Consider the following 114,341-nt stretch of genomic DNA (forward strand, 5'->3'; position numbering starts at 1 on the left):
CCCCCGTTGCCGCCACTTCCGCTCTGGATGGGAGCGCCAAGGGTGTTCTCCTTCCAGTTGCGCGCGGTGCCCGTCGTCGCTTCGAAGCCATGGCGGTTGCGGCCGCCGTGGACCCCGCACTCGTGGCGGGTGAACGACTCCGCCGTGCCGAGCGTGGCGTTCAAGGTGAGCTGGTCGGTGACAACCGCCAGGTACGCGCCGCTCGCGCCCTTGAGCTTGTACTTCGTGCCGCTCGTGACGAGCTCGAACACCGCTCCACCCGCCTGGGTCGTGCTGATGGCGGCCACCTTGCCCGCGCCGTCGACGGTGAGCCACTTGTCGCTGCGCTCACTCTGGATGCGGAAGCAGCCCGCGGCGCTGGTCTCGATGCGGCACGTCGCATCGCAGCCATCACCCGGCTGGGTGTTGCCATCGTCGCACTGCTCGCCGCTCTCGACGGTGCCGTTGCCGCACACGGGGCTGGTGCCGCCGCCCGGGCAGGTCACCGGTTCGAGGTAGAAGCCCTCCCAGGCTCCCGCATCGGTCGGGCTGCAGGCGCCGCCGTTGCCGCCGTCACCGCTCTGGATGGGCCCGTCCGCCGTGGTCTCCTTCCAATGGGGCGCGCTCCCCGTCGAAGCCTGGAAGCCGACCCGCGTGCGCCCGCCATAACCGCAGGGAATCTGGGTGAAGGACTCCCCGCTGGCGAAGTTGGCGCTCATCGCGAGCTGGTTGGTCACCACCGTCAGGAACGCGTCGCCGGAGCCCTTGAGCTTGTAGCGGGTGCCGTTGGGAACGAGCTGGAAGACCTGTCCTCCGGCCTGCGTCGTGCTGCTGGCGACGACCTTGCCCGCGACGTCGACGGTGAGCCACTTGTCGCTGCGCTCGCTTTGAATCTGGTAGCAGCTCCCGCCCGAGGTCTCGACGAACGTGGCCGTGTAGGTGGCCGCGCTGGCGGGGGTGGTGAAGTCATGGTTTTGCGCGCCGCCGTCCGACCACGACGAGAACGACCAGAACTTCCCGTTCGCGTACTGCGGCGAGTCGACGCCCACCGAGCGCACGACGCCGACCACGCCCGTCGTGTCATGCGGCGCGGCGAAGGGCCGCCCGTCCATCAGCACCTGCAGCCCGCTCGGCACGCTCGTCACCCTGAGCGGCACGGTGACCGGGAAGACATCGCGATATGTCGTGTGGGTGAGGCCAATCGAGTCGCGCACCGTGAGCCGCACGCGATACCAGACGTTGGCCGAGCTCTCGCCGATGTTGGGGATGGGCCAGCTCCCGCTCGCGATGCCGGTGGTGTCAGTCATGGCGGGATGGGTGTGGGTGTCGTGATGGAAGGTGATGTTCCAGGTCAGCGCGCTCGCCGGCAGCGCGCCGTCCTCCAGGTCGCTGGCCGAGCCGGAGAAGAGCAGGGGGGTGGAGGCTGTGTAGGTCGCGCCCGCGGCCGGCGTCGCAATCGTGGCCACTGGCGGTCTGTTGGTCGTCACCGTCAGCACCGCCTCGGTGCTGGTGGCCGAGCCGAGCCCGTTGGTCACGACTGCCCGGAAGCGCGCGCCGCTGTCGGCGAGCTGCGCGGAGGTGAGCACGTAGCTCGTCGAGGTCGCCCCGGCGATGTCCACGCCGTTGCGCTGCCACCGGTAGGTGAGGGGCGGCTCACCGCTCGCCGACACCGTGAAGGTCGCCGGCGTGCCGACCGAGACCAGCGTGCTCGCCGGTTGCTGCGCGATGGTCGGCGGCAGTGAAGCCGTGTAGGCGATGCGACCCACCTGGCCCGAGCCGCGCGCCAGGTAGTAGAGCGCGCCGTCGGGCCCGACATCCAGGTCCACGGGGCCTGGGACAGTCGTCGCGAACAGCGACGTCGCACCGGTGTTCGGGTTGATGCGCGAAATCCAATCGTTGGTGTAGTCCGCGTAGAAGTACTGACCGACGTACGCGCTGGGAAACGCGGAGACCGGCGGGTTGTAGAAGGCTCCGCCCGCGATGCAGTTGCCATTGGCGTTGCCCGTGCCATGCGGGTACGCGAAGAAGGGCTGCGTGAGCCCCGGGCGGTTGGTGAAGTAGCCCTCGGTCATCGGCCAGCCATAGTTGGCGCCGGCCACGCCCCGGTTGATCTCCTCCCAGCCGCCTTCACCCACGTCGTTGATGAACATCATCCCGGTGCCGGGCTGGACGTCGAAGGTGAAGGGGTTTCGCAGTCCCATCGCCCAGGTCGCCTTCGCGAGTCCGGTGGCCGTTGCATAGAACGGGTTGTCGGTGGGAATGGTGCCGTCCGGGTTGAAGCGCAGCATCTTCCCGAGCGGAGTGGTCAGGCTCTGCGAGTTGGAGGAGACCGCGTTTTCGCCGACCGAGACGTAGAGCTTGCCGTCGAGTCCGAAGCGGACCGCGCCGCCGTTGTGGTTGGCGGCGTCGAGCGTGGGAAGGTCGGCAATCACCAGCTCGCTGCCGGGGACGACCACATTGCCGTTGGCGGTGAAGCGGCTGACCCGGTTGTGGATGCTGCCGGCGACCGACGTGTAATAGACATACAAATAGTGGTTGTTCTCGAAGTTGGGGTCGAACGCGACGCCCATCAACCCACGCTCGTTGCCGGTGTCCACAGCGAGCGTCATGAAGGGCGTGGGCAGGAGCTGGCCGTTCGCGACGATGCGCAGCGAGCCGCTCTTCTCCGAGACGAACAGGCGCCCGTCAGGCGCGAAGGTCATGGTGGTCGGCCCCTGGAGACCGCCCACGAAGACAGAGTCGGCGAAGTTGGCGTCTTGGATGACCGCGCCCGCGCGAGAGACCGCGAGCTCGGAGGGCTCCGGTGTCGCCTCCATCGAGCAGCCCACGACGAGGGAGAGGACCGCGCACACGACGATGCGCGGAATGGGACACCACGCTCGGACACTCGTTCTCATCTGTGATTGCATCGCGGCTTCTCCCGGTTGAACAGGCTCACGCGGCCCATGGACTGCGGTGAGCGCTGATGGTGCTTTCGGGGTTTACCTTGAAAGCCTGTTCACCGGGAGCAGAAGCGCGAGGTGAAGCCAGAGAGGCGCGGGTGCGCTTACTTTGACCTACCGCGCGCGTCGTGTGCTGCTGGATGCTTGAACCTGAGGCAGAAAAGAACGAGGCACGCTGGAGTGCATCTTCGAAGCGGCGCTCGGCTGGCCGCTCCTCCGGACGATGCGGCGGTCACAGCTCACAGGTTGGCGCACGGTACGTCAGGATGACCAGACCGGCATTGCCGCCCATGGGCCTGCTCGCGCCGGCCGCGGCAGGAAGAGTCGTGGCGCCCGACCAGGTGTTGGCACCGAGTCCCATCGTCTCTGGGGACCCGCCACCGTTGCCTCCCGCGGAGCCTCCTGACGACGCCCCCGAGCCTCCGCCCCCACCATAACCACCACCGCCGCCCGCCCCGGTTCCGGTGCCACCGTTGAGGCCCGTGCCTCCTCTGCTCATGGAGTTCTGCCCGCCAGCGCCCAAGGTGCCGGCGGTGGGATTGGCATTGTAGTTGTTCGTCCCCGCGGCCCCTCCCGTGTGGCTCCCTCCGTGACCCGCGCTACCCAGGCCACCACCCACTCCTCCCGCCGCGACGCTGATGAGCTGCCCTTCGCTGAGGATCGCGCTGCTCCCACCGCCACCGCCGCTGCCTCCTCCTCCTCCCATCTGCCCCCCTCCGCCGCCCCCGTAGTAGCCAGCCCCGCCGGCTCCGGCACTGCCGCTGTAATACTCACCCCCTCCGCCCCCTCCGCCGACGAACACCTCCAGAGTGCCGGCGCCCAACGTGAAGGTTCCCGACATCCTGGCGCCATCCGCGCTCGAGAAGTTGGGACCCGCCCCGCCTCCTGCTCCGCCCGCCATGGCGTAGGCAATGGAAAGCGGTGCGCCATAAGGATTGGCTTTCTTCAGGTAGGAGGTGACGGCCTTGACACAGAGTTGAGCCGTGAAGACGACCGTGAAGACGTGCGTTGTCTGCTGTCCTTCCGCATCCTGAATCACCAGGGTGATGGCAATGGCGCTGGCCGGAGCCGGAGCCGTCCAGACGACTTCACTCCGCGATGCGCTGTTGACGGGAGTGCCCAGGGTTCCCGTGCTCGCGCTCCACGCGAAGGTGAGGGCCGTGTTCTCGGGGTCATGTGCGTTGACACTCAGGCTCACCGTGTCCCCGGTCGAGACGACGTTGTGCGATTGGAAGGTCTGGTCGATGACCGGCGCCGCGTTGGGGATGGGGGGCAGCCCCACGCCGATGCCCAACCGTCCCGTCGTGCTCCCACCCCGCCCATCGCTGACCGTCACCCTCACCTGACACACTCCGCTCGTGGGGGCCGAGGCAGGGGCCGTCCAGGCCGGATTCGTCACGGTCAGGCTGCTGAAGCCGCCACCACAATCATCCTCCCAGGCATAGGTGAGCGAATCACCGTCTGGCTCCACCGCCGTCACGTCCAGGTTCACGACGCCGCCAGGGGCCACCTGGCCCAGCGGGCTGCCCGTCACCTGGGACACCGCCGGCCAGGCATTGAATGAGACCGAAGTGTTCGCCGTCCCCCGGGTGCTCACCACGGCGATCTTCAGGGAGATGCCCGTCTGCCCGCCCTGGCCATCCGTCACGCTCACGCTCAGCGAGTACGTGCCCTCGGCGGCGGGGGCGTTCCAGGTCGGGCTCGCCGTGGTTGCCTGGGTGAAGGTTCCTCCCGTCGCCGTCCAGGCGTAGGCAAGGGGGTGGCCGTCCGCGTCGGTCGCCGTGACAGTGAGCGCGACCGATTGGCCTGGTCTTGCATGGGAGGTCGAGGTGCTGAGCCCGGTGAGGCGGGGGACGTTGTTCAGATAAGGCGTTGGCGCGGTGCTCTGCTGGAGCACGAGCACCACCAAGGCTGTGTCACCCGCGGTGACGGTGATGTCGGTGGCCTGCCCTTCGTAGAGCAGCGTGTTTGAAGAATCGAAGGCCTGTGCCTGAAACGTACGATGGGTCCCCGTTGGGATGCTCCCGATGATGCCACGGAACGTGCCCCCGGTTTTCTGCAAGTCCTGCACGATGCTGGGGGAGATGTCGGAGGCGCTCACCGTCAGGGTGACCTTGGCCACCTCCGAGGCGGAGAGCGACTGAATCGAGACGCCGACGTCGGCCTCGCCCAGGGTGGATTGAGGACCACATGCAACCAGAAGCAGGAGGAGGCAGGGGATGATCTCCGGAAGAGGGAAGGACACAAGGCGCCTGCTTCGTGATGCGTGTGTTTGAGGCATGGTTCCTCACGGGGATTGTTCAGGAGTACGGGGCGCACCTGCCAACAGGGCAAACACCTGAAGCAGGCTCGCGAAGGGTGACGATTCGCCCCTCCCGGACCCTGTGCGGAAGACTGCCATGCCCTTCGTGCGGGTGTCACCGCCGAGGGGAGGGTTCAGGAGTGACCCGCCCTCGGCTTCCCGCTGTCTTGCCAGACGGGAATGCCAGCATTCAGTCCGCTTGCCTTTGAGGACACCGCTCTTCGTACATCGACTCAATCAACGCCGCGTGTTTCCGGACGACCGCGTGGCGTTTGACCTTCAGCGACGCCGTGAGTTCGCCACCCTCCACCGTGAACGGACCGGGTGCCACCCGGAACTCCTTGATGCGCTCGAAGGACGCCAGGTTCGAATTTGTCTCGGTGACCAGGGTCCGCAGGACGGTGTCGATTCGAGGGTGCGCGGGGTCCGCGGGAATGCCCTCGCGTCGAGCCACCCCGGCGAGTATCTCCGTGTCGAGCGCGAACAAGGCCGTACAGTAGTTTCGCGCATCGCCGATGACGACCGCCTCCTGGACGAGCGGGTGTCGCTTGAGCTGCGCCTCTATCTTCAGCGGCGCGACATACTTTCCGCCGCTCGTCTTGAGCAGCTCCTTCTTCCGCCCGGTAATCCGAACGAACCCCTCCGAATCAATGGAGCCCAGGTCTCCTGTCCGGAACCACCCGTCGTCATCGAAGGCTTCCGCCGTTGCCTCCGGGCGATTCAAATACCCCCGGGAGATGTTCGGCCCACGAGCCAGGAGCTCACCATCCGGCCCGACTTTGAGCTCACAGCGCTTGAAGGGACGTCCGACAGTGCCTGGACGCACGTTCCCCTTGCGATTGACGGTCAACCCAGGGCACGTCTCCGTCAGTCCGTAGGCGTCCAGGATGGTCAGGCCCAACGAGAGGAAGAACAGCTGGACATCTCCGCGAAGCGCCGCGGCGCCCGAGAGAAGAACGGAGGCGTTGTCCAGGCCCAGGCGCGCGCGCAGCTTCGCCAACACCAGGCGGTCCGCCAGTCCGCGCTGAGCCGTCAGCCACAGCGGCGGCGAATCGCCTGCGGCGACACGGGACGCGACCTGGCGACCCACGCCCAGGGCCCACTCCAGGACCCAGCGCCGCAACCCTTTCTCGCTCTCGATGGCGCTGGTGATTTTCGCCATCATCTTCTCGAAGACACGCGGCGCCGCCGGGAAGAAGCCGGGTCGCGAGGCGAGGAGGTCCGCCGCCAGCGTGGGCACCGACGACATCACCACGGGCGCGCCGAAGAAGGGACCCGCGAACTCCACCATCCGCCCGAAGGAGTGCGCAGCGGGGAGGAAGAGAAACAAGCCGTGCTTGAGCACGGTGTCATCCAACAGTCCCGCGTCGGCGACGTCTTCGAGCATCGCCAGCATGTTGTCGTGGGTTTGAATCACCGCCTTCGGTGCCCCAGTGGTCCCCGAGGTGTAGGTGAAGGTCGCGACGTGCTCGCGTCGAATCAGCGAGGCTCTTCGACGCAGCTCGTGCTCCAACGCTGCTCGTCGGGCACGCCCACGAGCCTCCAGGCTCTCCAGGCTCTCCCAATCGTCCGCGGGCGCGAGACCGGCCGGATGGATGACCACCACCTTCGCTCGGGCGGCGAGCTCGGACGGCGAATAGCGCCTCTCGAAGAACGTGAAGCCCTTTCGAAAGGCTCGCACCTTGTCGAGTTGGCTCCCGTCGTCCACGACGATGAGCTGTGCCTCGGTGTCCACGTGCATGTAGCCCACTTCTTCCGGCAGGAGGCTCGCGTAGACGGGGACCGTCTTGAGACCGACGCTCAGGGCCGCGAAGTCGACGAGACACGACTCCATGGAGGTGTTGCCGACGATGGTGATGCACGCGCCATCGTCCACCGGCCCGGCGCTCAACAACCCCGCGGCGATGGCTTCGATGCGCGGGGGGACTTCCGACCAGGGGATGTCGACATAGGTGTCGTCTCGTCGCACACGGAATGCGACGCGATGCGGCGACGCGCGCGCCCGGTCGAGAATCATCTGGGGGAGGGACGGGTGTTCATCGGCCATGAGGCCTCCTCGAATCCGACGAAGCGTCATCGGTACGGGCTGGGGCAGGGGAGCGGCGGGATTCAACGCGGCAGGCTAGGTGCGGCGTCAGGTCCTCGCTTGTATGATTCTGCAGATGCAGAGCCACTTGTTGCTGGGCGGAGGAAGGTCTCTCTACGTCGGCCGCTTCCCGGCGTTGCCCAAGCATCGGTTCGCCGCCAACGCCGTTCTCGTGGGGCTCGATGATGCGTTCGAGCTCGTCGATGGCGACGGCCGCGTCGAACACCACCACGCCGCCTTCGTGCGGGGCTGGCAGTGGCATGCGCTCGACTTTCAGGGCGGCCGGGCGGCCGTGCTGTTCCTGGAGCCCGGCGCGGGACTCAGCCGTCGGGTCGATGCAGGCGTGTTGCGCGCGGCAGTCGAAACAGCCCTTGCCGCGCGAAAGCCCGAGCCCTGGACCGAGCTCTTCCAGAACGCCCTGAACCTGGGACCTTGTCCGCTGACGGTCGACGCACGCATCGCTCGCGTCGCTTCGCTTCTGACGTCACCCGACGACGAACCCTCTGATGCGGTGATGCTTGCGCAGCGGGTGGGGGCCTCCACTTCTCTTGTCGAGCACCGATTCAAGGAACAGGTCGGCGTCCCGATGGGCGCATTTCGCGCCTGGCACCGGATGCAGGCGGCCACCGCGCTCGCGCTCAGCGGACGAAGCCTCACGGAGGTCGCGCACGCCACGGGCTTCTATGATTCGGCCCACTTCTCCCGACTGTTTCGGGGGATGTTCGGCTTGCCCCCCTCGAAGGTCTTCACCCAGGGCCTCACGGGCACCGTCTTCGACGCATCAGGCTCCGAGGCCCATCGCTGACTCGAGCGATGCGTCCGGCTACCGCCAGCGGAAGCCCTGGCGGTATGCTGGCGCGCTGTTTCACATACCGAAGGGGGCCCCATGCGATTGCGCTGCTTCTTCTTGCTTCTCGCGCCCGTGTGCGCTGCGTGGTTGGGATGCGCGGATGGAGAGAGGGATGTGTCACCAGCGTCAGGACTGGGCCCGCCGCTCACCTCGGGGCTGACCACGGACGGAGGCACGGTGCTCGTGACGGGCTCCTCGTACTTCCACACCGCGGGGGGAATCACCGCGGTGCCGAAGAACCTGTCGGCCAGCAGCGTGGAGATCCTCGTCCCCAACGGCTCGACATTCACACACATCACCGGCTCGGCTGCCCCGGACGGCGGCTTGCTGTTCACGGGCGTGCCCCCGGGCCAGTACTACCTCAGGGCCAACTCCACCTACACCGTCACGGACGCGCGCGTGGTGGAGGTCGACTCGCATGACGTGGGCCGGGCGGACACCGTCTTCACTCCCGAGTTCATCCTGCCCCTCGACATCAACGTGACGAACCTCGCCCCGTGGATGCCAAACCAGCAAGCCACGGAGCCCGGCTCGAGCCTGCAGCTCTCCTCCGGGCAGGTGGACCTCAGCACCTTCCTGACCCTCTACGACGCCGTGCCCGCCGGGCAGACGAGCCTCGTCACGAACCAGGCCGACGTGTGGAACGCCACCGGTGGGACGCCCGTCTTCGAGGCGGCCAAGGGGGACCGGATGTACGTGAACCAGCTCAGCCAGCTCGACGCGGGCACCCTGCCGGGTGGCGGCGCGCTGGGGTACAGCACCGTGGTGCGCAGCGTGGAGATGCCTGCCTTCGACTACACGCCGGACGGCACGACGCCGCTGTCCGTCACCGGCGCGCTGCAGCCGGTGTCCCAGACGGCGTTCACCCTGGACTGGCGCCTGTCCGCGTATGCCGGCCTTGCCTCGGCGGTCCACCCCGCGGCCACGCGGTCCACGCCCTCGTTCTACGTCTTCCCCTCCGCGTTTGGTCTCAGCCATGGCTGGCTGGGCAACGTGGGAGAGGTGCTCTCCCTCACGCTTCCCTCGGGCAGCGCGTTCGACCTCACGCGCCCGCTCACGTACGGCAACCCATACCCTTCCAGTTGGGGGATGGTGGGTTATGCCCAGTATCAGTTCCGGGTCTCCGCGCTGATACCCGATGGTTCTGGGCTCAGGTCTGGACTGTACGGGGTGATGCTCACGCATGAGCGACTGGAGGACCTGGTCGCCGGGCCCGTGCAGCCGCGCGTCTCTCCACCCCGGGCACTGACCCTGGACGGAGTGGATGCCACCAGCTCTCTGCAGGTGGGCTCGCTCACCCCCGTCGTCGCCTGGCAGGCGCCGACCCTGGGAACCCCTTCCGCCTATCGGGTTTATGTCTTCCGTCGGAACGGCATCTCGCTGAGCCCCATGGGCTACGTCTATGTCCCGGGTTCGCTCACCCAGGTTCGGCTGCCCCCGGGGCTGCTGTTGGCGGGGTCCATCCACTATCTACGGGTGACGGCCATCGATGCTCCTCACTTCGACCTCAGTCGCGTGGGCGCCACCCTGTATTCCCTGCCCAGACGGCAGGCGGATGCCCTGAGCGCCTTCTTCACCACGCCCTGAGACGTCTCGGCGATAGGGGAGCGGCCCGGGCTGACACAGCCGGGCCGCCCCGTGACTCGGCTCCGAGAGACGCGTCAGGCCGCCTGGCTCGCCCGCGCATAGCGGCCCGGAGACTGGCCCACGTGTCGGCTGAACGCGGTGCTGAAGGTGCTCGACGAGCTGTACCCGACGCGCTCGGCGACCTCGGAGACGGCGAGCTCCCCGCGGCGAAGCAGCCCCCTCGCGACGGCCATCCGCCAGTCCAGCAGGTACTCCATGGGAGGCAGCCCCACGGTGCGCGTGAAGCGGTCGAAGAATGCCGAGCGCGAAAGCGCCGCGCTCTTCGCGAGCTGAGCCACCGTCCACGGCCGCGTGAGGTGTCCGTGCATCTGCCGTATCGCGGGGGCGAGCCGCGCATCGGCCAGGCCTCGCAGGAGCCCCGGAGGCGCGTCGTCGCTGGAGGTCGACCGCAGCGCCTCGATGAGCAGCAGCTCCACGAGCCGCGTGAGCACGAGGTCTCGGCCCGAGCGCTGCTCGCTCGTCTCGTCGCCGACGAGCCGGACCAGCACCGAGAGTCGCTCCACGCCGCGCACGTGCACCAGGGCCGGGAGCAACGACACCATCAGGTCCGCGTCAGGCGAGTCGAAGACGAAATAGCCACCGAGCAGGCGCACGTCAGGAGGACCGCCACGCGTGCCGTGCCGCACCTCGCCCTTCGGAGAGGGCGTCACCTTGGGGTCGATGCGCTGGGGTGCCACCGGCTCGAAGCCAGACATGGTGAAGCCCGGCGTCGCCGGCATGAGGACGAAGTCGCCCGCCGCGAGCGTGAGGGCGGGCTGGCCGTCGACAGCGAGTCGGCAGCGCCCTTCGAGCACGGCGCAGAAGCTCGGCTGGCCAAAGTCCGAGTAGCGCACCCCCCAGCGCCCCGCTCCGCTGATGCCCTTCGAGAAGACGGCTCGTGGCTGGAGCAGCGCGATGACTTCCGAGAGAGGGTCGGTCATGGCTGGACTCTAGCAAAAGAAATGTGGACCCCACGTGGTGGAGAGTCCTGTCGGTGGCACGTACCTTGAGACCATCGACGCCGCGCGAATCGCGGCCCACCAAGGAGTCGACATGAAGACGGTGCTCATCACGGGGTGTTCCTCTGGCTATGGACTCGAGACCGCGCGCTACTTCCACGAGAAGGGCTGGAGCGTGGTCGCGACGATGCGAACGCCGCGCGAGGACGTCCTCCCCCGTTCGGACCGGCTGCGCGTAGTGCCGCTCGACGTGACGAAGCCCGAGAGCATCGCCGCGGCGCTGGAGGCGAGCGGCCCCATCGACGTGCTCGTCAACAACGCGGGCCTCGGGCTGATGGGGGCGTTCGAGGCCACGCCGATGGCCACGGTGCGTGACGTATTCGAGACGAACGTCTTCGGGGTGATGGCGATGACGCAGGCGGTGCTGCCCCAGTTTCGAGCCCGCGGGTCGGGCGTGGTCGTGAACGTGACGTCCAGCGCGACGCTGGCGCCGATGCCGCTGGTGGCCGTGTACACCGCGAGCAAGGTGGCCATCGAGGGGTTCACGGCGTCGCTCGCGTTCGAACTGGAGGCCTTCAACCTGCGGGTGAAGCTCGTGGAGCCGGGCTATTGCCCGAACACCCGCTTCACGAGCAACGGCGGCGCTCGCATGGAAGGGCTGTTCCCCGAGCCGTATGCGCCTTTCGCGCAGCGCATCTTCGCCGCCTTCGGGCAGCCGGCCGCGGTGACGCGCGAGTCCGACGTGGCAGAGGGCGTCTGGCTCGCCGCGAACGACACGTCAGGGACGCTCCGCTTCCCAGCGGGGCCCGACGCGGTCGCGCTCGCTCGGTCGGCGTGAGCGAGCGCAACGCAGGTGTGTCAGCTCGCGCGGGCGGGGGCTACTCGAACACCCGGGGCCGCTTGGGCCAGTAGACGTGGAACGTCGCCCCGGTGCCCGGCGTGGACTCCAAAGCCACGCGCCCGCCTCGCGTCTCGACGATCTTCTTGACCACCGAGAGGCCAATCCCCGTTCCCTCGACCTTGTCGCGCGCTTCCAGCGTCTGGAAGATGCCCCAGATGCGCTCGTGGAACTGGGGGTCGATTCCAGGGCCGTTGTCCTTCACCGTGAAGTCGTGGAAGGCCCCCGCGTCGGCGCAGGCGACCTCGACGCGCGCGTCCGTCCTTCCCGCGTGCTTGAGGGCGTTGCTCATCAGGTTCAGGAACACCTGCTGGAGCGGCACCCGCTCCGCCTGGAGCGTGGGCATCCCCGTGCCGATGATGATGGTCGCTTCGGCGGGGGGCGCGAGGAGGTCGCGGCTCTCCATCAGCAGCACCCTCACGTCCACCGTCTCCAGCTTCTCGCGAATCCGGCTGACGCGCGAATAGCTCAGGATGCCGTTGATGAGCGCCTCCATCCGGTGGACGCGTCCTCGCAGGAGGCGCATCTGCCCCCGCGTCTCCTCGGTCATCGTGTCCGCGAGCCCCTCTTCTATCCACTCGGACAGGCTCGAGATGCCCCGCAGGGGGGCCTTCAGGTCGTGCGACGCGACGTAGGCGAACTGGTCCAGGTCCTGGTTGGTGACCTCCAGCTCCTGGCTGAGCCGCTCCGCGCGCTGGCGGGCACGGACCTGGTCGGTCACCTCGAAGGCGACCACCGCGATGCCCTCGACCGTTCCAGAAGAGTCATAGATGGGCTGGTAGATGAAGTTGAAGAAGCAGTCCTGGATGACGCCCTGGCGCAGGAGCGGGACCTGCAACTCGTTCCCGAAGAACGGCTCTCCGGTGAGGTACACCCGGTCGAGCAACGGCACGACCTGCTCGCGCAGCTCGGGCATCGCCTCCCGCAAGGGCTTGTCCGCGATGTCGCGATCTCCGATGAGCTGGACGTACCGCGGATTCGCGAACTCGAAGACATGGTCGCGCCCACGCATGACGCAGATGCCCGCGGGGGCCTGCATGAACAGCGACTCCAGGCGCGACCGCTGCCGCTCGGCCTCCGCGAGCGCGGCCTGCTCCCGGGCGAGGAGCAGCGTGCGCTCGTCCTCGACACGCTTGCGCTCGATGCCGACCGAGATGGAGTTGGCCACGGAGGCCAGGGCGACCATCGTCTCCGGGGCGAGCGCCTTCTTCGAGAACAGCGCCAGCACGCCCGTCAGTTTGCCGTCGACGATGAGCGGGTGCCCGGCGAAGGACTGCATCCCCTCCCGGGCCGCCCAGGCAGGGTCGCCCAGGCGCGGGTCGTTCAGCACGTCATTCGTGAGGTGCGGCTCGCGCGTCTGGGCAATCTCCTGGACGCCGACCGGCACCTGGCCAGGTGCGCCCTCCAAAGGGGTATCAAGCCCGACACTCGCCTGGAGCTCGAGCGTGGCCCGCCCCGGGTCGAGCACCCAGATGCGGGCGGAGGCCGCGTCCACGTGTGTCACGAGCGCTTCACAGCAACGCCGGAGCTGCTCGTGCAGCGAGGCCAGGCTTGTCAGCGCCGCGCCGATGTCCGCTCCGAGCTGCGCATGTCGCGTGTTCGCACGGGCCTCTTCGTAGACCCGCGCGCTCGAGAGGGTGGTCGCGATGTGACCGGCCGCGAGGTCGAAGAAGTCCCGGTAGGCGTCATCCAGCAGGCGGCGCGGGCTGACGCCCATCACGACGAAGCCCTGGAGCGAGTTCTCTCCTGAGCGGAACAGCGGGTGCACCATGGCCTCCCGGGCCGGCTCCGGCCACCCACCCCCGGGCCAGGGGCCGAGCGGCTCGGCCCAGGCCACACGCACGGGGCGCTGCGTGCGGACGACCTCGGCGAAGGGCCAGATGCTGTCTTCCCCCTCCCCAAGTCCGATTCGCGCGGGGCTCGCCGGTCCACCCGCCGCGAGGCCCAGGGTGGTCGCGAGGTGTGCCTCCGTTTCGTCGGGCGAGAGCAGGTACATCAGCGCGAAGGCCACGTCCTGCGGCCCCGTGGAGAGCGTCCGCATCGACTGCGCGCAGGACTCCTCCACGGTGGCGGTAGGCGCCGCGGCCGTCTGAGCCCCCAGGGCGCGCAGGAGCCGGAGGCGCCGCTCGCTCAACAGCCGCGACGTCGTCTCGGCGCAGGCACAGAAGATGCCCCCGACACTCCCGTCCTCATTCCAGAGGGGCGCGTAGGAGAACGTGAAGTAGGTCTCTTCCAGGTACCCGTTGCGCGTCATCATCAACGGGAAGTCTTCCGACCAGGTCGCCTTTCCGGTGGCGCGCACCCCGTCGAGCATCGGGCCGATGACGTCCCAGATCTCCCCCCAGCACTCGCGCCCGGGGCGGCCCAGGAACTGCGGGTGCTTGTGCACGCCCAGGATGGGGCGATAGGCGTCGTTGTAGAGCCGCGCGTACTCGGGCCCCCACCAGATTTCGATGGGATGGCGCGAGGCCAGGCAGATGCTGACCGCCGTGCGCAGGCTCTGCGGCCACTGTTCCACGGGGCCCACCGGGCAGCTCGCCCAGTCGAACTCCCGCATCCGGCGGGCCATCTCTCCATCCCCCGCGAGGAAGGGGGCGTCGAGGGAGAGCGCTACCGTGGCGCGGTGGTGGCTCAAGGCATCTCCACCAGGGTCCAGTACTTGTTGAGCGTGGCCATCACCTCCACGAAGCTGATGAACGTCACCGGCTTGAGCAGGTAGCCCGCGACATTGAGGTTGTAGGCGTCAATCTTGTCGCGCTCGTTGGCCGACGTGGTCAGCACCACCACCGACGTCGCACGCAGCTCCGGGTCCGCGCGCAGGGCCCGCAGGAACTCGATGCCGTTCATCTTCGGCAGGTTGAGGTCGAGCAGCACCAGCCGGCGCCCGTCGGGAACCGTCCCGTTGCGCAGCGCCTCCAGCCCCTCGAGCCCGTTGGACGCCACGTAGAGCGGGTTGGCGATGTGGTTCTTCTGGAAGGCCCTGCGGACGTTCATCACGTCCACCTCATCATCTTCAATAAGGAGGATGTTCAAGGTCTTGTCGTTCTTGTCGCCGACCATGGGTGAGTTCATCCAGTCCTGTTGAGCTTGCGGGGGGCGCGCCTCGCGGAGGGATCACGAAGGCCGCTCTTCTATCGTCCGCCGTTTCGCCCCTGGCAATGTCTTGAAACGTCTGTTCCCTTCCTGACAGGTGGAGCGGGTGCCTGCTCGGCTGCCGGTTGACCAGGGGCGGCGAGCGCCTCCGGGGGGCCGTACTCCGAGGGGGCTCTCGAGCCATTGTTCACGACTCAACCAGTGCCTCGCACGAAACCCGCGAAGCCCCCTGCATCCCATGCCTTTACTTGAGTGCCGTCGCGTGATGGCTGTATCGCGGTGAGGCACCGAGGCCTGCGCCCGCCAGATATCTCTTCATGGATGACTCCCAGAAGTCGAAGGACCAGCTCCTCGCGGAAGTCCAAGCCCTCCGCGAAGCGTTGCAGCGGAACAATGCCGACCTTGAGCAATTCGCCTATGTGGCCAGCCACGACCTCAAGGCCCCCTTGAGGGGAATCTCCAACCTGGCCCAGTGGCTCGAGGAGGACCTGGAGCCCCAGCTCGGCGGCGAGTCGCGCCGACAGTTCGGGCTGCTGCGCGGGCGCGTGCAACGGCTGGAGACCCTGCTCGACGGCCTGCTTGAATACAGCCGCGCGACGCGCGGGCACCACGCACCCGAGCCGGTGGACGTCGGTGCCTTGATTCAGGCGTTGATGGCGCAGCTCACCGCCGGGAGTCCGGCCCGGCTCGACCTTGGTCCGGGGATGCCCATCCTCACCACCGAGCGCCTTCCGCTCCAGAAGGTCCTGATGCACCTCCTCTCCAACGCCGCGAAGCATGCGCGCCGCGACGACCTCCAGGTGCGGGTCGAGGTGGCGGAGGTGCAGGGCGTTCCGCAGTTCCGGGTGACGGACAATGGCCAGGGCATCGCGCCCCAGCATCACGAGAAGATCTGGAGCCCGTTCCAGACGCTCGTCGCCCGCGACAAGGTCGAGGGTGCTGGAATGGGGTTGTGCGTGGTGAAGAAGATTGTCGAGAGTCGCGGGGGGCAGGTGGGCGTCGCGTCGGAGCTGGGCACCGGCGCCACCTTCCACTTCACGTGGCCTGCCGCGAGGAGGCAGTGACATGAGCGGTGACTCGGCTCCTCCCGGGTCCGGGGACGTTCCGGACGCGAATGAGACGCTCAAGCTGCTGCTCGTCGACGACGACGAGCTGGACCGGCTCATGGTCCGGCGGCTCCTGTCGAAGAGCGGGCTTGCCGCGGAGGTGGTGGAGGCCACCAGCGGGCGCGAGGCCCTGGAGTGCCTGAAGGCGCAGTCCTTCGACGTCATCCTCCTGGACTTCCACCTGCCGGGAGAAGACGGGCTCTGGGTCCTTCGCGAGCTGGGAAGAATGGGTCCTCACTCGCCCATCATCGTCCTCACGGGGCAGGGGAGTGAACAGACGGCCGTCGAGCTGATGAAGGCGGGAGCCTGTGACTACATCTCGAAGGCGAAGCTGTCCGCCGAGCACCTGGCGCAGAGCCTGCGGCAGGCCATGCGGTTGCACATGGCGGAGCAGCAGCACCGGGCGCTCGCCGAGGCGCTGCCGCAGATTGTCTGGACGGCCGGACCGGACGGGGTTCCCGACTACTTCAACCGACGCTGGTACGACTACACCGGCCTGAGCGCCTTGGGCACCCAGGCCGGCGGCGCGCACGCGGGACGGCCACCGCCCGACGTCTTCCACGCGGAGGACCTCCCAGGCTGCGTCGCCCGGTGGCGGGAGTGCCTCCAGTCGGGCGCCGCGTTCGAGAGCGAGTGCCGCATCTGGCGCCAGGCGGATGCCACCTTCCGCTGGCATCTCATCCAGGCGCTGCCGCTGCGCAACGCCCACGGTCGCATCATCCAGTGGCTGGGGACGTGCACCGACATCGATGACCAGAAGCGCGCCTCGGAGACCCTGAGCTTCATGGCGGAGGCGAGCGCCCTGCTGACCGCCTCCCTGGAGATGTCCGTCACGCTGGAGCGACTCTCCACGCTGCTCATCCCCCGGCTGGGGGATTGGTGTGCCGTCCATCTCCAGGAGGACGACGGGCCCATCCGCCAGGTGATGGTCGCCCACGCGGAGGCCTCGCGAGAGCCGCTCTTGCGCGAGCTGCACCGGACCTGGCCTCCCCTGGCCATGGCGGACCGCGGCCCTGCCCGGGTGTTGCGCACGGGGGTCTCCGAGCTGGTGTCCGAGCCCACCGACGAGATGGTCCAGGAGGTGCTGGGCCCCCTGGACAGGCTGGAGTCCGCGGAGCAGCTCCGGCCGGGCTCATGGATGGTGGTTCCCTTGTGGGCCCAGCGGCGGGTCTTCGGCGTCCTCCAGATCTGCGCCTCGCGGTCCGGACGCCGCTACACCTCGCGGGACCTGGAGCTGGCGCAGGAGCTGGCGCGTCGGGCGGAGATCGCCATCGACAATGCCCGGCTCTTCGAGATGGCCAAGGCGGAGCACATGGTGGCCGAGCAGGCCAACCGCGCGAAGGACGAGTTCCTCGCCGCCGTCTCCCACGAGCTGCGCACCCCGCTGATGGCCATGCTGGGCTGGACGCGGATGCTGCGCTCGGGGCAGCTGGCTCCGGAGAAACACGGCCGGGCGCTGGAGGCCGTGGAGCGCAACACCATGGTGCAGACCCAGCTCATCGAGGACCTCCTCGACGTCTCGCGAATCATCACCGGCAAGTTGCGCCTGGAGGTCCGGCCGGTGAATCCTCGCGAGCTCATCGAGGCGGCGCTGGATTCGGTGCGCCATGCGGCGGAGACGAAGGGTGTGTCGCTGCAGGCCGAGCTGGACCCGGACACGGGGTCCATCAGCGGTGACTCGGACCGACTCCAGCAGATGGTCTGGAACCTGCTCTCCAATGCCATCAAGTTCACGGCCCGGGGCGGACAGGTCACCGTGAGCCTGCGACGGGTGGATGGGACCGTGGTCATCGAGGTGCGGGACAACGGCCAGGGCATCCCCAAGGCCTTCCTGACGCACATCTTCGAGCGCTTCTGGCAGGCCGACGGCGGCTCCACCCGGAAGCACGGTGGGCTGGGGTTGGGACTGGCCATCGTGCGGCACCTCGCGGAGCTGCATGGCGGCGTCGTGGAGGCCTTCAGTGAGGGAGAGGGCCAGGGCGCGCGCTTCAGCCTGAAGTTGCCGGTGGCGACGCCGACACAGCTCCGGGGAAGCGTGCCCGCGCTCCAGACGACGGCGCGGCTGGAGGCGCCACCCCTGCCCGTCGCCGTGCTGGAGGGGCTGCGGGTGCTGGTGGTGGACGATGAGCCCGATGCCCGGGAGCTGCTCGCCGTCATGCTGGAGAGCCGCATGGCCCAGGTCGTCACCGCGGCCAGTGCCCGGGAGGGCCTGGAGAAGCTGCAGCAGTTCCGTCCCCAGGTCGTCCTCTCGGACATTGGGATGCCTGGAGAGGATGGGTACTCCTTCATCCGCAGGCTGCGTGTGTTGCCTCCGGAGCAAGGAGGGCAGACGCCAGCCATCGCGCTGACGGCCTTCGCGCGGATGGAGGACCGCACCCGGGCGCTGCTCGCGGGGTTCCAGATGCACGTGGCCAAGCCCATCGAGCCCGCGGAGCTGGTGGGCGTGCTGGCCGCGCTGACCGGACGCACGGCTCCGTGGGGTGAACGTGTACGAAGCACTCCCGCCTGAGCGGCACTCCGGCAAGCGTGCGCTTCCCCGCACTTCACGTTGGGGAACGGGGGGAGGCCTGAAACCGCCCGCTGCCGAAGTCCTGGCGAGTATACATCCAGGAACCTTCCCCCGGTTCCAGAGACGGGTCGCTCGAACTCCATGAACATACCCCCTTCTAGAAAACCCAGCGTGGACCAGAAGACCGCACAGGAAGTGGAGCCAGGAAGAACTGCTCCACCCCCCATGCACCATGTCGAGCTGCGCGCCGTGGAGGCGGAGGAACAGCTTCAGCTGCTCGTCGACAGCGTGAAGGACTACGCCATCTTCATGCTCGATACCCAGGGGCGGGTGCAGACGTGGAACACCGGCGCCGAGCGCATCAAGGGCTACCGCGCCGACGAAATCATCGGCCAGCACATCTCCCGGTTCTACCCGCCGGAGGCCCGCGACGCCGACATGCCAGCGCGCCTGCTGGCCGAGGCCGAGCGGGCGGGACGCGTCGAGGAGGAGAACTGGCGGGTGCGCAAGGACGGCACCCGCTTCTGGGCGGACGTGGTCATCTCCGCGGTGCGCGACGCCCAGGGCGTCCTGCGTGGCTTCTCCAAGGTGACGCGTGACCTCACCGAGCGCAAGCTCGCCGAAGATGAGCTTCGCGCGAGTGAGGAGCGCTCCCGGCTGCTCGTCGACAGCGTGAAGGACTACGCCATCTTCATGCTCGACACCCAGGGGCGGGTGCAGACGTGGAACACCGGCGCCGAGCGCATCAAGGGCTACCGCGCCGACGAAATCATCGGCCAGCACATCTCCCGGTTCTACCCGCCGGAGGCCCGCGACGCCGACATGCCAGCGCGCCTGCTGGCCGAGGCCGAGCGGGCGGGACGCGTCGAGGAGGAGAACTGGCGGGTGCGCAAGGACGGCACCCGCTTCTGGGCGGACGTGGTCATCTCCGCGGTGCGCGACGCCCAGGGCGTCCTGCGTGGCTTCTCCAAGGTGACGCGTGACCTCACCGAGCGCAAACTCGCCGAAGAGGAGATGCGGCGCCTGGCGCAGGCCCAGGAGGCCGTTCGGCTGCGCGACGAGTTCCTCTCCATCGCCTCACATGAACTGAAGACGCCCATCACCGCCCTGCATCTGCATTTGCAGAGCATGCGGGGGAGGGCGTTGGACCCGAAGGTGGCCTCCAGCCTCGAGCGGGCGACCCGGAGCAGCGCGCGGCTCTCCACCCTGGTGGAGACCCTGATGGACGTGGCCCGTCTGTCCACCGGGCGGCTCGAACTGAAACCCGAGCCCATGGATATGGCCAAGATGGTGAGCGAGGTCCTGGAGCGGCATCAGGCCTCCGCCATGAACGCGGGCTGCGAGGTATCCGCGCGCCTGGAGCCAGGAGTGACGGGGACGTGGGACCCTCTGCGGGTGGAGCAGGTCATCACGAACCTGCTGTCGAATGCCTTCAAGTATGCGGCCGGGACGCCCGTGCAAATCCTGCTGGCCAGCGAGGGCAGCGACGTGGTGCTGGAGTTCATTGACGGTGGACCCGGGATTCCGCCGGAAGCCCTCGCGCGCATCTTCGACCGCTTCGAGCGTGCCAGTTCAAGCGACCACTCGGGTGGCCTCGGACTGGGGCTCTTCGTCACGCGCGAAATCGTCGTGGCTCACGGAGGCAGTATCAACGCCCGCAATCGGCCGGGCGGCGGCGCGGCCTTCACCATTCGCCTGCCGCGTGAGCGAGGTCCTGCCCTGGGGTGAGGTCGCCGCTCGGACCTCGCGATTGCTCGTTGCCCGGGTGGCGTGGCTGGCGGCTTGGGAGTGCCCTCGCGGCACTGACGGTGGAGCGTCAGTACGCGGGCGCCGGAGCCGCTGGCGCGTCGGCAACCCAGGCGAGGAATGGCACCGCCTCCGGCACGTTGCGCTTGAGCTTGTCACAGGGCACGTGCGTCATTCCGAAGGCCTCGCTGCCTCCCGCGAGCAGGAAGCAGGTCTCCGTGCGGGGGTCGATGAGGTACATGAACCTCGAGTCAATCTGGATGATGTGGAAGGGACTCTGCTTCGTGAGCTGAACCCGGGTGATTTCGGCATGGGGGTGACATGCGGAGAAGAGCAGGGCCGTGAGCGTGAGGAGGAGTGGGCGCATGGGCCCAGTCTAAATCAGCGCGTCTGGTAGAAGGCGAGCGCTTCGGCCTCGATGCGTTTGATCCACGCGTCCTTGCAGCCGCTGTAGGCGTGAGAGTCATTCGGATGCAGGCGCTGGCATCTCACCTTTTCATCGTCGTAGGCGCGGGCGATGCCCGGCCGTTCACGCAGGTAGTCGCGGAACGCGAGGTGCCGGGAAATCTCTGGAGAGCCATCGGCATAGCAATGAAGCTGGACGAGACGCTCTCGGGTTCTCGGGTCGTCCTTCGTGCAGTAGCGCCGGCCCGGCATGCCGAGCTCTCCCCACCCCGCATAGCCGAGCCCCTCAAGCACGCCCTGGTGCTTGTCGAGCTCATCCACTGACGTGAGCACCGGCATGAGGTCGAGGATGGGCTTCGCGCGGATGCCTGGGATGGCCGTCGAACCGACGTGATGCACCCGCAGGACGATGGAGCCCAGCGCGTCCGTGAGGTACCTGGCCTCCGTGGCGGCGGCCTCGGCCCAGCGCGGGTCATGGGGAACCAGGGTGACTCGAATCGGTGGCGGCACTTCGTGCTCCTCCTCGCGGCTCGCGGTCGTGTCGGCCGTCACCGAAAAGTCGAGGCCGCTCGGGCGCCGTCACAGCGGCCTGTTGACTGCGACTCCCTCGCGGCCGGAGCTCCACTCGCGCAGGTACGGGTTGAGCTCCCCGAAGAATGACACCGACACCAGCTCAGCCACCGCGAAGAGCTCGCGGAGCAGCGGCTCCACATGGTTGTTATGCGTTTCGGCGGCGTCAGCGTCGACATACTCCTCGATGATTGAGTAGTGGCCAGGCTTTTGCGTGACGAACCACTGGTAGCGCAACGTCCCCGGCTCGGTCGCGGCGGCGGAGGCCAATGCCCGCGCCACCCGCAGGAACGTTGCCTCCCCGTCGGTCCGTGTCCTGAACTCACAGAGCACCATGAGACTCATGCGATTCTCCCGCGAAGGCCGTGCTTGAGGGCCGGCGTTCGTCGTACCACCCAGCGGACTCGAAGTCGCTCGATAACCCGCTGCGCGCCTTGCTCACGCGCCTGGACGCGCTGCTCGACGTGGCGCTGCGCCGCCCATGACGCGGTGACCCGGTCCCGAGCGGGTACAGGCCGTCAGCTCAGCCCGCGACGCTCGCGCACCCAGGTCTCGAAGCTCATGGGCGACAGGCCGTAGGCGCGCGCAAGCTCGGGCCGCGCCAGCACCGGCGCGACGTTCATGTACGTCAGGCCTTGAGCCATGCCCGGATGCAGCCCGGCCGCGATGGCCTCATCGACGGTGCCCGACTGGACCGTGTACTCCTTGCCGTGGACGCGGGAGAGAATCTCGCCGATTTGCGGAAGCGTGAGCACGTCCCCCGCGAGCTGCAGCGTCACACCGTGGAACGTCGAGGGTCGCAGGATGGCCGCCGCCGCGGCCTTGCCGATGTCCTCCGGGGCAATCAAGGGGATGGGCCGATTCGCCTCGATGACCGTGACCAGGAGGCGTTGGTCGACGAAGCCGGCGGGGTCCAACATGGGGTGGTCCATGAAGGTGGAGGGCAGGATGAGGGTCCAGTGCCGGAAGCCCGCGCCGCGGACGAGCTCACAGGTGGCGAGCTTGTTCTCCCAGTACACCTCATGGGACTTCCACCGTCCCTCCGCCCAGCCCTCGATGTCGCGGTGGTTTCCGACGCCGGACGTCGCCGTGTGCACGAATGTCTCGACGCCCTCGGCGAGCGCGGCCTCGACGAGGTTCCTCCCCTGCTGGACCTCCTTGCTGTAGTCGACCCCCGTCGCCGACATGATGGGGGACTGCATCGAGAAGACGGCCCGTGCCCCGGCGCAGGCGGCGCGCAACGACGCAGGATGGTCCAGGTCCCCGATGACGACCTCGGCGCCCGCCGCCGCGAGGGCCCGGGCGTTCGGCGCCTCCGCATCGCGCACCAGCACGCGCACCGAGGTGTGGCCTTCGGCCAGCAAGGCCCGGGCAGTGGCTCCCCCCTGGCGTCCCGTGGCGGCGGTGACGAGAACGGTCTGCTTGTGGGTCATGGGCAATTCCTGTTGTAAGTGGGGGACCCCACCGTTTAAATTCATGGTCAAATACGGAGGGGCCCCCCGTTTGTCAAGGAAGGGTGCCGGAGGAGAGGAGTGCCGTGGAGCACGTGAAGCCACTGCGGGCGGATGGGCGACGCAACCGGGAGCGGATTGTCGCGGCCGCCACGGAGCTGGTCGCCCGGGATGGCGCGCAGGCGTCGCTGGAGGAGATTGCCCGGAAGGCGGGGGTGGGCTCGGCGACCCTGCACCGGCACTTCCCGTCGCGGCAGGCGCTGCTGGAGGTGGTCTTCCGGGAGGGGGTCGAGCAGCTCTGCGCGCGGGGAATCGGTCAGCCAGGCGAGAAGCCCGTGGCCGAGCTTGCGGCCTGGCTCGAGGATTTGACGGTCCATACCGCGACTCATCGCGGGCTCGCCGCCGCGCTGCTGACGGGGCCGGAGGGCCTCTCCGCCGAAGACATCTGCTGCACGGACATGGTGCGCGACGTGTTGAGCGTCCTGGTGGACAAGGCGTCAACGGCGGGCGTGATTCACGCCAGCGCCACCACCGAGGACCTGATGCGACTGGCGAACGCGATTGCCGTCGCCAACGAAGACGACCCGCTCACCGCGCGCCGGGTGCTGCGCCTCGCACTCACCGGCATCCAGCTATGAACGAGGAGCGTGGGTAGACACCTCTGGACGTGAGCGTGGGGAGCGCGCGAGGCTCGTGGAATGCCCCTTGAGCGTCTCATGCGCATCCACAGCCCGGAGTCTGTCTCGAGCGGGGCGCGGGTCTTCAGCCCCGAGTTCGCGGCGATGAGCCAGCGGGTGCTGCGCGTCACGGAGCTGACGTCGCGCCTCAACCTCCTGCCTTTCGAGGACGAGGCGGGCAAGGCGGCGCTGTTCGAGCAGATTCTCGGCCGACCGCTCCCGAAGCGGGTGACCATCTATCCGCCCTTCTACACGGACCATGGCCTGCATCTGGAGCTCGCCGAGCGGGTGTTCATCAATCAGGGCTGCACGTTCCTGGACTACGCCGGCATCCGGCTGGGCGAAGGGGTGATGATCGGCCCGAAGGCCACGTTCATCACCGTCAGCCATCCGGTCGACCCGGGCGAGCGGCGGCTGTACCTCACGGGCGCGCCCATCGACGTGGCGGAGAACGTGTGGATTGGGGCGGGCGCGACCATCATGCCTGGGGTCCGCATCGGGCGCGACGCCGTGGTCGCGGCTGGGGCGGTCGTCGTCGACGACGTGCCCGCCGCGAGCCTGGTGATCGGCCCCAAGGCCACTGTTCGCCGACGGTGGTGAGGCACGTCCGCGCAGCGACTCAAGCGCAGGCGCGGACACCCTCACGACGGCGCCGCTTACCCGCTGGTGCTCTCAGCGAGCGCGCACCGTGCAAGAGGTCTTGATGTAGTCCACGTCGTCGTAATAGGCGCAGGAGAAGTACACATCCAGCCGGGCCGTCGCGGTGCAGTCCTGGCGTCCGGTCTGGATGGTGAGGTCTGACTCCAGGTCCACGCACTCGCAGCCCTTGCAGCTCTCCTTCTTGGTCAGACACAGATGGGTCGTATCCGCGGTGACGACGGTCGCGCAGTATTGGGTGGCGCGCTTGCAGCGGGTGTCGCCACACTCCAGCGTCTCTGGGAACGACTGGGTGTCCTCGCCCCCCTTGTCGTCTTCGTTCGAGCCACCACAGCCCACCGCCAGCATGGAGAGAAGCACCAGGTACGCCGTCGTCGCCTTCATGTCGTCCTCCCGAGGAGTCATGGGGGGGCATGAACGCCCCCTCCTGATGGGAGGAGACAGGCCGGGCGACACCGTTGCATGAAATCGACGTGGCTCGCTGGCGAAGCCAGTTGGCTGGACGAATGAAATCTTGGGATGCGGGCCCGGCCATTCCCTCCTTCCTCCCGAGGCGCTCGTGGGCGCCTGAAAAGGAGAGGTGATATGCGAATGGGTCGAATCGCCGCCGTGGCGTTTGCCGGAGTCGTGTCGCTCGTCCCCCATTCACGAGAGTGAGGTTTCCGCTGGAGCAAGGATGGAATCGGTACTGCTGGGTGGGGCGGGGGACGGTCGCCACCTACTACTGGCATTACGAGGTCCTGCATATCAACTGGGTGAGCGGCGAGGTCCAGGCTCGGAAGTCATGACCGACTGACGTGCCAGCCGGCCTGTCGCCCGGGCGTCACTCGAGCATTCCATGGAGGCTGATATCCAGTCGGCTGCTGACCAGCCCCAGGAGGCTCTCCAATGCAAGCTGGTCCTGCTTCAGCCGGGGAGCGAGCTCCATGCGAACGTGCTCGAGCAGCAGCCTGCGGGCATCGGCGACCCTGCGCGCGACGCCGGAGCGCGAGCCCCCGTACATGAGCGTCAGCCGGTCCATCGTGAACCCATGGAAATGGTGCAGGCGCAGCAGGGCCCGCTCCTGCTCGGGGAGCACGGTCACCGCCTTCCGGAGCGACTCGACCAGGAGCTGGCGTGCGTCTTCACGCAGCAGCGCGTACTCGGGGTCGCTCGGTGCCAGCAGCTGCGCGAGCTCCTCGGGGGGCTCGGCGACGAGCTGGTGGCGCTCGTCCTGGCCCACGAGCTCTCCGGCGACGCGCGCGGCGATGATGCCCACCCAGGTCAGCAGCGGCCCTCGCCCCCCATAGGTCGCAATCCTCGGAGGGGTGTTGCCGCTGCCCACCAACAGCCGCTCGCGAAGCACCTGCAGCACCTCGTCCACCAGGCTCGGCGACAACCTCCCGAGCCGGTGGGGGATGTGCCGGAGGATGTTCTGCTCGAAGGCCCGGAGGGCCGAGGGGTCCGCGCTGGCGCAGGCGCACGCGAGGTACAGGTCGGCACCGTGGAGGATGCGCAGCACCTCCGAGGCCTTTCCCGGCGGCAGGTGCCGGGCCAGGTGCCGCATGAAGTCCTCGGCTGGGAGCGACACCGTGGGCCACCCGGTCCGGGCCACCTCCACGATTTTGTGGAGCAGCGCGTCCAGCCCGTCCACGGCCTCCAGCTCCGCGCGCCGCTCCCTTGGAAGCTGCTCCCGCAGCGGTGTCACCAGGTCGTCTGTCTTCCGGTCCGCGCTCATCGCTTCGCCTCACGTCGCTGCCAGGCCTGCACCAGCAGGAGCCCTGGGCGACCCCTGACTCCTCCGGACTCCAGCCGCGTCCGGGCCTCCTCGGCCATCATGAGGGCCCGCGCCCGGTCCGGCGAGGGACGTTTTTCCATGAGCGCCCGGGCCAGCACGAAGGCGGTGTTGCCCGCGACCAAGGGATCTCCAGGTCGGCCCGGCTGGGTGAGGCTGCTCCAGGCGCGCTCGAGCAGAGGAATCGCCTTGGCCGCGGCGCCCAGCGCCAGGTGCGCTTCGCCGGCACAGGTCAGGGCGTTGGCTCCGTCTGCGGACTCCTGGCTCTGGACCTTCTCCGTGAGCTTCCACGCCTGCTCGCAGTACTCGAGCGCCTCTTGCGGAGCCTGGGTTTTCAGGGCCACCTCCGCCAGGGGCAGCAGCACCGATATCGTGCTCGCCGCTCCCGGGCCTTGCGATGCCTCCATCCGCTTCAGCGCTTCCAGCAAGTCACGCCGTGCCTCGCGATGGTTGCCCGAGTACATGTGCGCATACGCTCGAATCTTCAAGGGAAGGGTGGCGCGCGGTGTGTCCGGGCCCATTGACCGCCGGATGCGCTCCAGGGCCTCCGTGGTGAGGGCAATCGTCTTGTCGTGCTGGCCCTCGTCGCCGTACACCATCGCCTGCTCCGTGAGGACCTGGACGACGTTGAAGTGGTCGGGTCCCCGGGCGGCTTCAAAGAGGGGACGCGCCCGCTCGAGCAGGGGCCGCGCCTCCGCCAGCCGGCCCTCGACGCGTGAGAGCCCCGCGAGGTTCAAGAGCAGGGTCGCGAAGACGGCGTTCTCCGTGACGGGAGCCGCCTCCTGGAGGGCCATGGCCGTGCGCCAGGTGTCGATGGCCTCGGCGTTCCGACCCAGCCCTTTGTAGGCCGAGGCGACCCGGTCGTAGGAGGCCACGAGGCCCGGGTTGTCGGGGCCCAGCAGGCGCTTGCGGATATCCAGGGCCTGGAGATGGAGCTCCAGCGTCTCCTTTCCGCGGCGCTGGACCATGCGAATCTTTCCGAGCTGGTGGAGGAACTCCGCGGTGCGGAGGCTGTCCGGGCCTCCTCTCCTGCGTGAGAACTCCAGGCCCTGGAGCGCCTCCTGCTCCGCCTCGGCGATGTTGCCTTGCTGAAACCGGAGCGAAGACAGGCGGAGGTGCAGCTTCGTCGTGATGTCCGGGAAGCGCTCGGGCCCCAGCCGCTCGACGGAGGCCTGGGCATGCCGGACGAGCTTCTCCGCGTCCGCGGGGCGGGACAAAGACTCGCCCACCCAGATGAGCTCCAGCCATGCACGCGCCACCGTCTCGTCATCGCGTCCGGCCTCGGCGGCCCACAGGGCCTGGTAGAGGAACTCCTCCGCCTCCTTTGGCTTGTCGTTCTCCCCGTGGCTCATGCCGTGCGTCAGGAGGACCTCCGCCGCCAGGGGCTTGTAGTCGAGCCCCTTGAGGTCCTCGAGGAGGGCCGACGTCACCGCCAGGCTCTCCGGGTAGCGGCGAGCCAGGCTGTGGGCCCGGGCCTGCGCCAGCGTGTGCCGTGCCGTGTCCACCCGGGGGCGGAGGGCGTCGGGCGGCTGGGGGCGGCTGGTGAGCCCGGGGGTGTCCCGGCAGCCGGTGAGCCCCTCCAGGGAGGCGGTCAGCTGGGGCGCGTTCTCCACCATCAGCGCGTCCGCCTTCTCCAGCACCTCGGTGGTGGCGGCGAGCTGCCACAGTCGCGTGTCGAGGCAGGCCGCCGTCTGCCACGCGGTGATGTCCGAGGCGTCGCGGCCCGCGGCCAGGCAGGACTCGGTCCGCAGCGTGCGCCACTGGGCGGCGTAGGCGTCCACCGCCCCCGAGAGCCGCTCCCAGGCCGCGTTGGCGTAGGGCATGCCCGTGGCGATGAAGGCCGCACGCACGCGCTCGCGCCGCTCGGGGCTCCAGGCCGCCGCCAGCTTCTCCACTTCCTGCTCGCAGCGTGCCTCGCGCCGCTGCGTCACCCCATAGGTCGCGAGGATGCCCAGCAGGCCTGTCGCCGTCGCCACTCCCCATGTGAGCATCCTCCGGCGCGGCGGTGGCGCGAGCGCCGCCAGCAGGGCCTGCAGGGTGGGGAAGCGGTCCTCGGGCCTGGCGCTGAGCCCCCGGAGGACCGCGCGTCGAATCCGGGTCGGGACGTTCACCTCGCGTTTGGGAGGACTCAACCTCCCTTGCCGCGCGGCCTGTCCCAGCTCCTTCAGCGTCTCGCCCTGGAAGGGGCGCGAGCCAAACAAGGCCTCGTGGAGCGCCACGCAGAAGCTGAACTCGTCGGAGCGGGCATCCGCACGCTGGCCCTGCATCAGCTCTGGCGCGAGGTAGGCGGGCGTGCCCAGCAGCTGGCCCGTCCGGGTGAGGCTCTTCAGGGAGGCGACGTGCGCCGGGTCGTCCTCACGCAGGGGAGCGCCATCCTCCTGGGAGAGCTGCCCGGCGATGCCGAAGTCCGTCACGAAGACGCGGCCGTGTCTGCCCAGGAGGGTGTTGGCGGGTTTGAAGTCGCGGTGCACCAGGCCCGCGGCGTGCGCGGCGGCCAGCCCCTTGCCGGCTTCGAGGAAGACCCGGAGCACCTCCCTCCAGGGACGCGGCTCCCGCATCCACTCCGCCAGGGTGATTCCCTCCACGAGCTCCATGGCCAGGAAGACGGCCTCTCCATGGGTGCCCACGTCATAGAGGGTGACGACGTTGGGATGCGCGAGTCGGGCGAGTGCCTGCGCCTCGCGCAGCAGCCGCTGCCGCAGTTCCTCCTGTTGGCGTCCCTCGGAGCGAAGCATCTTGAGCGCCACCCGGCGGCCCAGCTCCGGGTCATCCGCCGCGTAGACGACGCCCATCGCTCCGGCGCCGAGCGGCCCTGTCACCACGTAGCGGGAGACCCTGTCGCCCGGCCTCAGGGATTGCGCGGGCGTCTGCTCCAGGGAGGTCGAAGCTCCGGCCAGAACCTCCGTCCCATTCCCCGCCGCCAGGGCCCACCGACAGTCCGCACAGCTCTCCACGTGCGCCAGGACGGAGGCCCGGTGCTCTTCGGAGAGCAGCCCGGCGAGGAAGTCTGTCAGCGTCACTTCCTGGGGACATGACGGCGTGGGGAGGGACTCCGTGCCGCGTTCGGGTTCGCCAGATGGGGTGGATGTGGGTACTCGGTCACGCATACGGCCCCTCTGGAAAATCCGGGGATGCAGGCTAGTCAAGTCCGAGGTGTTTGACCATCAAGGCGTAGGGGCATGGCCCCTTCCTCTGGGAGCCGGGCGTGGCATGTCTGTCATTCACTCGCCTCTACGCACTGCCTGACGTGCGATTGCGTGCGCATGAGCGCGTTCGCGTCCGCTCCATGGGCCGGGCGCCGAAGGACCACGTGCTCTGCTTCGACGACGCCAACGCCCCCGGATTCCCTCCAGCTCCGCGTGGGAGGCGGAATCAGGTGGAGCCGATGCTCGCCACGGTGTCCAGCGCCCCAAGCACATCGTCCGGAAGCTTGAGCTCGGCGGCGGCGAGGTTCTCCCTCAGGTGCGCGACGGACGAGGTGCCGGGAATCAAGAGGATGTTGGGCGAGCGACGAAGGAGCCAGGCGAGCGCGACCTGCATGGGCGTGGCGCCAAGGCGCGCGGCGACGTCAGACAAGGTCGACGACTGCAGCGGGGTGAAGCCGCCGAGCGGGAAGAACGGCACATAGGCGATGCCATCGCGGGCGAGCTCGTCTATCAACGCGTCATCCCCTCGCTGCGCCAGGTTGTATTGGTTCTGCACACAGACGATGTCGCAGACCTCGCGGCCTTCCAGGACTTGCGTGCGCGTGACATTGCTCAAGCCGATGTGACGAATCAGTCCTTGCTTCTGGAGGTCGGCGAGCACGCGGAGCGGTGCCTCCAGGGAGCCCTCTTCGGGGTGATGCACGTTGAACATGCTGCGGAGGTTGACGACATCGAGCACCTCCAGCCCCAGGTTGCGGAGGTTGTCGTGGACCGCCTGGGTCAGCTCCTCGCGCGAAAAGGCAGGCAGCCAGGAGCCATCCGCACCCCGCTTCGCGCTGACCTTGGTGACGATGGTGAGCCCCTCGCGATAGGGGTGCAGCGCTTCGCGAATCAACTGATTGGTGATGTGCGGACCATAGAAGTCGCTGGTGTCGATGTGGTCGACCCCGCTCGCGACGGCCTCGCGCAGCACGGCGAGGGCCGCGTCCCTGTCTTTCGGCGGGCCGAACACTCCGGGCCCCGCCAGTTGCATGGCGCCATAGCCGAGCCGCTTCACGCGGCGCGCGCCAAGGTTGAACGTTCCGACCTGCTCGATGCTGGACATGTGCTCTCCTTTGCAGACGAGGCAAAGTAGGCCGCCGCCGGGCTGACGAGAATCAGGTACAATCCGCACGGGCTGTGCGGAGTGGCGAACAATGAAAGTCGACCTGAGCGATTTGAATGCCTTCCTGGCGGTGGCGCGCGCTGGAGGCTTTCGCGATGGCGCCCGCGTCAGCGGAAGCAGCGCATCCGGTCTCAGCGAGGCGGTGCGCCGGCTGGAGGCCCAGCTGGGAGTCCGGCTGCTCAACAGGACGACGCGCAGTGTCGTCCTCACGGAAGCAGGCGAGGGGTTGCTCGCGCGGCTTGGCCCCGCCTTGACGGAGGTGGAGGCGGCCCTCGACGTGGTGAACGGCTTTCGAGACCGGCCGGCGGGGGTGCTGCGTCTCAACGTGTCGGTCAGCGCGGCGAGGCTGGTGCTGCCCCGCATCGTCCCGCCCTTCCTCGCGGCCTATCCCGATGTCCGGCTGGAGGTGATGACGGACGAGAGCTTTGTCGACGTGCTCGCGGCCGGGTGCGACGCCGGCATCCGCTACGATGACCGGTTGGAGCAGGACATGATTGCGGTGCCCATCGGGCCCCGCGTCCAGCGCTACGCCGCCGCCGCCTCCCCGGCCTACCTGGCGCGCCGGGGTCGTCCGTTGCACCCGCGTGACTTGCTCGACCATGCCTGTCTGCGCGGACGCTTCCCGAGCGGGACGATGACGTCGTGGGAGTTCGAGAAGGGAGATGAGGTCGTCAAGGTCGAGCCAACGGGGCCGTTGATAGTCCGGGTCGGAGGGGCGACCGACCTCGCCGTCGACGCGGCCATCGCCGGTTGCGGCATTGTCTACCTCTTCGAGGACTGGCTGCGGCCGCACCTGGACCGGGGAGCCCTCGAGCCCATCCTCGAGCCCTGGTGGCAGTCCTTCTCCGGGCCGTTTCTCTACTACCCCGGGCGGCGTCTCGTTCCGACGCCGCTCCGGGCTTTCGTCGACTTCATCAAGGCCTCGGCGGAGCCATCCTGACGGAAGTCGCCATCCACGGGGCTCCGTCAATGGCTTGCTAGAAAGGGCCCCAGCAATCAGTGCACACGATGACCTGCGAATCCGAGGCCTCGCAGACCCCGTTTCCACAGGTGCCGCAATCCGCGACGCACGAACCATTCTGTTCGAAGATGTTGCAGATGCCGTCGCCGCAGGGCGGGCAGTCATCGGTGCACACGCCTTCTTCGCCACTCTGGCAGATGAAGTCGCCGCAGAACGCCTGGCAATCCGCGGGACAGCTCTGGTTGTTCTCCTCCGGATAGCACCTGCCATCGCCACAGACGGCGGGGTCCGTGTACATCCAGCGAATGGTCTTCACGTCCGTCGCGCTCATGCCCGAGGTCTGCCCCATGAGGTACTCCCTTCCCCGGAGGGAGCGGAGGGTCGGCGCCCCGTTCCTCGTGAAGGCAGTGGGGGCGTAATGCATGATGGAGCCCTCATCGTAGTCATACAGGTCGCCGGAGATGGGCGTCGAGCTGCCGCAGTACCGGTTGAAGGCGTGCTCATACCCGGGCAGCACATTGGCCCAGAGGACTTCGACGTAGCTGTCCCGGTCGCAGCGGCTCTGCTCGTGCCACATTCCCAGCGCGTGCAGCAGCTCGTGGATGGTGCTGCCCGTGCCGCAGCCGTCCGCGAGATTGATGACCTGCCTGCCGCCGACGCGCCCGACCTGGGAGTTGCACTCCGTGGCGTTTCGCGTGATGTAGATGTAGTCCGCGTGCGCGGCGGTGCGCGGGACGAAGTCCACGCCCGGGTTGTTGGCCTCGACATGGGCGATGGCGTCCGTCACCCGGTACTGCATGGGGAGGGCCGGGTCGATGACGTACGGCACGCGGCCCGAGCTCCAACGGCTGCCGCTCGCGTAGGTGATGCTGCCCATGGCTTGCACGCCGTCCGTGGGAGCGCGCTCCAGGGCCTCGCGGCTGGTGGGAATCACATCCGCCGGCCCCAGGTCGATGTCGCCCTCGAAGAGGGCTCGGCCGCCTTGCACCGCGAAGGTGATTTGCGTGGGCTCGCCGCGGATGACGGCCCAGCCGGTGCCAACGGCTCCGGAGGGGGAGGGCGTCCCCGCGCCCACGGGAACCGCGGAGGAGTCGTCGCCATCGACCTGACAGCCAGCGAGCAGCGTGAGGATGGAAACAGCCATGAGGGAGCGGCAGAAAGACACGGAGCTCTCCAATCTTCGCCAAGGGCGGTGAGGTTTCGAATAGTACGCCGCGTGTCAGCTCGTCGAGCCGCCGAGGACGCCTCCGCAATCGTGAGCGCCGTGCTTCGTAGGGGCTCTGGAAGTCCCATGGCCCACACCGTTCCTGTCCTCCCCACTTCGAACCACGAGTCTCCCTGATGGCAAGCAAGGCATGCTGGGTCCTCTTCGCCACCCTCTGTCTGGCCGTGGGCCTCTATCCCATCAGCTACTTCCTCGCGGCCTCGAACTTCGGGCTGCGCGCCTCGAAGAGCGTCGAGCTGTTGGCCGACCCCGTCTGGAACGCGGCCTTCTACACACACATCGCCCTGGGCGGACTCGCGCTGGCCATCGGCTGGACCCAGTTCGTCGCGAGACTGCGACTCAGGCGCCCGGGCGCACACCGGCTCCTTGGAAAGGTCTACGTCGGAGCGGTCCTGCTGAGCGGACTCACTGGCGTCTATGTCGGCTTCTTCGCCACGGGGGGCGTCATCGCCGCGTCAGGCTTCGTCAGCCTGGGCCTCGTCTGGCTCTACACCACGGCCTCCGCCTATTGGCTCATCAAGAACCGGCGAGTCGAAGAGCACCGGCTCATGATGACCTACAGCTATGCGGCTTGTTTCGCGGCGGTCACACTGCGGCTCTGGATGCCCCTCCTGATTCACGCCCTGGGCGACTTCGTCTCGGCCTACAGAGTCGTCGCCTGGCTCTGCTGGCTCCCCAACCTTGGCGTGGCATACCTCGTCTCGCGCAGGCAGCTCCAGGCGCGCGCGCTCGTGGCTTCGTGACGAGACGACGGTTCCGTTCGCCACGTCGTCTCGCGCGGGCCGTCTGACTTCGCCTACTCCTTCGACGTCACCGGGGAGGAGAAGCCGTCACCCTGGCTGCCGGTGACGGTGCCGCCGCCGGGCGCGTGCGATTGCCCCATCTCGCCCAGGGGGCCGGGCCCTTCATGGAGCCAGGGGCGGGTCTGCGGCGTGTGCGTCTGCCAGAAGGGCTTCTCGAAGGGGCCCTTCTCCTCGGACGTGCTCGCCGGCGCCCCGTCCGACAAGGGCGACAGCACGACTTCCACGGGCTGTGGCGGGGGCGTCAGTCCGAGCAGCTTCTCCAGCTCCGCCTTTCGACTGGTGCCCTCGAAGGCCGAGTCGAGCTCGCTCTTCGTCGGCTTCACCTTGGCGATGTCCTTCTCGCTGTAGGGCGGCGTCTTGTTCTCCTCGATGGCCGTCGCGTTCGCCTTGAGCATGGCCTCCTCGGCCTGCTTGCCGGCGAGGGCCGCCTTCTCCTCCGCGGCCTGGAGCTTCTGGGCCGCGAGCTTCGAGGCCTCGGCGGCCGCCTGGCGCTTCGTCTCCGCGGCGGCGAGGGCTTCCTTCGACTTCTTGGCCTCCTCGGGCGTCTGTCCCGGCTTCTCCGCGGCCTTGCGCGCGGCGGCGGCGGCCTTCTCCGCGGCGGCCTTCTCCCCTCGCGCGGCATTCGCTTCGCGCTGGGCCTTCGGCACGGCGTTCCGGGCCGCCTCCGCCGCCTTGCGTTTGGCCTCGGCGGCGTTGCGTGCCGCCTCCGCCTTCTGTCGGGCTTCCTCCGCGCGGCGCTGCGCCTCGGCGGCATCGACCTTCGCTGCACTGGAGCTACCGGTTGCTGTCACTGCCACCATGGGGCTTCTCCTCTGGAGGGGGCAGCGAGTGGCCGCCCATGCATTCGAGGAGAAAGAGGGTGGGAGCCCACCCGCGTCCCAAGAAACTCAGCGCTTCGCCTCCTGCCGCTGCCACGCCAGCACCTTCTGGAGCTCCGGCTGGCCACGGACGCCCAGGGCCTCCAGCCGCATCCGGGCCTCCTCGGCCAGCGTGAGTGCCCGCGCCCGGTCCGCCTCGGAGCGCGTCTCCATGAGGGCCCTGGCCTGGTGGAAGGCGATCTCCGCCGAGGCCAGTGGGTCCGTGGATTCCCCCTCTCGGGTATGGATGTTCCAGGCCCGTTCGAGCAGGGGGATGGCTTCCGCCGCGGAGCCCATCGCCAGCCGCGCCTTTCCCATGCAAGCCAACGCGTTCGCGCCGTCCGGGGACTCCGCGCCCCCGGCCTTCTCCACGACCTTCAGCGCGCGCTCACAGTAGGCGAGCGCTTCCGCGAAGGCCCGGGTCTCCTGGGCCAGCCTGCCCAGGGGGAGCAGCACGGTCACCGTCTTGCCACTCTCAGCGCTCTGTTGTGTCTCCAGCAGCTTCAAGGCCGACAGCAGGTCGCGCCTCGCTTCGGAGTAGCGACCCGCTTTGATGTAGATGCGCCCCCGAACGGTCAGCGGGCCGGAGGCCTGCGTCGTTTGGGGGCCCAGGGAGCGTTGGAGTCGCTCCAGGGCCTCGGTGGCGACAGCCACGGCCTTGGGTCGCTGGCCTGACGCATCCAACGCGACCGCCTGTTGGCTGATGACCTGGACGACGGTGTAGTGGTCGGGGCCACGTGCTCGTTCCATGATGCCGCGCGCCCGCTCCAGCAGGGCCCACGCCTCGTCGAACTGGCCGTCGAGGATGGCGACCTGGCCGAGGCTCAGCAACGTCGACCCCAAGAGGGGGCCTTCCTTGGGAGAGGCTGCCTCCTGGAGGGCCAGGGCCTTGTGCCACGCGTTGACGGCCTGGGTGCGCCGGCCCAACGCCATCAAGACGGTGGCGACCCGGTTGTAGGAGGTCACGAGGGCCGGGTCGTCCGCGCCCAGCATGCGCTCACGCAACTCCAAGGCCTCGCTGTGAAACTCCAGCGACTGGTTGAACTGGCGTCTGGCGGAGCAGATCTTCCCCAACTGATGAAGGAGTTCGGGCGTGTGGAGGCTGTCCGGGCCGTTCCTCCTCCGCGAGAACTCCAGGCCCTGGCGCGCCTCCCGCTCCGCCTCGTCGAACTGGCCATTCTTCTCTCGCAGCGAGGCCACGCGCTTGTACATCTCCGTCGTGACGTCGGGGATGCGCTCCCGCCCCAGCCGCTCGACGGAGGCCTTGGCGTGACGGATGAGCTTCTCCGCCTGCGCTCGGTGGGACTGCTCCTCGCCCACCAACCAGATGAGCTCCAGCCACGCCCTCGCCACGGTCTCGTCGTCGCGCGCGGCCTCTCCCTCCCACACGGCCTCGTAGAGGAACTCCTCCGCTTCCTTTGATTTGTTGAGGGCCCCGAGGGCCACTCCGTGAGTCTGGTAGACCTCCGCCTCCAGCGGCTTGTAGCCGAGTCCCTTGACCTCTTCGAGGAGGGCTGACGTCACAGCGAGCGCCGCGGTGTGCCGATTCGTCGCGAGGTTGGCCCGTGCCTGGGCCAGCTTGTGACGTGCCGCATCCACCTGGAGCCGGAGCGCGTCGGGCGGCTGGGGACGGCTGGAGAGGCCGGGCGCGTCGCGACACCCGCTGAGGCCCTGGAGGGAGGCCGCCAGTTTGCGCGAGTTCTCCACCGTCGTCGCGTCCGCCTTCTCCAGCACCTCCGTCACCGCGGAGAGCTGCCAGAGTCGCGCATCGAGACACGTGGAGGTCTGCCGGGCCTGCTCCGCGGCGTCCCCCGTCGCGGCCAGGCAGGCCTCGGTGCGAAGCGTTCGCCATTGCGAGGTGTACGCGTCCAGCGTGCCCTCGAGCTGCTCCCAGGCTCGCGTGGCATGGGGCATCCCGGTGGCGAGGAAGGCGGTGCGTATCCGCTCACGCCGCGTGGGGCTCCAGGCCACCGAGAGCTTCTCCGATTCCAGCTCACACCCGGCTTCACGCCGCTGCGCCGTCGTCCCGAAGGCCGCGACGGTTCCGATGACCGCGGCCAGTGCGGCCGTGGCGAGAATCGGCAGGAGCCGCCAGCGCGGAGGCGAGAGCGCCGTCAGCAGGGGCTGCAGGGTGGGGAAGCGGTCCTCGGGCCTGGCGCTGAGCCCCCGGAGGACCGCGCGTCGCACCCGGGTCGGGACCTTCACGTCGCGTTTCGGAGCGCTCAGCCTCCCTTGCTGCGCGGCCTGGACCAGCTCCTTCAGTGTCTCGCCCTGGAAGGGGCGAGAGCCAAAGAGGGCCTCGTGGAGTGCCACGCAGAAGCTGAACTCGTCGGAGCGGGCATCCGCGCGCTGGCCCCGCACCAGCTCCGGGGCGAGGTAGGCGGGCGTGCCCAGCAGCTGGCCCGTCTGGGTGAGCTGCCCCACGGGAGTGGCAGGGGGCTCGGAATCCGCATGGAGTGGCGCGCCTCCCTCCTGCTGGAGGAGCCGGGCAATGCCAAAGTCCGTCACGAAGACACGCCCATCCTTGCCGAGGAGGACATTGGCGGGCTTGAAGTCGCGGTGCACCAGGCCCGCGGCGTGCGCGGCGGCCAGGCCCTTGCCGGCTTCGAGGAAGACCCGGAGCACCTCCTCCAACGGACGCGGCTGCTTCATCCACTCCGCCAGGGTGGTGCCCTCCACCAGGGCCATGGCCAGGAAGACGCTGTCGCCAAAGGTCCCCACGTCATAGAGGGTGACGACATTGGGGTGGGAGAGTCGGGCCAGCGCCTGGGCCTCGCGCAGCAGCCGCTGCTGCAGCTCCTCGCGGTGGTGTCCCTCGGGGCGCAGCACCTTGAGGGCCACCCGGCGGCCGAGCTCGGGGTCATCCGCGGCATGCACGACGCCCATGGCTCCGGAGCCGAGGCGCTCACGCACCACGTATCGGGAGACCCTTGTTCCAGGCACTGGGAGCAAGGGCAAAGGCTCCTTCGCGCCGACCTCCCGAGCACTGGACGGGGACTCGGCGCCCGCTCCCGCCGCGAGGACCCAGCGACAGTCCGCACAGCTCTCGATGTGGGCGAGCACATGCGTCCGGTCCTCTTCGGAAAGCAGACCGGCGAGAAAATCCGTCAGCGTCACTTCCTGGGGGCACGACTGCATGGGCAAGGGCTCCACGACGCGTTCCGGTCCTCCAAACATAGCAGAGGCAGGGGGGCCGCCCGAGCGTCAGGACCTGTCGCCACGGAAATCTTGGGACGCGCGCGGACTCATTCCCTCTTTCCCCCCGACTGCATGGGCGGCCTTCACTGAATCGCGCACGGAGCGGAGGGGGAGCCCTCTCCGACGATGGGCCGTGAATCCCAATCAAGAAGGGTTTGTGTCATGGGCGCTATCGCACCTACGAGTGGTACTGGCTTTTCAAAAGTAGACCCCGCCGAGGCGCAGCGTAAGGCAGAGGCGGCGCGACAGAAGGCGGAGGCGGCGCGGCTCGCGGCCGAGGCGAAGCGCAAGGCGGCGGCGAAGGCCCGGGACTCGGTGGTGCAGGCCCAGCGTGACGCGAACGCCGCCCGCCAGCAGAAGGCCGCCGCGAATACGGTCGCCACGGACGCTCGCAAGGCCGCGCGCAAGCCGGGACAGACACCCGAGGAGTCGAAGAGGTCCAAGGAGCACGTCGACACCGCGGAGACGAAGCGTCAGGAGGCCACCCAGAAGTCGAAGGGCGCGGACAAGCGGCTTCAGGACAAGGAGGAGAAGGCGGCCCTCTCAGCGAAGAGCGCCGAGGAGGCGATGCGCAAGGCGAACGCGGCGGCCGTCGCGGAATGCAAGACGCCGCCCTACAGCCAGAAGGACCTCGACGCGACCCGGCCGACGAAGCGTGAGTTCGACTCGGCCTTCGAGGGCACCAGTCGAAAGGCGGAGCTGGAGAAGGTGCTGGGCCTGACGCCTCCTCCTGCCGCGGCGAAGCCCGGGGCTTCTTCCGCCGTGTCGCCCGAAGAGGCCGCGAAGGAGGATGCGAAGAAGGTGGGGCAGGCGCTGCTGCCCCATCGCATCGACCCCAAGAACCCGATGGGCTCGGTGATGAACTTCCCGCTCAAGACGCAGCCTGATGCCGCCGCGAAAGAGCTGGGCGAGCTGCTCAAGAATGGCGAGAGCCCCGAGTACCGCAAGGCGCTGCTCGAGGCCGTCAAACCCGAGCTTCAGCACATCGGTGGGGCGCTGGAGGATACCGGCTCCCTGGGCAAGGAGACCGTCACGGCCCTGGGGAAGACGGCCAGCACCTTGCGGCCCGAGGAGCAGCGCTTGCTCGCGGAGGGGCTGGCCGCGGGCGTGGATGCCGATGCGCGCCTGGGGACGGGTACGCACGCGGGGCTGCGTGAGAACATCCAGAAGGGAGAAGGGGCGGCCCTCTCCGTCCACCTCGCCACCGCGCTCGAGCGCTCCGGCAAGACCCGTCCCGCGGAGGCGCTGACCCAGACGGCGCGGGAGGAGGTGAAGGCGATTCGCGAGGACTTCGCCGAGAAGTCGAAGAAGGTCGAGGAGCTGAACGGCCAGGTCGCCAGGCTCGTCGCGGGGTTCGGCCCGGCGCTGACCGAGCAAGAGCAGACGAACGCCATCAATGCCTTCAAGGACCGCCACAAGGAGGAGTACGGAGCACTCGAAGACTCGGCGAAGCAGTTGAAGGGGGCTGTCGAAGTCTCCAACGAGGTCCTGGGGCAGAAGGGGTCCACCCTCTTCGCGGGCAAGAATGGAGGACTGCCTGGCCTGGAGCAGGAGGCCGTGGCGGCAATGAAGCAGCTCAAGGGCTTCGTCGGGACGGACACGGGGCAGAAGTTCATCGACGAGGAGGTGGAGAAGCAGAGCAAGGGTGAACCCTCCTTCCTGGATGGTGTCGCCGAGCTGGTCGCGGGCCCCAAGCTCGGAAAGGATGCCAATGACATCGCCAAGGGCCTGACCACGGCGGTCAGCAAGGGGCTGGTGAGTGCGGCCCTCCAGGAAGCGGCCAATGGCGGGGGCAGCGCGGGCGCTCGGCGCGTCTTCGACAACGTGTTGAGCAAGAATCCCGCCCTGTTTGGCGTCACGGCAGAGGACGTGAACATCCTGAAGGGGCACTTCAATGACCTGATGGATGGGAAGGAGAATGCCGGTCAAGCGCTGGACACCGCGATACGGAAGCTCGTTGTCGATGTTCCTGGCACGACGGGGAGCTCCTCGGCCGCTGCCGCACTGAGAGGGTTGGGGGTGGTGGCAGGCCTCTTTGCTGTCACGAACAGCGGGACGGAGATCGCCAAGAAGCTCAAGGACGACCAGGGAGTGAACCTTGCGGATGCGACAAAACTCCTGGGTGATTCTCTTTCGGCCACAGCGGACACCGGCCTCTTCTTGCTGGATGTCTTCAAGAGGGGCGCGCCGACGGCGAACGCCGTCTTCGGAAAGCTGAACCCCGTGGGTGGCGTGCTTGGGGCCATCGGGGACGGGCTCGCCGCCGCGAACGCGTTCCAGGAGGGTGAGACCCTGGAGGGCTTCGCGAAGTCAGCCTCCGCCGCGGGTGGCGCGCTGCTCGCCGCCGCCGCGCTCTCTCAGGCCGTCCCCGTGGCGGGGCAGGTCGTGGGAGGCATCTTGTTCGCGGCGGGCGCCGGGCTCTCGCTCTGGAACGACAGTCAAAAGCGCCAGGAGAAGCAAGAGGACACTCGGGCCTTCCTGAAGGGAGCGGGGATTTCCTCTCACCTTTCCAAGTGGCTGGGGGACCCCGATACCGCCGTACAGACTGGTCGCTTCCTCGACCAGCTCGCGGTGCAGCTCCACACCACGCCGTATGCGCTTCGCAAGCAACTGGAGAGCGTCGAGGACCCGAAGAAGCTGGATGCCTTCTTCTACGCGGTCGAGAAGACGCCGAGTGACGATTCCGAACGGTTCGTCACCCAGGACGCGACGCCTGGACAGTTCAGGACGCAGGGCTTCTCCGCGGGCGGACACGGCACCGGGCAGGTGTACTCCGTTTCGGAGTACTACCTCGAGAGTCTCGCGGATGCCGCGGCCTACCTGCGAAGCAACGGCATTTTTGCCTGACGTGCCGGCGGCCAGCCCCTCGCGGAATCGCTGTCAGCGCGCGATTCCGTCGAGCGCGGCGAGGCCCTTCGCCGGCAGGACGAGCGACGCCGCGGCCACGTTCTCGCGCAGGTGCGCGACTGACGACGTGCCTGGGATGAGCAGGATGTTCGGCGAGCGGTGAAGCAGCCATGCGAGCGCGACCTGCATCGGCGTCGCGCCCAGCTCGTTCGCCACTCCCGTCAGCGTCGAGGACTGGAGCGGCGTGAAGCCTCCGAGCGGGAAGAACGGCACGTAGGCGATGCCCTGCCTCGCCAGCGCGTCGATGAGCGCGTCGTCCCCGCGATGCGCCAGGTTGTAGTGGTTCTGCACGCACACGATTTCGGTGAGCGCTTGCGCTTGCTCGACCTGGCGCGCCGTCACGTTGCTGAGGCCGATGTGGCGAACCAGCCCCTCGCGCTTCAGCTCGAGGAGGACGGCGAGCTCCTGGTCGAGCGGGCCTTCCGTCGGCGTCATGCTCATCATGCGCAGGTTGACGATGTCGATTGCGTCGAGCCCGAGGTGTCGCAGGTTGTCCTGGATGCCCGAGCGGAGCTCGGCGGGCGAGAGCGCAGGGAGCCACGACTTGTCCTCGCCACGCCGCCCACCCACCTTCGACACGATGACGACGTTCTTGGGATACGGATGCAGCGTGGCGCGGATGAGCTGGTTCGTGACGTGTGGCCCGTAGGCGTCGCTCGTGTCGATGTGGTCGATGCCGAGGGCCATCGCCTCGCGCAGCACCGACGCGGCTGCTTCGGAGTCACGCGGCGGTCCCCAGACCTGCGGGCCCGCGAGCTGCATGGCGCCGTAGCCCATGCGGTGCACCGTGAGCGAGGTGCCGGGAAACGTGAAGCGACCGCCGAGTGTGTCTGTATTCGTCATGGGCTCGAATCTAACGCTGGCCCCGATTCACACTAGCAAATAGCATGAATGCCAATCATGAACGCTGTGAGTGCCAGGGACCTCGACCTCAACCTGCTGCGAGTGCTCGTCGCCGTCGCCGATACGGGCTCGGTGACGAAGGCGGCCGCGGGGCTCTACCTCACGCAGTCGGCGGTGAGCGCGGCGCTCGCCCGGCTCAGTGAGGCGCTGGACACGCCAATGCTCGTGCGCCACGGCCGCGGCGTGATTCTGACGAGCCGGGCCGCGCGCCTCGTGACCGAGGTCCGTCCGCTGCTCGAGGCGATGCTCCAGGCCGCGCTCTCGCCGGCGCGCTTCGACCCACGCACGAGCGAGCGAATCATCCGCCTGGGGCTCGCCGACTTCGCGGACGAGTGGCTGCTGCCGCCGCTGTTGCGCAGGCTCGGACGCGACGCGCCCAAGATGCGGCTCGTCTGCACGCCGGCCCAGTTCCGCACGGTGGTCGACGCGCTTGCGACCCGTCGCATCGACCTCGCGGCCACGGTCATCGACAAGCTGCCGCGAGGCATCCTGCGCACGCCGCTCATCCGAGGCCACTTCGTCTGCCTGTTCGACCCGCGCCACGTGCGGCTCGGCGCGCGACCTGGCAAGCGCGCCTATCTCGCGCAGGAGCACGTCATCGTCTCCTTCAACGGAGACCTCCGGGGCACCGTCGAGGACAGGTTCGGCGTCGAGCGCCGCGTCCGCTGCTCGGTCGCGAGCTTCAGCGCGATTGGCGCCATCGTCGACGGCAGCGAACTGGTGGCGACCTTGCCCGAGGCCTTCGCGGCGCAGCTCCTGCGGCAACGGCCGCACCTTCGCACCGCGCCCTTTCCCTTCGCGCACCCCCCCGGCGGCATGGACCTGCTCTGGCCCGCAGCGCTGGACGAGGACGACGCGTGCGCCTTCGTGCGCGCCGCGATTCTCGATATCGCCAGGCAGGCGCCCGCTCCTTCTTGAAGGCTGCTCTTCGCTGACTCCGCCTCCGGTGCTCCGGCCGCGGCCCGCACGTCGACGACGTGGAGGTCGTCATGTCTTCCCGCCAGGGGACTTGCGCTGCCGCTATTCTGTGTTGCTACCCACCGGTAGTCAGCGCTGCTGAGTCGCTGGAAGAGCGCTTCGTGGGCAATCAGATGACGGAGATGCTCAAGGGCACGCTGGAGGGCATCGTCCTGGCGATTCTGGCCGTGCGGCCGGAGTACGGCTACGAAATCACGGCGGGGTTGCGAGAGATGGGCTGCTCAGACATCGCCGAGGCCCCCCTTGCGTTGGTCGCCTCCACGACCCAGGGCGCTACGGCCATCTGCGCCCATCTGCTGGCACCACGCGGCGAACTCGAGCTTCGGACGCGCGCTCGCTGGCGCGGATGCATGCTGGCCGCCGCGGTCGTCGTGGCCTGCCTCGAGTCTCGACGCTGAGGCGCGGCTCGATTCGCCAGGAGCCTCGTCTGGCGCGTTCCACCTTGGAATCGTGTCAGCGCGGTGGGGTGGCGCAAGGCGATGGCTCAGCGCGGGGAGAGCGAGACGGCGCGCAGGTTCTTCTCCGCGCCCCCGAGGACCATGGAGGTGCCATCCGCGGAGAAGGCGATGGCTCGAAGCGAGCGGGCGCCGGCCTTGTACGCGCTCCAGCGCCCATCGCTTCCGAGCTCGATGACCAGGCCGTTGTTGGTTCCAATCACACCCAGACCCTCTTGGCGGAAACAGACGGAGTCGCCGCGCGTGTTCGTGCCGCCCGTCACGCGGCGCGCGAGTGTGCCCAACGAGTGGCGCGCGAGTTCGGCGCCGCTCGCCGCATCCAACACGAGCATGTCATGGCTCACGCCTCCGCCGATGGTCATCAACCGGTTCGACGTGGGGTCGAGGCCCATGGCGGCGACGGTGCCTTCGGTGACGAGCCGCGACGGCGCGCGCTGCCATAGCAGGCGGGAGTCGGCGACTCGCACCGCGGAGATTCGGGAGAAGGAGGTGGCTGTGTAGAGGACGTCGCCGTCAGGCGACAACACCGCGCACACCTCCTCATCGAGCAACTGGGACGGCAGCAAGGGCAGGCACCCGAGGGTGGTCCGGGAGACCCGCACCATGGATGGCTCCGGCGTCACCAGGGCAGGCACGGCGGCGGCGAGGGCCGGGTCCACTCGGCGTGTCTCTGCCTTGACCACGCCTTCGTCGCGGAACGCCACCGCCCAGTTCGGCGACTGTGCGATGAACTGCTCGTCGTCAATCCATGCAAAGGGGCGCATGACGGGCAGGGTGTGCGCGACCTGGAAGGTGTCCAGGTCTATCAAATGACAGCAGGCTGCCTGGCCGGCGAGCAGTGGGCCTCCCGTGAGGAGCCAGCGTCCATCGGGCGAGAGCGCACCGGGGCCCAGCGGGCCCGTCAGCTCGGCCTCGATTTCAAGGCGGGCTCCACTCCGTCGCAGCAGTCGACCGGGCTGGTCGGCACGGCCGGGTGCCTCGATGACCAGGAGCGAGCCCCGTGGCTCGAAGGCGAGGAACTGGACGTAGGGGACGGTGTCCTTCGCCAGGGGCGTGGACGCCGCGCGGGGGGACGCGGGTGCGAACCTGGGGAACAACTCCGTGCAGTCGGTCAGTCGCATGCGGGGATGATATCCCGTGAGCGTCAAGACCTGGGCGACTTCATCTCGGCGGGGCGCGGGGTCAATGCGACACCGACGTCGTCGCGGCCGGGTCCGGCGAAGGCAGGCGGCATGATAGGGTTTGCGACCTCATGGACCTGCAAGCCGAACTCCGTATCGCCCTGGCGGAGGGCTTTGTCTCACGAGACGAGGCGGACGCGTTGCTGGAGGAGGCGCGACTTCGAGGGGTCGGGCTCCTGGCCTTGCTCGCGGAGAAGGGGCGGCTCTCGGCGGCGGAGCTCCCATCGCCGCACGTCCGTGTCGCGCGCTCTCCTGCGCAGGACGCTGACGCGACCGTGACGGATGGCAAGGGCGCCCACCTCGGGACGCCCTCGGTCTCGGAGCCCGCCTTTCCGGTGCCCGGCTGGGAGCGCTATCAGCCGGTGCGCTTCCTGGGCAAGGGCGGCATGGGGCAGGTCTTCCTGGCGAATGACCCGCGGCTGCGCCGCCAGGTCGCCCTGAAGTTCGTGCTCGGTGGCGCCCCGGAGCTGGTGCGCCGCCTGCTGTCCGAGGCGTCCGCGCAGGCTCGCGTGGAGCATGAGCGCGTGTGCAAGGTGTACGAGGTGGGCGAGGTCCAGGGACACCCGTACATCTCCATGCAGTACGTGCAAGGACAGCCCCTCCACCAGCTCGCCTCCGAGCTGACGGTGGAGCAGAAGGTGCTGGTCCTGCGCGACATCACCGAGGGCGTCCATGCCGCCCATCGCGCCGGGCTCATCCACCGGGACCTCAAGCCCTCCAACATCCTGGTGGAGCGCGCCGAGGACGGTCGCCTCCGGCCCTACGTCATGGACTTCGGCCTGGCGCGCGACTGGAAGGAGGGCGTCACCGCCACCGGCTCCGTGCTGGGCACGCCGCACTACATGGCCCCCGAGCAGGCCCGGGGAGAGGTGTCCCGGTTGGACCGACGCGCGGACGTCTACAGCCTGGGCGCCACGCTGTACCACCTGCTGACGGGTGAGGCCCCCATCTCCGGAGACAATGCCCTGGAGGTGCTCGCGAACGTGGCCACCGTGGAGCCCCGCCCGCCGCGCGCGCTGGATGCGGCCATCCCCGAGGACCTGGAGGCCATCGTCCTCAAGTGTCTGGAGAAGGAGCGTGGCGCCCGCTACGCCTCCGCGCGCGAGCTGGCGGAGGAGCTGGAGCGCTTCCTCGCGGGAGAGCCCGTGCGCGCGCGCCCCGTCGGGCCGGGCTACCGCCTGCGCAAGCGGCTGCGCAAGCACCGCGTGCTCGCCACCGTCGTCGGCCTGGCGCTGGTGCTGACGGGCGCGGCACTGGGACAGGCCGCGTACACCCGCCAGGAGGCCGCCCGCCGTGAGCGCCTGGCCCAGCGCTTCACCGAGCAGGTGGAGCGCGTGGAGGCGCTGGCCCGCTACTCCGGCCTGTCGCGGATGCACGACACGCGCGAGGACCGCGAGGAGCTTCGTGGTCACCTGGAGGCGCTGGCGGGGGAGGTGCGCGACGCCGGTGCGCTGGCCGCCGGACCGGGCCAGTACGCCCTGGGGCGCGGCTTCCTGGCGCTGGGAGAGGAGGCCACGGCGCGCGGGCACCTGGAGGCCGCGTGGCGGCAGGGCTACCGCGAGCCCCGCGTCGCCTGGGCTCTGGCGGTGGTGCTGGGACGCCTGTACCAGGAGGCGCTGCTGGACGTGGAGCGCCTGCCGGACGCCGTTCAGCGCCAGGCGCGCCGCGAGGCCCTGGCGCGCGACTACCGCGAGCCGGCCCTGACCTGGCTGCGCTCGAGCGAGGGCGCGGAGGTGCCCTCCACGGACTATGTCGCGGCGCTGTTCGCCTTCTACGAGGACCGGCTGGACGAGGCGCTGGCACGGCTGGAGACGGCGGGGCGGCGCAGGGCGTGGTTCCACGAGGCGCACCTGCTGCGCGGCGACGTCCTCCAGACGCGGGCCGCGCGGCGCTGGAACTCGGGGGACCGGGACGGCGCCCGCGCGGACCTGGAGGCGGGACGCAGGGCCTGCGCGGACGCGGCCGCCACCGCCGAGAGCGTGCCCGACGTCCACTTCGCGCTGGCGAGGCTGGAGTACACCGCGCTGGTGATGGAGCTGTACGGCAAGGGCGACGTCCAGCCTCCGTACACCCGTGGCCTGGAGGCGGTGGCGCGGGCGCTCGCGGCCGATGCGGGCTTCGCGCGGGCGAAGGTGTTGGAGGCACGCTTCCACAACCGCCTGGCGGAGCACGGGATGATGCGGGGCGAGGCGGTGGAGCCGCTCCTCGAGAAGGCGATGGCCTCCGCGCGGGAGGCGCTGGCCTTCCGCCCCGAGCCCGTCAAGGCGCGCATGGAGCTGGGGCAGAGCCTGCGGCGCCAGGCTCGCGCGCTGGAGGCCCGGGGGCTGGACCCCAGCGAGCCGCTGCGACAGGCCATCGAAGCGCTGGAGGGCGTCCCCGAGAAGGCGCGGGACTACGAACTGCACGCCACGCTCGGCCTGGTCTTCAGCATCCAGGCCGACCGCGCGGAGGCCACGGGAAAAGACCCGCTGCCCGCTCGCGGGCGGGCCATCCAGGCCTACCGCGAGGCCATCCGCCTGAACGAACAGCTGCCAGATGCCTGGCTCAACCTGGGAACGAACCACCTGTCGCGGGCCAACTTTCCGAGCTCGCCCGACGCGGAAGGAGACCTGGAAGGGGCCCGCGTCGCGCTGGAGAAGGCCCGGACGCTCAACCCCGGGAACTTCGTGACGTACTTCCTGGGAGGCCAACTCCACCAGGAGCTGGCGGGCCGGCGCTCGCGCCAGGGCGGTGACGCCCGGCCGGACCTGGAGACGGCGCTGGACCTCTACCAGCACGGCATCGCCATCAACGCGCGCATCCCCCAGTTCCACCTGGGGGAGAGCGCGGTGTTGCTGGAGCTGGCGCGGGAAGCCTGGGACCGGGGAGGGGACCCGTTCCCCCTGTTGGAGCGAGCCCGGAGCGCCTGCGCGCGGGCCATCGCCGTGGCACCCAAGCAAGGCTATGGACAGAACAACCTGGGCGAGGTGCACGCCGCGCGCGCCCTGTACCGGTGGCTGCTGGGCGAGAGCCCGGAGGCGGACGCTGACGAGGCCGAGGCGGCCTATCGCGAGGCGCTCGCGCTGCTGCCCGGCCTGGCCCACCCCTGGGCCAACCTGGCGAAGCCGCACCACCTGCGCGCTGTGTTCGCGCTGGAGCACGGACGAGACCCGTCCCCGGCGCTGGCAAAGGCCCTGGAGGCCCTCCGCGAGGCCTTCGGGCGCAATCCCGAGGAAGCCCAGGCCTGGCTGTACCAGGGGCGGGTCCACGAGGTGCGTGCGAGCTGGCTGTCCTCACGCGGCCAGCGAGAGGCCGCGGGCGAAGCCTTCGACGAGGCGGCACGGGCCTTCGAGAAGGCGCTCCAGCTCAAGCCCGGACGACAGGACTACCAGGTCGCTTTCGGTCAATTCTGTCAGGCGCGCGCCCTCTGGGCGGAGGCCTTGGGACAGGCTCCTGGCCCGTGGCTGGAGCGAGGGTTGGGCGTGGCGGACACGCTGCTCATCGCGCGTCCGGAGTGGGCGGAGGCGCTGCTGCTGCGCGCGAGCCTGCTGCGGGTGAAGGAGGCGAGGCTGCCCGCCTCCGGTGAACAGCGGGTGGGGGGCGGCATGCGGGAGGCGGCTGACGCGGCGCTCGCGCGAAACCCCCGCCTGGGGCACTTCTGGGCGCGGCAGGCCCCAGCGGTGTCCCAGGCCGCGCCCTGAGGGGCTCACCGTGGCCCGCGGGCGTCCTCCTCTTCATTCGTGGAGGTCGCTACCTCCAGCTTGCCGATGATGACGTCCATGGGAGGGATGCGCGCCGCGCTCCCCTGGGAGGCGCAGCCAGTGCCGCCCATGTTTCCCACGAATTTGATCTGCCCGGACAAGACCCCTGGCGCGAGGGTCAGCTGACAGCTCTGCTCTTTTTCGAGGGTGATGGTCCCAAGGGCACCCATCTTCTTTTGACATTCATCGGCGAGGGTGAGGCATTTCGGCTGCGCCTGGGAGAGGTCGAAAATCTTTTCTCCAGCGAAGAGGACGTAGGTGACGGTCTCGCATTTCGAATCGAACGTGATGGTCCCTCCGGGGTCGACGCAGTGGTTGACGTCTTTGTGGCCCTCCACCTTGACCGCTGTCTGACCGATGAGCCCGAGGTCCGGGCAATAATATTGCTGGACCGGCCCCTTCCCGGCCACGTCGGCGCTGTCCCCGGGTCTGGCATTTCTCCCGCCGCATCCCAGCGTTCCCAGCAGCAGCCCCGCCAGCACCCAACGACGAACCCAAGCCCTCGACTCGTTCCTGCTCATGTCTGTCCAATCCTCCTGAGTGATTCAATTGCAACCGTCGGACCAGCGTACCCTTCAGCCCAGGCCGAGCTCCTTGAGTCTGCGGCCCAGCGCGCGCCGGGAGACCTCGAGCTGGCGCACCATGGCGTCCAGGTTCCCCTTGCAGGCGTGGAAGCACCGGGTGAGCTCTTCGACGCTCAGGTCTCCGGCGGTGCGCAGGTCGGGATGGCGCTCGATGAGGTCATAGATGGAGGTGCGGTGGATGCCGAGCCGGTCCGCGGCGGCCTGGAAGTCCCAGCCTCCCTCGCGCAGCGCGGTGAGCAGCTCCTCCGAGGAGATGTCCGCGGGCTTGCGGCGGGAGGCGGAGGGCGCCGGGGTGGAGGGCGCGCTGGTGGGGCGGCCCGCGCGGGGAGCCTCGGCGGGGAACAGCTCCTCTTCGAGCCGGGCGTCGAGCCTCAGGCGTGACTGGCCGCGGCTGCCGATGACGAGCTGCCTTGCCACGTTGCGCAGCTGCCGGAGGTTGCCTGGCCAGCCGTGCCGCACCAGGCGGACCGCGAGCGGGGCTGGGAGCCAGGGCTCGCGGAAGGGGTCCCCGGGACTCAGCCGGTGCGCCTCGCCCAGCGCTTCCAACTCCTCGCGGGCGAAGTGGTGGAAGAGCGGCCCCACATCCTCGGGCCGCTCGCGCAAGGGGGGCACGCGGATGGAGTAGCCGGCCAGCCGGTGCAGCAGCGGCGCCTTGAAGCGGCCGTCGCGAATCTGCTCCTCCAGGTGCGCGTCCGTGGCGGCCACCAGCCGCACGTCCACGGCGATGGGCGTGCGCGAGCCGACGGGATAGAGCTCCCCTGTCTCCAGCACGCGCAGCAGCATGACCTGGACCTCAGGGGGCGCCTCGCCCACCTCATCCAGGAACAGCGTGCCGCCCTGGGCCGCCTGGAAGAAGCCGTCCTGGTCCTTCACCGCGCCGGTGAAGGACCCCTTGCGGGCGCCGAACAGCTCGGAGGCCGCGAGCTCCCGGGGGATGGCACCCAGGTTGATGCTGACGAAGGGCCGCAGCCGCCGGGGGCTGCGTTGGTGGATGGCGCGGGCGATGAGCTCCTTGCCGGAGCCCGTCTCGCCCCGGATGAGCACGGACACTCCCAAATCCGCCACCTGCTCGACGTGGTGGCGCACCCGCTGGATGCCGGCGCTGGCTCCCACCATGCCCAGCATGTCCTGGCCCCTGGGGGGCGAGGGCTCCGCCAGGTGCAGCAGCAGCACCACGCGGCCAGCCAACACCAGCGGCACCCCGGCGGCGACCTCTTCCGAGGACAACTCCCAGGGCCCCTGGAGCGGCTCATCGCCGAGCGAGACCTTGGCGCCCTCGGCCGGTGACAGCCGGAGGCCGCCGTGCGGGCCGGGCGAGAGGACCAGCGGCTTGCGGCTGATGAACGGGTCGGCCAGGTGCGAACCCAGGGCCGAGCCAGGAGGGATGAAGGCCGGGGCATTGCGGGACAGCTCCACCTCGCGGCCGGCGGCGAGCGCCTGGAGCAGCACGCGGTCTCCCACGCGGTGGGGCTGGGGATGCGAGACGACGGTCAGCGCCGTGAGCAGCGGTGCGCCGTGAAGGTGCCGCTCCTCGCCAGACTCGGGAACGTTCGCCGTGGAGAAGTCCTCCAAGGGGGGCTCGCGCATGAAACTCCAGAGGGGACCGCCGCGGGAGCCATGACTCTACTTCGAGCCGCTCCGCTCTTTCCTCTCACGAAGCAGGGTGACTGCCGACCCGGCCCGTCGGAGCGAATGGAGCAGGACGACGGTCCACACGTGGCGACGGGGGCTCGACGCGTGGAAGCGCCTCTTGAAAGGGGCGCTCCTCGCGAGTCCCGATTCCACTCCCGCGAGGCGATTCGGCGCAGCGCGAGCGCGCGAAGGCGGGTGGAGAGGTCCAAGGTGCTCCGAGTCCAACCCGGCGAATGGCCCCTCCACCGCCCAGGGAGGTTCTACGGGTGGACGATCGAGCCCGTTCCACCGCCAGTGGTATAGACGAAAGCCAGGCAGTTCCCGCTGGCCGTCCTCGTCACGGTGATATCCCATCGCGTGAGCGTGCCGCCGTCATTGGCGGTGAAGACGCCGTGCCAGGGCCACTGGCCCTGGTACCACGTGTCCGCGAAGGCCCGGTCCTGCCCACCCGAGTTGTAGTTCAGGTCGTTGAAGGTCAGCAGTGCACGGCCATCGATTGCCACGGTCGTCTGAACGGTTCCGGTCGTGACCGAGGGGGAATTCGCGAAGAAGAAGGCCTCGTTGTCGGTGGGAAAACCGTAGCCGCAGGTCACATCGAGCTCGAAACGCTGGCTGCTCGGGAGGAGCCGGAGATAGCCACCGCCGAACATGCCTCCGCTGCCCGGAATCGTATAGGCCGTGCCGTCGGTGCCGACAGCCAGGCCCTGAGCGATCTGGGCGCCCGGAACGCCCTGCGTCTTCTGGGGCCCGGTCGCGGCTGCGACGCCCCGAGGCTCCGCCGGATTGTGAGGGCCCGTGTCGCCCGCGGAGCCCTGCTGCTCCTGGGGCCCGGGCTCGCCTTGAGGGCTGTTCATCTGGCCGTCGCAGGCCGAAAGGGAAAGCATTGCCAAAATGGTCAGTGAGAGTTTCATGGGGGTTCCGTCAGGCAAGAGGTGACCCGGAAGGCCGGGGAGTCTGAAATGGACTCTCTGCGCTCAACAGCAAACACCAGGCCAGTACGCGTCGAGGGCGCATCGCGAGGAGCGCTCCAGCTCCGCCAGAGGGCGTGACGCCCAGGGTGAGCAGGCTGTAGCCCGGTGGTCCACGCGTGGCGACGTGGGCTCGACGCGTGGAAGCGCCTCCTGAAAGGGGGCGCTGGCGGGGGGGCGTTGCTCGTGGGCCCCGTTTCCACGGCGTGGCATCCGTGTTGCTCAAGCGCGCCGCCCGACTGCATTCCGCGGTCTGCCGTCTCTCCAAGGAGTCCCATCATGCGTACCTGGAAGAAGCCGCTCCTCTCCGCCGCCGTCGCACGGCGTCCTCGTCTTGGCGCCGGGCTTGGGGCCCTCTTCATGGGCCTGGTCGCGCTGAGTACGGGTTGCGGCGAGGCAGCGGCGTCGGGCAACGAAGAGACCTTCTCCGCCCTCGCGCCGCAGGACATCCAGGGCACTCCAGCCACCTGCCAGGACGTCAAGAACGCCAATCCGTCGGCGGAGGATGGGGAGTACACGCTGTACTTCAATGGCTATCGCTTCGAGCCCTGGACGGCCTGGTGCCATGACATGGCCGGCACGCCCACCGAGTACCTGACGCTGAAACAGACGGGCACCACCTCCAACTACTCCCAGTACACCGTCGGTGGGGAAACGACTGGCGAGACCGTACGCACGACCTATTTCAAGCTGCGCATCGACCCCCTCACCCTGCGCGTGAACACCTCGGACCAGCGCTTCGCCTCCTCCACGGGAGGGCTCTACTTCAGGGGCTCCCTGGTGAGCTCGATGCCGTACGCCTCGGCCATGTCCTGTGACAGGGTTGCCGCGGGAGGAGCCAACCTCGACTTGCGCGACACCCCCTTCACCGTGGCGGTCGACCAATTCTCCCTCGCGGGTTATCTTCCGTTTGGTGGAAACACCTACAGCCAGTCGGACCAGGTCGTCGACATGCTGGGGGGCGGCTGGTGTGGCTCGAACTCGCTCACCGGCCTCAGCAACCCCTCCAACCAGAACGGCGGCCTGCTGCAACTCAATCTCACGCACAACAAGCCCAGGTCATGCGAGGAACTCAAGAACGCCTATGGCTATTCAGGGGATGACGAATACACGCTGTACATCAATGGCAACCCCAACAAGCCCTGGCAGGTGTGGTGCCGGAACATGGCTGGCGCGCCCCTCGACTACCTGGTGTTGAGGAATGTGGGCGCCTCCAACTACTCCCAGTACACCGCTGGGGGGTCCTCTCCAGGCAGCAGCGTCCGCACGTCCTACTCCAGGTTGCGCATTGATCCACTCAACCTGTATGTGATCATCACGGACCGGACCTTCACCACTTCCACGGGAGGGCTCCTTCACGCCAACAGGGACCCGGTGAATTCGATGCCATACGCCACGGCCATGTCCTGTGATCAGACCGCCTCGGGCATGGCCAACCTCGACCTGCGCGGCACGTCCTTCAGCGTGTCGAGCAACCCCTTCGCCCTCAGTGGCTATGTGCCGGTCGGAAACACCCATGTCATCAACGCCCAGGTGTTCAACCTGACAGGGGGCGGCTGGTGCGGTTGGAACTCGGTCCACGGTTTCACCGACCCCCTCAACGGCACCAACGAGCATCTGCCCCTGGTCTACACCCCCTAGAAGCCCTGTCGCGCCTGGAGCCCGAGGCTCACCCCTCAGCCTCGGTGCTCCGCTCCTGCGCGCTGATGAGGGACGTGGGCCATGCGCTGGAATGCAACGCATGGGGGAAGCTGCGCGCATCTACTCGGTGGGGCTAGCGGGTCGCGGCTTGGGGCGAAGGCTCGTGGACGAGCCGGGTCTCCAGCCTGGAGCGCCACTTCAGCGCGGGCCTCTCCACGCCGTGGTGCAGCGCGAGTGACGCGAGCAGCACCGCCACGGCGCCACCCAGCAGCGTGACGGGGTGGAAGGTGTCCAGGCCATAGGGCTCCAGCGCGACACGGACTCCGTGCTGCACGGCCTTGTGGGTGAGGTAGACGGTGAAGCTCAGCACCGCGAACATTCTCACCCCAGGGACGCGGGCGCACACGCGCGAGGCGGTGGGGCCCGCCATGGCCACGAGCAGCGCCGCGTAGCCCACCGACGTCAGGGGGAACGCGAGCATCGTGTGGGCCAGGTTCCGGAAGTATTCCTCGTTCAGCCAGAGCACGCCGCCCAGGCACGCGAGTCCCACCAACGCCATTCCTCCGGCTCGGGCCCCGTGGGTCCAGCGCTCCCAGGCCGCGGGTCGGAAGACGCGCAGCGCCGCGAGCACCACGCCGCACGTCAGCCCGTCGAGCCGTGCATACGTCGGGTAGTACAGGAGCGTGTCGTAGCCGCGCCATCCGGCGTCATCGGGCCCGAACATCGAGAAGTGGCGCTGCCACAGACCGGCCCGCAGGAGCATGCCCGCCCCCATCAAACCCACCGCGCCCAAGAGGAGGTGCGGTGCCCGGATGCGTCCGCGCAGCGCGAGCACGGTGAGGGGCAGCACGAGGTAGAAGTGCTCCTCCACGCACAGCGACCACGCGTGGGAGAAGCCGTTGCGGCGCAGTCCGAAGTTCTGCGTGAAGGTGAGGAAGCGCCACGCGGGCGTCTCGACGGGGAGTTCACTCCACGCGGGAAGGAACAGGTACAGGGCCAACACGAGGAGATAGGGCGGAAGGATGCGCAACGAGCGCCGTAGGTAGAAGCGCTTCAGGGCCGGTGCCTCGCCCCGGGACACCGGCTCCAGGAGCTGCGTGCCGATGAGGAAGCCGCTCAGCACGAAGAACAGCTCCACGCCCGTCCATCCGAAGTTGGCGAGCATCCGGTACGTCTCGTGGCCGTCGGGGCGCGGGTAGTGGAAGAGGACGACGATGAAGATGGCCAGGCACCGGAGCAGGTCCAGGCCGGCCAGGTGGCGCGGTTCGGTGGCGTTCAGCGGAGTCGGCTTTCAGCGGGGGGAGGCGCTGGATGCTAGGGGACATCGCCAGGCGCGCGGAACCAAATCCCGCGCCCCGGTGCGCTTCTCCAGGCCGTGCTTCCGGGAAAGCGGGGTGAGCCGGGACGCCTTCTCCCGCCGCGGAGTCGAGTCGGCTTCCCGATGGTCGAATCAGGCGTGGCGCCTCGCGCTGTCGGGTCGCGGACTGAGGCGTGCTGTGATTGCCGCCCGCGCATCGACGTCTCCTGTCGGGCGCGGGAGGATTGCGCATGCTCACGCGTCGAACCCTGATGTGGCTGCTGGCCGCCGGTGGGAGTCTTGCTCTGGCCCTGCCAGGCATCGGCGCCGCGGCGCGGCCGGCGCCTGCCAGCCGGAACGTGGTCCTGGTCCATGGGGCCTATGCGGACGGCTCCTGCTGGGCCGAGGTGATTGCGAGACTCCAGCGGCACGGCCTCAACGTCACGGCGGTGCAGAACCCCCTGACGTCCCTGGCGGACGACGTGGCGGCGACCCGGCGCATCCTGGCCCTCCAGGAGGGGCCGACGGTCCTGGTCGGCCACTCCTGGGCGGGAACCGTCATCAGCGAGGCGGGGGTCGACCCGAAGGTGTCCGCTCTGGTCTACGTGGCCGCGCGCGCCCCGGACGCGGGGGAGGACTATGCGGCGCTCGCGAAGAAGTTCCCGACTCCGCCAGCCAATGCCGGCCTCGTTCATTCAGGAGGCTTTGCCCAATTGAGCGAGGAGGCCTTCCTGCGGGACTTCGCGAACGGCGTCGACCCCGTCAAGGCGCGCGTCCTCTACGCGGCGCAAGGGCGCATCTCGGATGCGCTGTTCTCCGCGAAGACGACGGTGGCGGCATGGAGGACGAAGCCCTCCTGGTACGCGGTCTCGAAGCAGGACAGGACCACCGCGACGGAGCTGGAGCGATTCCTCGCCCAGCGCATGAAGGCGACGACCATCGAGCTCGACTCAGGACATCTGTCGCTCATCACGCACCCGGAGGAGATCGCCAACCTCATCCTGCGGGCCGCCGGAGCAGCGCCTGCCTCGAAGCCGGCGAGCGGCTCCTCCGAGCGTGACGGCGGAATCTAGCCGTCGCTCGGGCGCAGGGCAGGGCCCGAGGCCGCGCCTCGCAGGCGGAAGTGACTCCACACCTTCCTCGCCGTGGACTCCCACGTGCGGGCGGAGACGGTGCTGGAATCCCACCTCACGCCGTCCGTGCAGGAGGTGAAGCGCATCGGCCGAGCCCGCTCACGCGGTAGCGGCGCTCCCCCATGGGGCCTGCCCTCACCCGGCCGCCCGACGCCGACCTTGGGAAGGCGCCCGCTTTCCATCCAGGGGATTCTCTGGGTTGAATGGAAGTCATGGCTCCTGCGCTTCGCGTCCGTCGCCGACTCCCCGCGTGTCGGGGACGGACGGCTCCTGAGTGTCAGCCGTGGGTCGTGGGGCTCCGTGGAGTCCTGGGCCCCCTGGGCATCGCCGTATGGGTGCTGCTCGCGCCAGGAGGTGCCCGGGCGCTGGAGCCAGCCCCCGAGGGAGAGGTCGAGGAGTCGGCGGTGATGAAGGCCATCTCCTCCGGGGACGCGGCGGGGCTCACGGCCCTGCTTGCTCGGGGCGAGCCGCGCAACCTCCCGGGCACCTCGCCGTCCACGCGCAACGTCTCTCCCCTGATGCGCGCGAGCGAGCTCGGCCGCGAGGAGCTCGTGCGCATGCTGCTGGAGGCGGGCGCGGACCCGACGCTGAGTGTCCCGCGCCACCTCGAGGACTGGCCCCTGCGTGGCTGGACGGCGTTGTGTTTCGCGCATGCCCAGGGGCACTCGGCCATCGAGCAGCGGCTCTTGAGGTCCGGAGCCCTCGCCCATCCTTCGTGTCTGGAGGAGGCCGACTTCGCCGCCGCCGTGCACCTGAAGCAATCCGAGCGGGTCCTGAAGCTGGCGAGGACGATGAAGGGGCGGGTCCCGCCTGTGCTGCTGGAGCGACTGGGGCGCTTCGCTCACGAGCAGAAGGCGCCCCAGGTGATGCGCGCGCTGCGGGACGTGGGGTACCGACGCAAGGTCGTCCCACCGCCGTCGACCGGGAAGTCTCCTGATGGCGAGGGCCGGAGTCCCGAAGCCGAGGACAAGCGATTGCTCACGCGTCTCATCTGGGAAGGGACGCGCGAGGAGGTGCGGCTCGCGCTCGAGCGCGGCGTGGACCCGGATGTCTTCAGGCCCTACGACGACCCACCGCTCATCGCCGCGGCGAAGAAGATGGATGTGCCGCTCCTCCGGCTCCTCCTGGAGGAAGGCGCGAAGGTCGACATCACGAACTCGTCGGGTTTGCCCGCGCTGGACCATGTCGTGTCCAACTCGCGAGACAAGGGGCCCGCCGCGCTCGAGGCCGCGCGCATGCTGTTGGAGGCGGGAGCCAGGAGCTTCTCCCCTGCTGGGAAGCCGCCGCAAGGCTTCCGCGTCCTGGACGCGGCGCTGTCCTCCTGCAGGCTGGACCTCATCGACTTGTTGTTCGAGCACGGGGCGAAAGCGGTCCTGGCTGCGGGCCCCGCGAACAAGCTCTATGAAACCGTCGTGAGCCCGGACTCCCCTTGCCCCGAGGAACTCTCCTGGACGCTGCTCGAGAGGTTGTATTCCGGCGGCGCGAGGATGGGGCTCGATGTCCCCGTTCCTCCGAGGCTCATCCTGATCATCCGAGAGGGACACGATGCCTATCGCTCCTACGCATATTCCTCGCTCTGGTCCTACGCCGCGAAGCGTCCTCCCGAGTGGGGGCGCCTCCTGCGACAGGCGGGCCTCCCGCCCGAGCCCGACGAGAAGCGACGCTGACCAGGCGCACCCCCGAGGCATGCCTTCCCGGAGCCGGTGAATGACCAAGAACCTCCTCGTGGTCGTGCTCATGATGCTCGTGGGGAGCGCCGTTGGCGTCGTGGTGCTCCGGGGCGGCGTGCCGGCCGAGCTGACGCAGTGGCTGCCTCGGGAGCCGCGCCCGGATGTGTGGTGTGAGGGATTGCCCCTGGAGCGCTGCGGGGCGTTCCCCCAGCACTGCCGGGAGGCGGCCTACTGTGACGGCACCCGCTTCTGCTCGGCGTGGAGCGGTGAGGAGGCGTGTGCCCAGGAAGGCGCCACGGCGGGCCCCTCGGCCTGCTGTCCCGGCTTGCTCCCCCGCTGCGGCGTCGTGTCGAAAGACGGGACGTGTGACTCGCAGTTTGGCACGGCGGCCCGGCCCGTCTGTCGCCGCTGCGGCGACGGTGTGTGCGACACGGGGGAGACCCGCTGCGACTGTCCCGAGGACTGTGACCTCTCCCGGAGGGCGGGTGGCCCTCCTCCGGGAGACGTGCCTCCACCGGGGCGCCGCTGAGCCGACCGCGCTCTGGCGCTCAGCGGCGTGACTCCATGGGCCGGGAGCCCGGAGGCAGGACGGCACGACCTGCCGTGGCCGCGCCGCCCGGGATGCCGGGCTAGAGCTCGTTCATGATGAGCAGGCCGCGCGACGTGTCGACGACGTACACGTAGCCGTCGCCGGGGACGCGGATGCCAAGGGCGCCCTCGAAGACGTCGTCGGTGCGCCCCGGGTCCGTCTCGCGGTGTGTATTGTAGTAGGCCACCTGCCGGGGCTGCGTGGGATTGGACACGTCCAGCACGCGCACTCCCTCCTGGTACCACGCGATGTACAGGCGCGTGCCCACCAGGAGGATGTTGTGGATGGAGGTGGTGGGCCGGAGCCTGAACTCGCCAATCTTCACGATGTGCGCCGCGTCTGTGGCGTCCAGCACGCGCAGGTGCGCGCCATGGTTCTCACCGCCCTCGAACACGAGGGTGCGTCCGGCGAAGGTGCCCACGGCGTTGTGGTGGGCCGTGGTGTTCGGGTACGTGTAGGTCCCCAGCAACTTCATGTCGTTCGGGTTCTCGACGTCGACCACCTTGAGGCCGCCCTCGAAGTGACTGATGTAGAGCTTGCCCTGGTAGGCGAAGGCGTCATGGGCCCCGTCGTAGGGGCCGACGAGGGGAAGCGCGAGACGCTGGAGGAGCACCGGCTCCAGCGGCTGGGACACGTCGAACACGAGCGTGTTGCTCGAGGGCCAGAGCCCCATGCCGTAGAGGCGGTCCCCGTCCACCAGCACGGTGTGCACGGCGTAGGGGGCGCTGGAGGGCACGCGGCGCACGAGCAGCGGGTCCGCCGGGTGGGAGATGTCGAAGACCACGATGCCGGTGTCCTGGCTGGCGACGTACAGCGCGTCCCCCTTTATCCAGAGGCTGTTCCAGAGCTGGTCGTCGGGGAGGTGGATGACCTTCTTCAGCACGGGGTTTCGCCGGTCCGTCACGTCGAAGACGGTGATGCCGCCGGGCTTGCCCGGGCGAAGGTAGGCATTGGCGGAGACGACGTAGGCGTGGTTCTTCGCGACGAAGATGTCCAACGGGGTGCCCTGCTCGACGTACGTCTCCGACAAGAGCTGGAGGCCGCCAGAGGACTCCTCCTCGCCTTCGCGCCACACCATGCGGTGGGCGTCGGCGGTGGCCCGCTGCACCACCCGGCCGTTGACGCACCGGGCGAAGCAGCCCGTGAAGTAGCGGTTGCTGGGCGCCTCGCAGCCCGCGAGCACGGTGGTGGTGCTGCCCCCGTCCCGGGACAGGGTGTGGGTGCCGAGCAGCAGGCTGTCCGCGTCGCGCTCCTCGCGAGTGACGGGCGCGTAATAGAACCTGCTGGGGCCGCCGTCGCCGACGAGGCCCATCGTCACGGTGTAGTACGAGCCCTCCACTCCGCCGTCCGCCAGCGCCGACTCCCGCCGCAGCCGCACATGGAAGATGCCGTCCTTCGGGACGTTGGCGAGCGTTGGAGCGTCGCACGCGGACAGGTCGAAAATGGCCGGGTCGAGGCAGCCTCCAGCGGGGCTCTCGCCCACCTGGGGCACGAGCGCGCAGGACGAGAGCACGCCGGGGTCACCCGTGGCGTCTCCCAGCTCCTCCAGCGCGGTGTACGTGCCGTCCCAAGGCGGCGTCCCGGCGTCGGGTGGCCCCGCGTCGGGTGTCCCTGAATCTCCGGGGACGCCTGCATCGGGCGTGGGCTGCGGCGAGTCGCGGCAGCCTGGAGCCGCGAAGAGCAGCAGGCTCCAGGTGACGAAGAGCACCCAGGACGGGCGAGGAAGAGACAGCATCGGGGGACCTCGAGGGGGACGCCACGCGCCATTGCGGGCATCAGAACAAAGCGGCTGCCCCTCTGAGTTCGCCCTGCTCGGAGGAATACTTGCTCCGTGGAGGGGACTGGGGCGTGCGCGTTGGGAAGAAGCGCGCGATGGGCTGCTTTGGTTTCGCGATTGCAGGTCAAGCGGGACCCGTCGGTCGGCGTCCAGTCGCGCGTGTCGCGGCTCCAGCGCGAGGGGTGACCGTCACGAGCGCGCGGGGGCACCTGTCGTCCCTGGCTTCGCGGGTGGCGCTTCGTCTTGCGCGGGCCTCCGTCCCCACCAGATGCCGGACCTTGGATTTGAGCGACAATGGCGGACATGTCGTCTCGCATTGTCTCCTTCCTCTGTTGTCTCCTCGCCGCATGGCCTGCCGTCGCCAACGTGGCCGCATCCACGCGCACGCCGGCGGCCTTCACCCTGTCCCCAGGCACTGCCCGCACGCGCTCGGAGGTGCTCGGCGAGAAGCTGGACTTCGATTGCGCGGAGGCGGAGCGCGAGGCGGCCTGCCGCTTCGAGGCGCGCTACCGGCTGCGCAATGCAACCTCCGAGGCGGAGGTCATCGATGCCGCCTTCCTGGGGCTCCGTACGAGCGAGGTGAGCGTCCGATTCGACGAGGAGCCTCTCCCGGTGACGGAAGAGCAGGCGGACCCGCGCGGCTCCACGTCCGGAGCCGGGGAGAGCGCACCGGCGCGGTCGTCACCCGAGAGTACGTTCCGTCGGCTCACGCAGCGCTTCAGCTTCACCCTCACGCTTCCGCCCGGGCATGAGGGGGAGCTGGTGGTTCGCGGTGTGGTTCAGCTCGAGCGGCGCTTCCTGCCATCGGGGTATGTGTGGCCCGCGGTCCAGGCGCGACATGTGCTGCTGTCCTCCGGACCGGCGCGGGCCACGCACTGGGACATTGACTATCTGCTGGGCCCCATCCGGACCTGGGCGGGCAACCCCGAGCTTCATGTCACCGTGAGGGTCCCTTCCACATGGGAGGTGGGCAGCAGTCCGGACGCCTCCGCGCACACTCAGCCGGTGGCCACGGACTGGCGGCTTCGGCACGAGGGCGCGCAGGTGGTGGCGGAGCGGCGACTCACGGCGGAGAGCGCTCCCGAGTGGCTCAACGTCACATTGACGAAGCCCGCGCCCGGGTGGACTCCGGGCGGTGTGCAGTTGGGCCTGGGTTTGCGGAGCCTGGACGGTACCCGCTTGATGGCACGGCTCGGCTACCAGCTCGCCGCGCCCGAGTCCTTCCTGCATTCGCTCTCGGCGGAGACGGACTTTCGCAAGCAGCTCGTCTTCACGCCCCTCTCGCAGTACGCGACACCCCAGGTCGCCATCATCCCGAGTCTCGGGCTTGGCCTGGGCGTGCCGGTGCAGGTGCTTCCCGACGTCAGGCCGGGGCTGCGGCTCCTCGTGGACCTGCATTTCGGTCCGGTGGGGGCCGTACTCAACTGGGACCACTATCCGGCGCTGGGGGAGGGCACGGACTCCTTCTCGCAGTTCATGCTCCTGTTGCAGGTAGGGCTGTAGGCCTGTCGCGTGTCATCCGCCTTCACGGAGGCACGGGCGACGCCAGATGGCACATGCCAGGGGTTGGCCTGGATTAGGCTTCGGCCCCTCCATGCCCCTGCACTCATTGCGTCTCTGGTCATGCGTACTGCTCGCGCTGTGCGCATGTGTCGCGGTCCGCCCTGCCCAGCCCACCGCGACCGTTGCCCGCTGGAAGGAGCGTATCTACAGGCCCACTCCGGAGTCGGTGTCGATTCCCTATCCGGAAGAGGTGGTCATCACCATCCCGGACGAGGAGTTCTGACCTCGGAGTGGATGAGGGCGGTGCCTCGGACGACGGGGCGGCTTTCGCCCATAGGTGATGACTATCCATCCATTGACGCCACGGGATTCACGGTGGCCGGACGCGAGGTCTATATGTGGATTCATCTCATTGCATGAGCACGAGGGGTGAATCCATGACGACGCAATCACAGAAGGCAGCGAACGTTCACGTGGGCCTGCTGGTCCGCCTGGAGGCGAAGGCAGGCAAGGAGGCCGAGGTGCAGAAGTTCCTGGAGGGCGGTCTGTCCGTGGTCCAGGCAGAGCCGGCGACGGCGCAGTGGTTCGCGCTGCGCTTCGGTCCGACCTCCTTCGGCATCTTCGATACCTTCGCGGACGAGGCGGGTCGGCAGGCGCACCTGAGTGGCAAGGTGGCTGCGGCCCTGATGGCACAGGCTCCGGAGCTGCTCGCGCAGCCGCCGTCCATCGAGAAGGTGGAGCTGCTCGCGGTGAAGCTCTGAGCAGCCTCAGGCAGTGAGGGACGCGGGCGGGGAGGGCGCACCTTCGGCGGAGGTGGCCCTCGCCCGCTTCTCTTCAGGCGCCTGGACGCATGCGAACCGCGCCCTCCAGCAGCGTGCGCCAGAACAGCTTCGCGGCAGGGGGCGCGGTCCGGTCTCCCGAGCGCATCAGGGACACGGTGCGCTGGAGGGACGGTTCGACGAGCGGACGCGCCGTGGTGGCGCTCGATGAGGGCAGGAAGGAATGCTCGGGCATGAAGGCGAAGCCGACGCCCGCGGCGACCAGGCTCTGCACCCACTCCTCGCGTTCGGTGCGATAGCTGGCGTACAGCACTACTTTGCGGGACGTGCACAGCGCGCCGACCTGTTCGCGCAGCTCGCAGGCGAGCCGGTCGACGTAGGGCTCATCGGCCAGCTCCTCCAGGGGCACGGTGTCCCGCGCGGCGAGGCGATGTCCGGGTGGGAGCACGACGAGGTAGCGTTCTTCGTAGAGCGGCGTGACGACGCACCAGTCAGGCGTGGGTGCGGCGGCGTGGGTGATGACGAGGTCCACCTCGGCTTCCTCCAACTGCCGCACCACCGTGTCGCGGGTGCCGACGCGGAGCTCGACCTCCACGCCGGGAGCGACGGCGCGAAACGCCGCCAGGTCGCGGGCCAATCGCGCGGGGCCGATGGTGCACAGCACGCCCACGCGCAGCGGAACCTGATTCAGCCGGCGGTGGTTCTCCGCGATGAGCGCCACGCTCCGGTTCTCATCGTCGATGCGCTGGAGCCGGGGCAGCACCTGCCGGCCCAGGGGCGTGAGCTTCGCACCGCTCCTGTCACGCAGGAGCAGCGGCCCTCCCAATTCTCCCTCCAGCTTCTTGATGGCGGCGGTCAGCGTGGGCTGGGCCACGTGGCAGCGCTCCGCCGCGCGCGTGAAGCTGTGGGTCTCCGCCACCGCCAGGAAGTACCGGACCTGATGCATCTCCATGCGGCACAGGCTCGCTCTTCATTCACGGGCAGGCAACCCTGGGGGCCGGCGCCTTCCTCGTGCATTCCAACGACGCCGCGAGATGTTGGGCGACCGGCACCCCATGCGCCGTGCTGGCCACCGCATCCTCCTCGCCGACCCCCCTTTGGAGGAACGCCCATGCGTGCCGCGCTTCTGCTCTCCCTCGTCCTTCCGTGGTCCCTCGCCCAGGCTCAGAGACTCCAGGAGCAGCCACCGCCGTTCGCCCAGGTCCTCGAGCGCGAAGTGCCAGCCCTGATGAAAGAAGCCCGCATCCAAGGCGCGGCCGTGGGGCTGATTGTCGGAGGCAGGCTGGTCTACGCGAAGGGCTTCGGCTTCGCGGACCACGCGGGCAAGGTGCCCGTGACGCCCGACACGGTGTTCTCGGCGGCCTCGCTGGCCAAGCCGATCGCCAGCTGGGTGACGATGCGCCTGGCCGAGCAGGGGAGCGTGCGGTTGGATGCGCCGGTGGCCGAGGTGCTGTCGCCGTGGCCGCTGGCGCGGAACCAGTTCGACCCGCGCGCGATTACGATTCGCCGCCTGCTGTCGCACACCGCGGGCACGACCTTGGGTGGGTATCAGGGCTGGCTCGACTTCAAGGAGCTGCCGAGCCTGGAAGAGTCGCTGGCCGGCAAGACGAATGGACGCGGCGCGGTGGAGCTGTTCGCGCCGGTCGGTGTGAAATTCCAATACTCCGGCGGTGGCTACACCCTGATGCAGCTGGCCATCGAGCGGAGCACGCGGCGCAAGTATTCGGACCTGGCGCGGGAGCTGGTGTTCCGGCCGCTGGGCATGAAACACAGCAGCGTCGCCATGACGCCGGAGGTGCTGGCCGGCGCGGCGCAGGGACACGACGACGAGGGCAGGCCGGTACCGATGCGCTACTACGTCGAGCAGGCGCCTTCGACCTTGACCACCACCGTCCGCGACTTCGCGCGCTGGATGATTGCCGGCATGGCGAACACCGCTGGCGCGCATCCACTGTCCCAGGCGCAGCTGGCCCAGCTGTACACCCCCGCGGAGCTGAGCACGCCGCGCGCGCCCGATGGCGCGGTCTACGGCCTGGGCCACTTCATCGAACGCCTCGGCGACGGCAGCATCGCCGTCGGTCATGACGGACGCAACCAAGCCGGCTTCCGCGCCAACTTCTTGATGCGTCCGCAAGCCGGCGACGGCATCGTCTTCTTCAGCAACTCCCGCAGCGGTCTGGCTCTGGACCGCATCGTCTGCCTGTGGAGCGCCGACGTGGCCAAGGTCGATGCGGTGAAGACCTGCAAGCCATAGCGTTGCGTTCCCCGGCTCAAGCTGAAGCTATGATGACGGGGCGGGCCACCTGGCCCGAAGACCTATCGCCGGGAGCGGACCTGGCACCTGAGCGAGGACAGCCCGTGGAAATCCGACGCCTCTCCGCACCCGCCTGGTCGGCGTTCAAGTCCTGGTTGCTCAAGTTGCCCGGCGTGCCCGTCTCCCGCCTCCGGCTGCTGACGGGGGGCTGTCCGGCGGAGGAGCTGCCCGCGCTCGCGAAGGAACTCAAGCGCGTGCGAGCCGACTTCAAGAAACGTCCCAACGAAGTCTCCGCCCCCGCGGACGAGGGCCTCCGGAAGGACTACGCGGCGCTCGGTGTGCCCTGGTCCGCGTGGAGCGAGGTGGCGGGCGAGGTCCAGCGCGACCTGAAGCGCAAGCGGTACGCGCGTTGGACCGGAGTGGATGCGCTCGAGTTCCCCGAGGGGCCCTCCGCCCAGGACCTGGTGACCGTCTTGTTGTTCGGAGGCGTGGAGCAGGTCCGCGCCCATCTGCTGCGCCGCGCGTCGCTCGCCGCGGGCTCGCTGGAGGCGCTGTGGTGCCGCTGGCTGGCGGGTGAGCCGCTCGAACCCGAGACGCTGCGCGCGTTCGCGGGCTCGCCGGAGCGACTGGCGGAGCCCCTCTACACTCCAGGCCTCGAGGAGGTGCTGCCGCTGTACTTCGTCGAGCCGGACCCCGCACGGGCCGAGCGGGCGCTGGAGGTCGCCTCGGCCCAGCCAGGCTCGTCCCGGTCGCAACCGCTGATGGACTTCCTGCGCTCCCTGCTCGGCCTGTGGCGTCAGGACACTTCGGTGGAGGAGGTGAGGGCGCGCTTCGATGCGAGTGTCGCGACCGTCTCGCCCTCCGAAGTCTCATGGTTGAGCGCGCCCGCCTATCTGTATGGCCGATACATCGAGGCGCTCCCCGCACATGTGCTGTTGGAGCGGGTGGGCTCTCGTCTGGAGCGCATCGCCGTGCCCGCGCGAGTCGCCGATGTCCAGCCCGTGATGGAGGCCCTCGCCGCGCTCGAGGAGTTGACGGCGATGGGCCTGGGCCTCCGCGTGGAGCAGGGGCCCGGGATTGTGCTCCTCTCCGCACAGGAGCCGGAGACTGGGGGAGGGGACGAGTTCCTGTAGCGCGGCCGGTGGTGATGTCTCCGCGAACCACGGTGGAGACCGCGGCGTGTGCGTCTGCCACTCGCCGCGAGCCTGTCTCGCCGAGCCGCTGCTACGCCGAGCCGGGCTTTTCGCCGAGCCGCTTCGCTCGCTCCTCGGCCTCGCCCGGCACGTCGAACTCCGACGGGTCGAACAGCGGCCGGAGTTCGACCTCCATCTCTTCACCGTCCTGCACGAGGAGGCTGAACGGCGCGCGCCTAGCCCACTCGATGGCCTCGGCGAACGTCTTGACCTCAAGCAGGCTGTAGCCGGCGATCAGCTCCTTGGCTTCGGCGAACGGGCCATCAATCACCTTGCACTGGGCCTTGGTGTACTGCACGCGCGCGCCGCGACTCATCGGCGTGAGGCCGGCGAGGTCGAGCAGCACGCCGGCCTTCCGCAACTCCTCGTTGAATTCGTGCATCGCGGCCAGCGCCTCCTGGGTCGGCTTCTGGCCCGCTTCGGTTTGCTGGGTCGCCTTCACCATCATCATGACCTTCATCGCGTGTCTCCTCGGGGCTCGGTTGGGGGCTCCAGGGAGGCGACGAACAGCGCGCCGCTGGATCGACACCCCCGATGCGGATTTTCGCCGCGCCGGTGGTGACGTCACTCGAAGCGACGCTCCCCTGGCCGTGCACAGGGTTGACTTGATTCAAAAGCCTAGGGGGCAATCGGCGCCAGGAGTGGTTCGCCTGGCGTGGACGCCCGCCGATACGCGCCGGGGCCCACGCCCCAGCGACGCTTGAAGGCCTTGCTGAAGGCGGGCGCGCTCTTGTAGCCCGCGCGTTCGGCGATGGCCTCCAGGCTGTCGTCGGACTCATGCAGCCACCGCGCGGAGCGGGTCATCCGCCAGTTCGACAGGTAGTTCAAGGGTGTCTCCCCCACCAGCGAGTGGAAGCGCGCGGCGAACCCGGAGCGTGACAGGCCCACGGCCGAGGCCAGCCGCTCCACCGTCCAGGGCGTGCCTGGCTGCTCGTGCATCAGGGCCAGCGCGTTCCCGACGGTTGGATCCGCCAGCGCCCTCCACCCCGCCTCCCCAGCCCGCGCGAGCAGCGACTGGGCACGCAGCGCCTGCACCAGCAGTACGTCCGCCAGACGGCCGAGCACCAGGGCGCTCCCTGGCCCTGGCGCGGCGGTCTCCGCGGAGAGGAGCTGCACGGTGGCGGCGAGCAACGGCGTCCTGCCGGATTCCTGCGTGGACAGGTGGATGATGGACGGGAAGGCCCGCAGCAGCGGGTGCGTGGGGTCCACGCCGAACTGGAAGCAGCCGGTGATCAACGTGGTGGCCGCGCCCGGCCCTCCCAGCCGGGCGGCCGTTCCCGACGAAGCCCGGAGCTGCTGCTGGGGGATGAAGTCGCGAGGAACCTTCCGGGTGCCGTCATCCAGCACGTGGGCAGGGGCGCGGGGCAGGAGCACCACGTCGCCAGCGGACACGAACACCGGTTCAACCAGGCCCTCCACCTGGAGGCGCAGTCCTCCCCGCGCCACCACGTAGAAGGACGCATTGGCCTTGCGGGGCAGTCGCAGCGCCCACGGCGCACCCAGCTCGAAGCGACCGAAGAGCAGCGTCTTGAACCGCAGCGTCTCCAGGACATCGGAAACCACGTCGGTCTTTTCATCTGGCATCGCTGGACGCTCTGACAGTTCTTTTGGACGCAGTGACATTGAGCGTCCATAACGACATGCACATTCTAGATCCATCCCGTTGATGGAGATTCCCCATGGAGCTTGCCGATTCAACTTCCGACCTCTCCCGCCTGATGGACGCGCACCTCGCGATCAGCGGCACGAAGGAGCAGGCATGAAGCCGCGCATCCTCGTCACCGGCGCCTCTGGCAACACGGGTCGTCCCATCGCTCAAGCACTGGCCTCGGAAGGGTTTCGGGTGAGGACCGCCACGCGGAGCACGACACCCCGCTCCCCTTGACCGAGCACGTCCGCTTCGACTGGACGGCCCCCACCACGCACGAAGCCGCGGTGGACGGCGTGGACCGGATGTACCTGCTGGTGCCCGCGATGGCGGACCCGTCCCCCCTCATGATTTCGTTCATCGAACGCGCGATGGCCAGGGGCGTGCGGCGCGTCGTCCTGCTCGGCGCCTCCGCCATCGCGGAGGGAAGCCCTGGACTGGGGCAGGTGCACCGCTTCCTGCGCGAGCACGCCCCGGAGTGGAGCGTGCTGCAGCCGTCGTGGTTCATGCAGAACTTCTCCAACCCCCAGAACCAGCACGGGGCCAGCGTCCGGCGCAATGGCCTGCTGATGACCTCCACGGGCAAGGGGCGCGTCGGGTTCGTGGACGCGGCGGACATCGCGGCGGTTGGCGTCCGGGCACTCGCGGACGAGCCCTCCCATGACACCGCGCACGTCATCACCGGCCCCCAGGCGCTGAGCTACGACGACGTCGCGGCGGAGCTGTCCCGGGTGTCGGGCCGTCCCATCCGGCATGTGCATGCGAGCCTGGAGGAGGTGCGCCGGCACCTCCAGGAGGGGACGGGCATGCCGGAGGCCTACGCGAGCCTGCTCGCAAGCCTGGATGTGCCCATCCGGGAGGGGGCCGAGGACCGCGTGACGGACACCGTGCTGCGCGTCACCGGGCGGGCACCGCGCACGTTCGAAGCCTTCGCCCAGGCCCACGCCCGCGCCTGGCGTTGACACGACAGGCGCTCCCCGTCGTCAAAGGCGTTGTCGGCTCGGCTGACGTGCCGGACCGCCAGTGCACCCAGGCGCGCCTCGCTCACGCGCCTTGGCTCCAGGGTGGCCTTGACGCGCTCATGACGCTGACGGCGGCGCGGAGTCCGCTGAGGCAGGCGAAACGCGCTACGCCGTGCGCGGCGGTCCGAACCATCGGGTCAGGGCCTCACGCAGACCCTGGTCCGTGCCCTCGCCCACCCACGCGACGTGTCCGTCCGGTCGAATCAGCACCGCGACGGGCGCCGTGACAGCGCCGAGCGCCGGGAGCTCCCACGCTCCCGTGTAGCGAGCAGCGACCGTCCGGACCCGGTCCGCCCAGGGCGTGACGTCGAGCGTGCCGGGCTCGCCCAGGTCGAGCAGCACCGGCCGCGCCCCGTGCAACAGGTGGAACACGCGCCGCGGGCCGTCGTCGGTGACCAGGTCGAGGTCCGGCATGCGGCGGCCGAGCAGCGGGTGTCCGTTGCCCAGGTCGTAGTGGACGTCCAGTCCCGACATCATCGCCGCGTACTGCTTGCGGGGTCCGTCCATCCGCAGCAACTCCGCCAGCGTCTCGCGCACGGCGTCCATCCGCGCGTCGCCGCGGCTCAGCGCCGTCTGCGCCATGGTCTTCCGCAGCGCACGGGCCGCGACGGGATGCCGCTCGGCCTGGTACGTGTCGAGCAGGCTCTCCGGCGAGACGCCGCGCACGACCTGGGCCAGCTTCCACCCCAGGTTCACGGCATCCTGCACGCCGAGGTTGAGCCCCTGTCCGCCCATGGGCGAGTGCACGTGGGCCGCGTCGCCGGCCAGGAGCACCCGCCCGGTGCGGTAGGACGCCGCCTGCCGCGTCATGTCGGTGAACCTGGAGAGGGACGTGGCGCCGCGCAGGCCGTAGTCCGTCCCGTAGAGCGCGATGAGCCCCTCGCGCAGAACCTCCAGGGTCGGCGCGTCGCCCGTGCTGACCTGCTCCTCTCTCAGCACGACGCCTACACGGCCACCCTCCATCGGGCCCATGGCGTAGGTGCCCTTCTCGTCCCGGCGGATGCCGAAGGCCGGCGCTCCGGTCATCTCGACCTCGGCGATGAGGTAGCTGATGGACGCGTCCCACCCCGGGAACTCGATGCCCGCCGACTTGCGGACGAGGCTGCGCCCCCCGTCGCACCCGACGAGGTACTTCGCCCGCAACGCACGGCCATCGGACAGCTCGACGTCGACGCCGGTGCCGTCCTGCGCGAAGCCCGTCACCTCGCACCCCCGGTAGATGGGCACCGCCAGCTCGCCCACCCACTCCGCCAGGATGCGCTCGAAGCGCTCCTGCATGAGCGCGAGCCCGTGGTTGTGACGCGTCGGGAAGTCACTGAGGTCCAGGGGCGCCTGTCCGAACGCGACGTTCTGGACCGCCTGCCCTTGCGAGACGAAGCGCTCGACGACCCCGCGCTGGTCGAGCACCTCCAGGCTGCGCGCGTGCAGTCCGCGCGAGCGCGAGCCGGTGACCTCCTGACTGGCGCGCCGCTCGACGATGGCCACGTCCACCTGCGCCAACGCCAGCTCCGCCGCCAGCATCAGCCCGGTCGGGCCTCCTCCAGCAATCACCACCGCGTGCTGTGTCACCACGTCCGTGTGCATCTCGTCCTCCTGCTCCTTGAGCGAAACGGACGACGGTGGAGCATGACCGGGGGGGCTTGCGGCAATACCCGGGGTCTGGCATTTGCTGGCAGTGGAAAGAGCGGCGAGGGTCTCCGTGGCTCCTCCAGCGGCCCTTCTCGAATCCCTGGGAGGCGCGCGCGACTGACTTCCGCGCCGACTGGAGATGGGACGCGACGGCCTCGTGCGCCTCGCTTACTCGAGCGGGCCATGGTGCCCCGTGCCCACGGCGGTAAAGGCAGGCGCTACGTCACGGCGTGGCGACCGTGCCGACGTCTAGGCCAGGGGCACCGTGAAGCGGAACGTCGCGCCATGTCCCCACTCACTCTCCACCCAGATTCGGCCACCATGCGCGTCGACGATTCCTCTCGAGATGGCGAGCCCCTGGCCGGTTCCCCTGTATTTCGCCTCGCCGCTGCGCCAGTACCGGTCGAAAAGATGCTTGATGTCGTCCACGCGAATTCCAGGGCCATCATCCGCGACCGCGAACACGCTCTGGTTCTCGTGCGCCTCGACCTTGAGGGTGATGTGCCCGCCCGCCGCGGTGACCTTGGTGGCGTTGCCGACCAGGTTGGACAGGACCTGGAGGATGCGATCCCTGTCGCAGAAGATCTTCGGGAGCCGCGGCTCGACCTCGAAGGTCATCTTCAGCCGATGCTCCTTCGCGACGCGCTCGAAGCTCGCCAGTGTCTCGTTGATCATCGAGCCCGCGTCATTGGGCTGGCGCTTGATGGAGAGCTGCCCGAGCTCGATGCTCGCGAAGTCGAGCAGGTCGTCGATGAGCCGCATCATGCGCTCGGCCGCGCGTTGGATTCGCCCGATGCCCTGTGAAATTTCGGTCGCCTGCCCCTCGAGCGCTCCTCGCTGCGCGAGCGCGCCGGCGGCCATGAAGATGGTCGAGAGCGGATTCTTCAGGTCGTGGGAGACCACCCCGAGGATCTGCTCACGCACCCGTACCGAGAGCTGCGACTGCTTGTAGAGTCGGGCGTTCTCGCTGGCGAGCGCCTCGTATTTGTCACTCAAGCTCTCGGCGACGAGGCGGTCGCGATCTGACGTGGCGCCCCGCTCCTCCGCCTGGGCGCGCTCGTCCTCGGCGTCTTCGCGTCGGGTGATGTCTCGCCGCCACGCCCGGTCGCGATCGAGCGCGATCGCGAGTTGATTGGCGATGGCGTTGACGAAGATCAGGTCCTTCTTGTCGAGGGCCATGGCCGCCTCGAGCTGAAGGGCACCAAAGAGCGAGTGCTGGGCCACCACGAGCGGGATGACGATGAACCGCTTCTCGGCGTCCCCTTGGCGTAGCTCCTGCCTGGGTAGCAGGGTCTTGCCCGGCTGCTCAGTGAGTGCGAGGGACTCGGTCGATTCCGCCCCGACGAGATAGGCGTAGGAGTCCTCCGCGTGCCGCCTGACCGCTTGCATCCGTTCGGAGTCCTGAAGCTCGGACGGCCAGGTGATCATCCGCGATTGGCCGTTCTCCGTCTGGATGAGGACCGCACTGCGCAGGGGCAGCGACTGCGCGAGGATGCCAAGCGCGGGGTCGAAGGACTGCGCGACGCTCTCGAAGCTCGCGAACAGCTTGCTGATTTCATACAGGTGCTCGAGCCGTCGATAGGCCTGCTCCAGGCTCGCGAATGAAGGGTCGGCGGGAGGCAGGCCACGCGTGCGCGGTCCGCGCGCCTCCTCTCGCGTGTCAGGGTGCGACGCTTTCTTTCGCCGACCAGGGCTCATCTTCGTCTCGTATCGTCGTGCCGTGACAGATGCCTGGTTTCCTCGGGGGCGGCCCAGGAAGGCGTCGGGAGCTCGCTCACGGACGAGCCGATTCGCAGCCCTCCGTGCGAGACCGTCATGAAATGGGTGCGTCTGTCATGCTCACTGCCTCGAGTCTTCACGACCGTCAGCGTAGGCGCCAGGCGGCCCGCAGCTTCCTCGTAGCGCAGCATGAGCAGGTTGTCGGCGACGGGGGAGAGCCCCTGGTCGGTGACTCGCTCCATGGAGAAGAGCGAGGCCGACTCGAGCGTGAGGACGCTGGTGATACCGAGGGTCTTGAAGCGGACCACCAGCTTGTAGAGCACGTGTCGGAACTCGTCGATGGGCGTGTGAGCCGTCAGCAGCTGCGTCGCGGCGTCGAGCACGACGCGCGAGGCCTTCAGCGCCTGGAGTTGGTCCGACAGCACGGTCAGGAACTGCCCCGCGCGCAGGTGCTCTCGGGAGACGTAGAGGACCTGGATGAGGCCCGCGTCGAGCTGCGCGCGCAGCGGCAAGCCCAGGGCCTCGGCGCTGGCGAGCAGCTGCTCGGGTCCCTCCTCCATCGAGACATAGAGGCCCGGCTCCCCAACCCTGGCGCCCTCCAGGAGGAACTGGATTCCGAAGGTGCTCTTGCCGACGCCCGCGCTGCCGGAGACGAGGGTGGCGCTTCGCCTGAGCAACCCACCGCCCATCAGCCCGTCCAACCCGGGAGTGCCGGAGCCCAGCCGGGAGGAAATCTCGAGCGCGGGGGGAGGGGCCTCCACGCGGAGCTCTTCCCCGTAACGAGGGAAGATGGAGACCCCCCCGGCGCCAATGGCCATGGCGTGGCGGCCCTTGAGGTGCGCGGTGTTGCGGAGCTTGTACACCTCGATGTAGCGCTCGCGCTCCAGGCCTTCCTCGGTGGAGCTGAGGATGATGACGCCGTCCACCACGGTCTCCTCGACGCCCCTCCGGCTGACCTGGCGGGAGCCGTAGGGGATGTCGGTGGGGAAGAAGCCGACGGCCTGGGCGTTCTGGACGATGCTGCAGAGGTGGAAGACCTTCTCGCGGCTGAGCTGCGGGTCCGTCACCTTGTCCAGGAACACCGAGATGGAGTCGATGACCACGCGCCGGGCCTTCATGGCCTTGATGCGCTCGCGAATCATCAAGAGGTGGGCCTCCACCATGATGTCGGGCTGGGGAATGAAGACGATCTCCACCATGCCGCGCTCAATCTCCCGGTCGAGCTCCCAGCCCAGGCCCTTCGCGGCGGCGCGGAGGCGCTCCGCGCTCTCCTCGAAAGAGAAGAGGATGCTCTTCTCGCCCGCGAGGGCGCCCCGGTAGATGAACTCGAGCGAGAGGACCGTCTTTCCGGTGCCCGCGACGCCGCTGAGCAGGAGGCTGGACCCCCAGGGGATGCCGGGCCCGAGAAGCTCGTCGAGCTTGGTGATGTGAGTCTTGCAGCGCTCTTGTGACTCCTCCGGAATCGACTCGCGTTTGATGGCCTCGCGGGGCGCGAACATCTCCAGGCCGCTGGAGGTGATGAGGAAGGGGTGCTCGTCCCGGCTGTGGTCCGTCCCCCGCATCTTGACGATTCGGAAGAAGCGCTGCTGCTCGCCCTGGGACACGCGCTGGGAGAGGACGAGGAGGCCGTCGACGATGGAGAAGAGGGGATTGCTCTCGTAGTCGGCGGGCCCGTACTCGCCGAGGAGCAGGGAGGTGGTCTCCCAGGCCATCAGGTTCACGGCGATTTCATAGCCGAACGTCCGGAGCTCCTCCTTGGAGGTCGCCAGGTCGTCAAAGGCCTTGAAGCTGTCGATGACGACGATGTCTGGCTGGACCTGCTTGAGGTTGTCCATGATGAGCGCGAGGGCCGCATCGAAGCTCCTCATCCGCAGCATGGCGCCGAGGTCCACGAACTTGACGCCCTCCTCGAACTTCTTCGGGTCGAAGAACGAGAACTGCTGGAGGTGCCGCAGCGTCTTCGCGGTCGGCTCCGAGAGGGTGTTGAAGGCGAGGACGCGGTGGGCGGCCGAGGCGTTGTGGAAGCAGAGCTGCTGGGTGAGCGTCGTCTTGCCCGAGCCGGGCGGGCCGCACACGGCGGTGACGGAGCCCTTGGGCAGGCCGCCCTTGAAGAGCTCGTCGAGGTTGGGGACGCCCGTCTGGAGGCGGGGGATTTCGATTCGCTTCGTCATGACGTTGTGTCCTCGCCCGCGGTGACGCGTGGAGGAACCGCCTCCGGAAGTGCGACTTTGGAGAGCTCCGCATGCAGCTCCGGCGTGAGGATTTCAGCGGTCAGGTTGCCGAGCACGGTGAGGAACTCCACGAGCACGAAGCGACTTCCTTCCCTCAGTCCGGCGTCGTGCCCGGCGCGGACGTGCTCCCGGAGCTCCGCGAACTGGAGCCCCTTCAGCCGTTCGACCTTGAGGGACGAGAAGAGCGGGAACCGCTCGGAGGCATTGTGCAGAACGCGTCCAGCGATGGCGGTCAGCGTCACTTCGCCCAGCGTGGTCAGCGTCTGTTTCCACAGCGCGGTGAGTGCCGCTTCGAAGAGCTGGAGAAAGGCCTCCGCCGACAAATTCCTGGCGGCCCGGTCCAGCCAGGCGTCGACGCAGGCCTCGTGCTGACCTTCGTCAAGCAAGGTTTCCCCCAGCCGCCTGAGCGACCCGTGCCTCTGCTGGAAGAGCGTCGCCCCTGCACTGCCCGCCCTGAAGGAGGAAGGTGCTCAGCGTGGCGGAGGGGGCGCTCACGTTCTCACGGGTGCTGGACGAAGGTGGGGCCGCCAGGGAGGCGGCTCGTTGGGTGCATCCCTGGAGTGCTTTGACTGCCCAGCGCATTCATTTCCGCCCTCATCGCCTCTGTCGTCCCGTCGCGATGGACGGAGAAGTACGAACTTCGGCACAGGCGGACGCGCGTGTGCGTCAGACCGGCGCAGGCGCGGGGCTGATACTCCAGGGCAATATAGGAACGACTATTTATTCGAGGAGTGGTTGACAGACTGGGCGGGGGCCAGCCCGTACGCCAGCAAATACGACAGGGCGGTAGGAAATACTGACTCCGTCCACTCGCGCGAGCAGTCCGCCAGCGACCGCGCCGCCGCTCCGGATGAGGGTCAGACGGTCCCGCCGTCGTCGGAGAGGGTGGGCGCTCATCCTCCTGTCCGAAGTGGACTTCCAGGCCACGGGTGTCGCCGGGAGGGCGGAGCGAATGGATGCGGGAAGGAGGTGTCCGCCTTCCTTGTCCAGGCGCTGATGCAGCCCATTCTCCACGTCCCAATGCGCACGCACCAGGGGCCATGGCTTCGGCATGGGTGGGATTGAGGGGGCGGGCGAAGTCGTGCAACTCGCGGCTTGTCTCCGTCTTGTCCGCAGCAAAGACAGTCTGCTCCCGCACCAGAGTCGAGTTCACGGCGCTGACGAGTCTGGGATTGGACAGGCGAGCCACACAGGTCCGCCTCCGGTCTCTTCGCCGGCATGCGGCCGACCGCGAAACGCTGACCGCCGACCCGTGAGGGTGTGTGACGGGGGCTTCGCCGAAGGCTCTGGGGCGCCGTGCTTCACCACCCAGTCGAGCACCCGGCGTGCCCGCGTGGAGAGCTGCCTGCGTGAGGGGTACACCGCGAAGAGCTCTCGCGGCTCCAGGGTGCGCCCCTTCACGGTGAGCGGCACGAGTGCCTTGCCATGCGGGTCGACCATCTCCCTGGGCGCGCTGACCACGCCCAGGCCCTCCTGGGCGGCCACCATCGCCACCCGTGGGTCGTTCACCGTGACGCGAACATCCGTCGGTCGGACCTCTTCCACTGCGCCGTCACGGCGGCGCAGGCGCCACACCCCACGAGGCAGCGTCATCACCGCCGGCACCTTCTCGAGCGCCTCCCGGGTCAGCTGAGTCTGTCCCTTCAAGGTGTCCTGCACGAAGCGAGGGGAGGCCGCGAACACCGACTCGATGCTCCATAGCCGCCGCGCCACCAACTCGGCGTCCCGGATGGGGCCCACCCGGAAGGCGAGGTCGAACCCCTCTTCCACCAGGTCCACCACGGAGTTGGTGAGCGTCAGCTCCACATCCACTCGCGGATGCTGGGCCGCGAAGGAGAACAGCAAGGGGGCGATGCGCTGGGCGCCAGAAGTCACGGGCGCCGTCACCCGCAGCCTGCCGGCGGGTTCTTCCTCCCGGTCCACGGACTGGTCGAGCACCTCGCCAAGCTGGTCCAGCAGCGGTCCTGCTCGCTCCAGCAGCCGAGTCCCTTCCAGCGTCAACCCCACGCGCCGCGAGGTGCGTTGGAGGAGCCGGGTCCCCAGCGTCTCCTCCAGGAGCGCTATCCGGCGGCTGACCGTGCTGGTGGGAATCCCCAGTCGTTTGGCGGCCTCCACGAAGCTCAGCTGCCGAGCCACGGCCACGAAGAGGCTCAGGTTCTCGCTGACCATCATTCCATTCATGAGATGGAGCCTTTCATATCATCCCATGGTTGCAACCCTGGCCACGCGGTAGGCATGGGACATGACCCTTGAACAACAACATGTCGTGGTGGTGGGAGGCTCTTCTGGCATTGGACTCGGAGTGGCCAGGGCCGCGCTGGAGCAAGGCGCCTCCGTGACGCTCGTGAGCCGCTCCACCGACAAGCTGGCTCGAGCCGCTGCCCTGCTCGAAAACCCTGGCCGCGTGCGGACCTGCGCCGCGGATGTCACGAAGGAGGACGCGGTGCGCCAGCTCTTCGAGGCGCTTCCGCCCGTGAATCACGTGGTCGTCACGGCGGTGGAGGCTCGCTACCTCGGCATCCGAGAGATGGATTTCGCCGCCGCGCGCCGCATCTTCGACTCCAAGTTGATGGCGGCGTTCCATGTCGCCAGGCATGCCCGGCTCCAGCCCGGTGGTTCACTCGTCTTCACCACGGGGATTGCGTCGGTCCGCCCCATGCCCAACGGCTCTGTCATCGCGGCGGTGAACGGTGCCATCGAGGCCGCGGTGCGCGCCTGGGCCTTGGAGCTCGCGCCGGTGCGGGTGAATGCCCTGTCGCCGGGTTGGATTGACACCCCCGTCTGGGACGCCATCGCGGGGGACACCAAGGGCCAGGTCTTCGAGCAGCACGCGCGTCGGCTCCCCGTGGGACGCATGGGCACCACCTCCGACCTGGGCCACGCGGCGCTGTTCCTCATGAGCAATGGGTTCACCACCGGCGAGGTGCTGCGCGTGGATGGTGGCCATCCCCTGGTCTGAGTGAGGGCCCCGGCGTGCTCGGAGGCCGGGCCTATGGCCGCGTGACGTGCACGAGGCTCGTCATCGCGTCCACGTACAGCGTCGTGTCGTCGGCATACAGCGGCAGCAGCGGGGTGACCGACACCTGATTCAGCTTCGTCTTGCGCAGCTGCTGCGTGGCCGGGTCCTTGAACACGGCGAACGGGACATCCTGGATGACGTAGGGCTCGCCATCCACGTGGCCGATGAGCATCAACACATGACCGGGGACGACGATGAGGTCACCTACCTGCGCCTGGGCCAGCGCGCGCAGCCGCTCGGCATGCGAGTCTCGCGCCGTGAAGAGGCGGTGGTTCAGCGCCGCGCTCTTGCCCTGCATTCCGGAGTTGGGCGGAAGGTACAGCCCCAGGCTGCGGTACACCTCGCTGGTCAGGCCGCTGCAGTCGCGCGCATTGAACTGGTGTCCCCAGCCGTAGCGCTCGCCGAGGAACTTGAACGCCTGGCGGAGGATGTTGGCACGGGTCAGCGGCAGATAGCCCGGCGCGGTGTCGGCGGTGCGGCGGAGCAGCGCACCCTGGAAGGCCAGGGTGCCGTCCTGCTCGCGCACCGGCAACAGCACCGGCCACGACGCGTAGCTGCTGGCGCCGTTGACGGGCTCGCCGGGGGCCACGTCGGCCCGCGGCAGCGCGACGCCCATGTCGAGCTCCAGCTCGGACACCGCGGGCGCTTCCGGCGTGAAGACCGTGCGCACCTGGTCGCCCGTGACGACACGCCCGGGCGCCTTCGCCGCGTAGGAGAACACCGCGTCCGCCGAGCCCTCCGCGACATCCGCGCGCCGGACCCATGCGGGGCCCTGGGTCGTGAACACAAACAGCCATTGCTGGTCCGCGCTGTGGTGCGCGATGACGACCGGCTCGCCCGGGAACAGGTTGCCGGCCTGGAGGCTCTCGTAGTCGCGCAGGTTCTCCGCCGCGAAGAAGCGCTGGTCGGACGGCAGTGCCCGCAGGGGTGTGCGCCGCACGCTGAGGCCGTAGCGCGCGGTGGAGGCTTCGGGGATGTGCTCGGGCGCGGCGTTCCGGCGAGGCTCCTGGAGCATCGCCTCCGTCACCGGCCGGCCCTGTTCGTCGATGACCGCCTTGATGGGCGTCTGCTGCGCATCCTTCACCCAGCCGGCGACCTGCGCCCGCGTCAGCGTGGCCGGAATGCGCTTCAAGTCGATGAAGCCGCCATCCGGACCGAAGGCGCGCAGGCGCTTCGCCGCCACCTGGTCGGCATCGAGCAGCACCTCGTCGGGAGACGGCGCGCGGCGAATCCAGAACTCGGGCGACAGCATGTCTTCGCTGAACGCGGGCACCCCGGACGGAGACACGGCGAGCGAGGACGGCGCGGCGCAGGCGCCAAGGCTGGCGGTGGACCCCAGCACCGCGAGCGAGAGAATCCGCATACGCCAGGTGCGTGCGCCAGCCCGGTACGTCGTCGCACGGGGCTGCGGGGAGGGGGAGGCCAGGCGGCTCATTCGTTCAACTCCCTGAGGGGAAGACGCCTCCAGGTGGCCCTGCCTGCGGGGGCGAGCAGGTCATCCCACTTGTGGCCGGTTGCTCACCCTCAGGCAACGGACTCTCAGCGCGAGCTATTTCTCAGGGGCGCGGCGTTTCACTGGGGCGCACTCCGACGAGGTCCGAGTGGCGGAGGCCGCTGTGACGGACGGTGGCGGCTGCTGCAGCGCTTCAGTCTTCCTCGTAGCAGACGCCGATTTCACGCAGCTCGACGGTCGACCACTCGGCGGCGGGACACTCGCTGGCGATGGTGAGCGCCTCTGCCCGGGTAGGGCAGTCGAAGAGGACGTAGCCTCCGACAATCTCCTTGGATTCGGCGAACGGGCCATCGCGGAGGGTGCGCTGGCCGTCTCGGACCTCGACCCGCACCCCTTCCGACACGGACCGGAGCGAGTCGCTGGCCCTCCATATCCCGCGAGCCTTGAGGCCCTCGACGAAGCCCACCATCCGCTCCATCTCGCGCTCTCCCTCCTCTTTCGTCCGGCTCCTCTTGCGCTTGCTCTCCTCCATGACCAACAGCATGTACGCCATCGCGTGCTCCGTTCGTGGGTGACTCCAGAGCGTCCCCCATCCGCCCGTCGAGCAGAAGCGTTTCCTGCGGCCAGGGGAGCCTCCCGCCAGACAGTCCCGCCAGGCGTTCTGGCACCGATGAGCTTCGCGCCTCGGGAGGTGGCCGAGGACCCCGAGACAGACACCGTGCCGCGCGTCACCGGGCGCGCACCGCGCACGTTCGAAGCCTTCGCCCAGGCCCGAGCCGACGTGTTGGCTCCCTGTTGTTTCCGATATCGCACTTTGCGCCAAAAGCTGGCGTGCCTAGCTTCGGGTTCATGGAACCTGGAATGGATGACGCCAGACCGGACCCGAATCAGCTCATGACCCCCAGCGAGGCCGCGCGCATCCTGGGATTGAGCCCCGACATGGTGCGCGTTCTCCATCGGCGGGGGCAGCTGGCGGCCGAGTGCACGGAAACGGGCCGCCGACTCTTCCGGCGGGCGGACGTGGAGGCCCTGGCCGCTGAACGCGCCAAGAACGAGAAGAAGGGGAAGTCGCAGCGGCTGCCTGGAGGGCAGGGGTGATACGGAACGCCGAGCAACTCCCCGAGGAACAGGCGCCGGAGCTGCAGATGCTCGGCGGGTCCGCGAGCCTCGACCTCATCCATCGCGGGCGTCGGCATCGGGTCTACCGAAGCAGGCCCGATGACCGTGGCATCATCGTGAAGATGACCGCGGCGGAGATACCGGCCGCGGACGCGATTGCTTCACTGCAGCATGAGTACGAGCTCCTGCGCGCGGTCGACCTGCCCGGAGTCGTCAAGGTGCTGGAGCTCGCTCGGACCCGGGACGGCCTCGCGCTCGTCGTGGAAGATGCCGGCGAGCAGGACCTCGCCGAGCGCATCAAGGCCACGCCGCTCTCCATCGGAGAGTTCCTGGAAATCGCTCTCCAGGTCGCGGAGGCCCTGGTCCGCCTCCACGAAGCGCGCATCGTCCATCGCGATATCAATCCCAGCAACATCGTGTGGGATGCGGAGAAGCGGAGGGCGACGCTCGTGGACCTCGGGATGGCCACCACCTTGTCCGGGCTCACCGTCGAGAGCGCGAGCCCCACTCATCTCCAGGGAACGCTGCCCTACATCTCACCGGAGCAGACAGGGCGCACCGGCAGGTCGGTGGACGCGCGGACGGACTTCTACTCTCTCGGCGCGACATTCTACGAGATGCTCTCCGGCTCTCCTCCGTTCACGGCCCAGGAGCCGATTGAGCTCGTTCACGCGCACATGGCGCGCCGCCCCAGGCCTCCTCACGAGGTGAACGCGGAGGTGCCGCTCGTCCTGTCGCGAATCGTCCTCAAGCTGCTCGAGAAGGAACCGGAGCAGCGCTACCAGACGGCGGAGGCGCTCGCGGTCGACTTGCGGGAAGCGAAGAACCAATGGGCCAAGACGGGGACCCTCGTTCCGTTCCCGCTCGCCTATCACGACGTGCCGCGAGAGCTCAGCATCCCCGACAGGCTCTACGGCAGGGAGAAGGAGCGCCAGGCACTTCGGGAAGCGTTCGTGCAGGTGTGTGAAGGCCGCCGGGAGCTCGTCCTCGTCACGGGCGCCCCGGGAATCGGGAAGTCGGCGCTGGTCAGCCACCTCGAAGGACCGGTGACGGAGCGCCGCGGTTTCTTCATCGCCGGCAAGTTTGATCAACTCCAACGGGGCGTGCCCTATGCCGGGCTGACGCAAGCGTTTCGGATGTTGGTCCGGCAGCTGCTCATGGAGTCGGAGCCAGCCCTCGCGCTGTGGCGGGAGCGGCTCCAGGCCGCCGTGGCTCCCAACGGCAAGGTCCTCGTCGAAGTCATCCCCGAGGTCCAAGGCATCATCGGCCCGCAGCCTCCTGTCCTGGAGCTCGGCCCCGTCGAGTCGAGGAACCGCTTCAACCTCGTCTTCACGTCCTTCCTCCGGGTCTTCGCGCGGCCAGAACACCCGTTCGTCCTGTTCATGGATGACCTTCAATGGGTGGACGGAGCGTCGCTCCAGCTCCTGGAGCAGTGGATGGGGGATGTCGAGAACCGATACCTCCTGCTGCTGGGCGCCTACCGTGACTCGGAGGTCGGCCCGGAGCACCCGCTGGCGCGCTCGCTCCTGGAGATGCGCGAGGCGGGAATGAGGATGGAGGAGATCCGCCTCGGGCCCATCGCTCGTGAAGACGTTGCCCGGCTCATCGCCGATGCGCTCAAGCAGGAAGTCACAAGAGCGCGTCCGCTCGCCGATTTGGTGACGCAGAAGACCGCCGGCAATCCGTTTTTCGTTCGAAGACTGCTCCACGCATTCCACGCCGAGAAATGGATTCGCTTCTCGCCTCAGAAGCGCAGCTGGGAGTGGGACCTGCCCAGGCTCGAGCAGGCGCCTCTGAGCGACAACGTGCTCGACTTGATGGTGCAGGCCATCCATCGCCTCCCGGAGGAGACCCGGATGCTGCTGGAGGCCGGGGCCTGCATCGGACACCGTTTCGACCTGGGTCAGCTCGCCGAGGTGACGGGACGTTCACGGACGGAGGCGACCCGGCAGCTCTGGCCCGCGCTGGAAGACGGCCTCCTCGTCCCGCTGGGCGAGGCCTACAAGGTGCCGCGGCGCGAAGGCCCGATGGACGAGAGTCTTGGCGACCTCCCCGGCGTGGTGCAGTTCGTCCATGACCGGGTGCAGCAGGCGGCCTACTCCCTCCTGGATGAAGAGCGGCGACCGGCGCTTCACCTCGACATCGGGCGCAGGCTGCTCCGGGGTGCATCGAATGGCCAGTTCGACGAGCGGCTCTTCGACATCGTGGACCAGCTGGACCTGGGGGAGAGGCTCGTCAGGGACCCGGCGGAGCACCTCCGCCTCGCGGAGCTGAACCTCCTGGCCGGGCGCAAGGCGAAGGCGTCGGCGGCGTACCAGGCGGCGTTCCATTACCTGACCGTCGGCCGGCGTCACCTCCCCGACGAGGCTTGGGAGAGGCACGCCGAGCTGACCTTTGGCCTCCACCGCGAGCTGGCGGAGTGCGCATACCTGACGGGTCAGCACGCCGCGGCTGAAGAGCTCGTCCGGGAGGCGATGGAGCACGCGCCATCCAAGAGCGTGCAGTTGGAGCTCTACTGCCTGCGCGCCCTCGCCGCGACGGACACCGGAGACTACGCCCGCGCGCTCCAGGTGGGGCGCGAAGGCCTCTGCCTCTTCGGGCTCGAGTGGCCGCGCGAACGGCTCCCTGAAGCCATCGAGGCCGAAGCGGCGGCGGTGATGGAGAATGTCGGAGACAGGCGAATCGAGGACCTCGCCCGGCAACCCGAAGTCGCGGATGGAGAGACCCGCGTGTGCATGCGGTTGCTCTCCATCATGGGGGCGCCCGCCTACTTTTCCTCCGATGCCCAGGTCCTTCAGTTCGTCGTGATGCGGCTGGTCAACCTGTCGCTCCTCCGAGGGCCCTCCGCATACTCAGCCTACGGCTACACCTTCTACGCCGCGCTTCACAATGCCCGCACCGGCGACTACGAGACCGGCCACGCCTTCGGGCGGCTGGCCCTCGCGCTGGCCCGGCGCTTCGGGAACCGGGCCGAGGAGAGCCGGACGCTGCAGGTCTTCGGCCTCATCGTGAACCCCTGGAAGGCTCCGCTGCGCGGCAACGTGGCCCTCTTCAAGGACGGATACCGCGCCGGTGTCGAATCAGGCGAGCTGCAATACGCCGCCTACAACCTCGTCGCCCTCCTCATCAATGACTTCTCGCTCGGAATCGCCCTCCCGGATTTCCTGAAGGACGTCGAGGCGAGCTTCGAGTTTTCGACGAAGCACAAGAACAAGACGATGCTCGAGTTCACCCTCGCCTTCCGACAAGGCGTGCGGAACCTCACCGGACGAACGCGGACCCCGGTGAGTTTCGACGACGACGACTTCCAGGAGGTTCGTTTTCTCGACGAGGCGAAGGACAACCGGACCGCCGTCGCCTTCTACCACGTCGTCCGGCTCCAGGCGGCGTACCTGCTCGGCGAGTATGGGATGGCGCGCGAGCGCTCCAGAACCGCCGAGGAGGTGCTCGCTTCCGCGATGGGGATGGCCATCGAGTCCGAGCACGTCTTCTATACGGCGTTGACGTTGGCGGCCGTGTACGAGAGGGCGTCGGAGGAGGAGCGGCCCGCGCTGATGACGGAGCTCGAGGCCCTGAAGGCCCGGCTCACCACGTGGGCCCGGCATTGTCCGGAGAACTTCCGCCCCAAGGAGCAGCTCGTCGAGGCGGAGCTCGCACGGCTTCGGGGGGATTTCTGGCAGGCGCAGCGGCGTTACACCGAAGCCATCGAGAGCGCCGCGCGTGAGGGCTTCACCCAAATCGAGGCGCTCGCGAACGAGCTTCGCGGCCGGTTCGCGCTCGCGCACGGGGAGCCCCGCGTGGCGAGCCTGTACCTGCGAGCGGCGCGGGAGAACCACGTGAGGTGGGGCGCGAGCGTGAAGGCACGCGCCCTGGAGGAGGCGCACCCCGAGCTCGTCGTGTCCCAGGAGAAGCCAGGGTCGCAGAGCCAATCCTCGTCTCGCGAGCTCGCGCTCGACACCCTTGGCCTCATCAAGGCATCGCAGGCCATTTCGGTGGAGACAGCGCCCGCGCGGCTGTTCGAGCGCATCCTGCGAATCGTCATGGAGGTCGCCGGAGCCCAGAAGGGGGGCCTCCTGTTGGGAGAACCGGGAGCGCTCAAGGTGCGCGCGGGGTTCCAGGCGGAAGACGCGGAGGTGAGCTTGCTCGAGGTGCCTCTGGCCCAGGCCAGTGAATTCCCCCGCTCCATCGCCCGCTACGTCGCGAGGCTCGGGGAGTCGCTGGTGCTCGCCGACGCGGCGGCGGAAGGTCAGTTCGCCACCGACGCCGAGGTGCGAGCGCTGGGGATTCGCTCGGTCGCCTGCGTGCCATTGAAGAAGCAGGCGAAGGTCGTAGGCGTTCTCTATCTGGAGAACAACGCGATGGCCGGCGCCTTCACGCAGGAGCGCGTCGAGGTGGTGCAGGTCCTCGCGGCCCAGGCGGTGATTTCGCTCGACAGCAGTACGTTCCTGCTGGAGCGTGAGCGCTCAGAGCACACCGCTCGTTTCCTGGCGGCCGCTGGAGCCGCCCTCGTGGAGTCGCTGGATTACGCCACCACGCTCGCGCGAGTGGTTCAGCTGGCGGTGCCGAGGTTCGCGGACTGGTGCCTCCTCGACCTGGTCGCGGAGGACGGGAGTCCCAGTCGAGTCGAGATTGCTCATGCGGACCCCGCCCAGGCCGAACTCGCCGGACGTCTGAAACGCTTCACCGCCATGCCGGGAGGGAATCGGAGGCATCCGCCGCCCAAGGCCCTGGTCGAAAGCCAGCCGGTGCTCCTGGAGGACGTTTCCGAGGCGTGGATGCGGGCGATGGCGCTCGATGAGGAGCATCATCGGGTCCTGTTGGACATGCGGCCTCGTTCCGTCATCTCGGTTCCGCTCGTCGCGCGCGGGCGCACGTTGGGCATCCTGACGTTCATCGTGGCGCAGTCGGGCCGACGCTACGACCACGCGGACCTCGCCGTCGCGCAGGACCTCGCGAAGCGCTGTGCACTGGCCATGGACAATGCAGCGCTCTATCGAGACGCGCAGGATGCCATCCGCCTCCGGGATGAGTTCCTCTCCATCGCCTCCCATGAGCTGAAGACGCCGCTGACTCCGCTGCAGCTCCAGCTCCACACGCTCGAACGACGGCTGCCGAAGCTCGTCACCAGTGAGGAGGGGGCGGCGTGGCTCTCGGAGCGGCTGGGAATCCTCCGTCGCCAGGGAATGAGATTGGAAAGGCTCATCAACGAGCTGTTGGACGTCTCGCGCATCTCGGGGGGGCGCCTGCGGCTGGAGCTGGAGCGCGTGGACCTCTCGGAGGTCGTGGCGCAGATTGTGACGAGCTTCGAGGACAGCGGAGACCTGGCTCGTTCCGGGTCCCAGGTGACGGCGAGCATCGGAACGCCTGTGATGGGATGGTGGGATCGCCTCCGGCTCGAGCAGGTCATCACCATCCTGCTGTCGAACGCGCTCAAATACGGCGCGGGGAAGCCGGTCAACCTCAGCGTGAGTCTGAACGAGTTCTCCGCGGCGGTGGAGGTGACGGACCAGGGGTTGGGAATCGAACCGCAGCACCAGGAGAGAATCTTCGGGCGCTTCGAGCGTGCCGTCTCGGCCAGACAGTATGGCGGGCTGGGCCTTGGCCTCTACATCGCGAGTCAAATCGTGGAGAGGATGGGCGGCGCCATCCAGGTGAGCTCGGAACCTGGGAAGGGTTCGGTGTTCACCGTGACGCTTCCGCTGGCCGGGCCGGATTCCAGCGCCGCGGAAGGACAGGGGCACGCGTGACGACCGCCCAGACAGGAAGTGGCACTCCGAAGCACATCCTGGTCGTCGATGACGACGTGGACATCCGCGCGACGCTTTCGGACTACCTCGAGGATGAAGGCTACAGCGTCGCGGGTGCCGCGAACGGCCGTGAAGCCTTGGAGTACCTGAGAGCGCACCCGTCCACCTCGGTCATCCTGCTCGACTTGATGATGCCCGTCATGGACGGGTTCCGGTTTCGCTCCGAGCAGAAGAACGACCCGAAGGTGGCTTCCATCCCCGTGGTGGTCATGACCGCCCGTGGCGCGGTGGACCCCAGGACGCTTGACGTCCAGGATGTCATCGCCAAGCCGCTGAACCTGACGAAGTTGATGGAGGCGATAGCCCGAGCGGCCCGACGCCCGCCTTCATCATCAAATGGAGAGGGCCCGCCGCGCATCGCGACGTCGGTGCCTGAGAGCTTCCTGGCGGGGGGCGGCGAGATGGGCGGGCTCATCCGCTCGATGGATTGGTCCCGCACGGCCATCGGGCCCATGGGAGCCTGGCCTCAAAGCCTCAAGACGGCGCTGAGCGTCTGTCTGGGTTCGAAGTTCCCCATGTTTGTCTGGTGGGGGCGGGACCTGACCATCTTCTACAACGACGCCTATGCTCCCATTCTGGGGACCCTCAAGCATCCTCGGTTCCTGGGCAGGTCCGCCAAGGAGCAGTGGGCGGAGGTCTGGGACACGCTGCGCCCCATGACGGAGCAGGTGATTCAGGAAGGGACGGCGACCTGGTTCGAGGACTTCCATCTCTTCCCGGTGATTCGACAGGGGTTCCCCGAAGACACCTATTTCACCTTCTCCTACAGTCCGGTTCGGGACGAGTCCGGTGAAGTGGGGGGCGTCTTCTGCGCGGTTCAGGAGACCACGAAGCGGGTGCTGGGAGAGCGCCGGATTCGCACCTTGCGTGAGCTGGGCCAGAAGGCGACCGACCCCCGGACCGTCGAAGAAGCTTCGACGCTCACGGCGATGGTTCTCTCGACCAATGCCGCGGATGTGCCCTTCGCGTTGATCTACCTCGTGGAAGAGGGAACTCCCCAGCGCCTGCTCCTCAAGGCGACAGCGGGAGCGGCCTTGGAGGGGCGGCGGCTCCCAGAGCACATCGCACTCGCTGGCGACCCCTCGGTCCTTTCACGGAGCGCCGCTCAGGCTCTCCAGGAACGAAAGCCCATCGTTCTCGAAGCGCCGTTGGAGACACTCGGGGAGTTTGCCCGGAGCCCCTGGCCGGAGCCCCTGCGCCGCGCTGTCATCCTGCCCATCACCTCCGCGGAGAAGGACCATGCCGCCGCGGGAATCCTGATGGTGGGCGTCAACCCGCGGTTGCCGTTCGACGAGGACTACCGAGGGTATCTGGACCTGCTGGCGGGACAGCTCGCCACGGCCATCGCGACCGCGAGGACGCGCGAGGAGGAAAAGGAGCGCACCGAAGCGCTCGCCGAGATTGACCGCGCCAAGACGGCCTTCTTCTCGAACGTCAGCCACGAGTTCAGGACACCGCTCACGCTGATGCTGGGGCCGCTCGAGGACCAGCTCGACGGCGTTCGAGGACCGCTGCCGCCCGCGTTGCGAGAAGATGCCCAGCTTGTCCACCGCAATGCGGTGCGTCTGCTCAAGCTGGTCAACACCCTCCTGGATTTCTCGCGCATCGAAGCCGGGAGGATTCAGGCTGTGTACGAGCCGACGGACCTCTCACGCCTGACGGCCGACCTCGCCAGTGTCTTCCGGTCCGCGACTGAAAAGGCGGGCCTCAAGCTCAAGGTGGATTGCCCGTCCTTGCCGGAGCCGGTCTACGTCGACCGGGAGATGTGGGAGAAGATTGTCCTCAACCTCATCTCCAATGCCTTCAAGTTCACCTTCGAGGGGGAGGTCGCCGTCTCCCTCCGGTGGGCCGGCGACGCCGTGGAGCTCGAGGTCCGCGACACGGGCACGGGCATTCCCGCTGAAGAGCTTCCGCACATCTTCCAGCGGTTTCACCGGGTGGAAGGCGCGCGAGCGAGGACACAAGAGGGCTCCGGCATCGGGCTCGCCCTGGTTCAGGAGCTCGTGAATCTTCATCGGGGGGCGGTGCGAGCCGAGAGTCGCGTGGGAGAAGGGACCCGTTTCATCGTGTCCATCCCGACAGGCTCGGAGCACCTCCCGAAGGACAGGCTTGAAGGGCGCAGGACGTTGGCCCCCACGTCCGTGGATTCGTCTGCCTTCGTCGAGGAGGCTTTGAAGTGGCTGCCTGGAGAGCGGGACCCGGAGTCGATGCCCGCTCCCGCGGCCTGGGCCGGGCCGGAAGCGCCGAGAGAAGCGCGCATTCTCCTCGCGGACGACAACGCCGACATGCGCGAGTACATCAGACGCCTCCTCTCCCAGCACTGGAACGTGGAGGCGGTCTCGAACGGTGCCGCGGCGCTGGCGTTTGCCCGCGAGAACCCGCTCGACCTCGTGCTGACCGACGTCATGATGCCCGAGCTCGACGGCTTTGGCCTCTTGCGGGAGCTGCGAAGCGATCCCCGGCTGCGGGCGATTCCGGTCATCATGCTCTCCGCGCGCGCAGGCGAGGAGGCGCGAGTCGAAGGTTTTGAAGCGGGCGCCGACGACTACCTCGTCAAGCCATTCAGCGCTCGAGAGCTCATGGCTCGCGTCGCCTCGCAGCTCGCCCTTGCCAGGCTTCGGCGGGAGATTGAAAAGGAGCGGGATGCCCGTCTCGAGGAGCTCTCGCGCACCGTTCGCGTCAGCGAGATGTTTGTAGGGATTCTCAGCCACGACCTTCGCAACCCCCTCTCCGCCATCAGCACGGCGGCGAGCGTGCTCGTGAGGCGAAGCGAAGAGTCAGAGAAGGCCTTGAAACCAGCGCTCCGCATCCTGAGCAGCGCCGACCGGATGCGGCGGATGATTGACCAGCTCCTCGACTTCACGCGTGCGCGTCTGGGCTCTGGAATCACGTTGCAGCGCAGTCAGACGGACCTCGCCGATATCTGCCGCCTCGTGATGGACGAACTGGAAGGAGGGGACGAGGGGGCCGCCATTCAACTGCAAACCGAGGGCAATACCCTGGGGGAATGGGATAGAGACCGGCTCGCCCAACTCCTTTCAAATCTGCTCGCCAACGCGCTCGGACATGGCGCGCCAGGGTCGCCAGTCTCGGTACGGCTCAAGGGGAAGGCCCCGAATGTCGTATGCATCGAGGTTCACAACCAGGGGGTGATTCCAGCGGAGCTCATGCCGGTGCTCTTCGAGCCCTTCCGCACGGGCGAAAAGAAGCTCTCGCGCTCGAGTGGGCTGGGATTGGGTCTCTTCATCACGAAACAAATCACCCTGGCACACGCGGGCAGCATCCGCGTCGAGTCATCTGAAGCCGCGGGCACCTGTTTCATTGTCGAGTTGCCCAGAATGGAGGCCGGGGCGGTGAAGAGGGGCGCCCTGCTCGGTTGAGGGAGGCCAGCCACCCCGCCCCTGCCTGCCTCATCCCCGCGGCCGCTCAGCCGACGCCCTCCGTCAGGAAGACCTCCGCGGCTCCCGTGCGCCCGTGGGCCTCCGCCTCCCGGCGGTGGAAGGCATGGAGCATCCGCGCCACGCCCTCCGCGCCTCCGAACTGGAAGCCCAGTTGGGTGCCGTAGCAGAGACAGCCCTCCACTTTCGTCATCAAATGCTCGGTGATATCCACCGCCAGGGGCCGCAGCCCCCGAGGCAGCGCCGCGTCTGGCTTCGCGTCCGGCTGGCGCACGGCGTAGGGTGTATCCCGGTAGTAGAAGACGCGGTTCGACGCAATGCCCAGCCCCCGCACCGCCCGGACAACGTGCACGTGGTCCACGTGGCTTCCCAGCGCCTGCGGTACGAAGACGCGGTCTGGCTTCAGCTCCCACAACACGGGCCTCAGACACCTCGCCACCGACGCTTCGATGGCGTCATCCACTCGCGGGGGCTGGAACAGCGCTTCCGCGCTCGCGTAGCCCCGGTGCGGCGCCTCCTCCAGGTCCCCCCAGGCGAGGATATCCACGCCCAGCCGCTTCGCGAACGCCTGGTCCTCCTCGCGCCGGAGGGCCATGTAGTCCACCTCCGGCCCCAACCCCTTCGCCGTCTGGCATCGCAACGCGAAGCCCCGGGGCTCCGGTACCGAGCGCGTGAAGACGGTGATGAGCCCTACCGTCCACCCCTTCGCCTTCAAGGCCGCCAGCGTCCCTCCACATGAGAAGGCCACGTCGTCCAGGTGCGGCGATACGAAGAGGGCCGTGCTCATAACAGATGCGGCGCCGCCCGGAACCTGCACATGGGGTCCGCGCTCTCCTGCGTCGTCGCCGGGTCATACAGGCGCGTCCACCGCGTGTCCGGCCGCGTGCCCGTCAGCTCCGTGTACACCCCCTGGATTCTCCGCCCCACCGCCTGCCACGAGTACAGCTCCCGCACCTCGCGCAGCGCCGTCGACGCCAGTCGCTTTCGCAGCGGCGCGTCGTCCATCAGCCGCCCCATGGCCTGGGCTAGCGCGACGCTGTCCTTCGGCGGCACCAACAGTCCGTCCCGCCCGTCCTCCAGGCAGTCCACCACTCCCACCGCCTTCGTCGACACGATGGGCAACCCGGACGCCATCGCCTCTAGGAGCGTGTTGGAGAACCCTTCCGAATACGTGGGCGACACGAACAGGTCCCCACGCCGGTACAGGTCCGGCGCCTCCGAGTAGGTGGACACCCCCGTCAGCTCCACCGTGCCCTGAAGCCCCTCCGCCTCCACGCGCGCGCGCACCGCCTCCACGTCCGGTCCAATCCCAGACACGCGCAACCGGAACCCGCGCCCCTCCGCTACCAGCCGCTTCACCGCGTCCAGCAGCTCCATCACGCCTTTCCGAGCGTCCACCCGCCCGTGGTACAGCCACACCGGCACGTCCCGCAGCGCTCCCAGGCTCGACTCGCTCCGCGGATGGAAGCGCTGTGTGTCCGTGGCGCCCGGGACGATGGTGAACCGCTCCAGCGGTGTCCCATGGAGTCCCCGCACCTCCTCCGCGAAGGACTGGCTGCCAATCAACAGCGCCCCCGAGTGGCCCAGCACCGCGAGCATCGCCTGCTTGTGCGTCCCACAGCACGTCCCCACCCAGTGCCCGTCACCGCCCTGGATGGAGACGACGTTGGGCAGTCCCAGCCGCCGCGCCGCCTCCATCGCCGCCAGGCCACAGGGATAGCCGTACTGCGCGTGGAGGAGGTCGAAGGGCTTGCGCCGGTGCTCGCGAATCACCGTGTCCACCAGGTCCTCCACGTCCTGCTCGAAGCTCGCGGGCTGACCCTGGTTGATGCGCTGCTCGCCCCGGGATTCGCACCCCAGCACGTGTGCGCCTGGAATCTCCGGCGGCGGCCCGCCCCCGTACACCGCCATGCCCGCGGCGTCGTTGCGGTACTGGCTCACCATCGTCACGTCATGCCCGCACGCGACCAGCTCCCGCACCAGGTTGAGCGCATAGACACTCATCCCCGAAATCGCCGGGAAGAAGCGCCGGGAGATGAAGCAGATCCGCAGCCGGCTCACGTTGTTCACGCCGCCACCTCCGCGTCCGTCGGCAGGCGCGCTTTCAACCATTCCAGCGCCCTGGGCACCATTTCGTGCGCCCGGTGCGCATCCCTGGACAACTCCACGCACACCAGCCGCTCGTAGCCCGCGCGCGCCAGCTCCCGCAGCACCGACGGCACGTCCACGTCCCCCTCGCCAAACGGCAGGTGCTCATGCACGCCGCGCTTCATGTCCTCCAACGCCACCGTGCCCAGCACCGGCGCGAACTCGCGCACCGCCTCCGCCGGCCCCCGCTCCCCGGTCACCAGCAGGTGCCCCACGTCCAGGGCCAGCCGCACCGGGGGCGCGCCCGTCGCCGTCACGCGCGCCTGCAATCGGCTCCAGCCGTCCACCGTGTCCACCAGCATCCCCGGCTCCGGCTCCACCGCCAGCACCACCCCGCGCGCCGCCGCGTACTCCGACAGCCGGGCCACCCCGTCCACCAGCCACGGCCAGGCGGCCTCCTCCGTCACCCCGGCGCGGGGCACTCCCGCCCAGAAGGACACCGCTTCGCCCCGGCACGTCGCGCACACGTCCACCGCGCGCTTCAGGAACTCCAGGCGTCGCGCCCGGCCCGCGGCATCCGGTGTGATGAGCGTGGGTTCATGCTTGCGCCGCGGGTCCAACAGGAAGCGCGCCCCCGTCTCCACCACCAGCCCCAGGCCCAGCCGCTCCAGCAGCGCGGCCAGCTGTCCGCTCCGCTGTTCGAAGTCCGGCGCGAACGGGTCGAAGTGGTGGTGGTCCAACGTCAGCGCCACGCCGTCGTAGCCACTGTCCGCGATGAGGCGCAGTGCGTCCTCGAAGCGGTGGTTGGAGATGCCGTTGGTGTTGTACGCGAAGCGCGGCGCCATGGCTCATTGCCCCCCGAAGCGACGGCTCGCGAGCATCGCCGGCACCGCGTGGCGGTCCGGCTCGCGGTAGAGCGCGTACAGCGGCCCCACGCGCTCTTCCGCCAGCCGTGCGTTGAACCAGACCGGCCCCCCCAGCCGCGCCTCTGCCTCCGGCGTCAGCCGCACCGGCAGCGCGCCCGGCGGCGGCGTGCCCCTCCCCACCAGCGGGTCGCCCCGCTCCATCAGCCGCGCCGCGTTGCGCTCGCCCAGGCGGTTGTACGTCATCGTCTCCACCTCCAGCCCCGGCACCACCACCTTCACCACGTGCACCGGGTGGCCCGGAGGGGACAGGTCCGCGACGAGGATGTCGAAGCCCGCCGCATGGAGCTGCCGCACCACGTGGTCGCATCGCAGCGCCGGGTCCTCCATCCCCGGCACCCGGGGCAGGTCCTCGAAGCGCACGCTGCGTCGACGCAGCAACGTGCACGCCGTGAGCTCGCGCAGCGCCGGGGCCGGCAACTGGGCCCACTCCGCCATGGCCTGCAGCGCACGGGGTTCCTCGGAGGCCACGTCCACCAGGGGGACGAACCGCTCCATGTATTCCCTGGGCGCGACGCGGGCCACTTCGCTCAGCGGGCCGTGGGAGATGGCCTTTCGCGCCCGGGAGCCCGCGAACTCCAGCAGCGCCTTGCGCAGGGCCCGGTCCCTGTCCGGGTCGGTCGCCTCGCCACAGCCGGTCACCAACAGCGGCTGGTTGCCCACGGACAGGTCGTTGCCCACCACGTAGACATTCACGAGGCCGAAGTCGGTGCTCGCGAGCTTCACCATCACCTCCACGCCCGCGCGCTGGTAGCGCTCCAGCAGCTCCCGCACGTCCGGGGCCAGCGCCGCGCCCTCCAGGTCCAGCACCAGGCCCTGGTCCATGGCGCGGAACTGGAGCCCGTTGCCGTCGCGTTGCAGCAGCTCCAGCAGGGCGTGCGCCAGTGCCTGCTTCTGCGTCCGTCCCGCGCCCCGCCCGTTGGTCAATGGTCTGGCCAGCGGTGTCTTCCCCCGCAGGTTCCCGGGCCGGACGGCGATGAACTCCTCTGGCACCAGCACCTTCTCGCCGGTGGAGAGCCGCTTCATCTCCCCCCAGACGAGCGGCATGTCGGGCCGGTAGGGACTGCCCGCGGGCAGGCTCAGGGTGAGCGGGTCCGCCACCGCCGCGGCGCCGAAGGCCGTCACCAGCTCCGAGCAGGTGCCGTGCACGCGAGGCATGCGCAGCAGGGCCTGGTCGGCGCAGACCTCCTCGGCGAGCTCGCCCAGGGCCCCGACGCGCGCCTCTTCCTCGGTGGCGCCGTAGCCATTGGCGTGAACGATGTCGCCAGGCCTGTCTCCCACCCGCAGGCTCGCGGAGACCACCGGGACGCCCAGCCGGTCCAACGGGTCGATGCGGAAGATGGGGAACGCCCCCGGAGGCATGACACGGAAATAGGCATCCAGGGCTTCGCTCAGACTCATGACAATTCCTCCAACGAAACGGGACGGGTGTGAGGCATGCCCGAGAGCAGCCGGTCGAACAGCGCCAGCGCGTGCTCGCGGGTGACGCCGCGCGCGAACTCGAACGGCGTGAAGACGTTCTCGAACGGGAGCTGCTCGAGCACCGCGCGGTAGCGGCGCAGCTCCGCGTGGCTCAGCGGAATCGCGTAGTGGAAGCCCTTGTGACACGACAGCGCCGTGGGGTGGCCCTGCGCGTCCAGGTCCACCTTCAGCGCGTCGCCACAGAACAGCGAGCGGGTGCGCTCGTCGTACAGCACCATCTGGCCTTCGTAGTGTCCCGCCACGCAGTGGAGCGTCAGGCCCGGCGCCAGGGTGTGCTCGTCATCCACCGGCCAGCGCACCTGGAAGGCCTTGCTGTACTGGACCGCGTCGCGGTGCAGGACGAGCAGCGGGTCGAAGCGCTCCTGCAACTGCCACAGCGCTCCGAAGCCGTGCGGGTGCGACGCGGACAGCACCTGGATGCCGCCCATCGCCTCCAGGGCCTCCAGCGCCGGCAGCGAGTACCAGGGCGCGCCCTCGAAGGCGACGTTGCCTTCCGGTCCGCGCAGGAGCCACCCCGTGGAACCCAGGCCGAAGCCCGGCGTGCAGGTGAAGCCCCAGATGCCGGGCAGCGTCTCCTCCCAGCGCGTGCTCAGGCGCTCCGACACCTGGCCCGTCGTCTGGAAGTCCCAGCCGTCGCGCGGGAGTGCGTTGCGCACGTCCAGGCACGTGGGGCAGCCCGTGGGCTGCTCGCGCGGGAACCCCGGCTGCCAGGTGCCGCAGTGGGTGCAGGCGTAGCGCGTCAGTGACATGGCGGAAACGCCCTCCCGGAGTGAAGTGCCTGCGACAGGAGCCCCACGAGGCGCACGTCGCGCTCCGGGGCGAAGGGCTGCGGACGGCCGTCCAGCACGCACGCGGAGAAGGCCTCCACCTGGTTGAGGAAGGGGCTCCGGTCCTCGTCCGGCGACAGGTGAATCCACGTCTCCTCGCCCGTCTTCGCGTCGGTGAGCGACAGCGAGCCGCCGGGCGTCTGCCCCATCGTCTTGGACGCCAGTGCGCGCGCGCGGGTGCCGATGAGCTCCAGCGTGCGCCGGGGGTACGCGTCCGGGCAGTTGTAGGCCACCTGCAGGAGCCCCAGCGTTCCGCCGCGGAACTGACCCATCAGCACCGCGCCGTCGTCCACCGGGTAGCCGTGCACGCGCCGCTGCGTCATGGCGAGGAGCGACTGCCATTCGTCCCCCAGCACCACCTCCAGCAGGTCCAGTCCGTGGGGCGCCAGGTCAATCATCGCGCCGCCGCCGGCCTGCTCCGGGTCGATGCGCCAGTTGTTCGGGGTCCAGTCCGCGGGCAGCCAGCAGGCGTAGTGGATGCGCGCCTGGGTGATGGTGCCCAGCACGCCCTCCTTCACCAGCATGCGCAGCTTGCGGTGCGCCGCGTGGTGGCGCTGGTCGAACGCGGTGGCGTAGTGCACGCCCGCGCGCTGACACGCGGACATCATGCGCAGCCCGTCCTGCGCGGTGATGGCCATGGGCTTCTCGCACAGCACGTGCTTGCCCGCCGCGGCGCAGGCCTCCGTCATCGCGGCGTGCAGGTGGTTGGGCGTGGCGATGTAGACGGCCTCCACGTTCCGGTCCGCCAGCGCCGCCTCCAGCGCGGTGTGCCGGACGGCGTCGTCCGCCTGGATGCGCATCAGCGCCTCCGCGTCCGAGTCGCACAGCGCCACCAGCCGCGCATTGCGCGCGCCCTGGAGCGCCGGGATGACGTAGTCCCGCGCCACCAGACCGCACCCCACCACCGCCCAGCCCAGCGCGGGGTCCCCTGGCTTCGTCCCGGACATGTCACCACCTCTCAGGAAGGTTCAAGAGCCACCGCCGCCTCACGAGCGCGGCGCGCTCTTCTGGCGACGCGTCGGTGGCGGCCCGCCGCAGCAGGGCCGCGTCTCCGGGCGCGTCTGACCGCAGGTAGTGGGCGCTCGCGTACTCCGCGGCCAGGGCCGGCGTGGGCCAGGCGGGCCGCACGCGGCCGTCGTGTTCCTCCAGCAGTGGATTGGGGCGCAGCCTCGCGCCGGGCACGGTCACGCCGAAGTCGATGGTGCTCCGGCCTGGCGTCGCGGGCCATGCGAAGCTCAAGGCCTCCGCGCGCTCCAGTTCCTCCGGTTGGGAAGCAGGCACGGTGCCGCCTTCGAGGAAGCGGGTGAAGAAGGCGGCGTCGTCGTAGCAGGCGGCCCCGGGCATCAGCGCCGCGTATCCGGCGGGGCTCAGCGGCGTGCCGCCCACGCCCCGTTGGTCGACCTGTTTGTTGTGGGCATGGCCCACGAGCACGCGGCCGGAAGGCCCCGCCACGCGGCGCAGCTCCGACAGCGCGCGGGCCTTGTCCGACAGGAAGTAGAGCGCGTCGTGACACAGCACGGTGGCGCCTTCGAGCGGTGAGATGGGCAGGTCCGCGGCTGCGTCCGCGCAGAGGAGCACGGCCTCCGGCACGACGAAGTGACGCGCCAGCCACAGCTTGGCGAACACCACGTCCACGCCCACGACGGGGGTGCCCCGGAGCGACACCTCGCGCAGCACCTGTCCGAGGCCACACGCCAGCTCCACCACCCAGGGTGGTGAGTCCCAGTGCTGCGCCAATAACCCCAGCGCGCTCAGGAAGGTGGGCGCGGACTGCCGGTGCGCGAAGTAGGGGGCCACCGGCCCGAAGCACAGCTGCTCCATGGCGGCGCGGAGCCCCAGCGTCCCCGACTCGACGCCCTCCACGACGGCGGCGGTGGCGGCGAGGGACGGGGGCGGGATGCGCGCATGGTCGTCCTGGTCCCGCAGCAGCAGGGCCCGCGCGTGACGCCCGTCGCCCTGCTCCAGCGCGGTCACCACGGCCGCACGCAAGGCCTCGCGGCCGGTGCGCAGGAAGGGGATGCCGTCCACGACAGGCCAGAGGGTGGTGCCATCCGACCAGAGCTCGGGTGACACCCGCGTCAGCGGCAGGCCGGTGAGGGGATGGCGCGGCGGCGGCGCGGCGAACTCCTTCGGCGGAAGCCTCATGGCCACACCGCTGCTTCGCGAAGGACGTCGTTGCCGAAGGCCCACAGCGGGCCGGGGTGGATGAGCTCCAGGTCCTCCATCGCCTGGCGCAGCGTGAAGGCCGCCGCGCGGGCGTGGGCCTCCAGCTCCAGCACCCGGTCCAGCGTGTCCGCGGCGTTGAAGGCGCGCGCCTCCGCTGACTCCACGTTGCCGGTGAGTGTCAGCGCCTGGCGCACGGCTTCGGAGAGCCGGGGCGGAAGCCTCGTCAGGGCCGCCTCGGTGAGGCGCTTCGTCAGGGGCTCCAGCAGGTCCCCCAGCAGCGCTTCGCCGCTGTAGCCCGCGTCCGGCAGCACCGCGTTGAAGAGGTGATGCGACAGGCCCGCCAGGAAGGGCAGGGCCGGGGCCGCGCCGAAGCGGGGGGACACGAGCACCGCCACCACCGCCACCGCGTAGCAGTGGTCGGCATGGCTCTCCTGCGGTGACACGAGGAGGCGTGCCCGGCCGGGGAATGTGGCCCCGGCGCGGGGTTGGTGCACCAGCCGCTCCACGAACTCGGGCGGCGGGCCGTGGGAGGACTCCGAGGAGGGCATCAGCGCCAGGGACAGCTGCTCCCGCAGGCCGGCGCCCAAGGGGCCCGCCACCGCGTCCAGGCCCCGACGCAGCACCCGCGTCGCGTCCATCGGGGACAGCCCCGCCCGCTGGAGGATGTCCGCGTCCAGGCCGCACAGCCGCACCGCCGCCACCGCGCGCGCCGTCTCCTGGAGCGCCACGGTGCCGGGGTCCATGCCGGCCGCCAGGGCCGCCCACGCGCGACGGAAGCCGTGGGCCGCCAGTCCCTCCGGATGGTCCGGAGTGCGGACGCGCTTGAGGTCCATCAGCTCCGAGAGGAGCGGACGGAGCTTCGCCAGGCGGCCCGGGGCCGCCGCCGTGTCACGCGCGGGTGCGTTCATGGTGGTGTCAGCCCCTGATGCGTTCCGGGGTGTGCTCCGCGCGCGGCACGCGACCCTTGGACAGCCACGTCATCAGATTTCGCTGCTGTTCGGCCATGGCGTGTTCCACGGGCTGGCCGTCCTGCGACATGGGGGCCTTGAAGAAGCACCCCAGCGCGTCGATGACTCCGCCCTCGCCGCGGCGCCTGGCCAGGTCCAGCGTGCGCGCCAGCTCCACGACGAGCGGCGCGGCGAGGATGGAGTCCCTGCAGAGGAAGTTGAGCTTGAGCTGCATGGGCTGCCCGAGGAAGCCGGTGACGTCGATGTTGTCCCAGGCCTCCTTGTTGTCCCCGCGCGGCCGGTAGTACTGAATCTGGACGATGTGGTCCTGGACCTTGTAGCCAAGGATGCTGTCCAGGGCCGCGCCCTTGGTGTCGAGCTTGTTCTGCTTCGACGCCGGGTCGTTGAGGGCCTCGCCGTCGCGGTTGCCCAGGATGTTGGTGGAGTACCAGCCCTCCACGTGCAGCGCGCGGTCCCTCAGCGCGGGGGCGAGCACCGTCTTGAGCAGCGTCTGCCCCGTCTTGCCATCCTTGCCGGCGAGCGGCGCGCCGGTGCGCTTCGCGAGCAAGAGGAGCGCGGGCACGTCCGCGGCGACGCTGGGCGTGAAGTTGGCGAATGGCACGCCGTCCACGATGGCCGCATACGCGTAGAGCATCGCGGGCCCGATGTCCGCGTCATTCGCGTCCAGGGCCTTCTCGAAGGACTCTGGCGTGGCGAACTCCGGCCGGGTGAGGTCCACGCTCTTCTCCGTGGAGGCCAGGTTCACCACCACCACGCGGTCCAGCTGCTCGTCCTTCTTGAAGCGGGTGAGGTCGTCGCGGATGGCCTGCACCTGCTCACGCAGGGAGCGGGCCTTCTTCGTCGACGTGTCGACGATGTTCTTGCAGAACCTCGCGTTGGAGGCCGCGGCCCAGGGGCGCATGCGCTCCAGCGTGGGCGTCACGGCCGCCAGCTGGGCCTCCGTCAGCACCGCGTGGTTGCGCGCCGCCTTCGCCAGGTCCTCCTCGAACAAATCCCAACCGCCGAACGTCAGCGAGTCGTACTCCGCCAGCCCCATGCCCTTCACGTTCGCCAGCGGCAGCCCTCGCGTGTCCACGAGCCCCCGGCGCAGCAGCTCCATGCCCGCCACCGCGGTGGTCGCCACCGCCCCGCCCAAGCCTACAATCGCCACTCCCAGCCGCTCGTTGCCCGCCATGTATGAAGCCCCTCACCAACCATTGCACCCTGGGACTCGCGGCGTGCGTCTGGGGGCGCTCCGGGGTGTCGGGCGCCTCCGGTGCGGTGTCCCGGGCGCTCCGGGTCACCCGCGCACCGCGAGAGTCCCGGGAAAGTCGGCATGTGGGCGAGCGCTTTCAACTCAGCCTCCGGGCAGGGCCGACTGTCCGGTGCCGAAGCCGGCATCAAACGTGCCGCAGCTTCCAACCGCCCCTGCGGAAGAGGGCGGCGCTGGCGAGGCCCAGCGCGCCGTAGTTGACGGCGATGGCGACGAACACGCCCGTGGGGCCCCAGCCCAACGAATGGCAGAGGACATACGCCAGGGGCAGCTGGAGGCCCCAGGAGAAGAGGGCGTTCACCACGGTGGGCGTGGTGGTGTCCCCCGCGCCGTTGAAGGCGTGGGGCAGCACGGTGACGAAGGCGTAGAGGGTGAGGCTGCAGCTGACGATGCGCAGGCATCGCACGGCGTGCAGGGCCACCTCCGGGTCGGAGGTGAAGCGCTGGATGAGGGGCTCGGCGAACACCAGGAAGCCCACCGCCACCACGCCCAGGAAGCCGAGCGTGTAGAAGCTGGCGCGCCACGCGGCGCGCTCGGCCCTCTCTGTGTCGCCCGCGCCCAGGCTCTGGCCCACCAGCGTGCCCGCCGCGTGGGACAGGCCCCAGGACGGCTGCTGCGCGAAGAGCAGGATGCGCATGGCCAGCGTGTAGCCCGCGAGCGCCGTGCTGCCGAAGGTGGCGACCAGGCGCATCAGCACGAGCCAGCTGGACATGCCCAGCAGCGACTGGAGGATGGCGCCGCCGGACAGCTTGAGCAGCGAGCGCAGCGTGGACAGCTCCACGCGCAGGTGGCGGCGGTGCAACTCCAGACGTCCGCTGCCCTTGAGCAGGCGGTACACCTGGTACAGCACGCCGGTGGAGCGGCCCACGGTGGTGGCCAGCGCCGCGCCGGTGACGCCCAGGGCGGGCAGGGGCCCCAGGCCGAAGATGAACAGCGGCGCGAGCACGATGTTCACCGAGTTGGCCAGCCACAGCGCGCGCATGGAGGTGGCCGCGTCCCCCGCGCCGCGCAGGATGGCGCTGATGAGGAACAGCAGCATGATGATGGGGAAGCTGCCCAGCATCAGTCGCGTGTACCCGAGGCCGTGCTCCACCACGCCGGGCGCCGCGCCCAGCGCGATGAGGAGCGGGCGCGCGAAGAGGCCGCCGGCGAGCGCCAGCGGCACGGACAGGGCCAGCCCCAGTCCCAGGGCCTGCACGGCGGTGCTCGCGGCGCGCTCAGCGTCCTTCTGGCCGATGCGGCGGGCGATGAGCGCGGTGGCGCCGATGGACAGCCCCAACGGCACGGTCCGGAAGAGCGTGAGCACGGACTCGGTGAGGCCCACGGTGGCGATGGCGTCCGCGCCCAGGTGGGACACGAAGAGCACGTCCACCAGGGCGAAGATGGACTCCATCACCATCTCCAGCACCATGGGCACGGACAGCAGCAGGAAGGCGCGGTCCACGGGCCCGGTGGCCAGGTCCTCGGTGGAGCCGCGCACGGCCAGCCAGAGGGAGGCGAGCAGGCCCTTGAGTCCCGAGGTGGCAGGGGAGGCGCCAGGGGACAAGGAGTCGGGTGGGGGTTGCGTCATGGATTGGGCGGAGCAACAGGACGCTCCGCGCCATTCATCCCCCACGGTTCCCCGCCTGCCGGTACCGAGGCCCGGGTGGATTCCGGGGGCATGGCTTTGGGTCGCGAAGGGCGTCACGCGACACCAGTTGGGGGGGGCCGGCGGCGCGGACCTGTCCATGCGGCACACGCTCGATGTGCCTGACTGCCTGCGGGCGCGGCGCGAGGACGACCTGGTGTGGAGGCTCTCCCTGGACCCGCCTGGGCTTGCTCGCGGGGGTATTCGCGCAGGGCTGGGGGCGAGCGCCTACTTCGGAACGGGGCCCGGAGGACACGCGAGGTCGGCGGGCAGGGACCACAACTGGGGTTCGGACGTGTCGTCCCTGGCGCTGAAGTAGACCTGCTCCCCGACGCGGGCGAAGCCCTGGGGAGACGAACCTCCTCCCGAGATGTCCGCGGCCTGTCCCGTGGACATGGCCGTGCCCCGCGTCACCCAGGGCTCGTTGTAGGAGATGGGCGACGTGTCCCCGCCGAAGAGCACCGCGCCCATGCCCGTGGCGTAGAGGGGGGACCAGTAATACTCGGAGATGCTCAGCTCCACGGGGAGCTGCACGGTCCCCTCGGCGGTTCCATCCGTCACCCAGAGGCCCACGCGCAGCGCGGCGGGGCCGGGGAAGGGGCTGCCGATGGCCACGGAGAAGTAGAGCCGCCCGCCGGAGCTGGTGGTGTTCTGCAGGTAGGGCGTCGTCCCTTCCATGTCCGCATAGGGATTGGGCAGCACCTTGACGGTGGTCTTGCCTCCGCCAGCGAGGGACAGGCGATACAGTCCCATGCGCCGCGTGGTTGTATCCGCGGACGTCAGATACACCGACGAACCCAGCGCTCCGAGCAACCGCATACTCCGGCCGAACGTGTCCAGGCGCACCGTGCCGGTCGGGCTGCCATCCGTCTTCCACACCTCCGTGTTGGGGCCGTCGAGCAGCGTGAACAATCCCGGGGCTCCGCTGTCGGGGCTCCGCACGTCACCCAGGGACACCACGTCGGCGTCCAGCCGCTTGACGAAGGATGTCCCGGAGGCCGTGCCATCGGTCCGCCACAGCGCGGTGCCGCTGCCGGGCCCGACGAGGAAGAAGAGCAGGGCGTCGCCCTCCCTCAGCCGCTGCCCCTGGAGCGCGGCGAGCACCCCGAAGTTCACGACCTGCACCGTGCCCGAGGCCGTCCCATCCGAGCGCCACAGCTCCACCTGTGTCCCCGTCGCCACCGGTATGCGCCGGAAGAACGACAGCGCGCCGTCCAGCGCGGTGGGGAGGGAGAGGGAGGAGCCCGCCGTCCCCGGCATCAGGTCCGCCACCAGGTGCGTGCCGGCCTCCGTGCCGTCGCTCACCCAGAGCTCGTTGCCGGTGTCGGGATTCCACACCTGGAAGAAGACCTGGCTGCCCACCGGGACCAGCCCGCCCAGGCCCCTGCTCCTCCGGGGTGTCACCGCCGGGAAGGACTTCACCGGGAAGGTGCCCGCGTCAGAGCCGTCGCTGCGCCACAGCGCGCTGCGGCCATCGCGGAGGTTCACGGCGAAGTAGAGGGTGCCCTGGACGTCCACCAGACTCTCGGGTGCGGGCTCGTCCCAGGGCGGGTCGTCGCCCGGAGGCATGACGACCTTCACCCGCTGGGCCACGCCCGGCGCGCAGGCCTGGGCCTTGACGGTATCGGGCGCTGAGTCCGGTTCCGCGCACCCCATCAAGCCCAGACACATCAGGGCAAAGCCATACTTCGAGTGCATGTCGCTCCCTTCAAAACCAGGAGGACGACGGTGGGAGCCACCAGGATACGGAGCAACTGCCCTGGAGCGCAGGTCGCCGCGCGAAGGCAGACACTGCTCGCGCGGCTGGACGTGGCGGAGGGCCACCTGCGGGCTTCCCATGCGCCCCGCGCGGGAGGATGGTGGAGTCCCATGGCCCAGGTGCTGACCCTCCTCGAGTCCGAACAGTTCCGCGTGCTCGACTCGCGCTGCCGGCATCCGCGCGCGGGTCCCGCGGAGGAGCGGGGCGGGGACCCGGGACACCTGGTGCTGCTGCGCCGAGGCTGCTTCAGCTACCACCGGGGGCTGAGGCGCTTCGTCGCCGACCCCTGCACCGCGTTGCTGCACCACCCGCGCGTGGACTACCGGGTCGGCCATCCAGGCGCGGAGGGAGACGATGCGACGGTCATCAAGCTGTCACCGGAGCTCTTCGACGAGCTGTGGGGCCGGCGTGGTCCGGACCATCCGGAGCTGGGGCTGAGCGCCGCGGTGCACCTGCGCCACGCGCGCGTGTGTGCCGCGCTGCGCGACCCGGGCGGAGACCGTCTCTCGCGTGAGGAGACGGTGTTCGCGCTGCTGGAGGTGGCCGCTTCGGACAGGCAACGCGCGGAGGCCCCCGCGCGCGGAGACCGGGGCGCACGACGCCGCACGGTCGGCCGCGTGCGCGCGCTGCTCGCGGCCCAGCTCTCGGCGAACCTCTCGCTCGACACCGTGGCGCGGGAGGCCCGCTGCTCGCCCTTCCACCTCATGCGCCTCTTCCACGCGGAGACGGGGCTGTCCCTGCGCGCCTGGCGCCGCCAGCTGCGGGTGCTCACGGCGCTGCAGCGGCTCTCGGAGGGTGAGCAGGACCTCGCGGGGCTCGCGCTGGAGCTGGGCTTCTCGCACCACAGCCACCTGTCGCAGAGCGTGCGCCAGGTGCTGGGCAGCAGCCCCGCGCGCCTGCGTGAGGAGCTGCGGCGGGTCCGCGCAGGTTCCTGACAGCGGGGCGGCGCGCACGCCTCTAGCTTCGCGGGCATGAACCTCCGCCACCTGCTCCGGCCGCTGCTCTTCGCCTGCCTGCCCGCACTCGTGTCGTACCCGCTCCCGGGGCTCGCCCAGGAGCGCGCGGCCTCCTCGCCTGCCCCGCGCGATGGCCAGCACGACTTCGACTTCGAGATTGGCACCTGGCGCACGCAGCTGAAGCGGCGCCTGCGTCCGCTGACGGGCTCGAACACCTGGGTGGAGATGACGGGGACCACCGTCGTGCGCAAGGTGTGGAACGGCCGAGGCAACCTCGTGGAGTTGGTGGCCGACGGGGAGGGTGGGCGCTTCGAGGGCCTCAACCTGCGCCTGTACAATCCACAGACGCGCCAGTGGAGCCTGCACTTCGCGAGCAGCCGCGATGGCACCCTCGCCGTGCCGACCGTGGGCGAGTTCAAGGACGGACGCGGCGAGTTCTACGCCCAGGAGCGGCTCGACGGGCGCGCCATCCTGGTGCGCTTCGTCATCTCGAACGTGACGCCTGCTTCCGTCCGCTTCGAGCAGGCCTTCTCGGACGATGGCGGGAAGACCTGGGAGGTGAACTGGATTGCCCAGGACACGCGGGTCGACACGGCGGCCAGCGGGGCGAAGCAGGGCGCGGGCACCCCTTGAGGGCTGCCCTGCCTGTCCATCACCGCGTCGAGCCGACCCCGGGCAAGCCTCCGGACGTCGTGCGAATCAGAAGATGCCTTGTCCCGGCGTGAGGATGCGGTCCGGGTCGTAGCGCCGCTTCGCGTGCTCGAACCGCTCCCAGGCAGGGTGGAAGTGGCGGCGCCAGTCGGTGGGGTTCAAGGGCACGGCATCCACGGGATAGATCTTCCCGCCGATGGCCGTGAGCCGGTCGAAGATGGCGCGGTTCTTTTGCACCAGGGACGCGACGTTCTCCGGCGTCGGTGGAATGGCGGTGCGCAGCAGCGAGAAGAGGAAGACGTGTCTGTCGTTGGGAGCGCGCAGGAAGGGCGCGGTCAGCTCCGAGGCGCGGAAGGGGTAGAGCAGGATGGGCCCCTGTCCCATGTCGGCCTCGGTGGTCTGCGAGAGGACCTCCTGGACGAAGGACTCGGCGGACCGGGCGGGGACGAACATGTCCAGCCACGGATGAGGGAAGCCCCAGACGCCGAGCTGCTTGAGCAGTTCGACCAGCGGCGCGAGCCGGTTGGCGAAGTCGAAGTAGCTGCCGTCGCTCACCTGGAGCGTTCCCGGCTGGTAGCCCAGGCCCGCGAGCAGTCTCGCATCGTGCGGCTCCGAGCCCGGGGTGAAGTACTTCACCACCTCGAGCTGATACGCCCGGCTCCCGTTGGAGGCGACGGCGGAGCCCTCGACGTAATCGAAGCGACCGTCCTCGATGAGCCGCCGCTGGTCCTCCATGAAGCGGTGGAGGTCGTTGTACAGCGCGATGTACGTCCGAGCGCGGGGCGGCACTTCGACGAGCCGCACCCTCGCTCGCACGATGATGCCGAACTGGCCCAGGCCCGAGCGCACGGCGTCGAACAGGGGCCGCTCACGCCAGCGCGAGCACCGCACCAGCTTGCCCCGACCCGTGACGACGTCCATCTCCAGGACGTTGTCCACCTGGAGGCCCCAGCGGAACGCCTGCCCGCCGATGCCGCCCGCCGACAGCGTCCCACCGATGCTCAGCTCGATGTAGTCGGTCAGCACCGGCGGGCTCTTGCCGCTGGGAAGCGAGGCCTGGAGCAGCTCGTGCCACCGGACGCCCGCATCCACCCAGGCGCTGTCCTCGCATATCTCGTGGATGGTCGACAGCGCGGACATGTCGATGACGATGCCCGCGGCCACCTGGGCCTGGCCGAAGGTGCTGTGGCTCTCACCGAGGCCCCGAGCGGCGGCGATCTCCAGGCCCTGGCGCCGCGCGAAGCGGACCATGGCCACGATGTCCTTCACCGAGCCGGGGACGAGCACCGCCCACGGCGTGCGGTGGAGGACGTGACCGAAGTCCTCCGCGGCCGCGGTCCGAGACGCGGTGTCCATCAGCAACTCGCCATCGAGTGGCGGAAGGGGGACCGTGCCTGCCTCTGGCGAGGAGGCCCAGCTCCGGCTCATGGGATTGAATGCGACTGCGACCAACGCACCTTGGAGCAACGTCCTCCGGGAGACGGTTCGACTCGACATTCACTCCTCCTTCTACGTTGGAGACTTCTATCCCGCTGCCTCCTCTCCCAACAATTGCCCTCTCCCCCGGGCTCCATCACATGGTGTGCTTCGAGGCCCATTCGCCGTCGCTACCTCGACAGGCCCGAACACCGATTGGTACGTTCGAGCGCGAGGCTTGATACCGGCGCGACCGCGACTTGAAAAAGGAAACGATGTTCACCGAGAACAAGGAACTGGAGTGGAGCGAGCTCCCCTTCGAGGACGCGAGCGCGAAGTACGAGATCAACAGCATCAGCGAGGACGGCCTCGGTGAGGTCTTCCCCGAGGACCCCTCACACTACCTTGTCCACAAGGGCGACGTGGTCATCGACGGCCCCGTGAGGTTTGGTGCGGCCGACGACGAGGACGTCACGCTGCATGTCATCGACGGTAACCTCACCGTCAACGGCCCGCTCTTCTTCATCCAGGGCGACTTTTACGGTGCGCTCTTCGTGACAGGGTCGATCTTCTGTCAGCAGGCCTTCGTCGGCGCAGACGCGATGCTCTACGTCGGCAAATCGATGCATGTCGAGGGGCTGCTCGTCACCCAGCTGAGCAAGCCCGCGCACTTCGCCGTCAGGGAGGCGCTGCTCGCCGGGAGCTGGCTCGAGGCTTCGGGGAATGGCCTCTTCGAGATTGGCCAGAAGCCCCAGGCACGGCTGCTCCGCGTCGAGAAGAGCAACTACCACGCGTTCTCGCAGTACGCAGAGGAGGCGGAAAAGCGGGCCAGAGACAAGGGTACCGAAGTGAAGAAGCCGAGCTATTTCGGTTTCTCACCGAAGGAAGCGAGCTCGGTCAAGGGCATCCTCCATCCCTCGCTCATCGAGGGCGAAGAAGGCATCAGCGCGGGTGACATCCGCGAAGCCATGGAGGAAGGCAGACCGCTCTTCGCCTGACCGGTCGTTGCGTGCCGAGGATGGCCAGCGCACCTCGGGTCGAGCATGCGCCAAGGTGCTCGCGCAGGCAGAGGCAGGGACGGCGCGCGTCCTCGGCTGGGAGCCGACCGGGAGCAGCCACGGGCGCGACGACGTCCTCCGCCTCTCATGGATGGGTTCAGCGGACGTAGCACTCGAGCCGCATGGACAGCTCGACGTCCTCCGCGAACGGCGTCGAGAGATAGCCATTGCTCGGGTCCCGAACCCGAGCGAGGTAGTCAGGGCTGTCGTTCGCGTTGTCGGCGACAACGAGCGCCCCCGGGCGGAGCCGGCCCTCGAGCATTCGCAGGATGTCCGGGTAGAGCGCCTTCGCCCCGTCGAGCAGGAGCAGGTCGATGCGTGAGGGGAGGTCGAGCGCGAGAGTCTTCAGCGCATCTCCTTCGCGAATCTCCACCAGGTCCGCGAGGCCTCCCGCTTCGAGGTTCCTTCGAGCGCGCGCCACCTTCGACGGCTCGAATTCACTGGTGATGAGGCGGCCCCCACCATTGTCTCGGAGCGCGGCGGCCAGATGCAGCGTCGAGATGCCGAACGACGTCCCGAACTCGATGACTGTCCGCGCGCCCGAGCTGCGCGCCAGCATGTAGAGCAGGAGGCCCGTCTCGCGCGAGACGGCCAGCGCGGCGTCCTTGAGCCGCCCGTAGAAGTCGAGGTAGTCCGTCTTGCTTCGCATCAGGCGCTCCCGCTCCTCGCGCGAGAGCGCCGCCACCTCTGGGATGGCGAGAGGCGACATCGCCTCGGCTTCTTGGAACAAGCGCTCGAGCAGTGGTGCGAGGGGGCTTTGGGTCAGCGTGGTCATCGCGTTCTCCGTTCCGTGCGGCATCAAGTCGTGACGGTGGACAAAATGCGACGAATCATTCAGGTTCACAATTCGCATTGACTGGAGCGCACGTGAGCCCTCGACGAAGTCCTCGAATCTCCACGAGAAAAGAGCCTCAACAGGCGCGCTCGAACGAGCTCGTCGGGGCGGTCCTCCGCGCGGCTATTCAGGTTCTGGTGAAGGAGGGCGCAGCGCGCTTCACGATGGCACGCGTGGCCGAGAAGGCCGGCGTCAGCGTCGGGTCGCTGTACCAGTACTTCCCGAACAAGGCGGCGGTCCTCTTCCGACTCCAGGCAGACGAGTGGCGACAGACGACCGCGCTCACCCGCGAGCTGCTCGAGGACACGACGCGGCCGCCGCTCGCACGGCTCCGTGCACTGGTTCACACCTTCGTCCAATCCGAGTGCGACGAGGCAGCGGTGCGTGTCGCGCTGAGTGACGCCGCGCCCCTCTATCGCGATGCACCCGAAGCACGCGTGGTGCGGGCCTCGAGCAAGGCCACGTTCGAGGCCTTCATGCACGAGGTCCTCCCCACGACTCCCAAACCGGCGCGCATGCTCGCGGGAGACCTCCTCATGACGACGCTCAGCGCGGTGGGCAAGTCCTTCTCGGAGCGCCCTCGAACGCCCGCGGAGGTGAGCACCTACTCCGAGGCGTTGGCGGACATGTTTTGCGCGTACCTGGAGACACTCTCGGCGGCCCCCTCGATTGCCGTCGACGCGGGGCCTGCACAGCCTCCTCCTCCCCGACGCCGCTCGACGAAGCGGCGGTGAGGCCTCCCGCCCATCGCGGTTCAGTCGACCTTCCACGGACGGAGGGCTTCCGCCTCTCCGAACGAGCGCGAGGCGAAGCGTCTTGTCGCCCGCCAGTCCGCCGCGTCCGTCTCCTGGGCCGCCGTGATGCCACCCGGGTCGGGGCCACGGCACTGTGGCTGCCGGGCCGCGCTTCTCCCTGTTCTCGTGCGTGACGTGCCCGTTTCGGCGTGGCACATGTGTCGCACGGGCGCACGTTCACGAGCATTCCAAAAACCAGGTGGCGAGGAGCGTGTCTCGCACTGGGCCTCACACTCTACGAGGGCGGCGGGAGCGGTGGCGACCTCTACTCGAGCGCCAGTGTCCTCATCTGGAGCTCCGTCCCTACTCCGCGGTCGTCCTCGCGCCGAAGGGCCATGCGTCCCTGCGCCAGTGGAGGGACTTCCGGGGGAACCGTGTGGACTGGCCCATCAACGGCGCACGGTGCCGGTGGCGGGCGCGGCAGGGAGGCCAGGACATCGAGTGCCGGCTTCCGTTCGGCGTGGTCGGTGCCCTTGCCGCGCCTCCTTCGCGCCAGGCCTTCCAGTGGGTGTTCTGGGATGGGGACGGCGAGCCCCGCCAGAAGTCCCTGGTGGGGACGCGGGTTGACCTGTGGCTCTGGAAGGAATTCCCGCCCACGGTGGAGGACTACCTCGTCGCGAAGGAATACCCCCTGTGAGCCTCCAGGTGCGGGGGACGGCAGACCGCTGGCTGCGAGGGACACGGTGCGGTAATCATCGCACTTCATCAAGCCGCGCCGGTCGGGACCGTTTGGCCCTGGCGCACGACGCGGTGAAGGATGGGCCATGTCTTTGAATGCCTACGATGTCTCTGCTGGCCTGTTCGTCCGCGGACTGACCACCTTGAAAGCGCAGTTGGCGAAGGCCGAAGAGCATTCCGCTGCCAGTGGCAGCGGTGAAGCGGCGTTGCTGGACGCGCCACTCGGCATGCGCGGTGTGGCGAGTGACTCGCCAGCGGACCTGCACATGTACACGCTCGCCGCTCAAGTCCATTGGGCCGCGGAGGGAGCCAGGTTGGCGATCGCGCAGTTGCTGGGTGCGCCACGGGTCCCGGCCGCGAACGATGCCAAGAGCTTCGCGGACCTGCATCAGCGGCTCGATGCGACGATCACGTATCTCCGAGGAATCGCGCCAGGCGACCTCGAAGCCGGCCTGGAGCGAACGATTGTGATTGAGCACCGCCGTGGCTCCACGAGCTCCAGTGGCCGCCAGTTTCTGATTGCCTTCGCGATCCCCCACTTCTTCTATCACGTGACCACCGTCTACGGCATCTTGCGCAACCAAGGCGTGCGACTCACCATGGGCGACTTCTTGGGCAACTGGGGAGACGCGTTGAGCTGAATCAGCCTGAGCGCGAACCACGAACTCCGGTTCAGACCTCCTCGAAGTCTGCTCCCGTGAGCCTGGCGCGCTCCAGGACCAACTTGATGTGCTCCGAGACGATGAGCGCGTCGGGCCACCCCCAGGTGCGAAACACCTGGAAGCCGCCGACCTTCATCGGGTCAATCCGCATCCCGATGACGCCGCGGTAGTGGCCCAGCTTGTCAGGCTGCCCATCCTCTGGTTTCCAGAACTGTATCTCTTTCGATGCCTTGTCATCGATGCACCGGATGAGTCTCGTGGCCACGAGCACGCTGTACTCCCCCGCGCCGCCTTTGATGTTCACGGGCAGCAGCTGAACTTCCTGGGGGGTGTACTCGGCGAAGAGAGTGGCCATCCTGAGGTGGACCACGGGAGTCCTGCCGTCGCCTGCCAGGGTGAAGTCGCGCCGACGCCCCTGCTCTCGAACGCGAAGCTTCAGGGGGGCAGGGGCCTGGACCGGCCGGCCCGAGGTGAACTCCGTCGTATCTTGTAGTTCCTGGCCCTGTCCGTCCATCAGGGGCCCCAGGGACCAACTACCGGCCTGCATGGCTTCGTTGAGCTTGAAGTATCGAGTCGGCATGGTGGAGTTCCCAACGAGTTCATTCGGCGAATTGTGAGGAGGCACAGGGGGCGACCATCCCCGGTGCAAGCGGAGTCTCGTCTTCAAGAGTCGAGAGAATAGCTCCGGAGAACGACGCCTTGCTCGCGCGATGGTAGGGGAGCGATCGGACCGGTGCGCCGCGCGCCTGACGCTTCCGCTTCCGCGCGCGGTTGCGTAGCGTGAGGCGTCCGAGTCGGGGAGGAACGCTCATGGCCAAGAAGGTCGCAGCCAAGAAAGCCACAGCCAAGAAAGCCACCGTGAAGAAGGCGGCAGTCAAAACGCAGAAGAACAAGGCCTCCGTCGCCGAATTCATCGCCGCGGTCGATGACGACGCCAGACGCGCGGACGCCAAAGCAATCGACAAGCTGCTGCGCGAGGTCACTGGCGAGAAGCCCGCGATGTGGGGGGCGTCGATCATCGGCTATGGCTCATACAAACTCACGAACACGATGGGCGAGGCGGATTGGCCGAAGATCGGCTTCAGCCCCCGCAAGGGCGCGACCGTGCTCTACATCGTGCCGGACTTCCTCGCGTCCGAACCGCTGATGGAAAAGCTGGGGAAGTACAAGAACGGAAAGAGCTGCCTCTACATCAACAAACTCGCCGACGTGGATCAGAAGGTGCTGCGCGAACTGGCCGCGCGTTCGTGGACGCACATGCGCGAGAAGTACGGGTAGGGAATAGAGCGAGCGGGCCAAGGCATCGAAGGCGCAAGCTGCCCGACCGCCCAATGGCTCACTCGGTTGAGGTCGAGACGAACTCGATGCACGAGGTGGGCAGTCCGGAGTCGGGCCGAGGGGCGCTCAGCCTCGTCGGAAGCTGTTTGGACGCGCAGCAGCGTTCGAGATAGGCGACCACCCGCCTGCCTTCGTCGCTGTCCGCTGACACGTGTATCGGCTCGTTGGCCGGATTGATGACCGCGGGCAGGAAGCCGGCGGAGATGCGCCCGGACGGCGCGATGTGAATCACCGCCGCGCCGGTCAGCCTCGAATCCGGGTGGAACGGCAGCAGGGGGGAGCCTTCCCTCGGGCGAATCATGTACTCGCCGAACCTGCGGGCCCAGGCCGCCATCTCTTCCGGCCGTCCCATGCCCAGGTAGCCGTCTTTCGCGAGGCGCTCAGTGACGGAACGGTCTTCGAGGAGCCGGACCGCTTGGACCTCCACCGGGAAGCGCACCGCAACTTCGCCTTCGGTCATGGCATCCACCTGTGCACGGGGCGCGCGCTGGCCCTCATTCCCTGGGCACACAGGCCTTCCCAAGGAAGACCCATGCGCCAGGTGCCCTCCAACCGCGGCCCTTCATCTCACGCCCAGGGCGGGGACTTCGTCAGGGGATCCGCACCGAGTTCTGCTCCAGGCCCTCGGGCGCCAGCGCGGTTCGCCACGCGGGGAACTGCCCCTCGTTGACCAGACCCGTCGCGGTGAAGACGCCGGTGGGGCCCTCGTAGCGGTTGCGGTCGATCACCGACAGGAGGCGGTTCTCCTTGCGGCCCAACCGCACGAAGAGGGGCATGTCCCGGAAGATGTTGTTGGTCGCGATGAGCCCGGTGATGCCCAGGGGTTCATCCGCGGCCAGCCGCATCCCCGCGTCCGCCGTCCGCTCGATGAGATTCGTACGGATCTGGATCCGGTTGGCCTGCACGACGCGGATGCCCTGCCCGTTTCCCCGGTCCTGGAAGTTGAAGATGTCGGTGATGGTGTTGTTCCTGATCAGCACGTCCAGGGGGCGGGCCGTGTTCGCGGTCCCTCCCACCGAGATTCCTCGGCCCGCTCGCTGGATGACGTTGCCGATGATCTGGACGTTCGTGGCGTCCTCATGGATCACGATGCCTTCCGCGGCCGAGCTGGTTGCCGCCCAGGGATAGAGCGTCAGGTTGCCGAAGTCGTGGAGGTTGTTGAAGCGAAGATAGAGGGAGTCGCACCCCTTGATGTCGATGCCGTTCTCGCCCGCATCGTGCAGTTCGTTGTTCTCGACGAAGAGAGACACGGCCCGGTTGCCATCTATCTGGCACTGCACCGAGTCGCCCGAGGTCTGGCGAATCTCATTCTCCAGGACGTAGATATCCCGCGAGGCGTCCCTGAACAGGACCCCATGTGAGTCGGCCCCTGGCCTTGAGAAGTTGTAGATCAGGTTCTTGTGGATGAGGACATTGTTGGCATTGCTGACGACCACGCCACCACCGGCGGTGCCTCCGTGAATCTCTGAGCTGATCAACTGCGTACAATAGGTGTTTCGTGTGAACAACGCGCCAAACGAGGCCTTGCCCTGGAGGTCGATTTCCATTCCCTGGATGATCCAGTAGGGCTGGCTCACACTCAGCACGCTGCCCACGACCCGGTCCGTCGGAGGAACGAGGCGCGGGCGATTGGGTAACGATTGGCCCCTGAGGACGATGGGAGCAATGGCGGTGCCCGCTTGCGACGTCGCCGAATCGATGACCACCTGCTCCGGATAGGTTCCCGCGCGCACCTCGATGATGTTTCCGGCCTTCGCGGCTTTCACCGCCTCGACGATGGTCCTGTATGGGTTGCCTCCGGACCCCAGGCGGACGGCTGGATTCCAGGGTCCCCTGTTCGAGACAAACAGCGTGGAGCCCGGCGCCACCGTCGCTGTTGGACACGTGTCCAGGTAGATCTCCATTCCTTCACGGGGCTCGACGACCTTGCTCTCGGACTCCATGAGCTCTGGCTCACCCTCGGAGAGGTCCGAGGGCGTCACGCCACAAGCCATCGTCAAGCTGAACAAGAGTGAACCCACTGTGGGCAACAACCACGACTCTCTTCGAAACGTCTTCATGAGGCTCCTTCGCGGATGTCGCAGAACCTCGACATCGAAGAGTGGCCCCACAAGCGACCTGCCCTCAGGATGGACGCATGCCCGCAGATGCACGACCCTTGGAAGCCACCCTACACATCAAATGGCCATTCAGCGTTGGCCATTCGACGGCCTGGTGTTCAAACAGACCGAGTTGCATGGGGCCATGAGCCGGCATCCCTGGGGCTCGGCGCCCCGCGGCTGTTCGCGCATTGACCTTCAGCCAGGCCTGCCTACGGAAGGGGGAGTACGTCGAGCAGATGCGGCGCCACGTCCACACCGGGCATGAGCCGGTTTGGTGGACAGGTTGACTCCGCCGCTGCCCTTTCGAACTCGGCCGATGCGTCTCATGCCCCGATTCTACCCGATGCCGATTGGCGGCAAGGGCCTCGCCATGATCGACGCGCGCGACATCGGAGAGATCGCGGCCCACCATCTGCTCCGCCGAGAGCAGTCGGCCACTCCGCTCCCCTCGAGCGGCTCAACCTCGTCGGTCCCGACACATTGACCGGTGCGGATGTCGCGGCCATCTGGACGGAGGTCCTGGGGCGCCCCATCATCTATGCGGGAGATGACACCGCCGGGTTCGAGCAGAACCTCCGGCGGTTCATGCCGAGCTGGATGGCGTTCGACATGCGCCTGATGAGCGAGCGATTCCTCAGCGACGGAATGCTCCCCGAGGCCGACGATGGCGCGCGACTCACCGCGCTGCTAAGGCGTCCCCTGCGCTCGTACCGCGACTTCGCCGCCGAGATTTCGACCTCGGCTTGAAGGCCGAGCGACACCCCTCACTCACGAGCAGGAGACCCTCATGATTTATTCGACCGCCACCATCCCGGTGAACCCCGAAGGCGAGACCCGGCTGACCCGCGCGCAGGCCTGGAAGGGCCTGGTCCTCAAAGCCCGCGACGCCCGCCTGTTCCTCCCGCCCGGCCTCTGCACCCGTTGCGACATCGTCGAGGAGCGTGCCTCTCACCTTGTACGTGAAGCCACGATTGCAGGAGCCGAGCTGCGCGAAATCATCACGTTCGAGCCGCAGAGCAAGGTCACCTTCTTCCAGGCAACCGGCCCGCGCGAGGGCGCCATCATCAACGAGCTGTTCGAGGACGCCGAGGGCACGCTCCAGCTTCGCTTCTACTGCTATCTCGGCCTGCGAGGCAAAGCGCCGAACGGCCCCGAGGAGCAGGCTGAGCAGGAGTGGATGAACGGCGACAAGGGCTACAAGAGCGCCTTGCTGTCGACGCTGAAGCGGACGCGCGAGCTGCTCGCCGAGGACCGGCTCTGAGCCGCACAACGGACATCCATCACGGGGCTGCCTCTCAGGAGGAGGGCTCACAGCGTCTTCATGTACTCGAGCAGCGCGGTGCGCTCCGCATCGGTCAGCACGTCGGTGAACGTGTGGCCCGAGTTCGACTGGCTGAACATCCGGGTGTTGTAGATCTTGCGGTCCTCGATATCCGAGTTCGAGAAGCTCGGGGCCACGATGCTGCCGAGGAGGTTCCAGGCCAGCGCGCCGTTGCCGTACAGCAGCGACAGCCCGCTCTCGATGAGCGGCGTCTCGTTCGGATCCCACGGATTGCAGTGGTTGAACGGCGAGAGGGTCAGGTGGCTGCACGGAATCGTGTCGTACTTCCACCCGACCTTGGTTGGGTCATAGGCCTTCGCGAGGTCGGTCTCGAATCCCATGACAACGCCGAACCGCGACGACTTCGACTTTCGACGCCAGATGCGCGGGCGGTCCGACGACTTGAGCAAGCTCCAGAGGTCGGGCACCGAGCCGTTGTGGAAGTAGGGGCCGGACGCCCAGATGCCGTAGAGCGGCTGCGCGAGATAGCCGACCATGTTGTACTTTTCGGCGCACCCGTCCTGACCGTTGTATCCGAAGAAGCTGTTCCTGGCCTGGGTCTCGACGGCTCCGTCGTTGGCGAGCATTCGGGCGTCATCGGTGTCGATGACGTTGATGGGCGTGACGTTGGCCGCCATGCCCTCGAACAAGGGATTGGCGAGGAAGTTCGGATCGTTCACGTAGCGCGGCGCGTAGGCTCCATGGCAGCTCGCGCACGAGCCGTTGCCGGCCTGCTGCGGCTTCACGACCGGGTTGTTGCGGTTCGCTGCCCACAGGTCGAGCGTGTGGAACAGGACCGACCCCTGCTGCGCGAGCGCCGTGTTGACCGGTAGAGGGTAGGCCGGCGACTTCAGCCCGAGCATCCAGGTGTTCGCCTCGTACTCGTTCTCGAGGATCCAGTCGTAGCCGTCCTCGTAGTTCGGCAGCGCGGCGCCCGGCATGTACCACGAGAGCTCGATGCGCGTGGCGTCGCTGCTCATCCCTGCGTCGAAGAACTTCACCGGACGGTGCCCGAGGTTCCACCAGTTCGGCGGGTCTTCCGTGCCCGTCGAGCCGGCCGCCCAGATCTCCGGATTGAGGAAGACGCCGGGGATGGTCCCGTCGGGATCGAAGATGGTGAGCAGGGCGAAGAGCTGGAAGTTGGTGATGTTCCCCGTGCCGCGGATGCGATTCAGGGAGGCGATTGTGAAGGCGGGGTTGAGGCCTCCGAGCTCGCCCAGGAACAGGGACGCGTCGGTGAGGCCGTTGGTGCCGTGCAACGCCCCCAGGCCCGCGCCGTCGCTCGCCTTGCCAATCTGGCCGCTGTGACAGACCGAACACGTGACGCCAATCTGTCCGCTCCACGAGCCGTCGGAGTTGCGTGTCTGCGTCAGCGCCATCGGCAGCTGGCCGGAGCCCCCGTTCGTGCGGTTCGGATCCTCGAACGGGAGAGGGTACGGATTGCGCTGCGAGCTGAGCGGGGTGCCGTAGCGCTCGGCGACGAGGGTGTCGAAGTCGGAAGGGCGAAACGGCAGGCCCCACTTCAGCCACAGCGCGTTGTACTGGGACGCCGACATCGACCAGAGACTCCAGGCGGAATGGCCGCTGAACTCCCAGCCGGCATCGGGACTTCCGTTTCCGCCGAGCAGCCGCCCTCCCACCGCGTGGGTCGACCGCAGCTCGCCGCACGTCAGCGGCGCCCGGTTCATGCACGAGTTCCACCCCACGTTGAAGACGACGTTCTTGTTCGACGTCGGCGTCACGAGTGAGCGTGGGTCGGACGGCAGGAGCGTCGCATCGGACTTGCCCGTACAGAACTCGAACCAGAAGTGCCCTCCACGCTTGCTGCCGAGCAGGTCGGATTGAGCTGCCGCCGGTGTGCTGCCGGCACAGACAAACCACAACGCGACGAGAACGCTTCGAGTCAGACGTGCCGCCATGACGTCCCTCCTGCTGACATTCCTGTGGGTCGGTCGGATGGGGCCTCGGTCCGACCGGGTGGGCGCGTGCTCGGAGACGTCAGTTTCCGAGTCGCACGAGGGGTATGAGCGCACTTCACGTGTATCCCGAAAAGGGACATTTGTCGCTAACGTGTCGTGGGCGACATTGGTCGCCTAATACTACCCGGTCACTTGAATCCAGGTAGCGGTCATGATCTACGGTCGGGATGACACCCGCACATCTGCGCAAGCTGGATGAGGCGCTGAGCGCCTACCTCGATGAGATGGTGGTCGGCATGGGGCGG

General features: G+C 68.7%; 88 protein-coding genes (1 of these 88 only partly in view). 37 read left to right on the forward strand and 51 right to left on the reverse strand.

Annotated features, from left to right (window positions below):
- The 3 genes from LZ199_RS33265 to LZ199_RS33275 all read right to left on the reverse strand — a co-directional run.
- Positions 1–2,876: the 5' portion of a PQQ-dependent sugar dehydrogenase gene (locus LZ199_RS33265; RefSeq protein ID WP_253997777.1), read on the reverse strand. Its footprint begins 73 nt before the window's first position; 2,876 of the gene's 2,949 nt are visible here — the first part of the coding sequence; it begins with the start codon at positions 2,874–2,876; its stop codon lies off the left edge, out of view.
- 277 nt (positions 2,877–3,153) lie between these two features.
- Entirely contained in the window at positions 3,154–5,166 is a 2,013-nt protein-coding gene (locus LZ199_RS33270; RefSeq protein WP_253997865.1) for an Ig-like domain-containing protein, read from the reverse strand.
- A 247-nt stretch (positions 5,167–5,413) separates the two neighbouring features.
- Entirely contained in the window at positions 5,414–7,270 is a 1,857-nt protein-coding gene (locus LZ199_RS33275; RefSeq protein ID WP_253997778.1) for an AMP-dependent synthetase/ligase, read from the reverse strand.
- A 103-nt stretch (positions 7,271–7,373) separates the two neighbouring features.
- Between LZ199_RS33275 and LZ199_RS33280 the strand changes: the two genes are divergently transcribed.
- Positions 7,374–8,114: an AraC family transcriptional regulator gene (locus LZ199_RS33280; protein WP_253997779.1), complete on the forward strand. Its 741-nt coding sequence runs from the start codon at positions 7,374–7,376 to the stop codon at positions 8,112–8,114.
- A 159-nt stretch (positions 8,115–8,273) separates the two neighbouring features.
- Positions 8,274–9,746 (forward strand): hypothetical protein, encoded by a 1,473-nt coding sequence (locus tag LZ199_RS33285; protein ID WP_253997780.1) that lies wholly within the window; start codon positions 8,274–8,276, stop codon positions 9,744–9,746.
- A gap of 74 nt (positions 9,747–9,820) precedes the next feature.
- Here the strand turns inward: LZ199_RS33285 and LZ199_RS33290 are convergent, their stop codons facing one another.
- Complete coding sequence (locus LZ199_RS33290; RefSeq protein ID WP_253997781.1) at positions 9,821–10,726, reverse strand: AraC family transcriptional regulator; 906 nt, start codon at positions 10,724–10,726, stop codon at positions 9,821–9,823.
- 112 nt (positions 10,727–10,838) lie between these two features.
- On the opposite strand from LZ199_RS33290, the gene LZ199_RS33295 reads away from it, so the two are divergent.
- Positions 10,839–11,582: an SDR family oxidoreductase gene (locus LZ199_RS33295; protein WP_253997782.1), complete on the forward strand. Its 744-nt coding sequence runs from the start codon at positions 10,839–10,841 to the stop codon at positions 11,580–11,582.
- 40 nt (positions 11,583–11,622) lie between these two features.
- Here LZ199_RS33295 and LZ199_RS33300 read toward each other — a convergent pair whose 3' ends face one another.
- Together LZ199_RS33300 and LZ199_RS33305 are read right to left on the reverse strand one after the other, a co-directional pair.
- Complete coding sequence (locus tag LZ199_RS33300; RefSeq protein WP_253997783.1) at positions 11,623–14,277, reverse strand: GAF domain-containing protein; 2,655 nt, start codon at positions 14,275–14,277, stop codon at positions 11,623–11,625.
- A complete protein-coding gene (locus LZ199_RS33305; RefSeq protein ID WP_253997784.1) occupies positions 14,274–14,714 on the reverse strand; it encodes a response regulator in 441 nt (146 codons plus the stop codon). The genes LZ199_RS33300 and LZ199_RS33305 overlap by 4 nt, the downstream gene beginning before the upstream one ends.
- A 338-nt stretch (positions 14,715–15,052) precedes the next feature.
- Between LZ199_RS33305 and LZ199_RS33310 the strand changes: the two genes are divergently transcribed.
- The 3 genes from LZ199_RS33310 (at position 15,053) to LZ199_RS33320 (ending at position 20,078) form a co-directional block, all read left to right on the forward strand.
- Entirely contained in the window at positions 15,053–15,799 is a 747-nt protein-coding gene (locus LZ199_RS33310; protein WP_253997785.1) for a sensor histidine kinase, read from the forward strand.
- A gap of 1 nt (position 15,800) precedes the next feature.
- Positions 15,801–18,350, forward strand: coding sequence for a response regulator (locus LZ199_RS33315; RefSeq protein ID WP_253997786.1), 2,550 nt, complete (start codon positions 15,801–15,803; stop codon positions 18,348–18,350).
- Positions 18,351–18,575: 225 nt separating this feature from the next.
- Positions 18,576–20,078, forward strand: a complete 1,503-nt coding sequence (locus tag LZ199_RS33320; protein ID WP_253997787.1) for a sensor histidine kinase — start codon at positions 18,576–18,578, stop codon at positions 20,076–20,078.
- Between the two features lie 88 nt (positions 20,079–20,166).
- Here LZ199_RS33320 and LZ199_RS33325 read toward each other — a convergent pair whose 3' ends face one another.
- The 4 genes from LZ199_RS33325 to LZ199_RS33340 form a co-directional block, all read right to left on the reverse strand.
- A complete protein-coding gene (locus tag LZ199_RS33325) occupies positions 20,167–20,463 on the reverse strand; it encodes a hypothetical protein (RefSeq protein WP_253997788.1) in 297 nt (98 codons plus the stop codon).
- 14 nt (positions 20,464–20,477) lie between these two features.
- Entirely contained in the window at positions 20,478–21,053 is a 576-nt protein-coding gene (locus LZ199_RS33330) for a GrpB family protein (RefSeq protein WP_253997789.1), read from the reverse strand.
- A 27-nt stretch (positions 21,054–21,080) separates the two neighbouring features.
- Complete coding sequence (locus LZ199_RS33335) at positions 21,081–21,416, reverse strand: putative quinol monooxygenase (protein ID WP_253997790.1); 336 nt, start codon at positions 21,414–21,416, stop codon at positions 21,081–21,083.
- Between the two features lie 173 nt (positions 21,417–21,589).
- On the reverse strand, positions 21,590–22,504 hold the full coding sequence (locus tag LZ199_RS33340; protein ID WP_253997791.1) for an NmrA family NAD(P)-binding protein: 915 nt from the start codon (positions 22,502–22,504) through the stop codon (positions 21,590–21,592).
- Between the two features lie 113 nt (positions 22,505–22,617).
- Between LZ199_RS33340 and LZ199_RS33345 the strand changes: the two genes are divergently transcribed.
- Together LZ199_RS33345 and LZ199_RS33350 are read left to right on the forward strand one after the other, a co-directional pair.
- A complete protein-coding gene (locus tag LZ199_RS33345) occupies positions 22,618–23,160 on the forward strand; it encodes a TetR/AcrR family transcriptional regulator (protein WP_253997792.1) in 543 nt (180 codons plus the stop codon).
- A 78-nt stretch (positions 23,161–23,238) separates the two neighbouring features.
- Positions 23,239–23,799: a DapH/DapD/GlmU-related protein gene (locus tag LZ199_RS33350; RefSeq protein WP_253997793.1), complete on the forward strand. Its 561-nt coding sequence runs from the start codon at positions 23,239–23,241 to the stop codon at positions 23,797–23,799.
- A 72-nt stretch (positions 23,800–23,871) separates the two neighbouring features.
- Here the strand turns inward: LZ199_RS33350 and LZ199_RS33355 are convergent, their stop codons facing one another.
- From LZ199_RS33355 to LZ199_RS33370, 4 genes are all read right to left on the reverse strand, one after another.
- On the reverse strand, positions 23,872–24,240 hold the full coding sequence (locus LZ199_RS33355; RefSeq protein ID WP_253997794.1) for a hypothetical protein: 369 nt from the start codon (positions 24,238–24,240) through the stop codon (positions 23,872–23,874).
- A gap of 439 nt (positions 24,241–24,679) precedes the next feature.
- The gene (locus tag LZ199_RS33360; protein WP_253997795.1) at positions 24,680–25,573 is read right to left on the reverse strand and encodes an RNA polymerase subunit sigma-70; all 894 of its coding nucleotides are present in this window, start codon (positions 25,571–25,573) and stop codon (positions 24,680–24,682) included.
- Complete coding sequence (locus LZ199_RS33365; RefSeq protein ID WP_253997796.1) at positions 25,570–28,737, reverse strand: protein kinase domain-containing protein; 3,168 nt, start codon at positions 28,735–28,737, stop codon at positions 25,570–25,572. Before LZ199_RS33365 ends, LZ199_RS33360 begins: the two co-directional genes overlap by 4 nt.
- 265 nt (positions 28,738–29,002) lie before the next feature.
- Positions 29,003–29,881 (reverse strand): aldo/keto reductase family oxidoreductase, encoded by an 879-nt coding sequence (locus LZ199_RS33370; protein ID WP_253997797.1) that lies wholly within the window; start codon positions 29,879–29,881, stop codon positions 29,003–29,005.
- A gap of 91 nt (positions 29,882–29,972) precedes the next feature.
- On the opposite strand from LZ199_RS33370, the gene LZ199_RS33375 reads away from it, so the two are divergent.
- The gene (locus tag LZ199_RS33375) at positions 29,973–30,881 is read left to right on the forward strand and encodes a LysR substrate-binding domain-containing protein (RefSeq protein WP_253997798.1); all 909 of its coding nucleotides are present in this window, start codon (positions 29,973–29,975) and stop codon (positions 30,879–30,881) included.
- Positions 30,882–30,918: 37 nt separating this feature from the next.
- On the opposite strand, the gene LZ199_RS33380 is transcribed toward LZ199_RS33375, so the two are convergent.
- Positions 30,919–32,067, reverse strand: coding sequence for a M12 family metallopeptidase (locus tag LZ199_RS33380; RefSeq protein ID WP_253997799.1), 1,149 nt, complete (start codon positions 32,065–32,067; stop codon positions 30,919–30,921).
- A 176-nt stretch (positions 32,068–32,243) separates the two neighbouring features.
- Here LZ199_RS33380 and LZ199_RS33385 point away from each other — a divergent pair, with 176 nt between their 5' ends.
- Positions 32,244–32,870 carry a DUF2306 domain-containing protein gene (locus tag LZ199_RS33385; RefSeq protein WP_253997800.1) on the forward strand — a complete coding sequence of 209 codons (627 nt, stop codon included), beginning with the start codon at positions 32,244–32,246 and terminating at the stop codon, positions 32,868–32,870.
- Positions 32,871–32,923: 53 nt separating this feature from the next.
- Here LZ199_RS33385 and LZ199_RS33390 read toward each other — a convergent pair whose 3' ends face one another.
- Both LZ199_RS33390 and LZ199_RS33395 read right to left on the reverse strand, forming a co-directional pair.
- The gene (locus LZ199_RS33390) at positions 32,924–33,730 is read right to left on the reverse strand and encodes a hypothetical protein (protein ID WP_253997801.1); all 807 of its coding nucleotides are present in this window, start codon (positions 33,728–33,730) and stop codon (positions 32,924–32,926) included.
- Positions 33,731–33,817: 87 nt separating this feature from the next.
- Complete coding sequence (locus LZ199_RS33395; protein ID WP_253997802.1) at positions 33,818–36,925, reverse strand: protein kinase domain-containing protein; 3,108 nt, start codon at positions 36,923–36,925, stop codon at positions 33,818–33,820.
- Between the two features lie 222 nt (positions 36,926–37,147).
- Here LZ199_RS33395 and LZ199_RS33400 point away from each other — a divergent pair, with 222 nt between their 5' ends.
- A complete protein-coding gene (locus LZ199_RS33400) occupies positions 37,148–39,832 on the forward strand; it encodes a hypothetical protein (protein WP_253997803.1) in 2,685 nt (894 codons plus the stop codon).
- 33 nt (positions 39,833–39,865) lie between these two features.
- On the opposite strand, the gene LZ199_RS33405 is transcribed toward LZ199_RS33400, so the two are convergent.
- Positions 39,866–40,735, reverse strand: coding sequence for an aldo/keto reductase family oxidoreductase (locus LZ199_RS33405; RefSeq protein ID WP_253997804.1), 870 nt, complete (start codon positions 40,733–40,735; stop codon positions 39,866–39,868).
- A 57-nt stretch (positions 40,736–40,792) separates the two neighbouring features.
- On the opposite strand from LZ199_RS33405, the gene LZ199_RS33410 reads away from it, so the two are divergent.
- Both LZ199_RS33410 and LZ199_RS33415 read left to right on the forward strand, forming a co-directional pair.
- The gene (locus LZ199_RS33410; protein ID WP_253997805.1) at positions 40,793–41,713 is read left to right on the forward strand and encodes a LysR family transcriptional regulator; all 921 of its coding nucleotides are present in this window, start codon (positions 40,793–40,795) and stop codon (positions 41,711–41,713) included.
- A gap of 161 nt (positions 41,714–41,874) precedes the next feature.
- Positions 41,875–42,171, forward strand: a complete 297-nt coding sequence (locus LZ199_RS33415; RefSeq protein ID WP_253997806.1) for a hypothetical protein — start codon at positions 41,875–41,877, stop codon at positions 42,169–42,171.
- An 86-nt stretch (positions 42,172–42,257) separates the two neighbouring features.
- On the opposite strand, the gene LZ199_RS33420 is transcribed toward LZ199_RS33415, so the two are convergent.
- A complete protein-coding gene (locus LZ199_RS33420; RefSeq protein ID WP_253997807.1) occupies positions 42,258–43,349 on the reverse strand; it encodes a PQQ-like beta-propeller repeat protein in 1,092 nt (363 codons plus the stop codon).
- A gap of 131 nt (positions 43,350–43,480) precedes the next feature.
- On the opposite strand from LZ199_RS33420, the gene LZ199_RS46520 reads away from it, so the two are divergent.
- The gene (locus LZ199_RS46520; RefSeq protein ID WP_267145169.1) at positions 43,481–47,089 is read left to right on the forward strand and encodes a serine/threonine-protein kinase; all 3,609 of its coding nucleotides are present in this window, start codon (positions 43,481–43,483) and stop codon (positions 47,087–47,089) included.
- Between the two features lie 5 nt (positions 47,090–47,094).
- Here the strand turns inward: LZ199_RS46520 and LZ199_RS33430 are convergent, their stop codons facing one another.
- The 3 genes from LZ199_RS33430 to LZ199_RS33440 form a co-directional block, all read right to left on the reverse strand.
- Positions 47,095–47,670, reverse strand: coding sequence for a hypothetical protein (locus LZ199_RS33430; RefSeq protein ID WP_253997808.1), 576 nt, complete (start codon positions 47,668–47,670; stop codon positions 47,095–47,097).
- 54 nt (positions 47,671–47,724) lie between these two features.
- The gene (locus LZ199_RS33435) at positions 47,725–49,320 is read right to left on the reverse strand and encodes a sigma 54-interacting transcriptional regulator (protein WP_253997809.1); all 1,596 of its coding nucleotides are present in this window, start codon (positions 49,318–49,320) and stop codon (positions 47,725–47,727) included.
- 305 nt (positions 49,321–49,625) lie between these two features.
- Entirely contained in the window at positions 49,626–50,276 is a 651-nt protein-coding gene (locus LZ199_RS33440) for a hypothetical protein (RefSeq protein ID WP_253997810.1), read from the reverse strand.
- Positions 50,277–50,612: 336 nt separating this feature from the next.
- Here LZ199_RS33440 and LZ199_RS33445 point away from each other — a divergent pair, with 336 nt between their 5' ends.
- Positions 50,613–51,974, forward strand: a complete 1,362-nt coding sequence (locus LZ199_RS33445) for a GON domain-containing protein (protein WP_253997811.1) — start codon at positions 50,613–50,615, stop codon at positions 51,972–51,974.
- Positions 51,975–52,107: 133 nt separating this feature from the next.
- Here the strand turns inward: LZ199_RS33445 and LZ199_RS33450 are convergent, their stop codons facing one another.
- Entirely contained in the window at positions 52,108–53,253 is a 1,146-nt protein-coding gene (locus LZ199_RS33450; RefSeq protein ID WP_323390067.1) for an acyltransferase family protein, read from the reverse strand.
- 269 nt (positions 53,254–53,522) lie between these two features.
- Between LZ199_RS33450 and LZ199_RS33455 the strand changes: the two genes are divergently transcribed.
- The 3 genes from LZ199_RS33455 to LZ199_RS33465 all read left to right on the forward strand — a co-directional run bounded on the left by LZ199_RS33455 (position 53,523) and on the right by LZ199_RS33465 (position 56,603).
- Entirely contained in the window at positions 53,523–54,344 is an 822-nt protein-coding gene (locus LZ199_RS33455) for an alpha/beta fold hydrolase (RefSeq protein WP_253997812.1), read from the forward strand.
- A gap of 350 nt (positions 54,345–54,694) precedes the next feature.
- Positions 54,695–56,071, forward strand: coding sequence for an ankyrin repeat domain-containing protein (locus tag LZ199_RS33460; protein ID WP_253997813.1), 1,377 nt, complete (start codon positions 54,695–54,697; stop codon positions 56,069–56,071).
- Positions 56,072–56,111: 40 nt separating this feature from the next.
- Positions 56,112–56,603: a hypothetical protein gene (locus LZ199_RS33465; RefSeq protein WP_253997814.1), complete on the forward strand. Its 492-nt coding sequence runs from the start codon at positions 56,112–56,114 to the stop codon at positions 56,601–56,603.
- 100 nt (positions 56,604–56,703) lie between these two features.
- Here the strand turns inward: LZ199_RS33465 and LZ199_RS46525 are convergent, their stop codons facing one another.
- Complete coding sequence (locus tag LZ199_RS46525; RefSeq protein WP_267145170.1) at positions 56,704–58,398, reverse strand: LVIVD repeat-containing protein; 1,695 nt, start codon at positions 58,396–58,398, stop codon at positions 56,704–56,706.
- 345 nt (positions 58,399–58,743) lie between these two features.
- On the opposite strand from LZ199_RS46525, the gene LZ199_RS33470 reads away from it, so the two are divergent.
- The 3 genes from LZ199_RS33470 (at position 58,744) to LZ199_RS33480 (ending at position 60,704) form a co-directional block, all read left to right on the forward strand.
- Positions 58,744–59,943: a hypothetical protein gene (locus LZ199_RS33470; protein ID WP_253997815.1), complete on the forward strand. Its 1,200-nt coding sequence runs from the start codon at positions 58,744–58,746 to the stop codon at positions 59,941–59,943.
- A 91-nt stretch (positions 59,944–60,034) separates the two neighbouring features.
- Positions 60,035–60,226: a hypothetical protein gene (locus LZ199_RS33475; protein ID WP_253997816.1), complete on the forward strand. Its 192-nt coding sequence runs from the start codon at positions 60,035–60,037 to the stop codon at positions 60,224–60,226.
- Between the two features lie 154 nt (positions 60,227–60,380).
- Entirely contained in the window at positions 60,381–60,704 is a 324-nt protein-coding gene (locus LZ199_RS33480) for a putative quinol monooxygenase (RefSeq protein ID WP_253997817.1), read from the forward strand.
- Positions 60,705–60,777: 73 nt separating this feature from the next.
- Here LZ199_RS33480 and LZ199_RS33485 read toward each other — a convergent pair whose 3' ends face one another.
- A complete protein-coding gene (locus tag LZ199_RS33485; RefSeq protein WP_253997818.1) occupies positions 60,778–61,674 on the reverse strand; it encodes a LysR family transcriptional regulator in 897 nt (298 codons plus the stop codon).
- Between the two features lie 159 nt (positions 61,675–61,833).
- On the opposite strand from LZ199_RS33485, the gene LZ199_RS33490 reads away from it, so the two are divergent.
- Positions 61,834–62,976, forward strand: a complete 1,143-nt coding sequence (locus tag LZ199_RS33490) for a serine hydrolase domain-containing protein (protein WP_253997819.1) — start codon at positions 61,834–61,836, stop codon at positions 62,974–62,976.
- Between the two features lie 104 nt (positions 62,977–63,080).
- Positions 63,081–64,109 (forward strand): hypothetical protein, encoded by a 1,029-nt coding sequence (locus LZ199_RS33495; protein WP_253997820.1) that lies wholly within the window; start codon positions 63,081–63,083, stop codon positions 64,107–64,109.
- Between the two features lie 91 nt (positions 64,110–64,200).
- Here the strand turns inward: LZ199_RS33495 and LZ199_RS33500 are convergent, their stop codons facing one another.
- Together LZ199_RS33500 and LZ199_RS33505 are read right to left on the reverse strand one after the other, a co-directional pair.
- Complete coding sequence (locus LZ199_RS33500; RefSeq protein ID WP_253997821.1) at positions 64,201–64,629, reverse strand: YciI family protein; 429 nt, start codon at positions 64,627–64,629, stop codon at positions 64,201–64,203.
- Positions 64,630–64,787: 158 nt separating this feature from the next.
- Complete coding sequence (locus LZ199_RS33505; RefSeq protein ID WP_253997822.1) at positions 64,788–65,732, reverse strand: AraC family transcriptional regulator; 945 nt, start codon at positions 65,730–65,732, stop codon at positions 64,788–64,790.
- A 318-nt stretch (positions 65,733–66,050) separates the two neighbouring features.
- Between LZ199_RS33505 and LZ199_RS33510 the strand changes: the two genes are divergently transcribed.
- Positions 66,051–66,779 (forward strand): NmrA family NAD(P)-binding protein, encoded by a 729-nt coding sequence (locus LZ199_RS33510; protein WP_253997823.1) that lies wholly within the window; start codon positions 66,051–66,053, stop codon positions 66,777–66,779.
- A gap of 165 nt (positions 66,780–66,944) precedes the next feature.
- Here the strand turns inward: LZ199_RS33510 and LZ199_RS33515 are convergent, their stop codons facing one another.
- From LZ199_RS33515 to LZ199_RS33535, 5 genes are all read right to left on the reverse strand, one after another.
- Positions 66,945–68,423 carry an FAD-dependent monooxygenase gene (locus LZ199_RS33515; protein ID WP_253997824.1) on the reverse strand — a complete coding sequence of 493 codons (1,479 nt, stop codon included), beginning with the start codon at positions 68,421–68,423 and terminating at the stop codon, positions 66,945–66,947.
- Positions 68,424–68,717: 294 nt separating this feature from the next.
- Positions 68,718–70,166 carry a sensor histidine kinase gene (locus tag LZ199_RS33520; RefSeq protein WP_253997825.1) on the reverse strand — a complete coding sequence of 483 codons (1,449 nt, stop codon included), beginning with the start codon at positions 70,164–70,166 and terminating at the stop codon, positions 68,718–68,720.
- Positions 70,163–72,358 (reverse strand): ATPase domain-containing protein, encoded by a 2,196-nt coding sequence (locus tag LZ199_RS33525; protein WP_253997826.1) that lies wholly within the window; start codon positions 72,356–72,358, stop codon positions 70,163–70,165. The genes LZ199_RS33520 and LZ199_RS33525 overlap by 4 nt, the downstream gene beginning before the upstream one ends.
- On the reverse strand, positions 72,355–72,804 hold the full coding sequence (locus tag LZ199_RS33530; RefSeq protein WP_253997827.1) for a hypothetical protein: 450 nt from the start codon (positions 72,802–72,804) through the stop codon (positions 72,355–72,357). Before LZ199_RS33530 ends, LZ199_RS33525 begins: the two co-directional genes overlap by 4 nt.
- A 763-nt stretch (positions 72,805–73,567) precedes the next feature.
- Positions 73,568–74,599, reverse strand: a complete 1,032-nt coding sequence (locus LZ199_RS33535; RefSeq protein WP_253997828.1) for a LysR family transcriptional regulator — start codon at positions 74,597–74,599, stop codon at positions 73,568–73,570.
- Positions 74,600–74,660: 61 nt separating this feature from the next.
- Between LZ199_RS33535 and LZ199_RS33540 the strand changes: the two genes are divergently transcribed.
- Positions 74,661–75,377 (forward strand): SDR family oxidoreductase, encoded by a 717-nt coding sequence (locus LZ199_RS33540; protein ID WP_253997829.1) that lies wholly within the window; start codon positions 74,661–74,663, stop codon positions 75,375–75,377.
- Positions 75,378–75,408: 31 nt separating this feature from the next.
- On the opposite strand, the gene LZ199_RS33545 is transcribed toward LZ199_RS33540, so the two are convergent.
- Together LZ199_RS33545 and LZ199_RS33550 are read right to left on the reverse strand one after the other, a co-directional pair.
- On the reverse strand, positions 75,409–76,872 hold the full coding sequence (locus LZ199_RS33545) for an SH3 domain-containing protein (protein WP_253997830.1): 1,464 nt from the start codon (positions 76,870–76,872) through the stop codon (positions 75,409–75,411).
- Positions 76,873–77,083: 211 nt separating this feature from the next.
- Positions 77,084–77,443, reverse strand: coding sequence for a YciI family protein (locus LZ199_RS33550; RefSeq protein ID WP_253997831.1), 360 nt, complete (start codon positions 77,441–77,443; stop codon positions 77,084–77,086).
- A gap of 308 nt (positions 77,444–77,751) precedes the next feature.
- Here LZ199_RS33550 and LZ199_RS33555 point away from each other — a divergent pair, with 308 nt between their 5' ends.
- The 3 genes from LZ199_RS33555 to LZ199_RS33565 are packed head-to-tail and all read left to right on the forward strand — an operon-like array spanning position 77,752 to position 87,196.
- A complete protein-coding gene (locus LZ199_RS33555; RefSeq protein WP_253997832.1) occupies positions 77,752–77,988 on the forward strand; it encodes a helix-turn-helix domain-containing protein in 237 nt (78 codons plus the stop codon).
- Complete coding sequence (locus tag LZ199_RS33560) at positions 77,985–83,756, forward strand: AAA family ATPase (protein ID WP_253997833.1); 5,772 nt, start codon at positions 77,985–77,987, stop codon at positions 83,754–83,756. The genes LZ199_RS33555 and LZ199_RS33560 overlap by 4 nt, the downstream gene beginning before the upstream one ends.
- Positions 83,753–87,196: an ATP-binding protein gene (locus LZ199_RS33565; protein ID WP_253997834.1), complete on the forward strand. Its 3,444-nt coding sequence runs from the start codon at positions 83,753–83,755 to the stop codon at positions 87,194–87,196. Before LZ199_RS33560 ends, LZ199_RS33565 begins: the two co-directional genes overlap by 4 nt.
- 46 nt (positions 87,197–87,242) lie before the next feature.
- Here LZ199_RS33565 and LZ199_RS33570 read toward each other — a convergent pair whose 3' ends face one another.
- The 11 genes from LZ199_RS33570 to LZ199_RS33620 form a co-directional block, all read right to left on the reverse strand.
- Positions 87,243–88,001, reverse strand: a complete 759-nt coding sequence (locus LZ199_RS33570; RefSeq protein ID WP_253997835.1) for a PIG-L deacetylase family protein — start codon at positions 87,999–88,001, stop codon at positions 87,243–87,245.
- A complete protein-coding gene (locus LZ199_RS33575) occupies positions 87,998–89,284 on the reverse strand; it encodes a glycosyltransferase family 4 protein (RefSeq protein ID WP_253997836.1) in 1,287 nt (428 codons plus the stop codon). The genes LZ199_RS33570 and LZ199_RS33575 overlap by 4 nt, the downstream gene beginning before the upstream one ends.
- Positions 89,281–90,147, reverse strand: coding sequence for a sugar phosphate isomerase/epimerase family protein (locus LZ199_RS33580; RefSeq protein ID WP_253997837.1), 867 nt, complete (start codon positions 90,145–90,147; stop codon positions 89,281–89,283). The genes LZ199_RS33575 and LZ199_RS33580 overlap by 4 nt, the downstream gene beginning before the upstream one ends.
- A gap of 3 nt (positions 90,148–90,150) precedes the next feature.
- Positions 90,151–91,626 carry a YcaO-like family protein gene (locus LZ199_RS33585; protein ID WP_253997838.1) on the reverse strand — a complete coding sequence of 492 codons (1,476 nt, stop codon included), beginning with the start codon at positions 91,624–91,626 and terminating at the stop codon, positions 90,151–90,153.
- Positions 91,623–92,456 carry an MBL fold metallo-hydrolase gene (locus LZ199_RS33590; protein WP_253997839.1) on the reverse strand — a complete coding sequence of 278 codons (834 nt, stop codon included), beginning with the start codon at positions 92,454–92,456 and terminating at the stop codon, positions 91,623–91,625. Before LZ199_RS33590 ends, LZ199_RS33585 begins: the two co-directional genes overlap by 4 nt.
- The gene (locus LZ199_RS33595) at positions 92,447–93,481 is read right to left on the reverse strand and encodes a Gfo/Idh/MocA family protein (RefSeq protein WP_253997840.1); all 1,035 of its coding nucleotides are present in this window, start codon (positions 93,479–93,481) and stop codon (positions 92,447–92,449) included. Before LZ199_RS33595 ends, LZ199_RS33590 begins: the two co-directional genes overlap by 10 nt.
- 1 nt (position 93,482) lies before the next feature.
- Positions 93,483–94,679, reverse strand: a complete 1,197-nt coding sequence (locus LZ199_RS33600) for a class I SAM-dependent methyltransferase (protein WP_253997841.1) — start codon at positions 94,677–94,679, stop codon at positions 93,483–93,485.
- Positions 94,676–95,608: a hypothetical protein gene (locus tag LZ199_RS33605; protein ID WP_253997842.1), complete on the reverse strand. Its 933-nt coding sequence runs from the start codon at positions 95,606–95,608 to the stop codon at positions 94,676–94,678. Before LZ199_RS33605 ends, LZ199_RS33600 begins: the two co-directional genes overlap by 4 nt.
- Positions 95,609–95,615: 7 nt before the next feature.
- A complete protein-coding gene (locus tag LZ199_RS33610) occupies positions 95,616–96,842 on the reverse strand; it encodes an inositol-3-phosphate synthase (protein ID WP_253997843.1) in 1,227 nt (408 codons plus the stop codon).
- Between the two features lie 205 nt (positions 96,843–97,047).
- Positions 97,048–98,490 carry an MATE family efflux transporter gene (locus LZ199_RS33615; RefSeq protein ID WP_253997844.1) on the reverse strand — a complete coding sequence of 481 codons (1,443 nt, stop codon included), beginning with the start codon at positions 98,488–98,490 and terminating at the stop codon, positions 97,048–97,050.
- Positions 98,491–98,775: 285 nt separating this feature from the next.
- A complete protein-coding gene (locus LZ199_RS33620) occupies positions 98,776–100,245 on the reverse strand; it encodes a hypothetical protein (protein ID WP_253997845.1) in 1,470 nt (489 codons plus the stop codon).
- A 30-nt stretch (positions 100,246–100,275) separates the two neighbouring features.
- On the opposite strand from LZ199_RS33620, the gene LZ199_RS33625 reads away from it, so the two are divergent.
- Together LZ199_RS33625 and LZ199_RS33630 are read left to right on the forward strand one after the other, a co-directional pair.
- Positions 100,276–101,241, forward strand: coding sequence for a helix-turn-helix transcriptional regulator (locus tag LZ199_RS33625; protein ID WP_253997846.1), 966 nt, complete (start codon positions 100,276–100,278; stop codon positions 101,239–101,241).
- A 36-nt stretch (positions 101,242–101,277) separates the two neighbouring features.
- Positions 101,278–101,895, forward strand: coding sequence for a hypothetical protein (locus LZ199_RS33630; RefSeq protein ID WP_253997847.1), 618 nt, complete (start codon positions 101,278–101,280; stop codon positions 101,893–101,895).
- A gap of 66 nt (positions 101,896–101,961) precedes the next feature.
- Here LZ199_RS33630 and LZ199_RS33635 read toward each other — a convergent pair whose 3' ends face one another.
- Positions 101,962–103,269: an FAD-binding protein gene (locus LZ199_RS33635; RefSeq protein ID WP_253997848.1), complete on the reverse strand. Its 1,308-nt coding sequence runs from the start codon at positions 103,267–103,269 to the stop codon at positions 101,962–101,964.
- 335 nt (positions 103,270–103,604) lie between these two features.
- On the opposite strand from LZ199_RS33635, the gene LZ199_RS33640 reads away from it, so the two are divergent.
- Positions 103,605–104,327, forward strand: coding sequence for a hypothetical protein (locus LZ199_RS33640; protein WP_253997849.1), 723 nt, complete (start codon positions 103,605–103,607; stop codon positions 104,325–104,327).
- Between the two features lie 157 nt (positions 104,328–104,484).
- On the opposite strand, the gene LZ199_RS33645 is transcribed toward LZ199_RS33640, so the two are convergent.
- Entirely contained in the window at positions 104,485–105,162 is a 678-nt protein-coding gene (locus tag LZ199_RS33645; RefSeq protein ID WP_253997850.1) for an O-methyltransferase, read from the reverse strand.
- Positions 105,163–105,254: 92 nt separating this feature from the next.
- Here LZ199_RS33645 and LZ199_RS33650 point away from each other — a divergent pair, with 92 nt between their 5' ends.
- The 3 genes from LZ199_RS33650 to LZ199_RS33660 all read left to right on the forward strand — a co-directional run bounded on the left by LZ199_RS33650 (position 105,255) and on the right by LZ199_RS33660 (position 107,335).
- Positions 105,255–105,956 carry a TetR family transcriptional regulator gene (locus LZ199_RS33650; protein WP_323390064.1) on the forward strand — a complete coding sequence of 234 codons (702 nt, stop codon included), beginning with the start codon at positions 105,255–105,257 and terminating at the stop codon, positions 105,954–105,956.
- A 436-nt stretch (positions 105,957–106,392) separates the two neighbouring features.
- On the forward strand, positions 106,393–106,653 hold the full coding sequence (locus LZ199_RS33655; RefSeq protein ID WP_253997851.1) for a hypothetical protein: 261 nt from the start codon (positions 106,393–106,395) through the stop codon (positions 106,651–106,653).
- 127 nt (positions 106,654–106,780) lie between these two features.
- On the forward strand, positions 106,781–107,335 hold the full coding sequence (locus tag LZ199_RS33660; protein ID WP_253997852.1) for a DUF1993 domain-containing protein: 555 nt from the start codon (positions 106,781–106,783) through the stop codon (positions 107,333–107,335).
- 31 nt (positions 107,336–107,366) lie between these two features.
- On the opposite strand, the gene LZ199_RS33665 is transcribed toward LZ199_RS33660, so the two are convergent.
- Entirely contained in the window at positions 107,367–107,936 is a 570-nt protein-coding gene (locus LZ199_RS33665) for an imm11 family protein (RefSeq protein ID WP_253997853.1), read from the reverse strand.
- Positions 107,937–108,166: 230 nt separating this feature from the next.
- Here LZ199_RS33665 and LZ199_RS33670 point away from each other — a divergent pair, with 230 nt between their 5' ends.
- A complete protein-coding gene (locus LZ199_RS33670) occupies positions 108,167–108,634 on the forward strand; it encodes a DUF1801 domain-containing protein (RefSeq protein ID WP_253997854.1) in 468 nt (155 codons plus the stop codon).
- A 58-nt stretch (positions 108,635–108,692) separates the two neighbouring features.
- Here the strand turns inward: LZ199_RS33670 and LZ199_RS33675 are convergent, their stop codons facing one another.
- A complete protein-coding gene (locus tag LZ199_RS33675; RefSeq protein WP_253997855.1) occupies positions 108,693–109,154 on the reverse strand; it encodes a hypothetical protein in 462 nt (153 codons plus the stop codon).
- Positions 109,155–109,284: 130 nt separating this feature from the next.
- A complete protein-coding gene (locus LZ199_RS33680; protein WP_253997856.1) occupies positions 109,285–110,754 on the reverse strand; it encodes a right-handed parallel beta-helix repeat-containing protein in 1,470 nt (489 codons plus the stop codon).
- Positions 110,755–111,276: 522 nt separating this feature from the next.
- Between LZ199_RS33680 and LZ199_RS33685 the strand changes: the two genes are divergently transcribed.
- Positions 111,277–111,543: a hypothetical protein gene (locus LZ199_RS33685; protein WP_253997857.1), complete on the forward strand. Its 267-nt coding sequence runs from the start codon at positions 111,277–111,279 to the stop codon at positions 111,541–111,543.
- Between the two features lie 40 nt (positions 111,544–111,583).
- Complete coding sequence (locus LZ199_RS33690) at positions 111,584–112,057, forward strand: SRPBCC family protein (RefSeq protein ID WP_253997858.1); 474 nt, start codon at positions 111,584–111,586, stop codon at positions 112,055–112,057.
- A 47-nt stretch (positions 112,058–112,104) separates the two neighbouring features.
- On the opposite strand, the gene LZ199_RS33695 is transcribed toward LZ199_RS33690, so the two are convergent.
- On the reverse strand, positions 112,105–114,036 hold the full coding sequence (locus LZ199_RS33695) for a c-type cytochrome (RefSeq protein WP_253997859.1): 1,932 nt from the start codon (positions 114,034–114,036) through the stop codon (positions 112,105–112,107).
- Positions 114,037–114,341 lie beyond the last annotated feature (305 nt).

Source organism: Myxococcus qinghaiensis (genome assembly GCF_024198215.1).
Classification (GTDB): Bacteria; Myxococcota; Myxococcia; order Myxococcales; family Myxococcaceae; genus Myxococcus; species Myxococcus qinghaiensis.

Excerpts from the sequence above, each read along its gene's own strand:
- LZ199_RS33305 (WP_253997784.1), bottom strand. The coding sequence starts at position 14,714 with ATGAACTCACCCATGGTCGGCGACAAGAACGACAAGACCTTGAACATC.
- LZ199_RS33350 (WP_253997793.1), top strand. The coding sequence starts at position 23,239 with ATGCGCATCCACAGCCCGGAGTCTGTCTCGAGCGGGGCGCGGGTCTTC.
- LZ199_RS33405 (WP_253997804.1), bottom strand. The coding sequence starts at position 40,735 with ATGACGAATACAGACACACTCGGCGGTCGCTTCACGTTTCCCGGCACC.
- LZ199_RS33690 (WP_253997858.1), top strand. The coding sequence starts at position 111,584 with ATGATTTATTCGACCGCCACCATCCCGGTGAACCCCGAAGGCGAGACC.
- LZ199_RS33320 (WP_253997787.1), top strand. The coding sequence starts at position 18,576 with ATGCACCATGTCGAGCTGCGCGCCGTGGAGGCGGAGGAACAGCTTCAG.
- LZ199_RS33340 (WP_253997791.1), bottom strand. The coding sequence starts at position 22,504 with ATGACCCACAAGCAGACCGTTCTCGTCACCGCCGCCACGGGACGCCAG.
- LZ199_RS33635 (WP_253997848.1), bottom strand. The coding sequence starts at position 103,269 with ATGGACACCGCGTCTCGGACCGCGGCCGCGGAGGACTTCGGTCACGTC.
- LZ199_RS33355 (WP_253997794.1), bottom strand. The coding sequence starts at position 24,240 with ATGAAGGCGACGACGGCGTACCTGGTGCTTCTCTCCATGCTGGCGGTG.
- LZ199_RS33515 (WP_253997824.1), bottom strand. The coding sequence starts at position 68,423 with ATGCACACGGACGTGGTGACACAGCACGCGGTGGTGATTGCTGGAGGA.
- LZ199_RS33480 (WP_253997817.1), top strand. The coding sequence starts at position 60,381 with ATGACGACGCAATCACAGAAGGCAGCGAACGTTCACGTGGGCCTGCTG.
- LZ199_RS33470 (WP_253997815.1), top strand. The coding sequence starts at position 58,744 with ATGTCGTCTCGCATTGTCTCCTTCCTCTGTTGTCTCCTCGCCGCATGG.
- LZ199_RS33420 (WP_253997807.1), bottom strand. The coding sequence starts at position 43,349 with ATGCGACTGACCGACTGCACGGAGTTGTTCCCCAGGTTCGCACCCGCG.
- LZ199_RS33695 (WP_253997859.1), bottom strand. The coding sequence starts at position 114,036 with ATGGCGGCACGTCTGACTCGAAGCGTTCTCGTCGCGTTGTGGTTTGTC.
- LZ199_RS33370 (WP_253997797.1), bottom strand. The coding sequence starts at position 29,881 with ATGTCCAGCATCGAGCAGGTCGGAACGTTCAACCTTGGCGCGCGCCGC.
- LZ199_RS33605 (WP_253997842.1), bottom strand. The coding sequence starts at position 95,608 with ATGAACGCACCCGCGCGTGACACGGCGGCGGCCCCGGGCCGCCTGGCG.
- LZ199_RS33400 (WP_253997803.1), top strand. The coding sequence starts at position 37,148 with ATGGGCGCTATCGCACCTACGAGTGGTACTGGCTTTTCAAAAGTAGAC.
- LZ199_RS33570 (WP_253997835.1), bottom strand. The coding sequence starts at position 88,001 with ATGAGCACGGCCCTCTTCGTATCGCCGCACCTGGACGACGTGGCCTTC.
- LZ199_RS33315 (WP_253997786.1), top strand. The coding sequence starts at position 15,801 with ATGAGCGGTGACTCGGCTCCTCCCGGGTCCGGGGACGTTCCGGACGCG.
- LZ199_RS33465 (WP_253997814.1), top strand. The coding sequence starts at position 56,112 with ATGACCAAGAACCTCCTCGTGGTCGTGCTCATGATGCTCGTGGGGAGC.
- LZ199_RS33430 (WP_253997808.1), bottom strand. The coding sequence starts at position 47,670 with ATGAGCAGGAACGAGTCGAGGGCTTGGGTTCGTCGTTGGGTGCTGGCG.
- LZ199_RS33375 (WP_253997798.1), top strand. The coding sequence starts at position 29,973 with ATGAAAGTCGACCTGAGCGATTTGAATGCCTTCCTGGCGGTGGCGCGC.
- LZ199_RS33335 (WP_253997790.1), bottom strand. The coding sequence starts at position 21,416 with ATGAGTCTCATGGTGCTCTGTGAGTTCAGGACACGGACCGACGGGGAG.
- LZ199_RS33360 (WP_253997795.1), bottom strand. The coding sequence starts at position 25,573 with ATGAGCGCGGACCGGAAGACAGACGACCTGGTGACACCGCTGCGGGAG.
- LZ199_RS33395 (WP_253997802.1), bottom strand. The coding sequence starts at position 36,925 with ATGCAGTCGTGCCCCCAGGAAGTGACGCTGACGGATTTTCTCGCCGGT.
- LZ199_RS33630 (WP_253997847.1), top strand. The coding sequence starts at position 101,278 with ATGAACCTCCGCCACCTGCTCCGGCCGCTGCTCTTCGCCTGCCTGCCC.
- LZ199_RS33310 (WP_253997785.1), top strand. The coding sequence starts at position 15,053 with ATGGATGACTCCCAGAAGTCGAAGGACCAGCTCCTCGCGGAAGTCCAA.
- LZ199_RS33275 (WP_253997778.1), bottom strand. The coding sequence starts at position 7,270 with ATGGCCGATGAACACCCGTCCCTCCCCCAGATGATTCTCGACCGGGCG.
- LZ199_RS33290 (WP_253997781.1), bottom strand. The coding sequence starts at position 10,726 with ATGACCGACCCTCTCTCGGAAGTCATCGCGCTGCTCCAGCCACGAGCC.
- LZ199_RS33280 (WP_253997779.1), top strand. The coding sequence starts at position 7,374 with ATGATTCTGCAGATGCAGAGCCACTTGTTGCTGGGCGGAGGAAGGTCT.
- LZ199_RS33660 (WP_253997852.1), top strand. The coding sequence starts at position 106,781 with ATGTCTTTGAATGCCTACGATGTCTCTGCTGGCCTGTTCGTCCGCGGA.
- LZ199_RS33590 (WP_253997839.1), bottom strand. The coding sequence starts at position 92,456 with ATGTCACTGACGCGCTACGCCTGCACCCACTGCGGCACCTGGCAGCCG.
- LZ199_RS33620 (WP_253997845.1), bottom strand. The coding sequence starts at position 100,245 with ATGCACTCGAAGTATGGCTTTGCCCTGATGTGTCTGGGCTTGATGGGG.
- LZ199_RS33595 (WP_253997840.1), bottom strand. The coding sequence starts at position 93,481 with ATGTCCGGGACGAAGCCAGGGGACCCCGCGCTGGGCTGGGCGGTGGTG.
- LZ199_RS33455 (WP_253997812.1), top strand. The coding sequence starts at position 53,523 with ATGCTCACGCGTCGAACCCTGATGTGGCTGCTGGCCGCCGGTGGGAGT.
- LZ199_RS33490 (WP_253997819.1), top strand. The coding sequence starts at position 61,834 with ATGCGTGCCGCGCTTCTGCTCTCCCTCGTCCTTCCGTGGTCCCTCGCC.
- LZ199_RS33670 (WP_253997854.1), top strand. The coding sequence starts at position 108,167 with ATGGCCAAGAAGGTCGCAGCCAAGAAAGCCACAGCCAAGAAAGCCACC.
- LZ199_RS33675 (WP_253997855.1), bottom strand. The coding sequence starts at position 109,154 with ATGACCGAAGGCGAAGTTGCGGTGCGCTTCCCGGTGGAGGTCCAAGCG.
- LZ199_RS33645 (WP_253997850.1), bottom strand. The coding sequence starts at position 105,162 with ATGACCACGCTGACCCAAAGCCCCCTCGCACCACTGCTCGAGCGCTTG.
- LZ199_RS33525 (WP_253997826.1), bottom strand. The coding sequence starts at position 72,358 with ATGACGAAGCGAATCGAAATCCCCCGCCTCCAGACGGGCGTCCCCAAC.
- LZ199_RS33385 (WP_253997800.1), top strand. The coding sequence starts at position 32,244 with ATGGCAAGCAAGGCATGCTGGGTCCTCTTCGCCACCCTCTGTCTGGCC.
- LZ199_RS46525 (WP_267145170.1), bottom strand. The coding sequence starts at position 58,398 with ATGCTGTCTCTTCCTCGCCCGTCCTGGGTGCTCTTCGTCACCTGGAGC.
- LZ199_RS46520 (WP_267145169.1), top strand. The coding sequence starts at position 43,481 with ATGGACCTGCAAGCCGAACTCCGTATCGCCCTGGCGGAGGGCTTTGTC.
- LZ199_RS33550 (WP_253997831.1), bottom strand. The coding sequence starts at position 77,443 with ATGGCGTACATGCTGTTGGTCATGGAGGAGAGCAAGCGCAAGAGGAGC.
- LZ199_RS33540 (WP_253997829.1), top strand. The coding sequence starts at position 74,661 with ATGACCCTTGAACAACAACATGTCGTGGTGGTGGGAGGCTCTTCTGGC.
- LZ199_RS33610 (WP_253997843.1), bottom strand. The coding sequence starts at position 96,842 with ATGGCGGGCAACGAGCGGCTGGGAGTGGCGATTGTAGGCTTGGGCGGG.
- LZ199_RS33440 (WP_253997810.1), bottom strand. The coding sequence starts at position 50,276 with ATGAAACTCTCACTGACCATTTTGGCAATGCTTTCCCTTTCGGCCTGC.
- LZ199_RS33445 (WP_253997811.1), top strand. The coding sequence starts at position 50,613 with ATGCGTACCTGGAAGAAGCCGCTCCTCTCCGCCGCCGTCGCACGGCGT.
- LZ199_RS33520 (WP_253997825.1), bottom strand. The coding sequence starts at position 70,166 with ATGAGCCCTGGTCGGCGAAAGAAAGCGTCGCACCCTGACACGCGAGAG.
- LZ199_RS33600 (WP_253997841.1), bottom strand. The coding sequence starts at position 94,679 with ATGAGGCTTCCGCCGAAGGAGTTCGCCGCGCCGCCGCCGCGCCATCCC.
- LZ199_RS33680 (WP_253997856.1), bottom strand. The coding sequence starts at position 110,754 with ATGAAGACGTTTCGAAGAGAGTCGTGGTTGTTGCCCACAGTGGGTTCA.
- LZ199_RS33640 (WP_253997849.1), top strand. The coding sequence starts at position 103,605 with ATGTTCACCGAGAACAAGGAACTGGAGTGGAGCGAGCTCCCCTTCGAG.
- LZ199_RS33295 (WP_253997782.1), top strand. The coding sequence starts at position 10,839 with ATGAAGACGGTGCTCATCACGGGGTGTTCCTCTGGCTATGGACTCGAG.
- LZ199_RS33580 (WP_253997837.1), bottom strand. The coding sequence starts at position 90,147 with ATGGCGCCGCGCTTCGCGTACAACACCAACGGCATCTCCAACCACCGC.
- LZ199_RS33665 (WP_253997853.1), bottom strand. The coding sequence starts at position 107,936 with ATGCCGACTCGATACTTCAAGCTCAACGAAGCCATGCAGGCCGGTAGT.
- LZ199_RS33555 (WP_253997832.1), top strand. The coding sequence starts at position 77,752 with ATGGATGACGCCAGACCGGACCCGAATCAGCTCATGACCCCCAGCGAG.
- LZ199_RS33390 (WP_253997801.1), bottom strand. The coding sequence starts at position 33,730 with ATGGTGGCAGTGACAGCAACCGGTAGCTCCAGTGCAGCGAAGGTCGAT.
- LZ199_RS33410 (WP_253997805.1), top strand. The coding sequence starts at position 40,793 with ATGAACGCTGTGAGTGCCAGGGACCTCGACCTCAACCTGCTGCGAGTG.
- LZ199_RS33325 (WP_253997788.1), bottom strand. The coding sequence starts at position 20,463 with ATGCGCCCACTCCTCCTCACGCTCACGGCCCTGCTCTTCTCCGCATGT.
- LZ199_RS33475 (WP_253997816.1), top strand. The coding sequence starts at position 60,035 with ATGCCCCTGCACTCATTGCGTCTCTGGTCATGCGTACTGCTCGCGCTG.
- LZ199_RS33485 (WP_253997818.1), bottom strand. The coding sequence starts at position 61,674 with ATGGAGATGCATCAGGTCCGGTACTTCCTGGCGGTGGCGGAGACCCAC.
- LZ199_RS33535 (WP_253997828.1), bottom strand. The coding sequence starts at position 74,599 with ATGAATGGAATGATGGTCAGCGAGAACCTGAGCCTCTTCGTGGCCGTG.
- LZ199_RS33585 (WP_253997838.1), bottom strand. The coding sequence starts at position 91,626 with ATGAGTCTGAGCGAAGCCCTGGATGCCTATTTCCGTGTCATGCCTCCG.
- LZ199_RS33365 (WP_253997796.1), bottom strand. The coding sequence starts at position 28,737 with ATGCGTGACCGAGTACCCACATCCACCCCATCTGGCGAACCCGAACGC.
- LZ199_RS33545 (WP_253997830.1), bottom strand. The coding sequence starts at position 76,872 with ATGAGCCGCCTGGCCTCCCCCTCCCCGCAGCCCCGTGCGACGACGTAC.
- LZ199_RS33500 (WP_253997821.1), bottom strand. The coding sequence starts at position 64,629 with ATGAAGGTCATGATGATGGTGAAGGCGACCCAGCAAACCGAAGCGGGC.
- LZ199_RS33435 (WP_253997809.1), bottom strand. The coding sequence starts at position 49,320 with ATGCGCGAGCCCCCCTTGGAGGACTTCTCCACGGCGAACGTTCCCGAG.
- LZ199_RS33615 (WP_253997844.1), bottom strand. The coding sequence starts at position 98,490 with ATGACGCAACCCCCACCCGACTCCTTGTCCCCTGGCGCCTCCCCTGCC.